This window comes from Pseudundibacterium arcticum, assembly GCF_042646465.1.
In the GTDB taxonomy this organism is placed as follows: Bacteria; Pseudomonadota; Gammaproteobacteria; order Burkholderiales; family Burkholderiaceae_D; genus Undibacterium_A; species Undibacterium_A arcticum.
This window is the reverse complement of the sequence record NZ_JBHRTP010000018.1, coordinates 7,088-121,086: the sequence shown is the minus strand read 5'-3', so window position 1 is coordinate 121,086 and position 113,999 is coordinate 7,088. Positions and strand designations below refer to the sequence as shown.

General features: G+C 58.9%; 107 protein-coding genes and 5 pseudogenes (1 of these 112 cut by a window edge). 59 read left to right on the top strand and 53 right to left on the bottom strand.

From position 1 onward, the window contains the following. Positions 1-788, top strand: partial view of a carboxypeptidase-like regulatory domain-containing protein gene (locus tag ACFOFO_RS06810; protein WP_390321580.1) — the 3' end only. 1,261 nt of this gene lie to the left of the window's left edge; only the last 788 of its 2,049 coding nucleotides appear in the window; the start codon falls outside the window, past its left edge; it ends in the stop codon at positions 786-788. 33 nt (positions 789-821) lie between these two features. Here ACFOFO_RS06810 and ACFOFO_RS06805 read toward each other — a convergent pair whose 3' ends face one another. Further along, the gene (locus tag ACFOFO_RS06805; RefSeq protein ID WP_390321582.1) at positions 822-1,592 is read right to left on the bottom strand and encodes an L-asparaginase; all 771 of its coding nucleotides are present in this window, start codon (positions 1,590-1,592) and stop codon (positions 822-824) included. A gap of 266 nt (positions 1,593-1,858) precedes the next feature. Between ACFOFO_RS06805 and ACFOFO_RS06800 the strand changes: the two genes are divergently transcribed. The 16 genes from ACFOFO_RS06800 to ACFOFO_RS06725 all read left to right on the top strand — a co-directional run bounded on the left by ACFOFO_RS06800 (position 1,859) and on the right by ACFOFO_RS06725 (position 17,288). Further along, positions 1,859-2,344 (top strand): asparaginase domain-containing protein, encoded by a 486-nt coding sequence (locus tag ACFOFO_RS06800; protein WP_390331216.1) that lies wholly within the window; start codon positions 1,859-1,861, stop codon positions 2,342-2,344. 279 nt (positions 2,345-2,623) lie between these two features. Then, positions 2,624-2,938, top strand: coding sequence for a metal-sensitive transcriptional regulator (locus ACFOFO_RS06795; RefSeq protein WP_390321584.1), 315 nt, complete (start codon positions 2,624-2,626; stop codon positions 2,936-2,938). Between the two features lie 290 nt (positions 2,939-3,228). Beyond that, entirely contained in the window at positions 3,229-4,266 is a 1,038-nt protein-coding gene (locus ACFOFO_RS06790) for a CAP domain-containing protein (protein ID WP_390331214.1), read from the top strand. 196 nt (positions 4,267-4,462) lie between these two features. Then, positions 4,463-5,362 carry a lipid A hydroxylase LpxO gene (lpxO, locus tag ACFOFO_RS06785; protein ID WP_390321588.1) on the top strand — a complete coding sequence of 300 codons (900 nt, stop codon included), beginning with the start codon at positions 4,463-4,465 and terminating at the stop codon, positions 5,360-5,362. A gap of 198 nt (positions 5,363-5,560) precedes the next feature. Further along, positions 5,561-5,842, top strand: coding sequence for a hypothetical protein (locus tag ACFOFO_RS06780; RefSeq protein ID WP_390331212.1), 282 nt, complete (start codon positions 5,561-5,563; stop codon positions 5,840-5,842). A gap of 30 nt (positions 5,843-5,872) precedes the next feature. Beyond that, complete coding sequence (locus ACFOFO_RS06775) at positions 5,873-6,145, top strand: hypothetical protein (protein WP_390321592.1); 273 nt, start codon at positions 5,873-5,875, stop codon at positions 6,143-6,145. A 549-nt stretch (positions 6,146-6,694) separates the two neighbouring features. Further along, positions 6,695-7,369: a DUF1028 domain-containing protein gene (locus ACFOFO_RS06770; protein WP_390321594.1), complete on the top strand. Its 675-nt coding sequence runs from the start codon at positions 6,695-6,697 to the stop codon at positions 7,367-7,369. 15 nt (positions 7,370-7,384) lie between these two features. After that, entirely contained in the window at positions 7,385-8,632 is a 1,248-nt protein-coding gene (gene argE, locus ACFOFO_RS06765; RefSeq protein ID WP_390331211.1) for an acetylornithine deacetylase, read from the top strand. A 71-nt stretch (positions 8,633-8,703) separates the two neighbouring features. Further along, positions 8,704-9,297, top strand: coding sequence for a flavin reductase family protein (locus ACFOFO_RS06760; protein WP_390331210.1), 594 nt, complete (start codon positions 8,704-8,706; stop codon positions 9,295-9,297). Between the two features lie 59 nt (positions 9,298-9,356). Continuing rightward, positions 9,357-10,841 carry a 4-hydroxyphenylacetate 3-hydroxylase family protein gene (locus tag ACFOFO_RS06755; protein WP_390331209.1) on the top strand — a complete coding sequence of 495 codons (1,485 nt, stop codon included), beginning with the start codon at positions 9,357-9,359 and terminating at the stop codon, positions 10,839-10,841. A gap of 12 nt (positions 10,842-10,853) precedes the next feature. Continuing rightward, complete coding sequence (locus tag ACFOFO_RS06750) at positions 10,854-11,273, top strand: RidA family protein (protein WP_390321606.1); 420 nt, start codon at positions 10,854-10,856, stop codon at positions 11,271-11,273. 283 nt (positions 11,274-11,556) lie between these two features. Next, positions 11,557-12,669 carry an ABC transporter ATP-binding protein gene (locus tag ACFOFO_RS06745; RefSeq protein WP_390331208.1) on the top strand — a complete coding sequence of 371 codons (1,113 nt, stop codon included), beginning with the start codon at positions 11,557-11,559 and terminating at the stop codon, positions 12,667-12,669. A gap of 55 nt (positions 12,670-12,724) precedes the next feature. Next, positions 12,725-13,756 carry an ABC transporter substrate-binding protein gene (locus ACFOFO_RS06740; RefSeq protein ID WP_390331206.1) on the top strand — a complete coding sequence of 344 codons (1,032 nt, stop codon included), beginning with the start codon at positions 12,725-12,727 and terminating at the stop codon, positions 13,754-13,756. A gap of 98 nt (positions 13,757-13,854) precedes the next feature. Next, positions 13,855-15,138 (top strand): ABC transporter permease, encoded by a 1,284-nt coding sequence (locus ACFOFO_RS06735; RefSeq protein ID WP_390321608.1) that lies wholly within the window; start codon positions 13,855-13,857, stop codon positions 15,136-15,138. A gap of 209 nt (positions 15,139-15,347) precedes the next feature. Continuing rightward, complete coding sequence (locus ACFOFO_RS06730) at positions 15,348-16,184, top strand: ABC transporter permease (protein ID WP_390321610.1); 837 nt, start codon at positions 15,348-15,350, stop codon at positions 16,182-16,184. A 144-nt stretch (positions 16,185-16,328) separates the two neighbouring features. After that, positions 16,329-17,288 carry a LysR family transcriptional regulator gene (locus ACFOFO_RS06725; protein WP_390331204.1) on the top strand — a complete coding sequence of 320 codons (960 nt, stop codon included), beginning with the start codon at positions 16,329-16,331 and terminating at the stop codon, positions 17,286-17,288. 75 nt (positions 17,289-17,363) lie between these two features. Here the strand turns inward: ACFOFO_RS06725 and ACFOFO_RS06720 are convergent, their stop codons facing one another. The 6 genes from ACFOFO_RS06720 to rpmH all read right to left on the bottom strand — a co-directional run bounded on the left by ACFOFO_RS06720 (position 17,364) and on the right by rpmH (position 23,145). Continuing rightward, positions 17,364-18,548: a M48 family metalloprotease gene (locus tag ACFOFO_RS06720; protein ID WP_390321614.1), complete on the bottom strand. Its 1,185-nt coding sequence runs from the start codon at positions 18,546-18,548 to the stop codon at positions 17,364-17,366. 244 nt (positions 18,549-18,792) lie between these two features. Next, a complete protein-coding gene (gene mnmE, locus ACFOFO_RS06715; RefSeq protein WP_390321616.1) occupies positions 18,793-20,178 on the bottom strand; it encodes a tRNA uridine-5-carboxymethylaminomethyl(34) synthesis GTPase MnmE in 1,386 nt (461 codons plus the stop codon). A 384-nt stretch (positions 20,179-20,562) separates the two neighbouring features. Then, entirely contained in the window at positions 20,563-22,227 is a 1,665-nt protein-coding gene (gene yidC, locus ACFOFO_RS06710) for a membrane protein insertase YidC (RefSeq protein WP_390331202.1), read from the bottom strand. Positions 22,228-22,271: 44 nt separating this feature from the next. Next, a complete protein-coding gene (gene yidD, locus ACFOFO_RS06705) occupies positions 22,272-22,532 on the bottom strand; it encodes a membrane protein insertion efficiency factor YidD (RefSeq protein ID WP_390327810.1) in 261 nt (86 codons plus the stop codon). Positions 22,533-22,558: 26 nt separating this feature from the next. Next, positions 22,559-22,954, bottom strand: a complete 396-nt coding sequence (gene rnpA / locus ACFOFO_RS06700; protein WP_390321619.1) for a ribonuclease P protein component — start codon at positions 22,952-22,954, stop codon at positions 22,559-22,561. Positions 22,955-23,010: 56 nt separating this feature from the next. Continuing rightward, positions 23,011-23,145 carry a 50S ribosomal protein L34 gene (gene rpmH / locus ACFOFO_RS06695; protein ID WP_010401996.1) on the bottom strand — a complete coding sequence of 45 codons (135 nt, stop codon included), beginning with the start codon at positions 23,143-23,145 and terminating at the stop codon, positions 23,011-23,013. A gap of 422 nt (positions 23,146-23,567) precedes the next feature. Here rpmH and dnaA point away from each other — a divergent pair, with 422 nt between their 5' ends. The 3 genes from dnaA to gyrB all read left to right on the top strand — a co-directional run bounded on the left by dnaA (position 23,568) and on the right by gyrB (position 29,462). Then, positions 23,568-24,983 (top strand): chromosomal replication initiator protein DnaA, encoded by a 1,416-nt coding sequence (gene dnaA, locus ACFOFO_RS06690; protein WP_390331200.1) that lies wholly within the window; start codon positions 23,568-23,570, stop codon positions 24,981-24,983. 621 nt (positions 24,984-25,604) lie between these two features. After that, positions 25,605-26,711 carry a DNA polymerase III subunit beta gene (dnaN, locus tag ACFOFO_RS06685; RefSeq protein WP_390321623.1) on the top strand — a complete coding sequence of 369 codons (1,107 nt, stop codon included), beginning with the start codon at positions 25,605-25,607 and terminating at the stop codon, positions 26,709-26,711. Positions 26,712-26,966: 255 nt separating this feature from the next. Then, entirely contained in the window at positions 26,967-29,462 is a 2,496-nt protein-coding gene (gene gyrB / locus ACFOFO_RS06680) for a DNA topoisomerase (ATP-hydrolyzing) subunit B (RefSeq protein WP_390331199.1), read from the top strand. 212 nt (positions 29,463-29,674) lie between these two features. Here the strand turns inward: gyrB and ACFOFO_RS06675 are convergent, their stop codons facing one another. The 6 genes and pseudogenes from ACFOFO_RS06675 to ACFOFO_RS06650 form a co-directional block, all read right to left on the bottom strand. Then, complete coding sequence (locus tag ACFOFO_RS06675) at positions 29,675-30,661, bottom strand: MBL fold metallo-hydrolase (RefSeq protein WP_390321631.1); 987 nt, start codon at positions 30,659-30,661, stop codon at positions 29,675-29,677. A 57-nt stretch (positions 30,662-30,718) separates the two neighbouring features. Continuing rightward, positions 30,719-31,810, bottom strand: coding sequence for a porin (locus ACFOFO_RS06670; RefSeq protein ID WP_390331197.1), 1,092 nt, complete (start codon positions 31,808-31,810; stop codon positions 30,719-30,721). Positions 31,811-32,044: 234 nt separating this feature from the next. Then, on the bottom strand, positions 32,045-32,998 hold the full coding sequence (locus ACFOFO_RS06665; protein WP_390321633.1) for a LysR family transcriptional regulator: 954 nt from the start codon (positions 32,996-32,998) through the stop codon (positions 32,045-32,047). 555 nt (positions 32,999-33,553) lie between these two features. Beyond that, on the bottom strand, positions 33,554-34,528 hold the full coding sequence (locus ACFOFO_RS06660; protein WP_390321637.1) for a CapA family protein: 975 nt from the start codon (positions 34,526-34,528) through the stop codon (positions 33,554-33,556). Between the two features lie 22 nt (positions 34,529-34,550). Further along, positions 34,551-35,419, bottom strand: a pseudogene (locus ACFOFO_RS06655) (cysteine hydrolase family protein). Positions 35,420-35,655: 236 nt separating this feature from the next. After that, a complete protein-coding gene (locus tag ACFOFO_RS06650) occupies positions 35,656-36,078 on the bottom strand; it encodes a cupin domain-containing protein (RefSeq protein WP_390321640.1) in 423 nt (140 codons plus the stop codon). A gap of 158 nt (positions 36,079-36,236) precedes the next feature. Between ACFOFO_RS06650 and ACFOFO_RS06645 the strand changes: the two genes are divergently transcribed. After that, the gene (locus tag ACFOFO_RS06645) at positions 36,237-36,506 is read left to right on the top strand and encodes a hypothetical protein (RefSeq protein WP_390331196.1); all 270 of its coding nucleotides are present in this window, start codon (positions 36,237-36,239) and stop codon (positions 36,504-36,506) included. Between the two features lie 183 nt (positions 36,507-36,689). Here the strand turns inward: ACFOFO_RS06645 and ACFOFO_RS06640 are convergent, their stop codons facing one another. The 3 genes from ACFOFO_RS06640 to ACFOFO_RS06630 all read right to left on the bottom strand — a co-directional run bounded on the left by ACFOFO_RS06640 (position 36,690) and on the right by ACFOFO_RS06630 (position 37,970). Further along, the gene (locus ACFOFO_RS06640; protein WP_390331195.1) at positions 36,690-37,151 is read right to left on the bottom strand and encodes an RDD family protein; all 462 of its coding nucleotides are present in this window, start codon (positions 37,149-37,151) and stop codon (positions 36,690-36,692) included. Positions 37,152-37,331: 180 nt separating this feature from the next. Then, complete coding sequence (locus tag ACFOFO_RS06635) at positions 37,332-37,715, bottom strand: DUF427 domain-containing protein (RefSeq protein WP_390331194.1); 384 nt, start codon at positions 37,713-37,715, stop codon at positions 37,332-37,334. A gap of 3 nt (positions 37,716-37,718) precedes the next feature. After that, a complete protein-coding gene (locus ACFOFO_RS06630) occupies positions 37,719-37,970 on the bottom strand; it encodes an alpha/beta fold hydrolase (RefSeq protein ID WP_390331193.1) in 252 nt (83 codons plus the stop codon). Positions 37,971-38,189: 219 nt separating this feature from the next. Here ACFOFO_RS06630 and ACFOFO_RS06625 point away from each other — a divergent pair, with 219 nt between their 5' ends. From ACFOFO_RS06625 to ACFOFO_RS06605, 5 genes are all read left to right on the top strand, one after another. Beyond that, positions 38,190-38,516: a hypothetical protein gene (locus ACFOFO_RS06625; protein WP_390321646.1), complete on the top strand. Its 327-nt coding sequence runs from the start codon at positions 38,190-38,192 to the stop codon at positions 38,514-38,516. A 262-nt stretch (positions 38,517-38,778) separates the two neighbouring features. Then, positions 38,779-40,170 carry a hypothetical protein gene (locus ACFOFO_RS06620; RefSeq protein WP_390331192.1) on the top strand — a complete coding sequence of 464 codons (1,392 nt, stop codon included), beginning with the start codon at positions 38,779-38,781 and terminating at the stop codon, positions 40,168-40,170. 18 nt (positions 40,171-40,188) lie between these two features. After that, a complete protein-coding gene (locus ACFOFO_RS06615) occupies positions 40,189-41,097 on the top strand; it encodes a metal ABC transporter substrate-binding protein (protein ID WP_390331252.1) in 909 nt (302 codons plus the stop codon). Further along, a complete protein-coding gene (locus ACFOFO_RS06610) occupies positions 41,094-41,876 on the top strand; it encodes a metal ABC transporter permease (RefSeq protein WP_390331190.1) in 783 nt (260 codons plus the stop codon). Before ACFOFO_RS06615 ends, ACFOFO_RS06610 begins: the two co-directional genes overlap by 4 nt. An 852-nt stretch (positions 41,877-42,728) precedes the next feature. After that, positions 42,729-42,983, top strand: a complete 255-nt coding sequence (locus ACFOFO_RS06605) for a hypothetical protein (protein ID WP_390321657.1) — start codon at positions 42,729-42,731, stop codon at positions 42,981-42,983. Here the strand turns inward: ACFOFO_RS06605 and ACFOFO_RS06600 are convergent. Both ACFOFO_RS06600 and ACFOFO_RS06595 read right to left on the bottom strand, forming a co-directional pair. Then, positions 42,972-45,734, bottom strand: a complete 2,763-nt coding sequence (locus ACFOFO_RS06600; RefSeq protein WP_390321660.1) for a bifunctional diguanylate cyclase/phosphodiesterase — start codon at positions 45,732-45,734, stop codon at positions 42,972-42,974. The genes ACFOFO_RS06605 and ACFOFO_RS06600 overlap by 12 nt on opposite strands. Before the next feature lie 452 nt (positions 45,735-46,186). Beyond that, on the bottom strand, positions 46,187-46,582 hold the full coding sequence (locus tag ACFOFO_RS06595; RefSeq protein WP_390331188.1) for a CzcE family metal-binding protein: 396 nt from the start codon (positions 46,580-46,582) through the stop codon (positions 46,187-46,189). A 252-nt stretch (positions 46,583-46,834) separates the two neighbouring features. Here ACFOFO_RS06595 and ACFOFO_RS06590 point away from each other — a divergent pair, with 252 nt between their 5' ends. Both ACFOFO_RS06590 and ACFOFO_RS06585 read left to right on the top strand, forming a co-directional pair. Beyond that, a complete protein-coding gene (locus ACFOFO_RS06590; protein ID WP_390321665.1) occupies positions 46,835-47,866 on the top strand; it encodes a class I SAM-dependent methyltransferase in 1,032 nt (343 codons plus the stop codon). Between the two features lie 144 nt (positions 47,867-48,010). Further along, on the top strand, positions 48,011-48,958 hold the full coding sequence (locus tag ACFOFO_RS06585) for an alpha/beta fold hydrolase (protein ID WP_390327816.1): 948 nt from the start codon (positions 48,011-48,013) through the stop codon (positions 48,956-48,958). A gap of 34 nt (positions 48,959-48,992) precedes the next feature. Here the strand turns inward: ACFOFO_RS06585 and ACFOFO_RS06580 are convergent, their stop codons facing one another. The 6 genes from ACFOFO_RS06580 to ACFOFO_RS06555 all read right to left on the bottom strand — a co-directional run bounded on the left by ACFOFO_RS06580 (position 48,993) and on the right by ACFOFO_RS06555 (position 55,868). After that, positions 48,993-51,497, bottom strand: coding sequence for an FAD-binding oxidoreductase (locus ACFOFO_RS06580; protein ID WP_390331186.1), 2,505 nt, complete (start codon positions 51,495-51,497; stop codon positions 48,993-48,995). 100 nt (positions 51,498-51,597) lie between these two features. Continuing rightward, positions 51,598-51,966: a hypothetical protein gene (locus ACFOFO_RS06575; protein WP_390321678.1), complete on the bottom strand. Its 369-nt coding sequence runs from the start codon at positions 51,964-51,966 to the stop codon at positions 51,598-51,600. A gap of 224 nt (positions 51,967-52,190) precedes the next feature. Further along, entirely contained in the window at positions 52,191-53,921 is a 1,731-nt protein-coding gene (ycaO, locus tag ACFOFO_RS06570) for a 30S ribosomal protein S12 methylthiotransferase accessory factor YcaO (RefSeq protein ID WP_390331184.1), read from the bottom strand. A gap of 51 nt (positions 53,922-53,972) precedes the next feature. Then, the gene (locus tag ACFOFO_RS06565; protein WP_390321682.1) at positions 53,973-54,212 is read right to left on the bottom strand and encodes a hypothetical protein; all 240 of its coding nucleotides are present in this window, start codon (positions 54,210-54,212) and stop codon (positions 53,973-53,975) included. A gap of 331 nt (positions 54,213-54,543) precedes the next feature. After that, positions 54,544-55,002: an Hsp20 family protein gene (locus ACFOFO_RS06560; RefSeq protein WP_390331182.1), complete on the bottom strand. Its 459-nt coding sequence runs from the start codon at positions 55,000-55,002 to the stop codon at positions 54,544-54,546. Between the two features lie 314 nt (positions 55,003-55,316). Further along, positions 55,317-55,868: an NADPH-dependent FMN reductase gene (locus tag ACFOFO_RS06555; protein WP_390321684.1), complete on the bottom strand. Its 552-nt coding sequence runs from the start codon at positions 55,866-55,868 to the stop codon at positions 55,317-55,319. A gap of 71 nt (positions 55,869-55,939) precedes the next feature. Between ACFOFO_RS06555 and ACFOFO_RS06550 the strand changes: the two genes are divergently transcribed. Next, positions 55,940-56,140 carry a hypothetical protein gene (locus tag ACFOFO_RS06550; RefSeq protein WP_390321686.1) on the top strand — a complete coding sequence of 67 codons (201 nt, stop codon included), beginning with the start codon at positions 55,940-55,942 and terminating at the stop codon, positions 56,138-56,140. 59 nt (positions 56,141-56,199) lie between these two features. Here ACFOFO_RS06550 and ACFOFO_RS06545 read toward each other — a convergent pair whose 3' ends face one another. The 9 genes from ACFOFO_RS06545 to ACFOFO_RS06505 all read right to left on the bottom strand — a co-directional run bounded on the left by ACFOFO_RS06545 (position 56,200) and on the right by ACFOFO_RS06505 (position 65,851). Next, positions 56,200-56,871 (bottom strand): GntR family transcriptional regulator, encoded by a 672-nt coding sequence (locus tag ACFOFO_RS06545; RefSeq protein ID WP_390321689.1) that lies wholly within the window; start codon positions 56,869-56,871, stop codon positions 56,200-56,202. A gap of 31 nt (positions 56,872-56,902) precedes the next feature. Then, a complete protein-coding gene (locus ACFOFO_RS06540) occupies positions 56,903-57,913 on the bottom strand; it encodes a branched-chain amino acid ABC transporter permease (RefSeq protein ID WP_390321691.1) in 1,011 nt (336 codons plus the stop codon). A gap of 33 nt (positions 57,914-57,946) precedes the next feature. Next, positions 57,947-58,852, bottom strand: coding sequence for a branched-chain amino acid ABC transporter permease (locus tag ACFOFO_RS06535; protein ID WP_390331181.1), 906 nt, complete (start codon positions 58,850-58,852; stop codon positions 57,947-57,949). A 323-nt stretch (positions 58,853-59,175) separates the two neighbouring features. After that, a complete protein-coding gene (locus tag ACFOFO_RS06530) occupies positions 59,176-60,342 on the bottom strand; it encodes an ABC transporter substrate-binding protein (RefSeq protein WP_390331250.1) in 1,167 nt (388 codons plus the stop codon). 115 nt (positions 60,343-60,457) lie between these two features. Beyond that, positions 60,458-61,171, bottom strand: a complete 714-nt coding sequence (locus tag ACFOFO_RS06525) for an ABC transporter ATP-binding protein (protein ID WP_390331179.1) — start codon at positions 61,169-61,171, stop codon at positions 60,458-60,460. Beyond that, the gene (locus tag ACFOFO_RS06520) at positions 61,161-61,934 is read right to left on the bottom strand and encodes an ABC transporter ATP-binding protein (RefSeq protein ID WP_390321696.1); all 774 of its coding nucleotides are present in this window, start codon (positions 61,932-61,934) and stop codon (positions 61,161-61,163) included. The genes ACFOFO_RS06525 and ACFOFO_RS06520 overlap by 11 nt, the downstream gene beginning before the upstream one ends. A 290-nt stretch (positions 61,935-62,224) precedes the next feature. Further along, positions 62,225-63,358, bottom strand: a complete 1,134-nt coding sequence (locus tag ACFOFO_RS06515; protein WP_390321698.1) for a branched-chain amino acid ABC transporter substrate-binding protein — start codon at positions 63,356-63,358, stop codon at positions 62,225-62,227. A 120-nt stretch (positions 63,359-63,478) separates the two neighbouring features. Then, positions 63,479-64,930 (bottom strand): aldehyde dehydrogenase family protein, encoded by a 1,452-nt coding sequence (locus tag ACFOFO_RS06510; protein WP_390321700.1) that lies wholly within the window; start codon positions 64,928-64,930, stop codon positions 63,479-63,481. A gap of 9 nt (positions 64,931-64,939) precedes the next feature. Beyond that, positions 64,940-65,851, bottom strand: coding sequence for a dihydrodipicolinate synthase family protein (locus tag ACFOFO_RS06505; protein ID WP_390331177.1), 912 nt, complete (start codon positions 65,849-65,851; stop codon positions 64,940-64,942). A gap of 304 nt (positions 65,852-66,155) precedes the next feature. Here ACFOFO_RS06505 and ACFOFO_RS06500 point away from each other — a divergent pair, with 304 nt between their 5' ends. Next, a complete protein-coding gene (locus ACFOFO_RS06500; protein ID WP_390321702.1) occupies positions 66,156-66,977 on the top strand; it encodes an AraC family transcriptional regulator in 822 nt (273 codons plus the stop codon). A 31-nt stretch (positions 66,978-67,008) separates the two neighbouring features. Here ACFOFO_RS06500 and ACFOFO_RS06495 read toward each other — a convergent pair whose 3' ends face one another. The 4 genes from ACFOFO_RS06495 to ACFOFO_RS06480 are packed head-to-tail and all read right to left on the bottom strand — an operon-like array spanning position 67,009 to position 70,661. Further along, positions 67,009-68,316, bottom strand: a complete 1,308-nt coding sequence (locus tag ACFOFO_RS06495) for an FAD-dependent oxidoreductase (protein ID WP_390321704.1) — start codon at positions 68,314-68,316, stop codon at positions 67,009-67,011. Continuing rightward, positions 68,313-68,579 (bottom strand): 2Fe-2S iron-sulfur cluster-binding protein, encoded by a 267-nt coding sequence (locus tag ACFOFO_RS06490; protein ID WP_390321706.1) that lies wholly within the window; start codon positions 68,577-68,579, stop codon positions 68,313-68,315. The genes ACFOFO_RS06495 and ACFOFO_RS06490 overlap by 4 nt, the downstream gene beginning before the upstream one ends. Next, positions 68,572-69,729 carry an NAD(P)/FAD-dependent oxidoreductase gene (locus ACFOFO_RS06485; RefSeq protein ID WP_390321708.1) on the bottom strand — a complete coding sequence of 386 codons (1,158 nt, stop codon included), beginning with the start codon at positions 69,727-69,729 and terminating at the stop codon, positions 68,572-68,574. The genes ACFOFO_RS06490 and ACFOFO_RS06485 overlap by 8 nt, the downstream gene beginning before the upstream one ends. Next, the gene (locus tag ACFOFO_RS06480; protein WP_390321710.1) at positions 69,726-70,661 is read right to left on the bottom strand and encodes a 4-hydroxyproline epimerase; all 936 of its coding nucleotides are present in this window, start codon (positions 70,659-70,661) and stop codon (positions 69,726-69,728) included. The genes ACFOFO_RS06485 and ACFOFO_RS06480 overlap by 4 nt, the downstream gene beginning before the upstream one ends. A 290-nt stretch (positions 70,662-70,951) precedes the next feature. Between ACFOFO_RS06480 and ACFOFO_RS06475 the strand changes: the two genes are divergently transcribed. The 7 genes from ACFOFO_RS06475 to ACFOFO_RS06445 all read left to right on the top strand — a co-directional run bounded on the left by ACFOFO_RS06475 (position 70,952) and on the right by ACFOFO_RS06445 (position 76,681). Next, a complete protein-coding gene (locus tag ACFOFO_RS06475) occupies positions 70,952-71,722 on the top strand; it encodes a c-type cytochrome (protein WP_390331175.1) in 771 nt (256 codons plus the stop codon). Positions 71,723-71,739: 17 nt separating this feature from the next. Beyond that, on the top strand, positions 71,740-72,996 hold the full coding sequence (locus tag ACFOFO_RS06470; protein WP_390321715.1) for a c-type cytochrome: 1,257 nt from the start codon (positions 71,740-71,742) through the stop codon (positions 72,994-72,996). A 277-nt stretch (positions 72,997-73,273) separates the two neighbouring features. Further along, entirely contained in the window at positions 73,274-74,089 is an 816-nt protein-coding gene (locus ACFOFO_RS06465; RefSeq protein WP_390321717.1) for an alpha/beta fold hydrolase, read from the top strand. After that, a complete protein-coding gene (locus tag ACFOFO_RS06460) occupies positions 74,089-74,853 on the top strand; it encodes an AzlC family ABC transporter permease (RefSeq protein ID WP_390321720.1) in 765 nt (254 codons plus the stop codon). The genes ACFOFO_RS06465 and ACFOFO_RS06460 overlap by 1 nt, the downstream gene beginning before the upstream one ends. Next, positions 74,850-75,173: an AzlD domain-containing protein gene (locus ACFOFO_RS06455; RefSeq protein ID WP_390331173.1), complete on the top strand. Its 324-nt coding sequence runs from the start codon at positions 74,850-74,852 to the stop codon at positions 75,171-75,173. Before ACFOFO_RS06460 ends, ACFOFO_RS06455 begins: the two co-directional genes overlap by 4 nt. A gap of 324 nt (positions 75,174-75,497) precedes the next feature. Continuing rightward, a complete protein-coding gene (folE, locus tag ACFOFO_RS06450; protein WP_390321724.1) occupies positions 75,498-76,064 on the top strand; it encodes a GTP cyclohydrolase I FolE in 567 nt (188 codons plus the stop codon). Between the two features lie 44 nt (positions 76,065-76,108). Beyond that, a complete protein-coding gene (locus tag ACFOFO_RS06445; protein ID WP_390321726.1) occupies positions 76,109-76,681 on the top strand; it encodes a DNA-3-methyladenine glycosylase I in 573 nt (190 codons plus the stop codon). Positions 76,682-76,755: 74 nt separating this feature from the next. On the opposite strand, the gene ACFOFO_RS06440 is transcribed toward ACFOFO_RS06445, so the two are convergent. After that, a complete protein-coding gene (locus ACFOFO_RS06440) occupies positions 76,756-78,156 on the bottom strand; it encodes a sensor histidine kinase (RefSeq protein ID WP_390331171.1) in 1,401 nt (466 codons plus the stop codon). Continuing rightward, complete coding sequence (locus ACFOFO_RS06435; RefSeq protein ID WP_390331170.1) at positions 78,140-78,814, bottom strand: response regulator; 675 nt, start codon at positions 78,812-78,814, stop codon at positions 78,140-78,142. The genes ACFOFO_RS06440 and ACFOFO_RS06435 overlap by 17 nt, the downstream gene beginning before the upstream one ends. Positions 78,815-78,998: 184 nt before the next feature. Here ACFOFO_RS06435 and ACFOFO_RS06430 point away from each other — a divergent pair, with 184 nt between their 5' ends. The 4 genes from ACFOFO_RS06430 to ACFOFO_RS06415 all read left to right on the top strand — a co-directional run bounded on the left by ACFOFO_RS06430 (position 78,999) and on the right by ACFOFO_RS06415 (position 83,177). Then, a complete protein-coding gene (locus ACFOFO_RS06430; RefSeq protein WP_390331169.1) occupies positions 78,999-80,324 on the top strand; it encodes a porin in 1,326 nt (441 codons plus the stop codon). A gap of 190 nt (positions 80,325-80,514) precedes the next feature. Next, positions 80,515-81,510 carry an ABC transporter substrate-binding protein gene (locus ACFOFO_RS06425; RefSeq protein ID WP_390321736.1) on the top strand — a complete coding sequence of 332 codons (996 nt, stop codon included), beginning with the start codon at positions 80,515-80,517 and terminating at the stop codon, positions 81,508-81,510. After that, entirely contained in the window at positions 81,510-82,286 is a 777-nt protein-coding gene (locus ACFOFO_RS06420) for an ABC transporter ATP-binding protein (protein ID WP_390321739.1), read from the top strand. The genes ACFOFO_RS06425 and ACFOFO_RS06420 overlap by 1 nt, the downstream gene beginning before the upstream one ends. Before the next feature lie 18 nt (positions 82,287-82,304). Next, entirely contained in the window at positions 82,305-83,177 is an 873-nt protein-coding gene (locus tag ACFOFO_RS06415) for an ABC transporter permease (RefSeq protein WP_390321741.1), read from the top strand. A gap of 113 nt (positions 83,178-83,290) precedes the next feature. Here the strand turns inward: ACFOFO_RS06415 and ACFOFO_RS06410 are convergent. Together ACFOFO_RS06410 and ACFOFO_RS06405 are read right to left on the bottom strand one after the other, a co-directional pair. Further along, positions 83,291-83,386: pseudogene (locus tag ACFOFO_RS06410) on the bottom strand (MarR family transcriptional regulator); the annotation flags it as partial. Between the two features lies 1 nt (position 83,387). Beyond that, positions 83,388-83,600, bottom strand: a pseudogene (locus ACFOFO_RS06405) (transposase); the annotation flags it as partial. Positions 83,601-84,000: 400 nt separating this feature from the next. On the opposite strand from ACFOFO_RS06405, the gene ACFOFO_RS06400 reads away from it, so the two are divergent. After that, positions 84,001-84,795: an EAL domain-containing protein gene (locus ACFOFO_RS06400; RefSeq protein ID WP_390321744.1), complete on the top strand. Its 795-nt coding sequence runs from the start codon at positions 84,001-84,003 to the stop codon at positions 84,793-84,795. Between the two features lie 77 nt (positions 84,796-84,872). Here ACFOFO_RS06400 and ACFOFO_RS06395 read toward each other — a convergent pair. Then, a pseudogene (locus tag ACFOFO_RS06395) lies at positions 84,873-84,980 on the bottom strand (IS5/IS1182 family transposase); the annotation flags it as partial. Between the two features lie 44 nt (positions 84,981-85,024). Here ACFOFO_RS06395 and ACFOFO_RS06390 point away from each other — a divergent pair. The 9 genes and pseudogenes from ACFOFO_RS06390 (at position 85,025) to ACFOFO_RS06350 (ending at position 94,411) form a co-directional block, all read left to right on the top strand. After that, the gene (locus tag ACFOFO_RS06390; protein ID WP_390321746.1) at positions 85,025-86,374 is read left to right on the top strand and encodes a 2-hydroxycarboxylate transporter family protein; all 1,350 of its coding nucleotides are present in this window, start codon (positions 85,025-85,027) and stop codon (positions 86,372-86,374) included. A gap of 145 nt (positions 86,375-86,519) precedes the next feature. Continuing rightward, complete coding sequence (locus ACFOFO_RS06385) at positions 86,520-87,557, top strand: isocitrate/isopropylmalate dehydrogenase family protein (protein ID WP_390321748.1); 1,038 nt, start codon at positions 86,520-86,522, stop codon at positions 87,555-87,557. A gap of 90 nt (positions 87,558-87,647) precedes the next feature. Next, positions 87,648-88,148 (top strand): alpha/beta hydrolase family protein, encoded by a 501-nt coding sequence (locus ACFOFO_RS06380; protein ID WP_390331167.1) that lies wholly within the window; start codon positions 87,648-87,650, stop codon positions 88,146-88,148. A gap of 39 nt (positions 88,149-88,187) precedes the next feature. Next, positions 88,188-88,427: a hypothetical protein gene (locus tag ACFOFO_RS06375; protein ID WP_390321752.1), complete on the top strand. Its 240-nt coding sequence runs from the start codon at positions 88,188-88,190 to the stop codon at positions 88,425-88,427. Positions 88,428-88,989: 562 nt separating this feature from the next. After that, entirely contained in the window at positions 88,990-90,105 is a 1,116-nt protein-coding gene (locus ACFOFO_RS06370) for an ABC transporter substrate-binding protein (protein WP_390331166.1), read from the top strand. Positions 90,106-91,058: 953 nt separating this feature from the next. After that, on the top strand, positions 91,059-91,433 hold the full coding sequence (locus tag ACFOFO_RS06365) for a DUF3563 family protein (protein WP_390321754.1): 375 nt from the start codon (positions 91,059-91,061) through the stop codon (positions 91,431-91,433). Between the two features lie 34 nt (positions 91,434-91,467). Next, positions 91,468-91,788: pseudogene (locus tag ACFOFO_RS06360) on the top strand (GreA/GreB family elongation factor); the annotation flags it as partial. A gap of 115 nt (positions 91,789-91,903) precedes the next feature. Next, entirely contained in the window at positions 91,904-93,298 is a 1,395-nt protein-coding gene (locus tag ACFOFO_RS06355; RefSeq protein ID WP_390331164.1) for a DUF3422 family protein, read from the top strand. 174 nt (positions 93,299-93,472) lie between these two features. After that, entirely contained in the window at positions 93,473-94,411 is a 939-nt protein-coding gene (locus ACFOFO_RS06350; protein WP_390331162.1) for an IS6 family transposase, read from the top strand. Positions 94,412-94,597: 186 nt separating this feature from the next. On the opposite strand, the gene ACFOFO_RS06345 is transcribed toward ACFOFO_RS06350, so the two are convergent. Next, complete coding sequence (locus tag ACFOFO_RS06345) at positions 94,598-95,659, bottom strand: OmpA family protein (protein ID WP_390331160.1); 1,062 nt, start codon at positions 95,657-95,659, stop codon at positions 94,598-94,600. Between the two features lie 475 nt (positions 95,660-96,134). On the opposite strand from ACFOFO_RS06345, the gene ACFOFO_RS06340 reads away from it, so the two are divergent. Continuing rightward, positions 96,135-97,148 (top strand): AI-2E family transporter, encoded by a 1,014-nt coding sequence (locus ACFOFO_RS06340; protein WP_390321761.1) that lies wholly within the window; start codon positions 96,135-96,137, stop codon positions 97,146-97,148. A 176-nt stretch (positions 97,149-97,324) separates the two neighbouring features. Here the strand turns inward: ACFOFO_RS06340 and ygiD are convergent, their stop codons facing one another. Beyond that, positions 97,325-98,197 carry a 4,5-DOPA-extradiol-dioxygenase gene (gene ygiD, locus ACFOFO_RS06335; protein WP_390321764.1) on the bottom strand — a complete coding sequence of 291 codons (873 nt, stop codon included), beginning with the start codon at positions 98,195-98,197 and terminating at the stop codon, positions 97,325-97,327. 69 nt (positions 98,198-98,266) lie between these two features. Next, complete coding sequence (locus ACFOFO_RS06330; protein WP_390321766.1) at positions 98,267-98,692, bottom strand: DoxX family protein; 426 nt, start codon at positions 98,690-98,692, stop codon at positions 98,267-98,269. Positions 98,693-98,865: 173 nt separating this feature from the next. On the opposite strand from ACFOFO_RS06330, the gene ACFOFO_RS06325 reads away from it, so the two are divergent. Continuing rightward, positions 98,866-99,780 carry a LysR family transcriptional regulator gene (locus tag ACFOFO_RS06325; protein WP_390321768.1) on the top strand — a complete coding sequence of 305 codons (915 nt, stop codon included), beginning with the start codon at positions 98,866-98,868 and terminating at the stop codon, positions 99,778-99,780. A gap of 1,107 nt (positions 99,781-100,887) precedes the next feature. Here the strand turns inward: ACFOFO_RS06325 and ACFOFO_RS06320 are convergent. Further along, positions 100,888-101,229 carry a hypothetical protein gene (locus ACFOFO_RS06320; protein ID WP_390321770.1) on the bottom strand — a complete coding sequence of 114 codons (342 nt, stop codon included), beginning with the start codon at positions 101,227-101,229 and terminating at the stop codon, positions 100,888-100,890. Between the two features lie 185 nt (positions 101,230-101,414). Beyond that, the gene (locus ACFOFO_RS06315) at positions 101,415-101,924 is read right to left on the bottom strand and encodes a Spy/CpxP family protein refolding chaperone (RefSeq protein ID WP_390321772.1); all 510 of its coding nucleotides are present in this window, start codon (positions 101,922-101,924) and stop codon (positions 101,415-101,417) included. A 456-nt stretch (positions 101,925-102,380) separates the two neighbouring features. On the opposite strand from ACFOFO_RS06315, the gene ACFOFO_RS06310 reads away from it, so the two are divergent. Both ACFOFO_RS06310 and ACFOFO_RS06305 read left to right on the top strand, forming a co-directional pair. Then, positions 102,381-103,148, top strand: coding sequence for a response regulator (locus tag ACFOFO_RS06310; protein WP_390321774.1), 768 nt, complete (start codon positions 102,381-102,383; stop codon positions 103,146-103,148). After that, entirely contained in the window at positions 103,145-104,530 is a 1,386-nt protein-coding gene (locus ACFOFO_RS06305) for an ATP-binding protein (RefSeq protein ID WP_390321777.1), read from the top strand. The genes ACFOFO_RS06310 and ACFOFO_RS06305 overlap by 4 nt, the downstream gene beginning before the upstream one ends. A 53-nt stretch (positions 104,531-104,583) precedes the next feature. Here ACFOFO_RS06305 and ACFOFO_RS06300 read toward each other — a convergent pair whose 3' ends face one another. Then, entirely contained in the window at positions 104,584-105,792 is a 1,209-nt protein-coding gene (locus tag ACFOFO_RS06300) for a patatin-like phospholipase family protein (RefSeq protein WP_390321779.1), read from the bottom strand. A gap of 366 nt (positions 105,793-106,158) precedes the next feature. On the opposite strand from ACFOFO_RS06300, the gene ACFOFO_RS06295 reads away from it, so the two are divergent. After that, a complete protein-coding gene (locus ACFOFO_RS06295; protein ID WP_390321781.1) occupies positions 106,159-107,670 on the top strand; it encodes a B12-binding domain-containing radical SAM protein in 1,512 nt (503 codons plus the stop codon). Between the two features lie 52 nt (positions 107,671-107,722). On the opposite strand, the gene gcvA is transcribed toward ACFOFO_RS06295, so the two are convergent. Continuing rightward, on the bottom strand, positions 107,723-108,652 hold the full coding sequence (gene gcvA / locus ACFOFO_RS06290; protein WP_390321784.1) for a transcriptional regulator GcvA: 930 nt from the start codon (positions 108,650-108,652) through the stop codon (positions 107,723-107,725). Between the two features lie 111 nt (positions 108,653-108,763). Between gcvA and ACFOFO_RS06285 the strand changes: the two genes are divergently transcribed. Then, the gene (locus tag ACFOFO_RS06285) at positions 108,764-109,144 is read left to right on the top strand and encodes a DUF2917 domain-containing protein (protein ID WP_390321786.1); all 381 of its coding nucleotides are present in this window, start codon (positions 108,764-108,766) and stop codon (positions 109,142-109,144) included. 99 nt (positions 109,145-109,243) lie between these two features. On the opposite strand, the gene ACFOFO_RS06280 is transcribed toward ACFOFO_RS06285, so the two are convergent. Then, entirely contained in the window at positions 109,244-110,308 is a 1,065-nt protein-coding gene (locus tag ACFOFO_RS06280) for a M29 family metallopeptidase (protein ID WP_390327817.1), read from the bottom strand. Between the two features lie 264 nt (positions 110,309-110,572). Between ACFOFO_RS06280 and ACFOFO_RS06275 the strand changes: the two genes are divergently transcribed. Beyond that, positions 110,573-111,004 (top strand): DUF1810 domain-containing protein, encoded by a 432-nt coding sequence (locus ACFOFO_RS06275; protein WP_390321788.1) that lies wholly within the window; start codon positions 110,573-110,575, stop codon positions 111,002-111,004. A 54-nt stretch (positions 111,005-111,058) separates the two neighbouring features. Here ACFOFO_RS06275 and ACFOFO_RS06270 read toward each other — a convergent pair whose 3' ends face one another. From ACFOFO_RS06270 to ACFOFO_RS06260, 3 genes are all read right to left on the bottom strand, one after another. Beyond that, entirely contained in the window at positions 111,059-111,289 is a 231-nt protein-coding gene (locus ACFOFO_RS06270; RefSeq protein ID WP_390321790.1) for a DUF3717 domain-containing protein, read from the bottom strand. Between the two features lie 45 nt (positions 111,290-111,334). Next, positions 111,335-111,463, bottom strand: coding sequence for a hypothetical protein (locus tag ACFOFO_RS06265; protein WP_390321792.1), 129 nt, complete (start codon positions 111,461-111,463; stop codon positions 111,335-111,337). A 62-nt stretch (positions 111,464-111,525) separates the two neighbouring features. Then, positions 111,526-112,743: an MFS transporter gene (locus ACFOFO_RS06260; RefSeq protein ID WP_390327819.1), complete on the bottom strand. Its 1,218-nt coding sequence runs from the start codon at positions 112,741-112,743 to the stop codon at positions 111,526-111,528. 382 nt (positions 112,744-113,125) lie between these two features. Here ACFOFO_RS06260 and ACFOFO_RS06255 point away from each other — a divergent pair. Then, on the top strand, positions 113,126-113,999 hold an 874-nt coding region (locus ACFOFO_RS06255; RefSeq protein ID WP_390331159.1), incomplete at its 3' end, for a bifunctional transcriptional activator/DNA repair enzyme AdaA.

The window sequence follows — 113,999 nt, the reverse complement described above, 5'->3', positions numbered from 1 at the left end:
GTCTGCGCCTGTTCTTCAATCCGCTCGGCCCGAACGCCAGCGATGTCAACGTGGTGCGGGTCAGCGGTCCGGGCTTGCCGGCCGCCGGCGTGGTACTGGGCAAGTCGGACGCCTGCGGCACCGCCAGCTATCTGCAGATCCAGAACAAGACCGGCAGCCTCACCAGCGTGGTGCCCGCCTATATGCGCACCGCCAGTTCCTTTTTCCTGGGCGCGGCCAACGCCGATGGCTCGGCCTTCAACTGGAGTGCGTTCGCGACCAGCCCCAATTGGGCCGACGTGCCGGTATCCGATTTCTCGGCCCTGCTGCCGTTCGCGCGGTACAAGTTTGAAGTGTACCGCTCGGCTACCGACACGGCGCCCAAGGCGGTGTTCTATACGCGCATTACCGCAGCGCCGGTGGCGCCGGCTTACGGTGCAGCGCTGCAATGGAACGACTTGAGCGCGGCGGCCAAGACCTACCTCGACCCGACCAACGCGACCCAGGCGGCGGCCTTGACCACTGCCACCGTTGGCTGGACCCGCAACCCGCTGGCGGCGCCGGTCAACAGCGTGACCATGTTCGGGCGCTCCGCGACGACGCGCATCAATGCGCAGATCTGGGGCATCAAGCAGGACGCTGCCTCGGCCGCCATCAATGTGGCAGCGCTGGGCAGCTCGTCCGGCATCTCGTGTACTGCCGCCACCATTCCGGCGCTGAACGTGGCCGGCAATTATCGGGAGATCGTGCTGCGCAGCCGCAACCACAGCGATGTGAATCAATACACGACCTGGACCTATCAGAACTAGGCGGCGCGGTCCGACCTCGTCGACGCGCCGGCCCTACGGCAGCGCGTCGGACGAGATGCCGGGCAGTCTGATCTTGGGCGTCGGCACCGCCAGCCGCGGTTCGGGCAAGCCGCGCCACAGTCCGGCCCAGCCGGGCGGCCACGTCAGCGCCGGGCCCGCGTAGTCGGGCACGTTGCGCCGCACCGCGATGACGGGCACTGGCGGCAGCGCTGGTTGCGCGGCGCCGACGTGCGCCATATTCAGGCTGTACATATAGTTCGGCAGCAATGCCGCGCACACCGCATCGAACCACGCGGTGTGGTCCTCGTCGCGGCCGAGCGCCTGGGCCAGACCCGGCGGGTCGAACCGGGCCAGCGCCTCGATCAATTCCTCGGTCGTGGCGCCGGGCTGGTCGCCCCAGCCCATCACCGGATTGAAGTTGTACTCGGCGCCGGAGCCATACCAGCCCTCGCGCCACGGTCGCTGCATCCAGTTGCGCGGGCCGGTAAACAGGTGCCAGCGCCAGTGCAGGCCGGACGGCTTCGGCCAAGTGTACAGATACAGGCGCTGATAACCGGCCCGGTGCAGCGCACGCACCATCGCCATCAAGCGCGCATGCGGCATCCGGTCCGGCGCTGCGTGGCGAAACAAAATAAGCTCACCGTCGGCATGCTGCAGCTGGTCGCTCGACAGGTTCAGATCCAGCACCCGCTGCTCGTTGCCGAAACGCACGGCGACCCAGCCGCTCAGCAGATTGACCGAAGTCAGTACGCCGTAGCCGCGATAGCGATGGAAAATGATGGTGCCGGGAGCGATCGGTTTCATGGTGGTGCCAAAGGCGCAATGCACTTGCAAAAGGATTTAGTGTAGCGGAAATCGACGCGTACGCAGAAGCCATCCCCGCAAACATACTGCGTGCGGCAGGCGCGGAGTCGATTGCACCGGGTTGACGCGTCGGCAGCGGTGTTCTCGGCAACCGTCGCCCACGCTTGCCTGGCGCCGGCAACTATCCTACCATCTGAGGCCGGCCGAATTTAAGCAACTGCGTAAACCCCTGCCCGGCCCAACGCCATCCAACCAGACAGAACATCATGAGCCTACGCATCCTCGCCACCGGCGGTACCTTCGACAAACACTATGACGAGATCGCCGGCAAGCTCGGCTTCGGCGACAGTCATCTGCCGGCCGTGATTGCGCGCAGCCGCATGACCGTCAAGGCGGCGCTGGAACAGCTGCCGTTGCTCGATTCGCTCGAGATGCAGGACGCCGACAGGCAGCGCGTGCTGGCGTCCTGCCGCGCCAGCGCCGAGAGCGCGATCGTCATCATCCACGGCACCGATACCATGCGCGAAACCGGCGAAGTATTAGGTAACGCCAAACTGGGCAAGACCATCATCCTGACCGGCGCCATGATCCCGTACGAGATCGCCAATTCCGACGCGCTGTTCAATCTGGGCTTCGCCTGCGGTGTCGCGCAAACCCTGCCGTCCGGCGTGTATGTCGCGATGAACGGCCAGGTGTTCGGCTGGGACAACGTGCAAAAGAACCGCGTGGCAGGTGTTTTCCAGCCGGGCTAGGGTCGGTCGGCCTGACGCAATCGCCGCGAACAATGCGCTGGACGAGGACCGATGTTGCCGGATTTGCAGTGTCAAGAGCGCGCGTTTGACCAAAAAGCCGGTGACACTGTACCGCTCAGGGATTCAACGACCGATTCCGCCTCCGTCCGACAGTCTCCTGGTTTGCAACAGCGTCCGCAAAGTCCCTTATAATCTGCCGATATTAGTGCTACGATACTCTGTATAGTATCGCTGTAGGTATTCATTCACCGATTCAACCCATTCCCTAGGAGCACTATTTTGGCTGATACCTCACTCCCGAAAGTCGTCGTCGGCACCGCGCTGACGCCGGAACAGAAGAAAGACCTGCTGCACCGTCTGGCGCGCGTCGAAGGTCAGTTGCGCGGCGTGCAGAAGCTGATTTCGCTGGCGGCGGTACCGTCCGACTGCGACGGCGTGGCGCAGCAATTAGCCGCCGCCCGCAAGGCGCTCGATCGATCGTTCGTCAACCTGCTGACCAGCTCGATGACCACCCATACCGCCGGTGCCACCAGCACCGCCGATGCCGCCGAACGCGCCAAGCACCTGGCGTCGATGCTCGACAAATTCGCCTGAGCGAAGCCGAATTGCCGCGCCATCGGGCGCAGGTTTGATCTCGTATTTTTGTATTTGCGGGGGAGTATGTGTAAAAATCTATGATATTGCTTTTGAACTCATTGGGTCTTGAAAAATACTGAGTCCTGTATTTACTTTTGGTAATACTTGCGCAAAGTCATGATGCGGGTATTCTGCATCGTGGCAAAATAGGGGTGCAGTCACGATCAGGGCGCCGCGTAGTATCGGTTTTCCTGCCAGTGCCGGACACTCTGGTGCGTCCGCCGGCACACATTATGTGGGGGGTTCTCATGCTCCGGCCGCAGCGTAATTTCCAAATCCTTGCCATCGCGGCCAGCGCCGCCTTGTTGCTGACCGCTTGCGGCGGCGGCGACAATGCAGCGAACCCGTCCACCTCGCCCAGCACGCAACAGCAGCCACCGGAAGTCGGCGCGCCGGGGATGACTGGCGATATCGCGACCGACGGTTTCAACTGGTTCAATTTCCGGCGTCAGCAACTGGCGCTGCCGGCGCTGCCACGCAATGGACTGATCGACGCCGCCGCGCGCGGCCACTCCAATTACCAGGTGCTCAACAACACCATCACCCACGACCAGACGACAGGCAACCCCGGCTTTACCGGCAAAGATATTCGGGAGCGGCTGGCCGCCGCCGGCTATATGCTGAGCCCCACCAGTTTTGCCTTTGGCGAAGTGATTTCCAAAACCAGCGGCCTGACCGGCTTCGACAATGCCGACGAACTGATACGCGCGATCTACCACCGCTTCGTGATCTTCGAACCGATGTTCAAGGAGGGCGGCGCCGGTGCCGCCACCGCCAGCAACGGCGCCACCTATTTCACCACCGACTTCGTCGCCAACAACGGTTTTGGGCCCGGCATCGGCGCCGGTCAGATCGTCGGTTACCCGTTCGACCAGCAACAGCGGATCGCAACGTCGTTCGACCACGGCACCGAAACGCCGGACCCGGTCCCGCCGTCGCTATATCCGCAATACCAGGGCATGAGCGTCGGCTATCCGGTCAGCGTGCACGCCAACCTGACACAGCGGATCGACGTCGCCAGCCAGAATTTCACCATCATGCCGATCGGCAGCACAACCCCGCTGCCGGCGCTGCTGCTGAGCTACGCGACCGATCCCGGCAGCGCCAGCGAGCCGCATCCGACGCCGATCTCGGCCGCCGCCATCATCCCGCTGACGCCGCTGGCCGCCAACACGCGCTACCAGGTCCGGTTCAGCGGCACCATCTGTAGCGCCGATATCGACACCAATCTCTGTTCGTCGGCACCGGTTGCGCTGACCCGCAGCTGGACGTTTACCACGCGCTAGGCTCGCGTTGCCTGGGCGCGCCCTGCCGCCTGCCACCCCTGTACCTGTGCTCAACCTGCGTCAATGGTGGGCGCAGATATGCGTCGGATCTGATGTGCTGCAAAATGATGCAGCATCACACGCGTATAATGAAAGGTTGTGGAAAATGGGCTGGGCAGCAACGACCAGCCGCCAGTTCAGACATGAGGGTATTGCAATGAAATGGGTCGTGGTCGCACTGTATTTACTATCGATAGCCTATCTGCATTTTCGCGGCACGGTGCGGTTGCCGGTGCTGCGGCAGCTGCTCGACCATTCGTCGATCATGGCGCCGCTGAATATGCTGATGTATGCGCTGTCGGGTGTGCCGGCGACGCCCTACTTAAAAACCGGTCAGTTCCGCGACCTGCAATTACTCCAGGACAATTGGGAAACCATTCGCGCCGAGGCGCTCCACCTGAGCAGCCTGCAAAAGATCCGCGCCGCGCAAAAGAACGACGACGCCGGCTTCAACTCCTTCTTCAAGAATGGCTGGAAACGCTTCTACCTGAAATGGTATGACGCCAGCCACCCGTCGGCCGAAGAGTTATGCCCGAAGACGGTCGCGCTGCTGCGCCAGTTGCCCAGCGTCAAGGCCGCGATGTTCGCCGAGCTCGGTCCCGACGGCAAACTCAACCCGCACCGCGACCCGTTCGCCGGTTCGCTGCGCTACCACCTCGGTCTGGTCACGCCGAACGACGACAAATGTTTCATCGAGGTCGACGGCCAGCGCTACAGCTGGCGCGACGGCCAGGCCGTGGTGTTCGACGAGACCTTCATCCACTGGGCCCACAACGGCAGCGACAGCAACCGCATCATCCTGTTCTGCGACATCGAACGCCCGATGCGCTGGCGCTGGGCGCAAGCCCTCAACCGCTGGCTCGGCAGGACCATGATGACCGCCGCCAGCTCGCCCAACGATCACGGCGACCAGACCGGTGCCATCAACAAGCTATTCCACTTCGCCTGGCTGACCGGCCAGTACCGCCGCAAGCTGAAGAACTGGAGCCGGCCGCTGTACTACGTGGTCAAGTTTGGCTTGATTGCAGGTGTGGTGGCATTGATCGTTCTGCTCTAGTGCAGCGTCACGAACGACGGGCGCGACGCAGCTGTTTCGGTAGCGGCGATGGTGATCGTGAGTAACTAATGCAAGCGTCATGCGCGTCGATGCTGACGCCGTGCCACCAGCCGCCGGATATTTCGGGCAATCAAGCGAGGAACTAGGCGCGAGCGCGAGGGATCGAACAGTGACATCACTATTTCCATGGAGGTCGACATGACGAAAATATCCGCGCTTCTGGTGTCTTGCCTGTTGACGGTAAGCGGGCTCGCCGCCGCGCAGGGCACATCCGGCGGTGTGACCGAAAGCACAGATCCCGCCAAAGCGGCTGCCGTCGAACAAAAGGCGCAACAGATGCAACAGCGATCGAGCGCGGAGCCGACGATCGCGGCGCCGCAGCCGGAGAAGCCTATGCGCAAGCATCGTATGCATAAGCAAAGACACATGAAGCACGGCGCCAAAGTAGATGCAGAGGCGAAAGACGCACCAACACAGTAACGGACGCCGCGGCGCCGCCTTGGAGTCCAGGTGAAAAAAAGACAGCAAGAGACCGACTTTTCCCTGTTGGAACTAGATCCGGCGTCCGTGGTGGATGACACGCTGCTCAGCGATCCCAATTGGGCTTATGACATCGTTATGAGCGGCGAATTGCGTGAAACCTGCCCGGAGTGCGCGGGGCATCGATTGCAATTGGTAGCGCAGCAGAAGGGAGTGACGCGGACCTGTCTGTTCTGCGACCAATGCAACCGGTGGTTTGACGCGTGCCATGCAGACGGCCGGTCGGCCCTGGCACAGATCTGATCCGATTTCGCGATACAGAATCTTGCGAACCGGCTTGTCATCGCGCCGTTCCCAGACGTTCCCATTGCTAATTCCGCCCACCTGGATACGAACCTGGACAAGCGCCGCGCGTGTCACCGCTGAATTTCATCCGCAACATTTAGGAAGATGGCAGGTTTCTCCTTATAACCCGCGCGTCCTGCCCGCCGGTGGTACCGCTTGGTGTCGCGGTCTCGGACCTTCGCTGCAGCGTGCAGCCAGCCGGCCGATAAGGCTCAACAGCTGCTAATTCCTGCCACAACGCCCGCACACGCGGACCGCCATCCATCTGACGCTCCTCGACCGGACGCTCTGCCAATATGCCGCCAAATGGGGGCTATTGCGCTCCATCTACGCCCCATTTTCGGTCATTTGCCTTGCCAGCCGCAGCTCCGCGCTGCATTGGTTTTCTTGATCCAATACCTCACAAATGACTAATTTACAAAATTCGTAGCTGCCGGCACGATGGGATCTCGCTCGCCATCAGGCTTGGCGACAGGCATTTCATCAATCTAATTACAGGACATCGCGATGACTTTTTCGATTGCGGCACGTTGTCAGCGCACCGGGGCATTCGGCGCGGCGATCAGCAGTTCCAGCCCGGCGGTCGGCAGCCGCTGCGTTTGGATCGCGCCCGGGCATGGTGTGGTCCTCAGTCAAAACATCACCGATCCGGCCATTGGCCAGGCCGGCATCGCATTGCTGGAGCAGGGTGCGGCGGCAGCGGCCGTGTTGGGCCAGCTCGCGCTCCGTGACTCTTTCGAATGGCGCCAGGTTGCGGTGCTGGATCGCAGCGGGACCACGGCGTGGAGCAGCGGCCGGCAGACGCTCGGTTGTCATCATGTGGTGGTCGGGCAAGATTGCGTCGCCGCCGGTAACCTGCTGGCCGAGACCGGCGTGATCGACGCCATGGTGGCGGCATTTGCGCAGTCCACCGACCTCGATCTGCCGCAGCGGCTGCTGGACGCGCTTGCTGCGGGGCTCGAACGCGGCGGCGAGGCTGGCCCGGTGCGCTCGGCGGCGCTCAAGGTCTGTACCGAGGAAAGCTGGCCGACCGTCGATCTGCGCGTCGATTGGGACGATGCGCCGATCGCCGCGTTGATCCGTGCCTGGGACGTCTATCGGCCGCAGATGGCGAACTACATCCTGCGCGCCCGCGATCCTTCCGGCGCGCCATCCTTCGGCGTACCCGGCGATCCGGCCTGAGAGGACGCTATGCAGATGAACCCTCCAAACCACGTAACAGCGCTCGCCATTCTGGAGCGCCTGATCGCATTCGACACCACCAGCCGCAACTCGAATCTGGCATTGATCGAATTCATTCGCGATTATCTGTTGCAGCATGGCGTGAGCAGCAGGCTGATCTTTGACGAGAGTAAAAGCAAGGCCAACCTGTATGCCACGATCGGCCCGCAGGATAAGGCGGGGATTTGTTTGTCCGGGCATACCGATGTGGTTCCGGTGGATGGTCAGCACTGGGCCTCGGCGCCGTATACGCTGACCGTGCGCGATGGCTTGGCCTACGGGCGCGGCACGGCTGACATGAAAGGTTTTATCGCCTGCGTCCTGGCAATGGTGCCGGACTTTGCCGCCCGATCCTTGCAGGTTCCGCTGCATCTGGCCTTCAGTTACGATGAAGAGGTGGGCTGCGTCGGCGTGCGTGGTCTGCTGGCGGCGCTCGAACATGAACCGTGGCGGCCGCTGGCCTGCATCATTGGCGAACCGACGTCGATGCAGGTGGCCGTGGCACACAAGGGCAAGCAAGCCTATCGCTGTACCGTGCACGGCAAGGCAGGACATTCAGCACTGACCCACCTCGGCGTCAACGCGGTCGAGTATGCCGCCAATCTGGTCGCCTTTTTGCAAAGAAAGGCCGATGAGATGAAGATCTATGGCGCACACAACGACGCATTCGTCCCGCCGCATACCACCGTGCACACCGGCAAATTCGGTGGCGGGATTGCGTTGAATGTGATCCCGGAGCATTGTGAATTCGATTTCGAAATTCGCAATCTTCCCGAGGAAGACCCCGACGTCATCATCGCCAGCATTCAATCCTATGCGCAGCATCGGCTTGAGCCCGCGATGCGGACCAGGCATCCCGCCGCCGGCATCAGCTTTGCCAAGCTGTCCTCGTATCCGGGCTTGACCGGCCAGCGTGCCGCGCCGCTGCAAAAACTTTGCTGTCAACTGGCGCAAACAGCGGACACCACCACGCTGTCCTTCGGTACCGAGGGCGGGCTGTTCGAAGCCATCGATATTCCCACCGTCGTATGCGGTCCCGGTTCGATACAGCAAGCCCATCAGGCCGACGAATATGTCGCGCTCGAACAACTCAACCTTTGCCTCGCTTTCCTGCGCGGACTGGCTGAACAAATGGATCAATCCGATTGTGATTTGGGTCCGGCTCCAGCGGCGCCGGTGACGAATTTTGCCTCGGATAATCCTAAGCAGAAGTTCAGTATCTAATATTTTACAAATGACTGGCGGCGTCCAATAATCAATCCATCGGAACTTCGAATCCGACTGCTAGGAGAACGATGATGGCACCCACCACAGTATTGGAATACAAGCACGAGAATGCGTCTGCACAAGACGTCGCGCAACAGATCGAACAACAGATCGCACAACAGGTAGCACAACAGATCGATCCGCAACTTCGAACGCGCTTTGTCGAAGCCATGGGACTCAATGCAACATCGGTCAATGTGATTACCACGGCCGGAAAATCCGGGCGCTTCGGGCTGACCGTCAGCGCTTTCAACTCAGTCTCCGCAGATCCGCCGACCCTGCTGGTGTGCATCAATCGCCGCAGTCCCGCCTGCGGCGCAATTCTGCGAAATGAAAAATTCGCAGTGAACATTCTGAATCGTGCACAACGCCACATTTCCGACACCTTCGCCGGCCGTCCGACTTGCGGTGAAGCCTTTGATTTTTCCTGCTGCGAATGGGCCGATGGCATCACCGGCATACCGGTCATCAAGGATGCCGTGGCCTCGTTTGAATGCCAGGTGGAAGCGGTACACGATATCGGCTCGCATACGGTTTTCATAGGCCGTGCCGTAGCGGTGGAGAAATCCGATCAGCAACCGCTTATGTATTCGCGTCGCGGCTATAGCCATTTATCACCGTAGAAATACCTCAGCACATTCGAAATGCATCAAGCAATTTCACCACATTCAAGGAGTAGCAAATGATCAGGACCGGCGAAGAATACAAGGCATCCATACGCGACAACCGCGAAGTCTGGATCGATGGCGAGCGCGTTAAAGATATCACCATCCATCCATCCTTCAAGCCGATCATCGACGTGCGTGCACGCATCTACGATCTGGCGCATGAAGCGGCAACGCGCGATGTGATGAGCTATGTCGATGTCGCCACCGGCGAACGTAACGCGATCGGCCTCAAGCTGCCGCGCACGCAACAGGACTGGCACGATAAGCGGCGCGCGGTCGATACCGTGATGGATGATATCGGCGGCATCGTGACACGAGTCGGCGATGAAACGATCGGTGAAATGTGGTCGCTGTATGACGGTAAGGATGTGCTCAATGAAGTCGATCCGCGCTTCGCCGAAAACATCGAGCGGCATATTCACAAGGCGCTGTACGCCGACCCGTTCCATGTCTCGGCCAACACCGATCCCAAAGGCGACCGCTCCAAGCCGCCGCAGGAGCAGGACCCGGACTCGCTGTTGCATGTGGTGAAGGAAACCGATGCCGGCATCATCGTGCGCGGCGCGAAATACGAAACCGCGGCAGCCTATTCCAACCAGGCGTTCGTCAAACCGACCATCGCCAACTGGGGCGAGGCCAAGCTGTCCGACTATGCGGTCGGTTTTGTCTGCGACATGGGCGCGCCGGGAATCAAGCATATCTGCCGTTCTGGCTTCGTCGGCCGGGCGCCGATTGAAGACTACCCGCTGTCGAACCGGTTTGATGAAATCGACACGCTGGTGATTTTCGACAATGTACTGATTCCCTGGGAAGATGTGTTGTTCTATCAGCATACCCGGGCCGCGACATTCATTCGCTCGACCTTGCATCGCTACAGTGCATTCGCCTGGGTCCAACGGGCATTGCGGATGGCTGATCTGATGATAGGCGCAGCGCTATTCAATGTGCGCCAGACCGGTCTCGAAAAACAGCAGGCAGTGCAGGAAAAATTGGCCGCGCTGGCGGTCTATCGGGAAACCATCAATGCGCATTTGACCGCCTCGATCGCCACCGGGGAAAGCAGCCCGTCCGGATTGTTGATGCCCAACCAGTCGCTGTTGTACACCGGACGCGTGCAAGCCTGCACCCAGTTGCCGGCCATGATGCACCTGGCCCGCGAGCTGTGCGGCGGACAGATTTGCGTCACCCCTTCGGCCGCCTCTTTCGATAACCCTGAAATCGGCAAATGGATGGACAAGTACTATTCCATCAATGAAAACTGGATTTCCGATGACCGGCGCAAGCTGCTGGCGTTCGGCCGCGATTTGCTGAACTCCGATTACGCGGGGCATCGTTTGACATTCCAGCTGTTCGCGCAATCGCCGCCGTTTGCACATTTGAACGCGGTGTATCGCAATTTCGATTTCAAGCCGGCGCTTGGCTACGTCAAAAAAGCCGCCGGCTTATCGGATCGCGTTACGGGTCTGCAAGCTGAACCACGTCTCAGAAAAATAGCCTAGGAGTTCACGCGCATGACCCATACCAGAATACGTAAATTCAATACCAAAGACACTTATCCGGAACAAAAACTGGACAACGATCTGTGTCAGGCCGTGGTCGCCAATAACACTGTCTACGTGCGAGGACAAATCGGCCAGGATCTCGATACGCGGGAGTCGGTCGGGGTCGGCGACGTCGCGCTGCAAGCGGAACAGGCGATGGCCAATATCAAGATGCTGCTGGAAGAGTGCGGCAGCCGGCTCGATCACATTTGCAAGATCACGATTTACCTGACCGATGTCCGCTACCGGGAGGCGGTCTACAACGTAACAGGGCGCTGGTTAAAAGGGGTGTTTCCGGTATCGACCGGCCTGGTCGTGACTGCGCTGGCGCGTCCCGAGTGGCTGGTTGAAATCGATGTCACTGCCGTGATTCCGCAAGCGGATAAATAGGGAAGAGTAATGCGTTTTTATGACGTGTCGTTGACGCTCTAGCAGAAGAAAACGCTGCCCCGAATTGGATCAGGATGGCGCTGATTTGGGGCAAAAATAAAGGCTTGAAATGAACTGGTCCTATTTCAACGGATTCATGTCGTTGTGCCTTTCTACGCCTTGAAATTGTCGTATTTTCGCGATTTTTGCTGGCATGGGAATTGCTGATGGACTGATGCGAAAAAGGCGGACTCAGGATGCAGTCTGGTAGCAAGAGGCACACCCACAAGCGGGAGGTAGAAAATTGAATCAGACAAGCGCAGCAGCAAGGGCAAGCAATGACAACCTGGTCGAATTTCGCGGCGTCAAGAAAACCTATGACGGCGAGAATCTGGTGGTCAAGCATCTCGACCTGAATATTCGGAGCGGTGAATTTCTGACCTTGCTGGGGCCGTCCGGCTCCGGCAAGACCACCTGCCTGATGATGCTGGCCGGGTTCGAATTTCCGACCGGTGGCGAGATCCGCCTCGACGGCCAATTGCTGAACAAGGTGCCGCCGCACAAGCGCAACATCGGCATGGTGTTCCAGAACTATGCGCTGTTTCCGCACATGACCGTGGGCCAAAACGTTGCGTATCCATTGCAGGTGCGTGGCATGGCCAGCAGCGCGCGCGCGGCGAAGGTCAAGAAGGCGCTCGACATGGTGCAGATGGGGAAATTTTCGGAACGCTATCCGGCCCAGCTGTCCGGCGGCCAGCAGCAGCGCATCGCACTGGCGCGCGCCCTGGTATTCGATCCGAAACTGGTGCTGATGGACGAGCCGCTCGGCGCGTTGGATAAACAGCTGCGCGAGCACATGCAGCTCGAGCTGAAAGCGCTGCACAAGCGGCTCGGCGTCACCTTCGTGTATGTCACGCACGACCAGAGCGAGGCGCTGACCATGTCGGACCGCGTGGCGGTATTCGATCAAGGCGTGGTCCAGCAACTGGCGGTGGTCGACCGCCTGTACGAATACCCCGACAACCAGTTCGTGGCCGGCTTCATCGGCGACAACAATCGCTTCGCTGGCACGGTGGAGGCGCTGGCCGGAGAGCACTGTTCGCTGCGCCTGCCGGATGGCGCGGTATTGCGCGGCGCGAATGCCAGCGGCGCCTACGCCGGCCAAGCTGGTATCGCCTGTATCCGTCCTGAACGGATTCGAATCGTGCCGCTGGATGCCTCTCCGAAAAACACTTTGCGCGCCACCGTAGCGGGTTTGATCTATTTTGGCGATCACGTGCGCGTGCGTTGTTCGACGGCGCAACAAGATGATTGTTTCGTCAAACTGACGCTGAACGATCCGGCGCTGACCGGTTTGCAGGAAGGCACCCAGGTCGCGCTGGAGATCGACCCCGAGCGCTTGCGTATTTTTACCTGATTGCTTTCATTATTTCCCCACCCACCACCCCTGCCACCAATAAAGAGGAATTGAAATGAAATTGTTATTGAAACCCATCTTGGCCAGCGCTGCATTGTCAATCGGTCTGGCGCATGCGGCAGAAGTCACGGTCGTCAATTTTGGCGGGGCCAACAGCAACGCGCAAAAAACAGCGTATGTCGAGCCGTTCCAGACCACCAGTGGCAACAAAGTGATCGTAGTGGAATACAACGGCGAGCTGGCGAAAGTCAAAGCCATGGTCGAAGCCGGTAAAGTCAGCTGGGATGTGGTCGATGTCGAGTCCGGCGTGATCGGCCGTGCCTGTGAAGAGGGCCTGCTGGAAAAAATCGACTACAGCAAGATCGGCAGGAAGAGCGATTTCATGCCGGAAGCGATCCACGAATGCGGCATCGGCGCATACGCGTGGTCGACGGTACTGGCCTACAACGCCGACAAGATGAAGGTGGCACCGAAGAATTGGGCCGACTTCTGGAACGTCGCTAAATTCCCAGGCAAACGCGGCATGCGCAAAGGCGCCCGCTACAACCTGGAATTTGCGCTGATGGCCGATGGCGTGCCGACCAAGGAAGTCTATAAAGTGCTGGCCACCAAGGCCGGCGTCGAGCGCGCGTTCAAGAAACTCGATGACCTGAAGGCCAACATCCAGTGGTGGGAGGCCGGCGCGCAGCCGCCGCAGTTCCTGGTGGCAGGCGACGTCGTGATGTCGACCGCGTACAACGGCCGCATCGATTCGGCCCAGCGTGAAGGCAAGCATCTGAAGGTCACCTGGGCCGGCAGCATCTACGACCTCGATTACTGGGTGATTCCGAAGGGCACGCCGAACAAGGCGCTGGCGGAAAAATTCATCGCGTTTGCCAGCACTCCGGAAGCACAAAAAGTCTATGCCAGCAATATCGCCTACGGTCCGGTCAACAATAACGCATTGAAGCTGCTCGACGCCAAGACGCTGGCCGACCTGCCGACCTCGACCAATAATGCCAAGGACGCGGTACAGCAGAATCTGCAGTTCTGGACCGATCATGGCGAAGATCTGGAGCAGCGTTTCACAGCCTGGGCTGCACGGTAAATCTGTCATCGCCTGTCGGGAACTTTTGTTCCCGACAGGTTTAGATGCAGCATCGGTGCATTATTTTGGTATTTTTTTGTTTTGACATATAGATCAATATGATTTCTCTGGCATCCGGTGCTCCGGCCGATATTGCGCTCGCCAAGCCCGCTGTGTCGCAGCTCAAGCGCGACCTGCACAAGGCGCTACTGCGCAAGCGGATCGCTGCGCTCACGCTGATTGCACCGCTGGCGATCTTCTTGCTGGTGACCTTCGTGGTGCCGATCGCGGTGCTGCTGACGCGCGCGATCGCCAATCCCGAAATCGCCTCGACCCTGCCGCACACGGTCGCCGCGCTGTCCGGCTGGGACCGGAAATCGGCGCCGCCGGATGTCGCCTACGCCGCACTGGCCGACGATCTGGCCAAGGCCGCCGCCGACAACACCACCGGCGCGCTGGCACGGCGCATCAATGCGGAACTGCCCGGCGCCCGTTCGGTCATCCTGAAGACCGCGCGCGCCTTGCCATTGAAGGATGCCGACGGCAAGCCGCTGCCGGCGAGCGCCATCCAGCCAGCGCTGGTCAACCTCGACGAGCAATGGGGCCAGCTGGCCACCTGGCAGGTGATCGCCAAGAACGGCGCGCGTTACTCGCCGTATTATGTGCTGGCCGCGCTCGACCTGAAGCAGGATGCCTTCGGCCAGGTGCACAATGCCGACGAGAGCGAGTCGGCGTTTCGCAAGATTTTCGGGCGCACCTTCCTGATCAGCCTGGTCGTGACGCTGTGCACCCTGGTGATCGGCTATCCGCTCGCGTACTGGCTGTCGACCATGTCGGAGCGGCGCGCCAACCTGTTCATGATCCTGGTGCTGATCCCGTTCTGGACCTCGATCCTGGTGCGCGTTGCGGCCTGGATCGTGCTGCTGCAATCGGAAGGCCTGGTCAACAAGGCGCTGATGGCGCTCGGCCTGACCCAGGCGCCGCTGGAACTGCTGTTCAACCGGATCGGCGTGTACATCTCGATGACCCACATCCTGCTGCCGTTCATGATCCTGCCGCTGTACAGCGTGATGAAATCGATTCCGCCGACCTACATGCAGGCCGCGATCTCGCTCGGCAGCCATCCGTTCGCCGCATTCTGGCGCGTGTACGTGCCGCAGACTTACCCGGGCGTCGGCGCCGGCGGCCTCCTGGTGTTCATCCTCGCGCTCGGCTACTACATCACGCCGGCGCTGCTGGGCGGCCCGAACGAGCAGATGGTCAGCTACTACGTCGCCTATTTCACCAACCTCACCATCAACTGGGGCATGGCCTGCGCGCTCGGCGCCCTGCTGTTTGCGGCGACGCTGGTGCTGTATGCGGTGTATCGGCGCTTCGCCAAAATCGACGTGAGCATGGGTTAGCTGATGGATATCGCTATTAATTGGTTTGTCGTCCCAGTGCACGCTGGGACCCAGTGGCGTATTTGGCATCTGGCAGCATCTTGCCCATTGTTTCGCGTTAAAACGGCGGGCTTTTTTCGTACCTCAAGCACTCACGGTGCGTGACGAACGACACTGGATTCCAGCGTCCGCTGGAATGACCCGGATTTTGAATTTGTAGAGGCGCCCTGATGATCAAATCCTTGCCCTTATTTCCGCCGTATGTGTCGTTACCAGAGCGCATCTGGTTCTTCCTGCTGCGCGGCTTCAACCTGCTGGTGCTGGTGTTTCTGGTATTGCCGATCCTGGTGATCATTCCGTTGTCGTTTTCCGACAGCAGCTTCCTGTCGTATCCGATGCCCGGCGTGTCGCTGCGCTGGTACGACAACCTGATCCATTCGGAAGAGTGGATCCGCGCCGCCAAGAACAGCTTCATCGTCGCACCGCTGGCGACCGTCATCGCGACCGTGCTCGGCACCTTGGCGGCGGTCGGCCTGAACAAGGCCGATTTCACCGGCAAGGGGCTGCTGATGGCGATCCTGATCTCGCCGATGGTGGTGCCGGTGGTGGTGGTCGGCGTCGGCGTCTACCTGTTCTTCGCGCAGATCGGCCTGGCCGACAGCTATACCGGCCTGATCCTGGCGCACGCCGCATTGGGCGCGCCGTTCGTCGTCACCACGGTGTCGGCCACGCTGCAGGGCTTCAACCACAACCTGGTGCGCGCCAGCATGAGTCTCGGCGCCGGTCCACTGCGCACGTTCTGGCGCATCACGCTGCCGGTGATCGCGCCGGGCCTGATTTCCGGCGCGCTGTTTGCGTTCGCCACCTCGTTCGACGAAGTGGTGATCACGCTGTTCGTCGCCGGCCCGCAGCAAACCACGTTGCCGCGCCAGATGTTTACCGGCATCAAGGAAAACATCAGCCCGACCATCGCCGCGCTCGCTACTATACTGATCGTATTCTCTACCTGCCTGTTACTGGTTCTTGAATGGTTGCGCGGGCGTAACAAGGCCGCGGCCAAGATATAAGCGCGCGCGAATCTCTGAAACGCGTCTCTGAAACGCGGACCTTGCCGCATTTGACGCAGCACCTTGCAGATGCGCCTAGCGGATTTGCAAAAGAGTGGTTCTCATGTTAAAGAATAGCTTTTAGCCCGGCTAGAATTTATCTCCATGATCGACCACAATGCCGTCCCGTTTTCCCTGCGTCAGATTCGATACTTCCTGGCTACTGCGGAGACGCTCTCGATCACCGAGGCGGCACATCGGCTGCACATTTCCCAGCCATCGGTATCGACCACCATCTCGGCGCTGGAAGAGATGTTCGGCACCCAACTGTTCATCCGCCATCATGCACAGGGCATGTCGCTGACGCCCGCCGGGCGTCTGCTGGCCAGCGAGGCGCGGGCCTTGCTGAAGCAGTCGGAAGAATTAAATGCGACCCTGAAAGAGTTTTCGAACACCAGCAGCACCGGCACGCTCGAGGTCGGCTTTCTGGTCACCTTGGCACCGATGTTGATGCCGACGCTGACCAAGGGATTTACGGATCGTTTCCCGAATGTGCGGGTGACGCCGACCGAAGGCAATCACGCTTTCCTGCTCGACTCGTTGCGCACCGGTTTGCTCGATTGCGTGGTGACCTATGACTTCAGCCTACTACCTGAACTGAACTTCCATTCGATCATCGAACTGCCGCCTTTCGTGTTACTGCCGCCTGAGCACCGGCTCGCGAAAAACGCATCGGTGACACTGGTGGAACTGGCAGACGAGCCGATGGTGCAGCTCGATCTGCCGTTGAGCCGCGAGTACTTCAATTCACTGTTTGTACGAGCCGGCCTGCAACCAAGCGTCGCCTACCGCTCTGCATTCGCCGACGTGGTGCACGCCATGGTCGCCGCGGGTTTTGGGTATACGCTTTGGAATTTTCCATTGCACAACATGATGACGGCCAGCGGCAACCGTTTTATCAGCCGGCCACTCGAACCGGGCCTGCTGCCGGCGCGACTGGGGCTGGTATCACTTGAATCGGATCGTCCGCGCAAGGTCGTGCGCACCTTCCATGATCATTGCATCGCGACCTTAACGGACGGCATTCCGGATCTGGTGGCAGCCATAGGACTTCTAACGAATTAACCGGCTGGCACGACGTTGTCGCGCCAGTCCCGGTCGAATATAAAGTTAGGCAGGTTAAGTCGTGCCCACCCTCTTTTATTTACGGCACGAGGGTGGAAGCTGCGTCGGCTTCAGGCCTGCACCGTTTGTGCAGCCCCAGGTGATGCGACCTTCGGCGTCGGCTGCGGGCATGAAGATGAGTTCGCCTTGTTTGGTGCTGACGGTGAGCACCATCTGCTTAGGGGCGAGCTGCAGCCGGGTACCATCGGCCAGTTGCGACGGAACACCAGCAATGTATAGCGATTCGGGAATCTTCTTGTTGGACTGGTAGTAGTTGCCCAGCGCCTCGCGCGCGCCCTGCGATCCGATCATGGCGGCGCTGACCTTGGCCCTGACCGTGTAGTCCTGATACGCCGGCAGGGCCACGGCAGCCAGCATGCCGACGATGTAGACGAGCATCAGCAAGCCGAAGCCTGCACCCAAGCGCCCGGCATACGGAACGAACAAAGCCAGGAGGTAGGCGAAGCCACTGCGCGGGGGCATTGACGCTCCGGTGTCCATCACGCGGGCTGCGCGCTTAGTCAGCCAAGGGTAGCCGGCGGTCAGTTCGTGAAATGACATCCAGAAGCCCGACGAATGGTTCGCTTGGCGGAGATAGGCATTGACGTCGAGCTTTTCCCAGCGTTCGGCACCAGCTGACAATGCGGCCAACGCCCGCGCTGCACCCTCGGGCGATTCGCTGCATGCCAGCCCGTGTCGATCGCAGGTGCTCTCGCGAGCGCGGGAATAGGCCGCGCCGAGCAGAGGCAACCACAGCGCCGGCCAGCGCAACAGGTGACCGCTCAGGTGCTTCATTCGCAAGTGTCCGAGCTCGTGGCCGATGTAGAAACGAACGCCCTCGGCATGCTTATCCATCGCATCAACTACGTCCGACATCAGCACGACGAACTGTGTGCCGAGGTACTTGGTGGCGAACGCATTGAGGCCGCCATTGCCATTCAGGATGTAGGCCTGCGGGCGCGTCTTCATCTGTAGTCGATCGCAACAAGCGGTAAATTGCGCGTGCAGGTCGGGGAACTGGTCTTCTGACAGTTCGACTCCATTGCCCTTGATGTGCGCGATCAGCGCGGATTGTACGAACAGGTACAGCACAAAACCAAGCGCCAGCCCGATTAATGCGACACCGAAGGTGCCGACGATTAAGCCTAGCCAGATCAGCAGGCCGATAACCAGCGTGATGGCGGCGAGCGTGCGCTCGCGTGGATAAACGAGTTCGTTCACGTTTTATTCCTTTTAAATTGCGCTGCTGAGTTATTTAGACGATTGCTGGATGGAAGCTGCCGGCTAACCTGAAGTTGTCACAAATCGCAACATGGCAATTTAACATGGGAAGTTGCCACTCAACAAGTAAATGCAATGTCACGGAGAGCGGCTTGAATCTTGGCGACCCAGATTAAAACTCGCTGCCTTCTCGCAGGTAAAACGCTGGAAAAGTTGGCGAACTTGGACACGCCTGAAATACCAATTATTTCCCAATACAAAACCGGCTAAATATCACCCCTAGCAAATCATCCGACGAAAACGCGCCGGTGATGCTCGACAGCTGGTCCTGCGCCAGCCGCAACTCTTCCGCGAACAGATCGAGCGACTGATCGCTGTGTGACGCGTGCTCGGCTGCATTGCTCAGGTGCTCGCGCGCGGCTTTTAAGGCGATCAGGTGGCGTTCGCGCGCCAGGTACAGCGATTCGCCGGTCTGCTGCCAGCCGGCGATGCGCAGCAGTTCGGCGCGCAGCAGGTCGATGCCCTGCCCCTCATGCGCCGACAGGTAGACGTGGGTCGCGTCGGGCGTCTGCTCGACCGACGGCTGGTGGCCGGACAGGTCGATCTTGTTCCACACCCGCAGCACCGGCACATTGGCCGGAAAGCGCGCCACGATCGCTTCGTCGGCGCGGGTCGGTCCCTGGTCGGCGTCCAGCAGATGCAGGATCACGTCGGCCTTGCCGACCTCGGCCCAGGTGCGTTCGATGCCGATCCGTTCGACCTCGTCGCCGTCCTCGGCCACGGTGCGGATGCCGGCGGTGTCGATGATGTTGAGCGGGATGCCTTCGATCTGGATGGTTTCGGTGACCTTGTCGCGGGTGGTGCCGGCAATCGCGGTGACGATCGCGACGTCGGCGCCGGCCAGTGCATTCAGCAGCGACGACTTGCCGACGTTGGGCTGGCCGGCCAGCACGATGTTCAGGCCTTCGCGCAGCAGCGCGCCTTGCGCGGCCTGGCGCAATACCTGATCGAGCGTGGCGCGAATGCCGGCCAGTTGGCCGCGCGCATCGGACTGCTCTAGAAAATCGATTTCTTCTTCTGGAAAATCGAGCGTCGCCTCGACCAGCATGCGCAGGTGCGTGACGCGTTCGACCAGCGCGTGGATCGTCTTTGAAAACGCGCCGGCCAACGATTGCGAGGCCGACCTGGCGGCCGCTTCGGTCGACGCCTCGATCAGGTCGGCCACCGCTTCGGCCTGCGCCAGATCGAGCTTGTCGTTCAGAAAGGCGCGCCGCGTGAATTCGCCCGGCTCGGCTAGTCGCAGGCCGATTTCCTTGCCGGCATCGAGGCAGCGCGCCAGCAACATCTGCAGCACCACCGGTCCGCCATGACCTTGCAGTTCGAGCACGTCTTCGCCGGTGTAGGAGTGCGGTCCCTTGAAATGGATCGCGATGCCCTGGTCGATCACGCTGCCGTCGGCGTTGGTAAATGGCAGATACGTTGCGTGACGCGGTTTCAAGGTCTTGGCGCCGGGACCGAACAGCGCGTCGATCAGCGCCGACAGGTTTTTACCGGAGGCGCGTACCACGCCGATGCCGCCGCGGCCGGGGGCGGTGGCGATGGCGGCGATGGGGGAGTTATCGAGATTCATGTCGCGATTTTATCGTCATTGAAGAGCACACCAAGCGGAATCGCCATGAAAAAAGCCCATGCAAGCACGGGCCTTTCCTCAGCGGGGCAATCAAGTGAAGATCGTTGCAGGATCTGGCTTTTAGCCCCTTCCCCCTTTGAGGGGGAAGGTTGGGATGGGGGGGCAGTGGTCGAGCGACAACGTGCAATATTCATCGACCGCACTACCCCCACCCCCAGGAGTATCCGCTTGCAAGCGGATACCGCTCCACAGGCAGGAGGCATGCCTCCTGAATTCCCTGCTGCGCCCCTAACCCCTGCAAGGGGGAGGGAACTTATCCTCGCGGTCGCACAGTTCGCGCGGATCTTTACGCGATCGCCCTGCTTCGGTCACACAGAAGCGGCGTCAGGCTCTGCCGTGCGTCATTTTCTTGGTAATCACCCACTGCTGCCCGATCGACAGCACGTTGTTGACGACCCAGTACAGCACCAGGCCGGCCGGGAAGAAGAAGAACATGACCGAGAAAGCGAGCGGCATGAACAGCATCATCTTGGCCTGCATCGGGTCGGCCGGTGCCGGATTGAGCTTGGTCTGGATGAACATCGACACCGCGTAGATTACCGGCAGGATGTACCACGGATCGGGCGCGGCCAGGTTGTGGATCCAGCCCAGCCACGGCGCGCCGCGCATCTCGACGCTGGCCGACAGGACCCAGTACAGCGCCATAAAGACCGGCATCTGGATCAGGATCGGCAGGCAGCCGCCGAGCGGATTGATCTTTTCGGTCTTGTACAGCGCCATCATGGCCTGGTTCATCTTTTGCGGGTCGGACTTGTGACGCTCGCGGATTTCGGTCATTTTCGGCGTGACCAGTTTCATCTTGGCCATGCTGCGGAAGCTGGCGGCCGACAGCGGGAAGAACAGCAGCTTGATCAGGACCGTGAACGCGATGATGGTCCAGCCCCAGTTGCCGAGCACCTTGTGCAGTTGTTCCAGCACCCAGAAAATCGGCTGTGCAATGATGGTGGCCCAGCCATAGTCTTTCACCAGCACCAGGCCCGGCGCGGTTTTTTCCAGCGCGGCCGATTCCTGCGGGCCGGAATACAGCGCGGCATCCTTCGATACCGTCGCACCCGGTGCGATGGTGCCGAGTGGCTCGACCGTGCCGATGGCGTACAGATTGTTGGCGACTTTCTTGGTGAAGATCTCGCGCGCGGTCTTGTCGCGCGGGATGAAGGCCGAGACGAAATAGTGCTGCACCAGCGCGATCCAGCCGTTGTCGGCCTTGGTCGCGTGTTCTTCGGTGCCTTTTTCAATCTTCTCGAAGTTCAGTTTCTGGAACTTGTCGGCCTCGGTGTACAGGGCCGGGCCGCTGAAGGTGCTATAGAAACGCGACTCGCCTTCCGGCTTGTTGCCGTCACGCACCAGTTGCAGGTAGAGCGACGGTGCCACCGGTGCCGTGCCGGTATTGGTGACTTCGTGCTTGACGTCGATCACATAGTCGCCGCGCTTGAAGGTGAAGGTCTTGGTCAGCTTCAGGCCGCCCTGCTCGGCTTCCAGCACCAGCTTGACTTCGTTGTTGCCGTCGAGCGTGCGCGGACCGGGTTTGGCGGTGAACAAGGTCTTATGGTTCGGGAACGTCACGCCATTGGCGCCGCCGATCAGGCCGGTTTCGGCCAGATAAGTGTGGTTCGGGCTATTGTCGAACAGCACCAGATTGCTTTTCTGGTCGACCGTGCCCTTGTGTTTCAGCAATTCCAGGTGCGTCAGTTCGCCGCCGGCGGTGTTGATTTCAACCTTTACCAGATCGGTACTGATCGCAATGGTCTCGCCCTTGATCGGCGTGGTGTCAGTGCTCACTGCGCCAGTGGCTGCCGCCGATGCTGGCGCTCCGCTGACGGCGCTGGCTTGCGGCACATCGGAAGTGGAAGCGCTGGCCGGGCCCTTCGCTTGCTGATTGGCAGTCGGGAAAAACATCGACGGCTTGCCGCTGGACCGCATCCAGTTATCCCACAGCAGCAATATCGATAGCGAAAACACAACCCACAGGACGGTACGTTTGATATCCATAAGCGTAGTTTTTTATTTAGTTCAGGTGAGCAGTTCAGGTGAATTCAGGAATGACGGCAGCCGCAATCGTTGGCGGCAGCCGTCGGTGCCGGTTTTTTCGGCACCGGATCAAGTCCGCCCGGGTGCCACGGATGGCATTTGCAGAGTCGTTTGGCCGACAGAAAACCACCCTTTGCGGCGCCGTGCTCGCGGATGGCTTCAAAGGCGTAGTCCGAGCAGCTCGGGTAAAACCGGCAGTTCTGTCCCAGCATCGGACTAATGCCGACCTTATATGCGCGCAACAACAGCAATAACAAGGACTGCAACACGGATGGCCGGGATTGCGGAGAAATCATGACGCCGGCCCTCGCTCCGCCACGCGCTGCGACGCAAACAGCCGCAGCAACTCGGTGCGCAGCAAGACCTTGAGCGCGGCGCTGGTGGCCGGTCCCGCCTTGCTATTGACCGGCGCCGACAGCCGTACGACGCAGTCGACCGGGGGTAACTCGGACAGGCGGAATATTTCCCGGGTAACACGTTTGATCGTGTTGCGGGTCACGGCGCGCGGCGCAAGGCGCTTGGCCACTACTACCCCAAGCCGCGCTTGTGGCAACTGGTTGGGGCGGGTATACAACACGAAATGCGCGCTTTTTTGTGCGGGGCGCAAACGAAAAGCGGATGAAAACTCATCCGCTTTTACGATACGCCGGGCACGTGCGAAGTCCTGGCTGCGATCGCCTGATGTCATATTGCCAGTCAGGCTTTCAGTACGGCTTGTCACGCAGCCAGCTGCGGACGGCTGGCTTAGACAGCCAGACGCTTGCGGCCTTTGGCGCGGCGTGCGTTCAGGACGTCGCGACCGCCGCGGGTTGCCATGCGTGCGCGGAAGCCGTGGGTACGCTTGCGGCGAACTACGGAAGGTTGGTAAGTACGTTTCATGTTGGACTCGCTAATCAGCAAAAATAAATCGGGTACATCGGGCATTTACCCGGCATCGACCTGGGCAGATACGTACGTTGAGTAAGTAGCAACTTAACGCAAATCAAATAAATCGGGCGCGGAACCCTGAATTAAACAGCAGTTTCCAACCTTCTGTCAAGGTTTATGCGCTCAGTTTCCTATCTGTTGCTGTTGTTGCCGCGCCGGCAAGATGGGGATAAGCGGCGTCGGGCCACCGCCTATGCGGCGCCCCGCGACTGCAGCCAGGCGGCGGAAAATAAGCCGCCAGCCTGTGGATAACTCTGCCCGGCAGGGGTAGAATAGCGGATACTTTGCGGCGCGCCCTCGGATGTCGGCCCGGCAGGTTTCAATCCCGAGGCATTCTCGATACGCCCCTCCACCGCTTTTCAAACAGACGATTAATGGAAAATTTTTGGCAGTCCTGTTCCACGCAACTGGAACTGGAATTGACGCCGCAACAGTTCAGCGCATGGATCAAGCCGCTGACGCCGCTCGATTACGAGGACGGTCGGCTGCGCATTGCCGCGCCGAATCGTTTCAAGCTCGACTGGGTCAAGACCCAATTTGCCAGCCGCATCACGCTGCTGGCGGCAGAGTTCTGGGAAGCACCGATCGAGGTGCAGTTCGTGCTGGATCCACGGCTGGCGGCGCCGAAGAAGTCGGTCGCGCCGGCGCCGGCGCAGGACTCCGGCAGCGCCAACGGCTATACCGCAGCGATGCCCAATGCCAGCGACACGGTCGATCGGCTGCGCGAATCCAGTGCTAACAACCACGCCGAGGCCGCGCCGCGCCGCGAGCAGAGCCGCGTCAATCCGGAGCTGACTTTCGACAGCTTCGTCACCGGCAAGGCCAACCAGCTGGCGCGCGCGGCGGCGATCCAGGTCGCGAACAATCCCGGCATTTCGTATAACCCGCTGTTCTTTTATGGCGGCGTCGGGCTCGGCAAGACCCATCTGATCCATGCGATCGGCAACCAGCTGCTGGTCGACCAGCCGAACGCGCGGATTCGTTACATCCATGCCGAACAGTATGTGCGCGACGTGGTGACCGCATACCAGCGCAAGGGTTTCGACGATTTCAAGCGGTATTACCATTCGCTCGACATGCTGCTGATCGATGATATCCAGTTCTTCGGCGGCAAGAGCCGTACCCAGGAAGAATTCTTCTATGCGTTCGAGGCGCTGATTGCGGCCAAGAAGCAGATCATCATTACCAGCGACACCTACCCGAAAGAAATTACCGGGATGGACGACCGCCTGATTTCGCGCTTCGACTCCGGCCTGACGGTCGCGATCGAACCGCCCGAGCTGGAGATGCGGGTCGCGATCCTGCTGAAAAAAGCGACACTGGAGGGCGTCAACATGTCCGACGACGTCGCGTTTTTCGTCGCCAAGCATCTGCGCTCGAACGTGCGCGAGCTGGAAGGCGCACTGCGCAAGATCCTGGCTTACTCGCGCTTCCACGGCAAGGACATCACGATCGATGTGGTGAAGGAGGCGTTGAAGGATTTGCTGTCGGTACAGAACCGCCAGATCTCGGTGGAAAACATCCAGAAGACGGTGGCCGATTTCTTCAACATCAAGATCGCCGACATGTATTCGAAGCGGCGCCCGGCCAACATCGCGCGACCGCGCCAGATCGCAATGTATCTGGCCAAGGAACTGACGCAGAAGAGCTTGCCGGAGATCGGCGAACTGTTCGGCGGACGCGACCATACCACCGTGCTGCACGCGGTGCGCAAGATCGCACTCGATCGCACCAAGAGCCCGGAGTGCAATCATGAATTGCACGTGTTGGAACAAACCCTGAAAGGTTAAGCGTGGTTGATGCGGTTAACTCGGTTGTGGTGGTTGATGTGATTGAAGTGGTTGATCTGGTTGAGGGACCGGGCGATCGAATGAAGGCCGTCGCTGGCTAAGGCTTTTAGCCCCTTCCCCCTTGCAGGGGGAAGGTTGGGATGGGGGTAGGATGGTCGATCGGCAACGTGCAGCCTTCATCGACCGCACTACCCCCACCCTAGCCCTCCCCCTGCAAGGGGGAGGGAATTTAACCGGCAGCATCGATAATGTGCACGCGAATCTCGACGCGATCGCCCTGAGTCGATGGCGTTGGACGCGAAAACCGGCGCCAGATATGAAAATGCGCAGTAACGCAGTTTGCCCTTGGGCATGATTTAAAATACGTCAGTAGAGCGGCAAGCCAAGACAGTAAGCTGGCTGTAAGAGCGTGGGTCGGCGACCGGTGGGCTGCAAATTGGTCAAATACTCCATAGTAGATGGTTCATAGCTGCACAGAATTATTGGGAGATATGAATATACTCCCGCCAATTTGCAATTGGCATCCGACCCGTAGTAATTGAGCAAGTTGGTTTTGTAGTTTTAGTTTTCGCGTTATCTCATCAAATAGCGCGTTCGTAAACACTCTTATCAAGGAACACTATGCAATTGGTCAAAACTCCCAGAGACAGCCTTCTGCGGCCACTGCAGATCGTGAGCGGTATTGTCGAGCGTCGGCACACCTTGCCGATTCTGGCCAATATCCTCATCCGCAAGGACGGCGAAAAACTGTCATTCCTGTCGACCGACATCGAAGTGCAGATCACCACCCACGCGCCGATCGGTGCCGGCGGCGAAGTGATCGCCACCACCGTCGCCGCGCGCAAGCTGCTCGACATCCTGCGCGCCTTGCCGGAATCGGGCGACGTCACGATGAAGCTCGACAACAAGAAGATGACGGTGCAATCGGGCAAGTCGCGCTTCTCGCTGCAGACGCTGGCGGCCGAAGAATTCCCGACCGTGGCCCAGGCCGAGCACTACAACACGCGCCTGTCGCTGCCGCAAAAGACCCTGAAGCACCTGTTCAACATGGTGCATTTCTCGATGGCGCAGCAGGATATCCGTTATTACCTGAACGGCCTGCTGCTGGTGGTCGAAGGCAAGAACGTGATGGCGGTCGCGACCGACGGTCACCGTCTGGCGTTCTGCCAGGTCGAGACCGAGCAGGAATTCGAGCGCCAGGAAGTCATCATTCCGCGCAAGACCATCGTGGAACTGCAGCGCCTGCTGGAAGACAATGACGATCCGGTCCAGCTCGAAATCGCCAACAACCAGATCAAGCTGACCTTCGCCGATATCGAACTGATCTCGAAACTGGTCGAAGGCAAGTTCCCCGACTACACCCGCGTGGTGCCGAAGGGTTACAAGAACAATTTCAGCATCAGCCGCGACACCTTGCTGCGCTCGCTGCAACGCGCCGCGATCATGACGTCCGACAAGTTCAAGGGCGTGCGCTGCATCATGAGCCCGGGCAGCATGAAGATCAGCTCGACCAACGCCGATCAGGAAGAAGCCGTCGAAGAACTCGAAATCGACTACGGCGGCGACAGTGTCGACATCGGTTTCAACGTCACCTATCTGCTCGACGTATTGAACAACCTCAAGTGCGATCAGGTCAACATCGCGCTCGGCGACTCCAATTCATCAGCGCTGATTTCGATCCCCGACAATACCGACTTCAAGTATGTCGTGATGCCGATGCGGATCTAACTGTCCCACCAACGCGCCGAAGTATTCCCGCCCCTTCAACGCGCCGAAGCATTCCCTCCCCTTCAAGGGGAGGGTTAGGGAGGGGATGGGTTTCTTGTTTCTTACGCACCACTAAAGTCGCTCCAATTGCGCAGGAAACCCAGCCCCATCCCAACCTTCCCCTTGAAGAGGAAGGAGCCAAAAAAAGCAAGACCGATGACCGCAGGTTATCCCAGCTTTATTTGAACAAGCAGTAAACATTTCAGAAGGTAGTCCATGTCCGAGCAAATCCAAGAGAAACCAGCCCAGGTGCAAGAATCCTACGGCGCCTCATCGATCCAGATCCTCGAAGGTCTGGAAGCGGTGCGCAAGCGCCCCGGCATGTATATCGGCGACACCTCGGACGGCACCGGCCTGCACCATCTGGTGTTTGAAGTGCTGGACAACTCGATCGACGAATCGCTGGCCGGCCACTGCACCGAAATCCACGTCACCATCCATTCCGACAATTCGATCTCGGTCACCGACAACGGGCGCGGCGTGCCGACCGGCGTCAAGTTCGACGACAAGCACGAACCGAAACGCAGCGCGGCCGAAATCGTGATGACCGAGTTGCATGCCGGCGGCAAGTTCGACCAGAACTCGTACAAGGTATCGGGCGGCCTGCACGGCGTCGGCGTGTCCTGCGTCAACGGCCTGTCGAAACTGCTGAAGCTGACCATCCGGCGCGACGGCAAGGTGCACTACATGGAATTCGTGCGCGGCGTGCCGCAAAACCGCGAAATCGAAACCATCAACGGCATGATCTGCTCGCCGATCAAGGTCATCGGCGAGACCGACAAGCGCGGCACCGACGTCCATTTCTGGGCCGACGAAGAGATTTTTTCGCATGTCGAATTCCATTATGAAATCCTGGCCAAACGCATCCGCGAGCTGTCCTTCCTGAACAATGGCGTACGCATCAAGCTGACCGATCAACGTTCCGGCAAGGAAGAAATATTCGCATTCGAAGGCGGCACCCGCGGCTTCGTCGAATACATCAACAAGGCCAAGACGGTGCTGCATCCAACCATCTTCCAGGCCACCGGCGAGCGGATGTCGGACCAGAACACCAACATCACGGTCGACGTCTCGATGCAATGGAACGACGCCTACAACGAGCAGGTGCTGTGCTTCACCAACAACATCCCGCAACGCGACGGCGGCACCCACCTGACCGGCCTGCGCGCGGCGATGACGCGCGTCATCAACAAGTACATCGACGAGCATGAATTCGCCAAGAAAGCCAAGGTCGAAATCAGCGGCGACGACATGCGCGAAGGCCTGACCTGCGTGCTGTCGGTCAAGGTGCCGGAACCGAAGTTCAGCTCGCAGACCAAGGACAAGCTGGTATCAAGCGAAGTGCGTGGCCCGGTCGAAGAGATCGTCGCCAAGACACTGGCCGATTATCTGCAAGAAAAACCGAACGACGCCAAGATCATCTGCGGCAAGATTGTCGAAGCCGCGCGCGCCCGCGAAGCAGCACGAAAAGCGCGCGACCTGACGCGACGCAAGGGCGTGATGGACGGCCTCGGCCTGTCCGCCAAACTGGCCGACTGCCAGGAAAAAGACCCGGCCCTGTGCGAGCTGTACATCGTAGAGGGTGATTCCGCAGGCGGCTCGGCCAAGCAGGGCCGCGACCGCAAGTTCCAGGCCATTCTGCCGCTGCGCGGCAAGGTGCTGAACGTCGAAAAAGCCCGCTTTGAAAAGATGCTGTCGTCCGAGCAGATCACCACCCTGATCGCCACGCTCGGCACCAGCATCGGCCCGGATGAATTCAACGTCGACAAGCTGCGCTACCACCGCATCATCATCATGACCGATGCCGACGTCGACGGCGCCCACATCCGCACCCTGCTGCTGACGCTGTTCTACCGCCAGATGCCGCAACTGGTGGAGCGCGGCCACATCTACATCGCCCAGCCGCCGCTATACAAAGTCAAGGCCGGCCGCGACGAGCGTTACCTGAAAGACGACCAGGAAGAAGCGCAATACATGATGCAAGTCGCGCTGAACGGCGCGGCGCTGATCCCGAGCGAAGGTGCGCTGCCGATCAGCGGCGACGCGCTGGCCGAGCTGGTGCGCCAGTACAACCTGGCCAACTCGATCATGATGCGCCTGACGCGCGTGATCGATCGTGCCGCGCTGACCGCCATCATGACCGGCGTCACGCTCGACCTGGACAGCATCGAGGCGGCCGAACAATCGGCGCTGGCCCTGACCAGCGCGATCAACGACCCGGCCGTGCATGCCGTCGTCAAGACCGACGAACTGACAGAAAAGCACATGCTCCGCATCGAGCGCCTATACCACGGCAACATCAAGGTCAGCGCGATCGACGCCGATTTCGTGCAAGGCGCCGACTATCAGGTACTCACCGATGCCGCCACCACCTTCAAGGGACTGATCGGCGATGGCGCCTTCATCCGTCGTGGTGAAGGTGAAAGAACCAAGGAGTCCAAGGTGGCCGATTTCCATCACGCCATGCAATGGCTGCGCGACGAAGCCGAGCGCGGCGTCAGCAAGCAGCGCTACAAGGGTCTGGGCGAGATGAACCCGTCCCAGCTGTGGGAAACCACGATGGACCCGACCGTGCGCCGCCTGCTGAAAGTGCAGATCGAAGACGCGATTGCGGCGGACCAGATCTTTACCACGCTGATGGGCGACGATGTGGAGCCGCGGCGTGCGTTTATTGAGGGCAATGCTTTGCGGGCGGGGAATATTGACGTCTAAAATTGTCGGTTGTCACAGAAAGTGAAATCTGTGTCAAGTTAGTGAAATAGTAGTGTCACAGATGATGAAATAATCGTAAAAAAATGAAAAGCCAACCGAGCAGGTTGGCTTTTTCATTTTGCTCCATTACAACTCTTGCACGCCTGTATAGCCGCACATCTGGCGCTTGCACCTCACCAGATGCACATATTGCTTTGCATCAGAAAGACCTATCAGTTTTCGTAGCGTTCTTTTTTATCGAGATCCGGCAGGTTAAACGTCACTGCAGGTTGAAAGACCCTCACAGAGCTACCGACTTCAATGATCATGCGGTCATACCCCATTTCGAGTGGTCCCGTATAACCAGCCTTGCGGGTCATCTCCATCACCACATCATCCCCGTGCAAGCCGTGAAGCTCCTTTTTCACGATATGTGAGAATACAGCCATTTTTGGCGCAGTTTCTTTAAAAACGCGGGCGGCCTGTTCCGGTGTGGTTAACTTCGCCAGAATCGGGCCCATCTCCGGCGCCTTGGTAAGATGTTCACTCATCGCGATCACGTTATGCACAATCAGATCGGCGTTACGCCCATACTTCACCACGTTCGGCGAATAGGTCGTGTCCCCGGACAAAACGACGTTTTTTCCTTTATAAGAAATCCGGTACCCGAAAGATGGGTCGCCATCGCCGTGCAATACCGGAAAAGCGGTTACCTTTACGCCATCCTTGTTGTAGATATCCCCCTCTGAAATTTCCTTAACGACAGGTACCAGGTTCTCCAATTTATTGAACTGATTCACACGGTGTTCCATGTCGAAAGCAAACATCGATTGCATGCCGGCGATCATTTTCGCGGTTCCTGGAGGCCCCCACACTTGCAGTGGTTGGGTACGGCCGAGCAGAAACCAAGGGGTCATCCACAGACTGGGTAAGCCTTCGATGTGATCGTTATGAAGATGGGTAAAAAAAACATTGGTGACCGAGGTCACCTTAACCCGTGATTCGTAAATTCGCTGCATCACTCCGCGACCGGCATCGAACAATAACTTTTGCCCACCCGCCTCGACCAGCGTTGCGTAGCCGAAACGGTTAGGCGACATTTCCGGTCCTCCAGTCCCCAAAAGAATGACCCGCATATCGACGCCTTGCTTGTCGCTTTGTGCGAACCCCGGATTTGCAAATGCAATTAAAGATGCCGCAATAAATAAACGAAATTTCATAGCAATATTCCTTTTTGTAAGAATTCACGATCTGCTCGAATGCGAGCCAATCCATGTTCAAAAGCGATGTCGAATCCCCAATAAAATACTATTTGCCTGATCTTGGCTTGAAATCTTGTCGTACATGTACACCGTATAAAGATCGGTTCTCTTGGACAGGACATAGTCATACCCAACTGAAGCGGTATTTCTCTTCAGATCAGCACCGACAACCGAGCCTGCGCGCCGCGTCTGGGCCCACGACGCCAAAATATTCCCTGCTCCTACCGGAATACTGCTACCCAGTTGCACGGTTTTATCATTGGCATCGACATTATTTGTTGTCTGTTGATAGGTGCCGAACAACTTGACACTGCTAAAGTCATAACTTCCACCGATAAACCAGGCCCGTTGACTGGTGGGCGTCCCGACCGTATTCAGAGCGGATGTTACGCCTCCTGCATCGAGCGGATTATTCACTTGTACGCGCTGGACATATGCGGTGAGGCCCAGTGGCCCCTTAAAATAAAAGGCGCGTGCACCCACATTATTCTTGCCAGAATTTCCAGCCACTTCACCGAACTGATAGTGAAAGTCTGCTTTGAAGCCATCGAAATCCGGTGTGATGTAGGCGATCTGATTACTCCAACCACTATCGCCAGCAATCGAGTTACGCCATACGTTTAAATCGCCGAAGGTGGGTACATACGAATGAAGCAATAACGGAGCAACCACCGTCGAATTTCCGAACGGGTTGAACTGGACGGCGGAAAGGAAGTTCGGACTGGTATATCGTCCCAGCTTGATGGCGCCGAATCCGCCTTTGATACCGACATTCGCGTCACGCGAAAATAACGTATCGTTGGCAAACCGCCCTTGCAACCCGTTGTCACTTTGAAACGGAGAGCTGAGCGCGAATTCAGCTTGCAGTCCACCACCTAAATCCTCAGTTCCGGTGAATCCGAAGTACGCTGTAGACAGACCGCCAGTGCCCACATTCGCGACACGATGAGAATTTCCACTCAATTGGTTATCGCCGGCAAAAGTGTCGATGACACCACTGAATTGCACACTCGACTGCGCGCTTGCGGTGGCAGCACTCCCGAGCGCAACGATTGCGAGCAGGGCTCTCGCTCTGCGGTAGGCTTTGTTAGCCTTTTCACTTTCCATTTTTTGATCTCCTTGATTTTATGTTTTATGTTTTATGCAACTTACTACGCATCGCACTACGGATTACGTACGCAGCATCGCTTCGAACGCGGAACGTGTCAGTGGCTTGTGGCAGCTGCCTTGTGATGCTCTCATTTTTCATCCGGAGAGGTATCTTTACAAGTAGCGCCGGCTCAGGCCGTCCGTGATCAACCCCATTCTAGAGGCGCGAAGCGTCAACGAGAAGCGCTAAGTTTAGGTCGCTCTGTTGCGTTTTTTAGAACGCACAGCTAGCCTCTCGGGCGGTGGAACGATAGACACGAACGCGGCGTCGAGCCGCTCAACCACCGCCGACGCTGCGAAGGGGAGGCTGCGCTGTGCCTGCACGATCAGGACGACGGTGGACTGCCCGATGCCAGGGTCAGCCAACGGAATCCACACTAGTTGCCCAGCGCGCAGATCGGCAACAACATCTGCCTCGGTCAGGAAGCCGACCCCCAACCCATCGCGCAGGATGGTCTTCATCATGCCAATGGAATTAGTTTCGATCGTAGGACGAAGCTCGATCGCAGAGTGAGTCTGTATGCGCTCGATGCGAGAGCGCAACTCCATTTCTCGACGCGGCAACACCAGCGGGTACTCCATGCAATCGGCGAGACGGACCTTCGCAAGCGAAGTTAGAGGATGGCCTGGTGCGACGACGGCGCCCATGCGCAGCGTGAGCGACCGCAGGGTGGTGACCGGGAGCCGGCCCTGTGGCGCATAGCAGATTCCGAAATCGGCATCACCGTTGATGACGTCGCGCAGGATCTCCTCCGTAGTGCCCACGAATGCCGATATCGAGATCCCTGGATGCTGTTCACGAGTTTCGCGAATAAACCTCGGAAAGACCGACTCACCCAAGAACTGCAGTCCGCAGACGGTCACATGCCCGTGACGCAGGCCACGCAAGGCCTCCACCTCCGACACCGTACTGTCGAAGACTTTCGCCAAGTGGCGAACAGAACGCAGCATGAGTTCACCGGCGGCAGTCAGTCGCACACCGCGCGGCAGACGTTCGAACAGAGGCGTGCCAACGCGCTCTTCGAGCAGGAGAATCTGTCGGTCCACCGCTGACGCGGTAACGTGCAGATATTCGGCGGCGCGGCGGATCGAGCCGCGGCGGGCTACCTCCTCAAAATAGCTGACGACTTTGGCAAATACGGGCATGTCTGTGCTCGGCGCGGTCGCAGAAGTTGGCGGTGATGCCGGGATCGAAGTGTACCAGATCTCGTGTCCGACGCTGTATTTGCAGCTGGACGCGGATGGACCACATCCTCCTTTTGTTTTGTCAGGCGACACGACAAACTGACCACCAGACGACACGAGGAATTGCCCCCCCTTCGTGGAGGGAGGTCGAGATGGAAGAAGTGGTCGAGCAAGCTCCCCGGTCCGAATGGATTAACTATATTTGGCCGATAGCGGCCCTACATCGAAACGTAGCCTCCAACAAGATAGCCAAGAGCCGAGTAGCGGCGGATGCGAAAAAGGGATTTCGGAGGATCAGCCTCGCGCAGGCGGCTTTTGATCGGCTCGCAACGAATGACGATGATCCAAATTATCCCACCGCAGCAACAGCGTATTGTCCGGCTGCAGTTCGGCCCAGGTGCCGAGTTTCTTTCCCTGCCGGTTCAGCGTTTCCAATAGCCAACGTACGCCCTCGTCCCGGGCACGATTGACGCGCAAGTGGCGCGTTTGGGTCGGCGTCATCGCAAGGCGCAACAACTAACCGGTTGCTGCATCCAGCGTCGGGAAGTACATCAGCGCCAGATCCGAACGATAGGCTTCATAACCGCCGATGCCTTCGTAGTCGTTCAGGAAATCGCCGCAGCCATACAGAATGGGTCTGCCATGATAGACCTCGATGCCTTTCACGTGATGCGCGGAGTGGCCATGCACGACGTCGACGCCCGCGTTATCGATCAGGCGCTGCGCGAAGACCCGTTCGTCGGTGGAGATCTCATAGCCCCAGTTGCCGCCCCAGTGAATCGACGTCACCACGATGTCCCCGGCCTGCTTGTGCGCGCCCACCTGTTTGGCGATGGCCGCGACGCTGCGCGCCGATAAATCCCTCAGCAGGTTCACGCCAGAGCGGTCCTTGGTCGCGGCCCATTCCGGCGGCACGCCGCTGCTCTCCATGCCGTAGCCGAATACCAGCACCCGGCTTGTGCCGGACAGCGCGATGGGCGCGGGCGCAGCGGCTTCAACCTGGTCGCATCCGGCCCCCGCCGTGCGCAGTCCGGCCTGCCGCAGCGTTGCCAGCGTCTCGGCCAGCCCGCTGCGTCCCCAGTCGATCACGTGGTTGTTGGCGAGCACGCAGCAATCGAGCCCGGCGGCGGTGAGGCACGGCACATTGGCGGGGTGCATCCGATAGTGGATGGCTTTCCCCGGCCAGGCTTGCTCGCTCGCCGTCACCGCCGTCTCCAGGTTGACGATGCGCGCAGCCGGCCGCTCGCGCGCGATCGCGGCCAGGGCATCGCCCCAGACATAGGTAAAATTCGCCGGCCTTGCGATGGCTCCGGTCGCGCCTTCGGCCAACTCGACATAGCCCATCGCCGAGCGCACATAGGACTCATACAGATGCGGCTTGCTTGGGTGCGGCAGAATCTGGTCGACTCCCCGGCCGGTCATGACATCGCCACCCAGGAACAATGTGACAGGGTGCGCTCCGCCTTGCGGCGCTTCGATTGGCTGTGGCATCGTTTTCGCCATGTTCAACGAACTAGCGGCGCGCGTTGGCAAGCAACTCTGGCAAAACATCCGCAGCTTTGGCGAGGTGCAAGCCACGGGCCGTCATGTCTCGCAGGAAGCCTTGATATTGGGCGTCAAAGCCAGTCACCACGCTCATGCAGTCGGTAATGAGGACAAGCTTCGAAAGGTTCCCTGGGCCGAAGTTATCGGCAATGTGCTCGGTTGTTGCCTTCACACAATGACGTGCTGCTTCGCCGGCGATGTAGACTCGGTCGGCTTGAGCGAGGATGTCGATGAAGCCGCGGTTCAGCTGCGTGCCGGGGTCGCTCGCATCAGGCACCTCTGCCATCACTGCCGAGTAGTGCTCGGTCCAGGGTTTGAGCCCTTGATCACTTTATGGGCGATATCCAGTGTCGTCTCTTCCCATCGGTTGTAGGCGGCGCGCACAGCTGCATGCACGTTGTGACCCCAGGAACCGATTTCGCAGTGCACAGGCCAGACCATCAGCTGGTAGCGGCCGGCCGCTTCGAGCGCGTCAAGGTAGGCCAGCACGCGGGGTAACGCGGCTGGGTTGCGCGATGAATACTTGCCTGCGCGCACCTCAGCCGCAGTGATCGGGGTGAAAGGATGCACGGCCTTACCCTCGCCGCTGATCCAAAACGTCGGATGAGCGATGTGAAGACGGTGGTGGGAGTCCAGCGTGATGCTGATGGCGGACAAACCGTTCAGGCCTCGGTTGATCAGGTCTGCCAGACGGAGCATGTCGCCATGCGCGCCCGCGACGGGCAGTGCCGGAGCATAAGGCCCGAGGTCAACTGGATTGGCCGGAAGATACTCGGCAGGCAAGTCGCAGAAATCGTTTTGTGGATCGACGATGAGCAGGTGTAGATGGCGTTTCATTGCAGATATCCTTTCTCGCATGCGGGTGCTGGAGCCCAGCGCAACGCGGTCGGGGGTTTCACCCTGGTGAGCGATGTCGATCGGTTCCGGCTGTCGGCGCTCGGGAACATGATCTCAAACGCCCTCTGTCAGTGAGTCAGTCACTACCGGGGCGCGGCAAGTTGGCGCCGCGTAACCACCGTCGCAGCTGCCCGGCCCGATCATTCGCCTTCGGATGGCGACGAGGCAGCGTCCGCCTATTTCCAGGGCGTCACCGCAGGCACCTCGCACACGGCGTCGACCGGTATCGTCTTGAAGTCCACAGGGCTCACGATTTCCAGGTATTCCATGTCTTCGGAATAGTCGAACAGATAGTGTTTGATCCCCGGCCTCTGGTGAACGCAGTCGCCGGCGGCGACCAGGGTTTCCTTGTCCTCGTACATGAAGCGCGCCCACCCTTTCAGCATGAACACGATATGGAAGTTCGCCTCGTGACGGTGCCAACCGGTGCCTTGCTTCGGCGCAATATTTGCCTTGACGAGTTGCGCGAGAACCCGGCCGCCGGTGGCCGCAGCGATGCCGAGATCTTTGTAGAGGAAGAAATCACGCAGGCCGTTGCCCAGGTATTGCGTATCTTGCGGCCGGACGTGCGAAAACTTGGAGAGGGGAGAGTCCGACATGGCGAAGCTCCTTATTGGAGTGCATCGATCTCTATTTAAGCACGAAACCATTCGTCAGGCGTGCTCGCGTCGCCGTTCCGATGTGGTTGCCGAAGCCGCTGAGAGGCCCGGCTATGGTTCTGTTGCAACGTTCTCGACTGGCCGTTCAAAAGACGCGAATGCAAATGCACCTCACGCTCCAACCGGTTGATCAAAGTTGCCCTTCATACTTGAATCTGCGCGTGTTTTTTAACGGGTCCTCGCACGCCCATACCGACCAGAGTGGATGCACGTCAAAAGGAAGCAGTGGTAATCTTTCTACCTTTTCCATCAATTGGAATAACGCCATGTCCGACCGCACGCTGAGCTTAGACGAAACTCTGTATCAATACCTGCTGGATGTGTCCCTGCGTGAACATCCGGTCCTGGTGGAACTGCGCGCACCGTAGCCTTGTCAATCAAATCCTAGACCCTGCCGCACATGGACGATAGCTCCCTTGCCGGCACTGCACTCATTGCTGGCGACTAGCAGCATAGCTCTGAGCTGCGCTTTATGAGAGCAGGCGGTTCGAATTGGTCTGAAACTTGATGTCGGATCGAGTTTGAGTCAGCACCGATACGTCGCTTACCAGTTAGCCGAACCGCACCGGCTCCGTACCTTTGTACTTTGGCCGCACCACGACCGTGCCGGCCAGCTTGTCGTGCCATCCCTGCTTTTTCTTATCGATTCCGACCCAGATTAGGCCAAGGCAGAACGGGATTGTCGATACGAAGTAGCCCAGGTATCGGATCACATGCTGCGCGAAGCTTGGTGACCCACCCGTTTTGGCATCGACGATCCTGGCGCCAATGACCATCTTGCCCGGTGTCGCATGTTTTGCAGTCCAAAAAGCAATCACAGCGACGGCCGGCAAAATGTACGAAACCAGAATATTTGCGGGACCACTCAGGGTTACCCCTGATGCCATTTCCTCTCGTCCATAGATGGCGAACATCAATGGAACCAGCACAAACAGCATCAGTATCGTGTCGATGATGCTGGCCCACACCCGCAACCAGAATCCTACGTATTCGAGATCGGTCGAGTCATTCATTTGTTACCCTCTGGTTGGTGTGTTTTCGGTATTGGCAATCGCACGCTTTGCACAAATTTTCGTGCAATTGATCGCTATCGATGATGACGGGCTCGAGATCAACGTTCTACGGCCATTTTTAGTTTACTCAGTGCGTGGTCCCACTGTCGCCACCTTCCGCAGGAATCGCCTGGCCGATGCTCAGGCAGCGGGCTGTTGCTCTATCGCGTCGACACGATCGGGATAGAAGGCGAGATGGTCCTTGATCTCGGCGACGGCGGCAAAGGGCGCCTCGTAGGTCCACACGGCATTCTCCGACCGTTCCCCACCGATGGGAATGCTGTAGTAAGCGCATTCGCCCTTATAGGGGCAGTAGGTGGCGTGGTCCGTCCGTTCCAGCAGCGACATGTCGACGTCTTTGCGCGGGATATACTGGACCGCCGGGTATGATGCCTCTCGTAAGGTCAGTGCCGCTCGGGTGTCGGCGATGACGCGGCCCGCGATGGACACGACGACCCGCGTCGGGTTCGGCTCGATCGTGATTGGATGATCGGGGCCGGGGATTTTTATCTCTTTGGCGTTCATGGCTCACTCCTTCAAGAACAGAACTACATGGTCAACAAACAATCCCGGATATTGATATTGGGACCCGTGGTCGGCGTCGGGATAGACGCTCGACTGAGCGTTCGGCAGACTCTGCCGTAGTATGAATGAGTTGATCTTCGGGATGATTATGTCATTGCTGCCGTTGATGGCAAGAACCGGTTGCTTGATGCCTTCCAGGGTCGCATAGCGCACCAATGCAACTTGGCCGGTTATGGCGCGGTACGCAGCGCGCACTCTGCTTCATTGTGCAAGCCCAGGGGCAATTGCATGAAGAACCGCATGAACATTGGTGCTGCCGGGTTGCGTTCCCTCCCCCTGCAAGCATGTCCTGAGCTTGTCGAAGGAGGGGAAGGGGCGAGAAGCCTCAGCCTGCAACCATCTTCATGCAATCGCCCTGTGTGCAATCCCTAAAAACAAGCTTTTCATGCAAAAAAAGATTAACATTCGGATACCGTGAAAAGACGCCAAACGATTCTCCCTGCATTGCTCGCGCTTTTGCTGCTTCTATCGCAGCAAATGGGCTTTGCGCATGCCGTCTCGCACATTTCGGATCAACCCCGCTACAGCACTTCCCACGGCAAGCAGTTGCCGATCGAGCAGGTTTGTGAGCAGTGCCTGGCTTTTGCGCAAATCGGTTCGGCGCTGCCTACCCATGTTTTTTCACTGGCGGCTGATACCGCCCCCGATGCGGTTACTCTAGCGACATCAACCCCGGTTCTCTATCCGCGACCGATCCGCGCATTCCAATCGCGCGCCCCTCCCCAGCAGTCGGTTTCCTGACAATAAACGTCTGACTCAGGACACTAGTCGCGTGCTACGCGATTGATCGAACATCAAAGCGTCTTTTCCCACCATGCGTTGTTGCACCTCCTCGCGATAGCTCGACTATCGCGGCGGTCAGCACCCAGCCTGGCTAAGGATTCGTTCGCTTCACACGTTCTGCCAACGACGATTCACACCGCTATTCCGATATTCAGTACGAGCTGAGCTGATGGGTCCCTGCCCAGACTCGGCCTTGTTCAAAGTTCAAAAAAGGTATGTCATGTTAAAAAAAACCGTATTGACGACGGCGCTGGCCGTCGTTTTCGGGGTGCCGGTGGCTGCTCGCGCCGCAGACGATGGGGAACTGGCGCAAATACGCGACCAGATCCGGCAAATGAAAGAAAGTTATGAAACCCGCCTGCATGTGCTGGAGCAACGCCTGCAAGAATCCGAGGCCAAGGCCCAAGCCAACACCCAGACGGCGCAACAGCCTCCAGTCGCGGCGGCCCCGGTCGCTGCTCCCGCCGCGGCCGCTTCCGCCAACGCATTCAATCCCGCGGTCGCGCTGATTCTGGGCGGCACTTACGCCAACTTGTCACAGGACCCGAACCAGTACCGGCTACAGGGATTCCTGCCGAGCGGAGATGAAGGCCCAGGAAAACGCGGTTTCAATCTGGGCGAGTCGGAACTGACCTTGAGCGCCAATATCGATCCCCGCTTTGCCGGCCAACTGACATTTTCTCTCGCCTCCGATAACAGCGCCAGCGTCGAGGAAGCTTTCTTTCAGACGCTCGGCCTGTCCAATGGCATCAACGCCAAGGCGGGACGTTTTTTATCGTCGATCGGCTACCTCAATAGCCAACACGCGCATGCGTGGGATTTCGTCAATGCGCCGCTGGCGTATCAGGCTTTCCTTGGTGGCCAATACAAGCCGGATGGCGTTCAGGTCAAATGGCTGGCGCCCACCGAGCGGTTCTTTGAAGTCGGTCTGGAAGTGGGCAGCGGCGCCGCCTTTCCGGGCAATGATCGGAATAAAAATGGCTTCGGCTCAAGCGCCGTGTTTGCGCATGTCGGCGACGATATCGGCGACAGCGCCAGCTGGCGCGCCGGCCTGTCTTATCTGAGAACCGGTGCGGCGAACCGAAGCTATGACGACACCGACCATACCGGCGTCGACGTGACGAATGCATTTAGCGGCAATAGCGCTATCTGGATCGCCGATGGCATTGTCAAATGGGCACCGAACGGTAATCCGGTCGACACCAATTTCAAGCTGCAGGGCGAATATTTCCGGCGCAAGGAGAACGGTACGCTGACTTACGATACCTTGGCGCAATCGCTAGGCAGCGCGACGGCGGCCTACGCCAGCGCGCAGTCAGGCTGGTATCTGCAGGGGCTGTACCAGTTCATGCCGATGTGGCGCACCGGCGTGCGCTATGACAAACTCTATTCCGGCACACCGGAGATTGGCAGCCTCAACCCCACCGACTTCGCGCGTCTGGCTTCCTACAATCCATCGCGCACCACCTTGATGGTCGATTACTCGCCGTCCGAATTCAGCCGGTTCCGCTTGCAGCTCGCGCGCGATCAAGCGCGTCCCGGAATCACCGATAACCAAATTTTCCTGCAATACATCATGAGTCTGGGCGCCCATGGCGCACACACATTCTAGGAGCCTAAAGTGAGAAAAATGCCGAAAAAAATAGTTTCCATCTTGCTGGGCTCAGCCCTGGCGCTGCTGGCGTTGCCATCGTTTGCCGCGCTCAATGTGCTTGCTTGCGAACCGGAATGGGCCGCATTAAGCACCGAAATCGGCGGCGACAAAGTGAAGGTGTCGAGCGCCACCACTGCGTTGCAGGATCCGCACCGGATCGAAGCCCGGCCCAGCCTGATCGCCAGGACACGCAATGCCGATCTGCTGGTATGCACCGGCATGGAATTGGAAGTGGGCTGGCTGCCGATTCTTTTGCAGCAATCTGGCAATCCAAAAATCGCACCGGGGCAACCGGGCAATTTTGAAGCCGGTCTGTTCGTGCAACGGCTGGAAGTTCCGACCCGCCTCGACCGCAGCGAAGGCGATGTCCATGCGGCCGGCAATCCACATATTCAGCAAGACCCGCACAATATCGCGCGCGTCGCCGAGGCACTGACAAAGCGCTTCAGCGAGATCGATCCGTCCAATGCCGCTTACTACCAGGCGCGGCATAAGGAATTTTCTGCGCGCTGGAATGCGGCAATGCAAAAGTGGGAGCAGCAAGCCGCGCCGCTGAAGGGCGTGGCAATTGTCGAGCATCACCAGAACATGGAGTATCTGATGCACTGGCTCGGCCTGCGGCAAGTCGGAACGCTGGAACCCAAGCCGGGCGTCGAACCCAGTGCCGCGCACTTATCGGAAATGCTCAATCAATTGCAGCGCCAGCCGGCGAAGATGGTGATCCGCGCCGCCTACCAGGATGCCCGTGCGTCGCAGTGGCTGGCGGAGCATGCGCATATTCCCGCTGTAGCATTGCCGTTTACCGTCGGCGGCGACGATAAGGCAAAGGATCTGTTTGGCTTGTTTGACGATACCGTTCAGCGCCTGTTAGAGGCGGTCAAGTGAATCCCGGCACGTATCTTGGCACGGTCGATCTGACGATTGTCGCTCCCGCGTTTTTAGCGGGAATACTGGTGTTGATTACGCACGTACCGCTTGGCGCCCAGGTGTTAAAACGCGGCATCGTGTTCATCGATTTGGCGATCGCCCAAATCGCGGCGCTTGGCGTCATCGTGGCGGGAATGACGAATCTGGATCCGCAGGGCTGGCTGCTGCAAGTCGCCGCCGGCACTGCCGCCCTGCTCGGCGCTTTCTTGCTGACCTGGACCGAGAAGCGCTGGCCGGAAGTGCAGGAAGCGCAGATCGGCGTGCTGTTCATCCTGGCGGCGACTGGCGGCCTGTTGCTGGTCGCGCACAATCCGCATGGTGGGGAACATCTTCAGGATCTGCTGGCCGGCCAGATTCTGTGGGTGCGTTACGAGCAGTTGCTCATACCTGCGATAGGCACTGCCGCCATCGTCGCAATGTTACTCTTTTTCAAGGAGCGCTTGCGGCGATTGGGGTTTTATCTGGTGTTCGCGCTGGCGGTCACCGCGTCGGTTCAACTGGTAGGCGTTTATCTGGTGTTCGCGAGTTTGATCGTTCCGAGCCTCGGCGTGCGCAATTATGGGGGCCAAAAACGTCTGCCGCTCGCTTATTTGATTGGCATCGGCGGCTATGGGGCCGGATTGCTGCTATCGACGATTTTTGATTTGCCTTCGGGTGCGCTAATCGTTTGGTGTCTAGCGCTATTGGCCATACTGGTCTATGCGTCGGGTCCCAGGAAGGAACTGGCGCCGAACTGAATGCGCTGATGGACGACTAAACGTGGACCTGCAGAAGATGACCCTGCCGTCGATTGCGTCGTTTTGATCCATTTCTGGATTGAAGACGATGAAATGTCAGAAGATAGATCAGCGCGAGGGTAGCACCCCTGCTTGTATAGACGCGCATGTCTGAAATTTTCAATAGTGGTGACAGGGGAGCTCAGGGCAATAGCATGAAGATCGTTGCCGGCTAAGGCTTCTCGCCCCTTCCCCCTTGCGGGGGAAAGACTCCCCAAGAGCCGTTCGCGCTGAGTAGCCCCTGCGGGGCGTATCGAAGCGTTTTCCAGTCCGAGCCTGGCTTCGATACGCCGCTTTGCGGCTACTCAGCCCGAACGGATAACTGGAAAGAAGTTTGATCGGGGCCTGCCCGCTTGGAGGGACGAACTCAACCCGGCGGCACCAATGTTCATACGGCTCTTCATGCAATCGCCCTGCAGGGGAGCTGTATTTTTTCACTTTCCGTGGCATTAAACTTTTTTGGAGTGTCGTAATATTGGGACTTACGCAAAACGGGAAAAAGTAGGGTGCGCCATGCGCACCAATGTAGCGTGGCACGGGTAATGGTGCGCATGGCGCACCCACCATTCTCTATATTGCGTAGGTCTTGTATATGAAAAACGCCTTATACATCAAGGAGATAGTTTTCCCGAATAACGGCGCCCGACAAGAGTTGTGTAGTGCAAGCAAATTGGTGACGCTGCGCGCAGAAGCCTGACGCCGCAAATCCAGAATTGATGACGGCCACGGTGGCGTTCAAACTTGTAACCCTGAGCATTCGGATAAACGCTATTCGTCAGGCCGCAGTAGTAAAACGTTTCCTTGGTCAAAGCTATGGACTATCTGCATCAACTTCAGTGGCCCGCAATGATTGTTACGGTAGTCGCCGCATGGCTCATTGCTTCTCAGGCCAAACGCAAGCGCAAGATCGGCTTTTGGTGCTTCCTGCTCAGCAATGGTATCTGGGTAGTCTGGGGTTGGCATGACCGTGCTTATGCACTCGTGGTCCTGCAGATCGCCTTGGCTATACTGAACATTCGTGGTGCCTACAAGAATGAACCAGAGTCGAGCGTCAAGTCAGAGGCTTAACGCGCCGTTTGCGATGTTGCCGTTTTGCCCGGGCGTCGACCGCAGCGCCACGCAAGCTTCGGGAAACAGGTAGCGCTTGCGCATCAGCTGCGATATTTCGCCAGCCGGCAGCGGCCGTGAAACAAAATAACCCTGTACCTCGTTGCAGGACAGCGCCTGCAGCACCCGCAGCTGCTCCAGCGTCTCGACGCCTTCCGCAACGACGCTCATGTTGAGCACGTGCGCCATCGATATGATCGCCATGAAAAACACCTCGCCTTCCTTGCCGCTATCGAGTGTCGAGGTGAACGCCTTGTCGACCTTCAAAATATCGAGATCGCGCCGCTGCAGCTGCGACAGCGACGAGTAGCCGGTGCCGAAATCATCGATCAGCAGTTTGACGCCGAGCGACTTGATCGCCGCCAGTTGTTCTGATATGGCCTGGTCATCACCCATCATGCACGATTCGGTCAGCTCGATTTCCACCAGCGAGGGATCGATCCCGTGCAGCTTCATGTGCCATACAAACAGTTCTGCAATATTGCCGTGGTTGAACTGACGCGGCGAGACGTTGATCGATACCGGCACCAGCGGCAGGTTTTCCGCCTTCCAGCGCGCCAGCTGCGAGCAGGCCTTTTCGATCACCAGTTCACCCAGTTTGACGATCAATCCGGTCTCTTCCGCCAGCGGGATGAACTCATCCGGCGGCACCATGCCGCGTTGCGGATGCATCCAGCGCACCAGCGCTTCCATGCTGCGCAGCTCGCCGCTGGCGGCATCGACGCGCGGCTGGTAGTGCAGCTCGAATTCATCGCCGTCGATGGCTGCGCGCAAGGCTTGTTCACTGTTCAGCCTGCCGATCAGATTCTGCGACAGCTGCGGCTGAAAGAACTGGTAGCTGGCCTTGCCATTTTCCTTGGCCGCATACATGGCGATATCGGCGTGCTTGAGCAGCGTTTCGACGTCGTCGCCGTCTTTCGGAAAGATGCTGATGCCGATCGACGCATGCACGACATGGCTGCTCTGGCCGGCGAGCAGGAATGGCTCCCTGAGCGCGGCGATGATGCGCTTGCTGACCCGTTCCACCGCGGCCGCATTTTCCGGGTGTTCCAGAATGATGGTGAATTCATCGCCGCCTAGACGCACGACATGATCGGCCGGACGTATCACCGAGCGCAGGCGCGCAGCGGCGGCCTGCAGCAATTCGTCGCCAGCGGCGTGTCCCATGGTGTCGTTGATGTTCTTGAAATCATCGAGATCGACGAACAGCAGCGCCAGGATCGTGTGGCTGGATCGCGCGCGCTCGATTGCGAACGGCAGAAACCCCATCAGCCAGTGACGATTGGGAAGCGCGGTCAATGCATCCGAATTCGCCATGCTTGACAGCGCTTGCTCATGCGCCTTGCTTTCGCTGATGTCACGCAGGGTCAGTACCAATCCGGCATTCGAACGCATCATCCTGCGATGCAGCCATGTCATTTTCAATGGACTTTCCGGCGGTATCGGAAACTCATCTTCGTAAAAGCCGGCTTCCATCGCGCTGATGTAGGTCTGCATCAACTGCTCGAAATAAGCGCGGCTGTCATACACGGTCGAGAGCCGGCGTCCCAGCAGCTCGCTTTTGTTCAGCCCGTACAGGCTGGCGCCGCGTTCGTTGCAGTCCGCGATGACGAAGTCGACGACCATGCCGTTCCGGTCGCGTAGCGCGCGCCACATGAAGAAGCCTTCGCTGCCCCCTTCGGTAGCAATGCCATACACCTCGCGCGCCTGCGCCGCCTGATGTTTGCGCCAAGCTAGCCGGGAGGAAAGGAACATACCGATCATGACGAAAATCAGCACCACCATGGTTCTGGCCAGCGCCAGCGTCTGATACTCGCGCGACATCTTTTGCAGCGGCAACAGCATTTCCTCTTCAGACAGGCCGGCGACTGCAAGCAGCGGATAGTTTTTCACCGCTTGCCATGCAACGACGCGCGACTGACGGTCGGTAAATTTTTCTTTTCCCATGGTGATGACGCCGCTCGCGGATTCGAAGGCCGGAGGCGAACTGAAGACGGTGGCAAGTGAACGGATGCTCTCGCCCGATTTCCTTGCCAGCACCACGCCATCGCTGCTCCTCATGGACAGGAAGCCGCGTTCGCCGAGCCCGGCGTCGACGTTGAAAGTGGCAAAATAGGCGGGTTCGACCGATACCATCACTACGCCGTCGAACGAGCCGTCATCGGCGTTCAGCCGGCGCGAAAAGCGGATGACCGTCTTTCCGGAGCCGAGGCCGATGGACGGCTTGCTGATCAGGAGCTCGTTCGAGCTACTGTTTTGATGGGTCAGGAAATAGTCTCGGCCCGCGAGGCTGTTTTTGCTTTTTCTGGCGAGCGTGCTGGTCACTATTTCGCCGTGGCGGTCAATGATCGTCACGTATAGCAGCGCACTGACTGGATAAAGGCCTTCGCGCAATTGCTCGTCCAGCCTGAGCGCGCCGCCGCTGCGCTTCCAGTAATACTTGAGGTTGCGGGTGATCTGGTCGATCTGCTCAAGCGGAAGGGATAGCTGTTCGGCGTAGGCGCGGGAAAGCGAAGTCGCTTCCGTGACGCCGTTTTGGCGCAATGTCTGCCCCGCTTCGCCGAGTTGGTAAAAGGTCACGCTCCATATGATGGCCGCGAGCAGCAGGCCAGCAATGGGCCAGGCCAAGATGATGTGAAGACTGCCGCGCAGGAATCCGAGTTCGGCTGCCTCGCGGCCAAGGCGCCCGCGCATATGAGCGATGACCGTCACGCGGCTTTCCATTCATATAAAGTGATCAACATGCGCAAAGCGCGGATGTTTTCTTCAATGAAACATTCCAGCGCGAGGTGCTTCAAAAGAGGTGCTGGGTGGAAAGATTATCACGCCGAGCACGTTTCTTTCCGGGTAATTTGCGTAGACGCCAGAATCCGAACAACAGGGGATGTTGTGTGGTCAACCGAAATCTGACCCGGATGCCATTGTTGGGCGAGCTGAATGCGCAACTGCGGTTGAGGAGGCGATGCGACTGCCGCCGGCGGCTGGTACGCTGACAGGCGCCGAGGTAGGGAAAAACAGGACCATGGCAAAAATACCATGTAGCGCTGACAACCCACCACCAGCCGGCAGGAAACAAACCGTTCCTGCTCGGGAAACGCATTAGTTAACGTGAGGTCAAGACGGAGCGGACAGTAGTAAATTGTCGCGCTGTTGCTTTGGGTCAGTTACTTACGACTTCCGTCATGCCCACCACCACCATGGGCTCCATGGCCGTGGTGATCACCATCGCCCATATAAAGAGGATTGGGCGCGACATAGGCAATCACTGCGTGGTCAAGCACGCCTGATGGTGCGATCCGGTTTAAGTCGAATGAGGAAACGTCTTCTGGGCCATCAAAATACCAGGCGAATGATTTGTCGCCCACAACGAACTTAACAGTTTCACCACCAGTTACGTTCACGTATTTAGCGTTTGGAGCAATAACGATCGTTCGCGTGGCTGCCGATACTGGTGCCGGATCGCCCAACAGATCGAGCCTAGGCCGTGTATCAATCGGAGACACGCATGCAGCGGACAGCATCACTGTAAAGATGCTCGGCAAAAGCAATTTTTGGTTCATGGCGCATCTCATGACGGCGAGAGGACAACAGGTATGTGTCAAACCACATTTCTTTAGAGTACATCGTGCTTTGGTTTGTTCATCAATGCGCTGGCGGATTAAGTGAGCACCTTGTGCGCTTTCGCCAGTTCGCGCCATAGTCGCTCACGCCACCAGTTTTACTGTTTCGAATTGAATACATGCAACAAAGGAGTCCGGCCTTGATGCAATCTATAGTATCTTTAGCAACTAATAAAATAATGGAGCGTCGACATGGATGACAACTTGAGCCGTCGCAACGTTTTGAAGCTGGCCGCATTGTTTGTCGCTACGCTATCGCTGGAAGGAGCTTTTCCGGGAAGACTCTTCGCGCAGTCAGCGAGTGGCGATGCAACGGTTTCAAAAAAGCTCGCCCCTCTGTCGAATGATGCCCAGAACAGCTATGCACTGCAGAATTCATCTAACTTCAAGGCAATCTATCAGGACCCGCAGCTCAAAACAGCATTCTTCCTGTTCCTGAAAAATGTCTACAACCTTTATCCCGAGGAGCGCTTCCATCGATTAATCGCGGAGGTGACAAGTACTGGCGGTTCGGACAAGGAAATCTACAAGGTGGCGCAGGGCCGGATTGGCGACATCAAACCATTCTTGAGCGATGTTCGCTATGCGCTGCCCGCGCTAATGCAGCAAAAAGTGGAAATGGCGCGCGAAACGCTCAAGCTGTTGGGCGCCTCGCGCAAGATCAACGGCTATATGGAGATCGGTACCACCGGTCGCTATGTCAGCGAGTTCAAATCCGATGTCGTGCTGAGCGGCGATCTGGTACTGGTGCATACCGATGAACCCGGTTTTTCGCCGACCGACATTGTCGAAAGAGGTCGAATAAGCAAGCTGGGACGTTTTGTCTCGCTCAAGGATTATTCGCCAGTTACTTCATTGGAGGTGGCCGATAGCAGCCTCGACCTGATCAGTAATTTCATCGGCTTTCATCATAGCCCGCCACCCAAGCGCGACGCCTTCGTCAAGTCGCTGCATCGTGTGCTGCGGCCAGGCGGCAGAATGATCGTTCGAGATCACGATGTGAATTCGACCCGGATGAACCGGATGGTCGCCCTCGCCCACGATGTGTTCAACATGGGGCTTGGTACCGATTGGTCCGCCAATCAAAGCGAGATTCGCAACTTTACGTCGATGAATCAGCTGGTTGCCTATCTTGAACAATCGGGGTTCAAAAGCACAAAAAAAATGCTGTTCCAGCCGGGAGACCCGACGCAGAATGCATTGATGGAATTTGTGCGAGTCTAGCTCCATACATTTTTTTACAAGCAAGGGACAATCATTCCAACCATGCTGTCACCACTCTCGCCGCATAAGCGCCCTTCACGCCACATCGTCACGCGTATTTTTTTTGGGGCTCTCAGCATTATTGGGCTTCTGCTACTTGGTTTGGTGCTGGTGCTGGCAGGATTCCGTTGGCAGGCGGAGCGGCGCGAGGTCCAGATAGCGACTGTTGCGGCGCCGACCACGGGACGTTTCGTCCACGCAGCCGATGTGCAAATGTTCATTCAAGAAATGGGGCCGGCCACCGGCCCTGCCGTCTTGTTTGTTCATGGCACCGGCGCCTGGAGTGAGACTTGGCGCGAATCGATGGCGGCGCTGGCTCAGGCGGGCTCCCATACGATTGCGATCGACCTGCCGCCATTCGGCTATTCCGGCAAACCATTCAACAAGCGCTATGGTCGACAAGACCAGGCGGCTCGCATTATCGGTGTGCTCGATGCGCTGAAGATTCCCCGCGCGACGCTGGTGGGCCATTCGTTTGGGGGCGGTCCGACGGTGGAAGCCACTTTCTTGGCACCCGAGCGGGTGCGTGCGTTGGTGCTGGTCGATGTGGCGCTTGATCTGGCGGCAGCCGATTCTGTCAAGGAGCCATCTTTCGGCCTGTCGCAACAAATGCTCATGGTGCGTCCATTGCGTGATGCAGTCGTGGCCACCTTCCTGACCAATCCGCTTTTTACCAAACACTTGCTCGGCCTCTTTATCGCCGACCCGATCCATGCGACACCAAACCGAGTGAAGGTATATCAGCAACCGCTCGTTGTGACCGGAAGTACACAGGCGATCGGCGAATGGCTGCCGGTGCTGTTTGCTGGTGATCGCAGTGCCACAAGCGGCAATCCGGCTTCCTACAAGTCGCTCAAAATGCCGGTCGTAATTGTATGGGGAGAACGCGACACGATCACACCGCTGTCACAAGGGCAGCATCTTGCATCCATTACGCCGGGTGCGGAACTGTTAGTGATGCCGCAGGTAGGGCATATTCCACAAATCGAAGATGGCCCGCAGTTCACTGCGCTGTTGCAGAAAATTTTCGCGAAGCTCAAAGACCTGCCCTGATTTTTCCGGATTGCAGTAGCGTATCGCGAATGTCTCAATAATCGTAGATGTGCTCGATCAGAAATTTCTTTGCCGTCAATTGCGACAGAACCTGATCCAGCGATTTGACGGGCACGTTGATCGCAATCCGTTTTGCCAGTGGGCCGGTGAGGATCGGTTTTTCAAACAACACCTTGCCAGCCAGCAAATCGTATCGCCATTCAGCGGGTACCACGCTTGTAATCAGGATATCGCCGTTGCCTGCAATTTCCCTGAAGCGCACGCCTTTACCGACCAGACGCATCACGCTGTCGCGGAATTCCTCATAACGTGGCAGTGACAGCAGTATCGACCCATCCTCGAATTGCTTAACGATTTTGATTTTCGGCTGATCCTTGAGCGCATCCGGGGTGACGCCGGCGGCAAGTATCAGCATCTCGCTATCCGCATCCCCATAAGCGGCTTTGCTTGCCAGCTTGATGATCATCGCGTATTGCGCTTTGGCCGCATATTCGATACTAAGGATGAGTTTGCGCTCCCATTTTCTGATCATGTCCGGTCCGCTCAGTGCGGTGCCGGCCCAGAGTTTTTGCAAGCGACTGGCAAACGCAAATTCGTACCACGGATCAACCCGGATGAAATCAACATACTCTTGTGCTACTTTCGCGGCGAACACATCTTCCTCAGTCATGTCATTGCCACGCAGCGCTTCGGTGACGCGGCCGATGGTATTTTCATAGATACCCTTGATCGCATTTTCGACCGTATAGCTGGATCCGATGACAAACACCATTACGTGATAGCCCCAGTTGAACGGGTACCTGTCCTTGGTCGCCGTATAGGCATCCCTGTAATAGCCCCAGAACTGTGCGATCGAGCCGAAGTAGGGAAACGCGGATGGCGCTTTTGTCTTGAGGAACCGTGCGTACTCGTCCGGACTGTAGACCAGAAACCATTCAGGCAGAGTAAGGTATGTTTGCGCTTCGTCGCGCTTGTAACCTTTGATGGCTAGCAGTTCGGCGTGGATCCTGGCCTGTACTTCCGGGGCTGCTCCGCTGGCTAGCAACTTGCTATCGAAGATTTTTGCCGGGTTCAAATCGATCGTCGTAGCAGGTGACTTGACCGATGGCGCCGTCGGCTGCTCGAGCGCCGGCTTGTAGTATGCATCCCAAAGTTTGTTGCGAAATTTATTCGCCGGATCGAGTGATTTTTTCAGCGCGAAGAATGCATCGGCATTCGGGTACGCGGCACGGAACTGCTGATTTGTTGCATGAATCTGATACGGTAGATAATACGCACCGTTGAATGATGTCGCCGCGTCGATCAGCTCTCGCGTCCACGCGCGCACCGCTTTGCGGTCGGCGTCGGAGGTGCCTTGTTTATAGTAGAGAACGTAAGCAAACACCTCGCTTCTGGCCCAGGCCAGCAGCGTGCCAGGATCCTGCTTGGCATGTCGTATTGATACGTTGATGGTATTGACCTTGTGGCGCTTCAGGATGTCGGCCATCTTCGGTACAAACTCCTCGAGTTTATCGACCGGCACGAAGTATTCCTGCAGCACATAGGTCGAGTCCTTGCGGGAAGATGGCTCAAGCTCCTTCACGTCGTAACTTGCCTCGTAGTTGCGCCATTCAATTTGCTCACCCGAGAACATGTACGGATCGATGATGTATTGCCTGAATGCTTTCCCAAACGGCGCTTCCGACATGATCCAGAAAGCCGAGCGATCCACCCAATAGCTCTGGTCCTGAGGAATCAATCGATCCTTGACGGTTACCGGCTTGTCGGTCTTGACGTACGATGTGACGCGCACGGTGTCGAGGTCGTTGGGATAGATGTCAGCATTGTGGAAGATCACGCCGGCATCATCCCGGATATTCTTGATAAAGAATTCCTTGTAGGCGGCCAGTGGCATCACCACCGATTTGCGCTCCACTTTTACATTGTCGGCAAGCGCCAGCGTTGCTTCCACGATCACGCCCATCGCGCCATAACCACCGATCGCACCATAAAAAATTGCCTGATTCTCGGTCGGGCTAGCGTTCACCAGTTTGCCGCTAGGCAGCACTACTCGGATCGACTTGACGGAAAAAACCAGCGGGCCCTGGCCGATATAGCGTCCATGCACATTCACGCTGAGCGATCCGCCGACAGTGAAGTTGGAATAGGTTTGCATGATTTGCAGCGACAGATCGTGCGGATCGATGAACGTCTGGATTTTTCGCCAGGTGATCCCGGCTTGGACCGTTAATTCCTTTTTCTCTTTTGAAAAACTGACTACCTTGTCGAATTGCCGCATGTCGATTTGCAGTCCACGTTCGGTTGCCGTTTGTCCGCCCATACTGTAGCGGCCACCGCCGACCGAAATCGGCCCCGGATATGCTTTTACTGCGTCAACGATTTCGTTGATTGTCCTGGGCGCCAACACTCGCTGAACTTCAATCGGATTGATTTGTGTGACGTCATTAATTGTCGTTCCGGCTATTGCGCAGAGCTGGCCGGCCAGGAGTGTGAGCAGGACTGCGCTCCGCAGCAATGGCCTAAGGCGAAGACTGAACATTTTTGTCCTTACTATTTAAAAGATGTGCAGAGAAAATGCGCAATGAAGACCGCCCTCTAATGCGAAGGCACAGTGATCGATTACCGATTCAGATGAAATATTAAGATAGTGGGGAGTGTGCCAGCCAAGTGCCTACCCGGTAGCACGTCATCGTCGCCACAAACATTAGCGACGACAGAAACACGGCCTTGGAGCCGCCGACTCCGCCGCGCGACTTGAACAGGTAATAAGGCAAGGCAAATATGGCAAGACCGGAAACGGAAATGTTAAGAAGTACGGATGTCTTGAAATGCCGCTCTTTCGCATCAAGCCAAAACCATACAAAGATCAATGCCAGCGACATAGGCGCATGCATCATCAAGAGTGTGGCCGCATACTGCGATTCGCGTGCCGGGCCGTATTCAAGCCAGCCGGCGAGTAGCGATAGGGTCAGGAGTAAAACCAGGGGTACAGTTTTTTTCTTCGCCATTTGCATCCTAATGTGCAGGTTATGGAGTCAGCAGATCCGTTGCAGATAGCCGAAACTCCAAATGGCAAGAGATTACCAGAAGTTATCAATAAATCTAGTGCTGTGTCAGCTGTGGAGTGCGCTCGCACGGCTGATAGGCACCAATGTTGACGCCGAGCGTCATCGGCTGCGGCACGTAGGACGTTTTCGCCAGTTCGTACCGCAGTCGCTCACGCCAACCGTTTTTACTGAGCCGGCCCAGAGACCGCAAACAACTTGTCATAAGCCGCCAGCAGCGTCTGGTGCATCTGGCTGCCTTCCATATCCTCGCCTAGCGTGCCCAAGCCGAAGAAGCGCTCGCTGCGATCGAGCAAGGCTTGCGCCTGGCGCACGGTCTCTGCGCCATACAGCAAGCTCAGCGAACGCTGGTAATTGTCGACGCCGTCCAGATTCATCAGGCTTTCGATACAGCGGTACACCAGCCTCCGGGCCGGGTTCATTTGCTTGTATTGATGAATCCAGTCGCAGCCTTCGCGTGTCGCTTCCTGGTCGCCGATGGCCAGCGCCAGCAGGGTCTTCAGTTCGCCGATGCGCAACTCCTTCCATACCGTGCCGACCGGTATCGCCAGCCCCAGGATTTCCCACAGCGGTCGCTCGTCGTTCAGATTCGAGGTCTGCAAATATTCCAGCAATTCGCTCGCTTCGGCATCACTCAATGCCGACAATCGCACCAGGGCCGGGCGGATGTCGTTGCCGACGCTATTGTTTTCCCATTCCAGATCTTCCACCGGATAGATCTCGGACATGCCGGGCACCAGGATGCGGCAACTGTATGCGCCCTGTTCGGTGAAGTCCGCCACGTACATATCCTTGCCCTCGGCGTGGACGCAGTCGCACAGCCATGCGTAGTCTTCTTCGGTGGTGGTGCTGAAGTTCCAGTCGGCGAACGGGTGATCGGGCGTATCATCGAGGAAATTCCAGCTGATCACGCCGCTCGAATCGACGAAGTGAATTTCCAGGTTGGCCACGGCGGTGATCTCGTCCATGTCGAAACCGGGCTCGGGGAAACTCTCCAGCGACTCTAGCGCCCGGCCTTGCAGCAACTCCGTGAGCGCCCGTTCCAGCGCAATCTCGAAACGCGGGTGCGCACCAAAGCTGGCAAAGCAGCCCTGGTCCTTCGGATGCAGCAGGGTCACGTTCATCACCGGATAGCGCCCGCCCAGCGACGCGTCGCGCACCAGAATGCCGAACCCGGCGTCGCGCAGGCCCTTGATGCCAGCAGCGATGCCGGGATAACGGGCAATCACCTCGTCCGGCACCTCAGGCAGGCACAAGCCCTCGCTGATGATGCGGTATTTGATGTGGCGTTCGAAGATCTCCGACAACGCCTGGCTGCGCGCCTCCATCAGGGTGTTACCGGCGGCCATGCCATTGCTGACATACAGATTGCCGATGATATTGACGGGAATCCAGGTCTGCTCACCGTCGCGCAAGCGCGTGTAGGGCAGTGCGCAAATGCCGCGATCGACGTTGCCGGAATTCAGGTCCACCAGCACCTCGCTGTCAATCTCGCTCTCCGGGTTATAGAACGCGTGCAGTTCGGGATTGAGCAACTCGACCGGCCAGCTGCCATCGTCGGTCGGGGCAAACCAGCGCTCTTGCGGATAGTGCACGAACGGGCGCTTGGCGCGCGTCGTACCCAGATGGAAATGGGTCCAGAAATAGTGGGTCCCCAGCCGTTCGAAAAATTCGCCCAGCGCACTGGCGCGCGCAGCCAGCTCCGACGCGCCCTTGCCATTGGAAAACAGCATCGGGCATTCCTTGTCGCGCATGTGTACCGACCAGATCGCCTCGACCGGGTTAAGCCAGGAAGATTCATCCAGATGAAACCCGCGGGCCGCCAGCTTTTGCTGCATGGTGCGAATGGTCGATTCGAGAGAGGCGTCTTTGCCGGGGATAAAGCTTTCGGTTTGCATGGGCTGGTGTACTTAGTAAGTTTGAAGGGTGATAGAGCTTGATGCGTTCCATCAGCAGATAAGCCGAGACTTGCTGGGTTGCAAAAATTCGGCGTTTCTCGCGCATAGAAACCATGACAAAATTTGCAGGAAAAGAAAGGAAAATACTCGCTCTTCCTGGAGATCCAGCGATGGCATTTTCCAGTTAATTGATTCTGTCAGCTGCTGTGAAGGGAACCGTTGTTTGGCTTCGTGCCAATTGTTGCGCGCCGCATGAACAATCCAGGTGTCACCGGGCTGTTCATCGCCCATGAGGGCGTCGTTCCAAGCTGCATAAAGGCGCGCAACTATTTCCGCAGGGTATGTATTCTGATTTCCAAACAATCCAAGCACGCGATCATACAGGAGCTGCGGTTAGACAGTTTTCATGAATAACGACACCCGACAGATAAAAGAAAAAGGGGCTGCAGCTGCAGCCCCTTTGATTTCAGTCTAGCGCAAAATCCGTTGCGCTATCCACGGGTGATGTAATGAAGCAATCGGGGCGCCCGAATCCATCGTAGGACGAAGCCCAGACAGGTCAGAAAATCAATAACTCGTGCGCTTGGTCGGCAAGTACATCCTTGCCGACCAAGCACCTGATTTACGCCGCCTGGCGCTCCACGACATGAACCTGGTCGCTGGCGCCGTCGATCTCTATCCTGCGCGGTTTCAACGCTTCCGGAATTTCGCGAACCAGCTCGATATTGAGCAATCCGTTCTCGACCGTGGCCTTGACGACCCTGACATGGTTTGCGAGTTGGAAACGATGTTCAAAGTCGCGCGCAGCGATGCCGCGATGCAGGAAAGTCCGCGCCGTGTCGTCCTTTTTCTTGCGCCCGACAATGTTGAGTGAGTCGCGCTCCGCCACTATTTCCAGTTCCGAGCGGTCGAAACCGGCCACGGCCATCACGATCCGGTACTTGTCGTCGGAGACCAGTTCGATGTTGTATGGCGGGTAGCTTTGTTGCGATTCTGCACGCTGTGCATTGTCGAAAAGTTGTGCCAACTGATCAAATCCGATGGCAGAACGATAGAGCGGTGCTAAGTCATAGGTACGCATGTTGATATCCTCGTAGAAAGTAAGCGATATGAAAGGGCGGACCTCGCATGAGCATCCGCCTGGTTCCGATATACGATCAACATGGCGGGATTTCAAGATCTTGAAAAACGCCTCAGCCGCCCCAACGGCGCGTTAAATTGTCGCGGGGGCGGCGCTTCCCGGTATGCATGGACCCGCAATTAGGAGGTATGTTGTTGCGTCCCCAATTGCGGACGCGCACGGCAACTCGTCAATGGCCACCAAGCGCCATGTGGCCGCGCCGCATCCCGACACCACACGCGGCGCCTGTGTTGTTTCGCTAGGCCAGAACGGCATCAAGCTACGTGTTTTTTCACCCAGGCAACGTACTGGTCCATCCAGTTCTGCAGGAATTTTTTGCTGCCTTCACCGATGTTGCCTTCCGCGTCAAACAAGCCTTCCTTGGCATGGATGAATGCTTCGGGTTGGCCCAGCGTCGGTACGTCCAGGTAGGCCAGGACAGTGCGCAGTTGCTGTTGTGCAATCGCGGTTCCGACGGCGCCGACCGATGCGCCCAGCACACCGGCCGGCTTGCCTGCCCAGGCGCTCTGGCCATACGGGCGCGACGCGTGGTCGATCGCATTCTTGAGTACGCCGGGGAGCGCGCGGTTGTATTCGGGCGTGACGAACAGCAGGCCCTGAGCGGCCGAGATTTCGGCCTTCAGGCGCTTGACCGACTCGGCCTGGTTGGCGTCGTCGTCCTGGTTATACAGTGGCAGGTCGCCGATTTGCACCTGCTTGAACGAGAATTCCGGCGGCGCCAGTTTGACAATGGCGTTAGCCAGCTTGCGGTTGAAGGAATCTTTGCGAAGGCTGCCGACGACGACGGCGATTTGGAATTGACTCATGCGATTCTCCTATCAATGTTAGGGGTGAATGAAGAGCGGTTTGTGAACACTAGCATAACAATTTCGACCGCGTGCGCCCCCGATTCGCGCCGGCCGGCCTCCTGAAGGCGGCCGGAAACAACCCGAGCTCGGCCGCAGTGCTGCGGGCATTGGAAAACATGGGCCGCAAGGATCTGGGCGGCGTGGTCGTCAATTACAGCAAGAACAAAAAGCGCATCGAAGAGAGTGCCGACATCACGATCATCGGTCGCGGTGGTGCGCTGATCAAGTAGGCCCGGAAAATGGACAGCACGGCGAGCGCATAAATCCCGACCTGAGTGGTTCAGCCGACTCAGCCGTCGATCACCTTGCGTGCAAACGATTCCAGATAATCCATCAGCAAATTTGCGCCGGCAACTGCGGCATCGCCATTGCCGTCCGCAATCGCCGACGCCAGCACCAGATGGCATTTCGCGCCTTCCACGACATCGCCCTCGTGCTGAAACGCATACCAGAAACGCCGGCAGCGGATGATCAGCGGCACCACGGCGGCCACGGCGGACGGATTGCGGCAAGCTTCGTGAATCGCATGGTCCAGCGCCTGATCGGCCAGCATATAGGCTTGCAGATCATCCTTTCTGGCGGCCATTGTCATTTTTTTGGCACTGGCCAGGATGTCCTTGCGCTGCTGCGGCGAGGCGCGCCGGGCCGCACTCGATGCGATCAGTTGCTCCAGCACGCGGCGGGTCTCGATCAGCGTCAGATGTTCGGCCGCCTCGATATCGCTGACGATCAGGCCGCGCCGCGGCAGCTGCACGATCAGCCCGTTCGACGACATCCGCATCAAGGCTTCGCGCAGCGGAGTGCGGCCAAGGCCGGTGACTTCGACCAGCTCCGCTTCGACGATAGGCGTTCCCGGTTTCAGCTGCAAGGTCACGATCATGCTTTCCAGCGTGTCGTAGGCGACATCGGCCGCACGCAGTTTCGGCAACGGCGTCTTGGCTTGTGCATCTGCTGGGGTCATCAGGCTTCGGTGCTCCGGGTGCGTAATTTGGTCATTCGTTGGTCATTGGTTGTTCAATGGATTGCGTATGTCGGATGGATGCGACTGCTGCGGCTTTCGGCGCCGGCCGGTCGCGCTTCATCCAGGCCAGTAATTCCCCTGCCACACCGCGCCGGAAGAACGATACGCACAGCACGAAAATCAGGCCGATCACGATCGTCACCAGATCGCCCAGCGTCGCCAGATAGTTCTGCAGGCTGACCACCATGGTGGCGCCGACGATCGGTCCCCACACGGTGCCCATGCCACCCAGCAGCGTCATCAGGATCACTTCGGTCGATGTTTCCAATGATACATCGTTGAGCGACACCAGCTGGAACACCAGCGCCTTGGTGGCGCCGGCCAGCCCGGCAATCGCCGCGGACAGGACAAACGCCAGCAGCTTGAAGCGGTCGACATGGTAACCCAGCGAGGTGGCGCGCGCCGAATTGTCGCGCAGCGCCTTCAGTATTTGACCGAAAGGCGAGTGGATGATCCGATACACCAGCAAGAATCCGAACACGAATACGCCGAGCGTGAAGTAATACATATGGGTGTCCGAGTTCAGATCGATCACGCCGAACAGCCGGCCGCGCGGGATCCCCTGCATCCCGTCTTCGCCGCCGGTCCACTTGAACTGCACTGCCAGGAAATACACCACCTGTGACAAGGCCAGCGTGATCATCGCAAAGTAGATCCCGAGCCGGCGGATGGCCAGCATTCCCATCAGATAGCCGAGGCCGGCCGCCGTCAACACGCCGGCCAGTAATGCGATCTCGACCGGCATGCCGCTGGCTGCAAAGCGCAGCATCAGCGCGCCGGTGACATAGCCGGCCGCGCCGAGAAACGCCGCGTGCCCGAACGACACCAGGCCGGTGTAGCCGATCAGCAGGTTGAAAGCCAGTGCAAACAGCGCATAGCACATCGCCTTCATCACAAAAACCGGGTACAGCACGCCGGGAAATACCGGCACCAGCAAGGCCAGCGGCAGCAGTACTGCCAGCAATTTCAGAGAAACGCTCATCTGCTTCATTGTCTGCCTTATTGCATGCATCACTCAAGCCTCCTTGCCGAACAAACCTGCCGGGCGCATCAGCAGTACCAGCGCCATGATCACAAACACCACTACCGTCGATGCTTCCGGATAAAAGGTTTTCGTCAATCCTTCGATCAGCCCCAGGCCGATGCCGGTCAACGCGGCGCCGGCGATCGAGCCGAGCCCGCCGATCACCACCACGGCAAACACGATATTGAGCAGGTTCGCGCCCATCAGCGGCGTAATCTGCATCACCGGCGCCGCCAGCACACCGGCCAGGCCGGCCAGTCCGACCCCGAACCCATAGGCCAGCGTCACCAGCAGCGGTACGTTGACGCCGAACGCCTGCAGCAGCTTGGGATTTTCGGTGCCGGCGCGCAGATAAGCGCCCAGCCTGGTGCGTTCGAACAGGTACCAGGTGCAGACGCAGATCGCGAGCGAAGCGACCACCACAAACAGGCGGTAGATCGGCAGAAACATGAAGCCGAGGTCGACGCCGCCGGACAGCAGCTCGGGCGGCTCGAAGCTCATGCCGGAGATGCCGTAGAAATAGCGAAAGGCGCCCTGCATGATCAGCGCGATGCCGAATGTCAGCAACAGGCCGTACAGATGATCAAGCTGGTACAGCCGCTTCAGCAAGGTCTTTTCGATCACGATACCGAAGGCCGCGACGGCCACGGGCACCACCACCAGCGCCAGCCAGAAGTTGAGCTGCATGCCCTGGTTGCCGAGCCATTCGGGCAGCTGGGTAAACCCGATCCAGGTCAGGAATGCGGCCATCATGAATTGCGCGCCGTGCGTGAAATTGATGATGTTGAGCAATCCAAAAATGATCGCCAGCCCCATGCTCAGCATCGCATAGAAGCAACCGTTGATCAGTCCGACCGACAACTGCGCCATGATGGCCGGCAAAGTAATGTCCTGCATAGTTCCCCCAAGATCGATACGCCCCCGGCGATGGCCGGGCGCGGACCATGATTGCTTACTAGGACTTACGCAAGAACTACGAAAAATCGCAAACCAAGTTGTCGTTCCTGCGAAAGCAGGAACCCAGCGTCTTTGGTTGATCAACGACAGACACTGGATTCCCCCTTGCAGGGCGCATCTGCGCTTGCACGCGCAGATCGTTTCGCAGGCGGACAGCGGGCTGTCCGAAATCCCTGCTACACCTTGCGCGGGAATGACACGGCAGGTTTCAGTGATGTTCTGCGTAAGTCCTACTTACTTCATGGCCACCTATTATTTGACTGTTATTTCCTGACCAGCGCGCAAGCCGGATTCGGCGCCGGGTAGACGTCCTTCCCCTGCATCACCGCTTTCACGTGGTAGTAGTCCCACGGCTGTTTCGACTCGGCCGGCTTCTTTACCTGCAACAGCAGCATGTCATGCACCAGCGCGCCGTCGTCGCGCAACTTGCCGTTGCGTATCACCGCATCGTTGATCGTCATGCTCTTGAGCTGGGCGATGACTGCCGGCGCGTTGTCGGTGCCGGCGGCCTGGATCGCCTTCAGGTAATTGAGGACCGCGGAATACACCCCGGCCTGGGCCGAGGTCGGCATCTTCTTGGCCTTCTCAAAGAATTTCCTCGACCATGCGCGCGCCTGATCGTCCTGATCCCAGTAGAAGCTCTCAGTCAGATACATGCCCTGCGCCTTCGCCAGGCCCATGCTGTGGACGTCCGACAAATAGGTCAGCAGCGGTGCGATGGTTTGCTTGTTCGAGATCCCGTATTCCCGCGCTTGCTTGACCGCATTGATGGTGTCGCTGCCGGCATTCGCGAGCGCGATCACATCGGCCTTCGAGCTCTGCGCCTTCAGCAGAAACGCGGAAAAGTCGTTGCCGGGGAAAGGGTGGCGCGAATTGCCCAGCACCTGTCCGCCATTGGCGAGCACGACTTCGCTGGCATCCTTTTCCAGCGATTGGCCGAAGGTGTAATCGGCGGTGATGAAATACCAGCTCTTCTTGCCTTCCTTGACCAACGCCCTGGCGGTACCGGCGGCCAGCGCATAGGTGTTGAAGGTCCACTGCACATTGGTCGGCGAGCATTTCTCGCCGAGTACCGCGGTCGCACCGGCCGACGACAGCAGCGTCATCTTGTTTTTCTGCCTGGCGATTTCCATCACCGCCAGCGCGGTCGACGAGGTCGGCATATCGACGATGACATCGACCTTGTCCTGGTCGTACCAGCTGCGCGCCAGATTGGCTGCGATATCGGGTTTGTTCTGGTGGTCGGCAGACACCACCTCGACCGGTTTGCCCAGCACCTTGCCGCCCATTTCCTCAACTGCCAGCCTGGCCGCGATGACCGAGCCGTTGCCGGCGAGGTCGGAATATACGCCGGACAGATCGGTCAGCACGCCGATCTTGACGACGTCGTCGCTGATCCTGCTTTGCGCCGCTGCCGTCCCGATGCCCATCCCCACGATTGCCAGCGCCGCCACCAATTGCTTGATTACAAACTTGTTACGCATCATGGTCTCCATTAGTTAGCTAATTAGTTACCTACAAGGTACAAAGGGATTGCAACGACATTCACACGCCGAGTAACAAATTGAGCTCGTCGCGACGCGATGCCACTTCCGAGTGCGCGACCACCGCCACCACCTTGCCGTGCTCGATCGCGTAATGGCGATCCGCCAGGTTTTGTGCGAATTTGAAATTTTGCTCAACCAGAACCAGCGTAAATCCGCGTTCCTTGAGCTGTCGTATCACGCGCCCCAGCTGCTGCACGATGACCGGTGCCAGGCCCTCGGTAATCTCGTCCAGCAGCAGCAAGCGGGCGCCGGTGCGCAGGATGCGCGCCAGCGCCAGCATTTGCTGTTCGCCGCCGGACAACCGGGTGCCGGGGCTCGATGCCCTTTCCTTCAGGTTTGGAAACATCCGGTAAATTTCGGCGAGGCTCATGCCATTCGGTCCGACCTGCGGCAACAGCAGCAGGTTCTCTTCGGTGGTCAGGCTGGCGTAGATGCCGCGCTCTTCCGGGCAATAGCCGACCCCGAGCCGCGCGATCCGGTGCGGCGCCAGCGAGCTCGTTTCCTGCCCCATGATCTTGATCGAGCCGCTACGCCGGCCCACCAGACCCAGGATCGACTTCAGCGTCGACGAACGGCCTGCGCCGTTGCGCCCGATCAGCGTGATGCATTCACCCTCGCGGACGCTGAGGTCGATGCCGTGCAGCACATGCGATTCGTCGTACCAGGCGTGCAGGCCGGCAATGTCGAGTACGGTGCGGGCCTCAGTCATCATTACCTCCATCGTCGTCTCCGTCGTCGCCCATATAGGCTTCGCGCACCGCAGGATTGAGCGAGATTTCGGCGTAGGGTCCTTCGGCCAGAATCTGGCCGCGCTGCAGTACCGTGATGGTGTCCGAGATGTCGGCGATCACTTTCATATTGTGTTCAACCATCAGCGTGGTGCGGTTCGCCGACACGCGCTTGATCAGGTGCTTGACCCGGTCGACATCCTCGTGGCCCATGCCCTGGGTCGGCTCGTCCAGCAGCAACAATTCGGGATCGAGCGCCAGCGTGGTGGCGATCTCGAGCGTGCGCTTGCGTCCGTACGGCAAATCACCTGCCAGCGTATCCGCGTACTTTTCAAGATCGACGACAGACAACAGCTCCATCGCCCGTTCATTCAGGCTGCACAGGCGGCGTTCGGACTTCCAGAAGTGAAATTCGGTGCCGGCCTTGCGTTGCAACGCGATGCGCACATTTTCCAATGCGGTCATCTGCGCGAATACTGCAGAAATCTGAAACGAGCGGACGATGCCGCGCCGTGCGATAGCGGCCGACTGTTCACCCGTGATGTCGTGGCCGTTATAGACGATGCTGCCGCTGCTCGGCTTGTGGAACTTGGTGAGCAGATTGAACACCGTGGTCTTGCCGGCCCCGTTGGGGCCGATCAGCGCGTGAATCGAACCGCGCCTGATCTTCAAATTCACATCGCTGACGGCCCGGAAACCCTTGAATTCCTTGCCCAGCTTGAATGTTTCCAAAATGATGTCATGCATCCGGTTTCTCCCGATGACAGGCACAATGCGGCGAGCGCTGCACAGGTGCGCTACTGATCCGTATTTCGCTAAAAAAGAAGGAGTAACGCGATGCGCATCGGATTACTCCTTGAAGTCAGGTCGCGAATCTATCTGATCACACTCAGGACTTACGCAATATAGAGAATGTAGGGTGCGTCATGCGCACCATTACCCGTGTCGACGCTACATTGGTCCGCATGGCGCACCCTACTTTTTCCCGTTTTGCGTAAGTCCTAACTATCTGATGCTGGTGATGGCTGCGGTGGCGATCAATAACTGGCCAGCGGCGATGGCTGGCTGTTCTTGAAGGTATACACGGTGACCGGCGATTGCTTCATATTGCCGTCGGCGTCATAGGCATAGGTGCCGGCAATACCCTTGTGCGTCAGTTTGTAGATTTCGGCGCCGACCTTAGGCACATCGATCGAGTTGGCCTTTTGCATCGCTTCGGCAATCACCATGACCTGATCGTAGTAAGAAGCGGCGTAAGCATCAGGATCCTGGTTGTAGCGCGCCTTGTACTTGGTCTTGAAGGCCGGGCCGTTTGCCACCTTGTCGAGGATCGCGCCACCCTGTGCGCACAGCACGTTGTCGCCCACCGCATCGCCACCCAGCTTGCCCATCTCGGGGCTGCACAAGGTATCGCCACCGAGCAGCTTGGCCGTCATGCCGAGTTGCTTCATCTGGCGCGCCATCGGTGCGCCTTGTGGCGCATAACCGCCGAAAAAGATCGCGTCGACGTTCTTTGCCTTCAGGTTGGTCAGGATGGTAGAGAAATCGGTCGCCTTGTCGGTCGTGAACTCGTGCCCGGCCACCTGCAGGCCTGAGCTCTTCGCCACCTTGACGAACTCCGCCGCGACGCCCTGGCCGAATGCGGTGCGGTCATCGATCACGCCGACCGTCTTGGCTTTCAGGACCTTGGCTGCGTATCCGGCCATGCTGGAGCCGACTTGCGAATCGCTGGCGATGATGCGATACAAGTTCTTGTAACCGCCCTGCGTCACCTTGGGATTGGTGCCGACGGTCGATACCATCACGCCGGCCTCGTTATAGACCCGCGATGCCGGAATCGCCACGCCCGAGCAATACGGGCCCATTACGTATTTGACGCCGCCGTCGACCAGTTTTTGTGCCACGTTGACGCCGGCTTTGGGATCGCATTGATCGTCTTCCGACTGCAATTCGAATTTGATTTTCTTGCCGGCGACCGTGATCGGTTTGGCGTTCAGCTCTTCCACTGCCAGCCGGACGCCATTTTCATTGTCCTTTCCCGCAAACGCATTGGCGCCGGACAGCGGGCCGCTGTGGCCGATTTTGACGATCTGTTCCTGCGCCGAAGCACTGGCGGAAAATGCCAGCAACATGGCGCCAAACAACGGAATGATTCTAGTATTGAACGGCATCTGTATTTCCTCCTAAGGATTGAACTACAAGCGATACAACTCCTACCAATTCGGAAGCGATGTGTGCCGCTCCGTTTGCTGCAAACCTTGCCGCGCCGCCTGACGGCTATATTTTTATATTCAGGCAGCGATGTAGTGCGTCTTGACCCGCGTGTAAAACTCCATCGCCAGCGCACCCTGTTCGCGCGGACCATAGCTCGAACCCTTGGTGCCGCCGAAAGGCACGTGATAGTCGACCCCGGCGGTCGGCGCGTTCACCATCACCATGCCGGCCTGGATCTCGCGCCGGAATTGCGTCGCGTATTTCAATGAATTGGTGCAGATGCCCGCCGACAGGCCGAGCGGCGTGTCGTTGGCGACTGCCAGCGCCTGCTCGAAGTTCTTGACGCGCAGGATGCTGGCGACCGGGCCGAACACTTCTTCCTGATTCAAGCGAGCCTGCGGGTCATGATTTTCGATCAGGGTCGGGCTGAAGTAATGTCCCGGCCGCGGCTGCGACAGGTGCGCGCCGCCGCACAGAATGCGGCCGCCTTCATCCTTGCCGATGCGCAGGTAATCGATATTCTTTGCCAGCTGCCGCGCATCGACCACCGGACCGATCTGGGTCGTTGCGTCGAGCGCATGACCGACCCGCAAGGCGCGGGTACGCTCGACCAGCGCATCGACGAACTGGCGGTAGATGCCGTCGGTCACGATCAGGCGGCTCGACGCGGTGCAACGCTGTCCGGTCGAATAGAACGAGCCGTTGACCGCACATTCGATCGCCAGCGCCAGATCGGCATCGTCCAGCACCACCAGCGGATTTTTTCCGCCCATCTCGAGCTGGAATTTCTTCAGCGAGACTGCGCAATGCTGCGCGATTTTGCTGCCGACGCCGACCGAGCCGGTAAAGCTGATTGCGGCTACTTTCGGATGCTCGACCAGCGCGCTACCGGCCGCGCCGGCGCCCAGCACCAGATTGAATGCGCCGGCCGGCAGGCCGGAGCGACTGATGATGTCGGCCAGCGCCCAGGCGCAGCCTGGCGTCAGTTCGGACGGTTTCAGCACCACGGTGTTGCCGCAGGCCAGTGCCGGTGCCGTCTTCCAGGCCGGGATCGCGATCGGGAAATTCCAGGGCGTGATCAGGCCGACCACGCCGACCGCTTCCCGGGACGTGATGACCTCGATGCCCAAGCGCACCGATGGCAGCGCCTGACCACCGATTCTCAGCGCTTCGCCGGCATGGAACTTGAATATATGACCGGCCCGTATCACCTCGCCGATCGCCTCCGGCAGGACCTTGCCTTCCTCGCGCGCCAGCAGCGTGCCGAGCTCTTGCCGTCGCGCCAGGATCTCGCTGCCGATGAAGTCGAGCGCGTCGAAGCGCTGCTGCGGCGTCGAACGACTCCATTGCGGCAGGGCGGCATGCGCCGCTTCGACCGCCTGCGCCACGTGCAGTGGCTCGGCTTCCGCGTAGTCGCCGACCACATCGTCGAGATCGGACGGATTGATGTTCTGGCGCGAGGACGCGGTGGCGATCCATTCGCCGCCGATGTACAGGCGGTGCTGCCGGGATGATTGGGGAGATGACACGCTCGCTCCTTACTGCAAACGGCTCAGATCGGGGCGGGTTTCCAGTGCCCGCTTGACGATCGCGGTGACCCGCTCGCGCTCGGCACCCACCAGCGGCTGCCGGGGACGACGCACGAATTCATTGCCGACGCCGGCCAGTGTTTCGACCAGTTTCAGGTTTTGCACCAGCTTGTTCGACACGTCCAGATGCATCAGCGGCATGAACCACTGGTACAGCTTCAGCGCTTCATCCCAGCGCTTGGCCTTCATCAGCTGGTACAGCGTGACGGTCTCTTTCGGGAACGCCACCACCAGGCCGGCCAGCAAGCCGTCGGCGCCGACCGCCAGGCCCTCGAACGACAGGTCATCGACGCCCATGAACAGCTGGTAGCGGTGGCCGACCGCATTGCGCAGATCGGTGATGCGGCGCACGTTGTCGGTCGATTCCTTGATCGCGACGATCCATTCGCAGTCCGACAGATCCTTGAAGTCTTCGGGTGTCAGATCGACCTTGTACGAGACCGGATTGTTGTAGACCATGATCGGCAGCTGCGCCGCCTTGGCGATGGTGCGCAGATTATCTTTTGCTTCGCGCGAGTCGGCCGCGTACAGCACCGACGGCATCACCATGAAACCTTGCACGCCCATCGCGGCGGCTTCCTGCACGAAGCGGCAGGCGTTAGTGGTGCGGGTCTCGGATACGTTGACCAGGACCGGCACGCGCTGGTCGGCGACCTTCAGCGCAGTCTTGGTGACGGCCAGTTTTTCGTCGAACGACAGGGTGCTGGCTTCGCCCAGCGAACCGCACGTCAGCAGGCCGTGCACGCCGCTATCGATCTGGAATGCGAAGTGTTTTTCCATCTCCGCATGATCCAGATCTTCGTTTTCCTTGAACTTGGTGGTAACTGCTGGGAACACACCTTCCCACTTGGCTGTAAACATTGCATTGCTCCTTTTTTTGCAGGGATAAACAAGTGACTGAAACTCATACTAATATTCTGCAAATATATTTACAACATATTTAAATGAGAATTTTGAGATAATTTGAAAGTGCCGGGAAGCTATGCAGAAATCGGCATTGTTCATGCGCCGGATGTGCCAGCCTGCCGTCACGGAGCGGTCGCAGAACGCGGGCCGGCCCGCGCAATCAGGAGGAACTGCCGAACAGACAGGGCTGCCATTTGACCGGACACCATTGAATCGCCGTTTTCCAATTAAGATGAGAGAGCACCGGCATGCCGCCGGCATGATCAGAGCCACAGCGACACCACCGACTACCATGATCGAACCAACCCGAACCGCGCCAGCGCCCGCTACCGACCACGACAGCAGTCGCCGCTTGCTGGCGGCCGCGATCGACAATGTCTTCTTCGCCGAGCCCCTCTTCGACGCGCTGCCCGACGTCGTGTTTTTTGTGAAGGACCATGCAGGCCGTTACGTCGTGGTCAATCGGACGCTGGTCAATCGCTGCGCGCTGCGGGACAAATCGGCACTGATCGGACGCGATGCAACCCAGGTATTTCCTCATGCGTTCGGCAACAGCTACCTGGAACAGGATCAGGCGGTGCTGGCGACCGGGGTCGAGATTCGCGACCAGCTGGAATTGCACCTGTACCCGGATCGCGATCCGGGCTGGTGCCTGACTTGCAAGATCCCGTTATTCGATGCCGAGCGGCGGGTGGTGGGGCTGGCCGGCATTTCGCGCGATCTGGCGATGCCGGACCAAAAGCATCCGGTCTACCGGCGCATTGCCGACGCCGCCAGCTATCTGCAGGCCAATTACGACCAACCGGTGCAGTTGGCGGATCTGGCCCAGATTGCGCGCCTGTCGGTGTCGCAAATCGAGCGTTACTTTCACAAGATTTTTTATCTGACGCCGCGCCAGATGATCATCAAGACCCGGCTCGATGCGGCGTCAAGCATGCTGGCCGGCGAGCGCAGCATCACCGACATCGCCGCAGCCTGCGGCTATCACGATCACAGTGCGTTCACGCGCCAGTTCAAGGCCACGGTGGGCGTCACGCCGAGCGACTACCGCGCGATGCTCAAGCAGCGCAAGTCTTCGTAGTTATTTCAGTCAGTTACTTCAGTCAGTTACTTCAGTCGGCATCGGTCGGCTGGTTGGCGCATTCCATGATGCTTGAGATCCGCGCCGGCGACAGCGGTAGCCGCACCGAATCCTGGGTCCAGCCATACAGAACGGCGGTCGCGCCACCGCAGATGCGGCCCTGGCAGGGGCCCATGCCGCAACGGGTATGCAGCTTGGCGCTGCGCCAGCTGCTGTGCCTGGCCAGTGCGCCATGACGGACATCCTCACAACGACAGACGATGGTTTGCGCGTCACACAGGTGACGCAATTCGGGGCGCAGCACGAAGGTCTTTGCCAGCCGCGCTGCAAAGGCCTGCCCGCGCGCGCGTTCTGCCAGATATCGCGCCGCTGGTGACAGATCGCCAACCGCAGCAAGGCCGGCGATGCTGCCCTCGGCCAGCGCTAAATCGACGCCGCCGATGCCGGTGCCTTCACCGGCGCAAAAAATATCCGGTTGCGAGCTTTGCTGCCAGCGGTCGACTATTACTGCCTCTGCCTCTGCCCCTGCCCCTGCCCCTGCCACCTTGTGCTCGGTCGTGCAACCGAGAGCGCTGGCCAGTTCCAGATTCGGCAGCAAGCCGTAGCCACAGGCAAGGACATCGCAGTCGAGCAGCCGGCGCTTGCCGCCGAGCGCAATCTCCGCCTGTTCCAAACGGGTGTCGCCTTGCGCCGCGGTCACATAGGCGTTCGTGAAATAGGGGATGCCTTTCAGTTGGGAGCGCAATTGCAGTGCCTGCTTCAGCTTGCCCGGCGTCGCCAGCAACGCCAGCGCGAAACGCGCCAGCCGGTGCAGCGGCGCCTGCTCGACGATGGCAACCACTTCGGCGCCGCGCTCCCGCAGCGTCGCGGCCACCGCCAGCAACAGCGGGCCGGAGCCGGCCACCAGCACCCGTTTTCCCGTCACCGGCAAGCCGCCCTTGACCAACGCCTGCAGCCCGCCGGCACCGGTAACGCCGGGCAAGGTCCAGCCTGGAAACGGCAATAGCCGCTCGCGGGCGCCGGTCGCCAGCACCAGTCGTTCATAGCGCAGGTTGGCGCTGCTGTCGGACGTTTCGACTCGCAATGTGTTCGGGCCAGACGGATACAGCACCCGGGTCTGGAGCAGAAACTGCACGTTCGGCGCCCGGCGCAACGCCGACCACAGGCTGGCAGCGCGCGCGTCCCCGCTGTGTTGCGGTCCGCCGCGCCAGATCTGGCCGCCGGCCAGCGGGTTGTCGTCGACGATCCCGATCTGCAAGCCGCTGGCGGCAGCACTGTGCGCCGCCGCCAGCCCGGCCGGACCGGCGCCGATCACCAGCACATCGAATTGCTTCCTCATGCGTCATCCTCGGTTGCTGCCGCAGTTTCCACCCGCATCTGCGCCGCGCACGGGGTCTGGCAAGCCAGGCGGTGGGCGCGGTCATCGATCGTGACGCGGCATTCCTGGCACACGCCCATGCCGCACAGCGGAGCGCGCAGCATGCCGCCGACCGAGCGCCGCGTGATGCCGCCTCCGGCCATCGCAATCGCCGCCGCGACGCTGGTGCCGGCAGCGACCGTGACCGGCTGGCGGTCGATGAATAATTCGACAGTGTCAGACATGGGTGGACGCCAGTTCCGCAAAACGCGCCGGCAGATAAGGCGTGATCGAAATCGGGGCCACCTGATTTAAAATCTGCGCCGTCAACAGTTTCGCGGTCGCCAGCGAGGTCGTGATCCCCAGGCCCTCATGGCCGGTCGCCAGCCAGACCCGGGGCCGGGTGGGATGCGGCCCGATCAGCGGCAAACCATCCGGACTGGCGGCGCGCAAGCCGGTCCAGCAGCGGATCGCGTTCAGGCCGGACAGCGCCGGCACAAAGCGCGCCGCGTGCGCCAGCATGCGCGTCATGATGTCCAGATCAACCGCCTTGTCGGTGTTGTCGAACTGGCGCGACGAGCCGATCAGCAGCTGCCCGGTGGGGCGCGGCTGCAGGTTGAACGCGACCGAATCGCCGCTCGCCGCATGCGCGCTCTTGATGTAACCGAGTTCGACCAGCTGATGCCGGATGAAATCCGGATAGCGATCGGTGATCACGATATGGCCTTTTTTCGGGCGAATCAGGCCACCGGTATGTAATTCCGGCAACAACTGCACACAGGCCGCGCCGTTTGCGACCAGCACGATAGCGGCATCGATCCGGCTGCCATCTGAGAGCGTGACACCGGTGCCGGTAATCGTGCAGACCTCGCCGTCGATTAGTTGCGCGCCGCGCCGGCGCGCGCGTTCCAGTAATATTTTTGCGCTTTTCGGTGGGTACACCACCGCGTCGCCGGTGACCCGCAAACCGCCAGCCAGGCCGGGCCGCAGCTGTGGCTCCAGCAGATACAGCATTGCGGCGTCCAGCAGATCACAGGCAATGCCATGGGCCGCCAGCGTGACTTGCTTGGCGCGCGCCGCCGTCATCTCTTCGTCGTCGGCCGCGACCCAGATCGTGCCGCAGCGGCTGTATTCGTGGCGCTCGCGTTCGTTATCAACATCGCCATTAGCATCGACCAACTGGTTCCAGAGTGCGATCGAATAGCTGGTCAGTGCCAGCTCTGCCGGGTTGTCGTCCATTGCCACCAGATGACCCATGCCAGCGGCGGTGGCGCCGCTGCCGACCGCATCGCGCTCGACGATCGTGACCGTCAAGCCGCAGGCCGTCAGCTCATCGGCACAGGCGGCGCCGATGATGCCGGCACCGATCACCAGCACATCGGGCCTGGCTGTCACCGGATACCCCAGACGAAGGGATCGTCGTCGTTCAGGATCAATGTCGCCTCGGCATTGACGTGGGCGCGGCCGCGGATGCTCGGCAGCAGCCGCTCGCCATCCCGCCGGTAACACGCCTCGAACACGCTGCCGATGATGCTTTCCTGACGCCAGATTTCGCCCTCGGCCAGTTTGTTGTCGGCCGCCAGGCAGGCGATCTTGGCGCTGGTGCCGGTGCCGCAGGGCGAGCGGTCGTACGCCTTGCCGGGACAGAGCACGAAATTGCGGCTGTCGACCTGCGCGTTGGGCGAGGCGGAAAACAGTTCGATATGATCGATCGGGGCGCCGTCAGCCCCTGTCACCGCGGCGATTTCCAGCGCCGCGCGCACCTGCCAGCAGAAATTGGTCAAGGCTTCGATATTCGTGGATTGCAAATCCAGACCGTGTTCCGCCACCAGAAAAAACCAGTTGCCGCCCCAGGCTACATCACCGACCACGCGGCCGTGACCTGGCACCTCGACCGCCACCTGATGCCGAAAGCGATAGGCCGGCACGTTGTGCACGGTCACGCTGCCATCGGCATGCAGTTCGGCCTCGACGGCGCCGACCGGCGTTTCGATCCGGTGGCGTCCGACCGCGATGCGGCCGAGGTGGGCCAGCGAGACCATCAGGCCGATCGTGCCGTGGCCGCACATGCCGAGATAGCCGACATTGTTAAAGAAAATGACGCCGGCCGAACAGGACGGATCATGCGGCTGGCACAGCAGCGCGCCGACGATCACGTCCGAGCCACGCGGCTCGCACACCACCGCGGAACGGACATGATCATGCTCGCGCCGGAAGCGTTCGACGCGCTCGTGCAATGGGCCGGAGCCGAGATCGGGGCCGCCGGCGATGACCAGTCGGGTCGGCTCGCCGCCGGTGTGGGAATCGATGATGGAGATTGTTTTCATGCGCCCAGATTAGACATATTCGGCGATGCGGTCTTGCTCGAAAGGACCGCGCCGGATGACTAAATCGGCATACTCGCACGACACCTTGTTGCGGCCGTTTCGGCGGCGCCCGCCATGTATGGCGCCATTGCGCGCCGCATCGGCCGCCGACGTCTATGGCAAAATCCGGCTAATATTCAGTCACCGGATCAGGCCGGTGCGTAATCTTTTTTGAACGCATACTCACAGGTAGGTGGCCGTAATCTGCTGGTAAATAAAAAGAAGTTTCCATATACTCGCCGAAAGATAAAATGGACCAAGCACGCACCAGCTGCCGCCGGGCGGCTGTAGTATTCGCCGCAGCGGCCGGCGTCGCACTCAGCGCCGGTTTCAGCTTCGCGCAACCGGCACCGGCACCGGCCGCGTCGACGCCGGCGCCCGCTTCCATTTCTGCCAGCATCCCCGACACCATCGCGCAACGCTTGCTCGCGTGCACCGCCTGCCACGGCAAAGAGGGCCGCGCCGCCAGCGACGGCTACTATCCGCGCATCGCCGGCAAGCCCGATGGCTATCTGTACAACCAGCTGCTCAACTTCCGTGAGGGCCGGCGCCAGTACCGGCCGATGATCTATTTGGTCGATCATCTGCCGGATGCCTACCTGCGCGAGATCGCCGTGTACTTCTCGAGCCAGCATCCGCCCTATCCGCCGCCGCAGCGGGTCAACGTCTCGGACAGCGTGATGGAACGCGGCAAGCAGCTGGTGATCAACGGCGACGCATCGAAAAACGTGCCGGCCTGTGCGGCCTGCCACGGCAGCGCGTTGACCGGTGTGCTGCCGTCGACGCCGGCGCTGATCGGCCTGCCGCGCGATTACATCAATGCCCAGTTCGGCGCCTGGCGCAACGGCACCCGTCGCGCGCACGCACCCGACTGCATGGCCCAGATCGCCGAGCGGCTGTCGCGCGACGACATCAGCGCCGCCTCGGCCTGGCTGGCGTCGCAGCCGCTGGCCCCCGACTTGCTGCCGGCCGCCGCCAGCGGCGCGAAACTGCCGCTGGCTTGCGGCAGCGTGCCGCAATAGAACCCGAGGGGAGTGACATGAAACGCGCGCTGCAGATTTTCCTGATCGTGATGGTGGTCGCTTTCGCCGCTACGGTCGGCTTCGGCCTGCGCGAGGACAGCAACGACGCGACCGTCAGCCAGCCGGCCAGCTATCCGGCGGAACAAGTGACCCGTGGCGCCTATTTGGCGCGCGCCGGCGACTGCATGGCCTGCCACACCGCGCGCGGCCAGGCGGCCTATGCCGGCGGCCTCGCATTGCCGACCCCGTTCGGCAAAGTGATCACGCCGAATATCACGCCGGATGCCGAGACCGGCATCGGCAGCTGGAGTGCCGACGATTTCTGGCGCGCGCTGCACAACGGCAAGTCGAAGGATGGCAGCCTGCTGTACCCGGCCTTCCCGTATACCAATTACACCAAGGTCACGCGCGCCGACGCCGACGCGATGTATGCCTATTTCAAAACGGTGCCGCCGGTGCGCCGCCAGAACCAGGCGCACCAGCTGCGCTTCCCCTACAACCATCGGATCCTGCTGGTCGGCTGGCGCATGCTGTATTTCCGCCCCGGCGTGTATCAGCCGCGCGCCGCCCAGAGCGCCGAGTGGAATCGCGGTGCTTACCTGGTGCAGGGGCTGGGCCATTGCAGCGCCTGTCACAGCGACCGTAATGCGCTCGGTGCGGTATCGAGTAAGGCCGACCTCGGCGGCGGCTTGATCCCGACCATGAACTGGTTTGCGCCATCGCTGACTTCGGATAGCGAAACCGGGCTCGGCACCTGGGCGCCGCAGGAGATTGCCAGCTTGCTCAAAACCGGCGTATCGAATCGCGGCACGGTGTTCGGCCCGATGGCCGAAGTGGTGGCGCAGAGCCTGCAACATCTGTCCGACAGCGACATCGACGCCATGTCCGGCTACCTGAAGGCCTCGTCGGCCAAGGTGCTGACGCCCGACGTCGAGGCCGCGCTGAAGCTCGGCGCCAAGCTGTACCAGACCCATTGCGCTGCTTGCCACCAGACGGGCGGCGAAGGCGCACCGCCAATCTATCCGCCGCTGGCCGGCAACCGCGCGATTACCATGCCGTCGGCCGTCAACCCGATCCGCATGGTGCTGAACGGCGGCTTCCCACCCGGCACCAGCGCCAACCCGCGCCCCTACGGCATGCCGCCGTTCGGGCCGGCGCTGAACGATACCGAGGTGGCGGCGCTGGTCACCTACATCCGCAACAGCTGGGGCAACCAGGCCGGTGCGGTCAGCGCGCACGAGGTCAACCAGTTCCGCGGCGCGCCGCTGGATTGAAGGCGTGCCTGTTGTGGTGAATTGAAACCTTGCAACACCGAAGCGCGGGCCGGCGTCGATTCGTTTTTCTCCGTGCCACCGTGCCTCCGTATTGAGACATTCCTCGATTTGATACTTGAATCCACGAAACTGTCGCCATCTTCAGACAATGTCGGTCAATTTTTGGTCAGATTTTTGCTGAGCAAACGTTTTCCCGCGTTTCGCATATCATTGCGGGTTGGCCCGTTGCGATGGGCCGCCGGCAAACACTTCCAACATACCGAACAAGGATGCAGCAATGGCTGTCCAGGTCGCCGTAGTGCCGTTCAATCAACGCACGATACGGCTCGAATACCAGTGGCTCAACGCCGAAATGACCGATGCGCCGCTGATCGTGTTCCTGCACGAAGGGCTGGGTTCGCTGTCGATGTGGAAGAATTATCCGCAGCAGCTGTGCGATACGGCGCAGTGCCGTGGCCTGGTCTATTCGCGTTATGGTTACGGCAACTCGACGCCGCGCCCGCATGACGAAAAATGGCCGGTCGACTATATGCAACAGCAGGCGCTGGACGTACTGCCGGCCTTGCTGCAAGCGGTCGGGGTCGACGCCGCGGCAGACAAGCCGTGGCTGTTCGGCCACAGCGACGGCGCGTCGATCGCGCTGATCTATGCCGCCAGTTATCCGGCTGCGCTGGCCGGCGCGATCGTGCTGGCGCCGCATGTTTTCGTCGAAGACATCAGCATTCACGGCATTGAGCAGGCGCGCGCCGCCTATCTGCAGACCGACCTGCAGCAGCGCCTGGCGCGTTACCATGCGGACCCCGATTCGGCATTCTGGGGCTGGAACGACATCTGGCTGGCGCCGGATTTTCGCGGCTGGAATATCGAGACGCTGCTGCCGGAAATTCGCTGCCCGGTACTGGCGCTGCAGGGTTATGACGACGAATACGGGACTATGGCGCAACTGGACGGCATCGCCAGGCGGGTGCCGCAGGCCGAACTGCTCAAGCTGGCGGCTTGCGGCCACAGTCCGCAGCGCGATCAGGGCGCGGCAGTGACCGCCGCTGCAACCGCATTCATGGCGCGTCACTCCGCCACCGCAGGAGCGCGCTGATGCTGAATCAGGCCGAGTCGCCGCAGGCTGAGTCGACGCACACTGCACCGGGCCGCGGCGCCAGCTTCGCCGCCGGCGCCCGCGCCACGATCCCGATGATGGTCGGCGCCGCGCCGTTCGGCCTGATCTTCGGCGCATTGGTGGGTGCCAATGGTGTCGCGCTGTGGCAAGGGCAGCTGATGTCGCTCGGCGTGTTTGCCGGTTCCAGCCAGTTCATCGCGCTCGGCCTGGTGGCTGGCCATGCCGGCATGCTGGTGATCTGGTTTGCGACTTTCATCGTCAACCTGCGCCATCTGCTGTACGCGGCCACGTTGCTGCCGCACGTGTCGCACCTGACCGCGCGCTGGCGCTGGTTGCTCGGATTTTTGCTGACCGATGAAACCTTCGCCGTGGTCGCGTCGTACTACCGCATCCATCCGAACAGCGCGCACGGTCACTGGTATTTTCTCGGCTCCGGGGTCGCGATGTATGCCAACTGGCAGCTGTGGACCGTGATCGGGCTGCTGTTCGGCGCGGTATTTCCGCAGCTGCAATCGCTCGGGCTCGATTTTGCGATGGTGGCGACCTTCATCGCGATCGTGGTGCCGCAGCTGGCCAGTCTGCCGCAACTGTCGGCGGCTTTGGCGGCAGGCCTGTGCGCCTACCTGTGGCAGGGGTTGCCGTACAAGCTGGGCCTGCTGTCGGCGGCGCTGGTCGGGATTGCGGTCGGGCTGACGCTGTCGTACTGGGTTGCGCATCACCGCACCGCAAAGGCGCAACCATGAATTTCACGCTGATGATCGCCGGCATGGCGCTGATCACGGTCTTCATCAAGGCCGTGATCTTCATTCTTGGCGAGCGCGTCGTGCTGCCGCCCTTGCTGCGCCAGGCGCTCAGCTTCGTGCCGGTCACGGTGCTGACTGCGATCATCGTGCCGATGGTGCTGGCGCCGCACGGTCGCGGGCTGGAATTCAGCTGGCGCAATCCGCAACTGGTCGGGGCCGTCGCTGCAGTGCTGGCCTGCGTCGCGACGCGCCAGCAGCTGCTCACGATTGCGGTCGGGCTGCTGGTATTTTTCGGCTGGCAGTTTGGCGTGCTGGCCTGATCCTAGAATCGGCAGTTGACCGCTTGCTCGCTTCGATAAGTTAATGAATTAATTGAGATTTTTCATGGTTAAGTATTTCCCCCTTTCGGTGAGAGCGCTACAGGCACGATTGCACGCTTTTCCGGTGGCCGGCATTCCGGCTCTCTGGCGTTGTTGCTCCTCCTTGCAGAATGCAGTCTGCAGCGTCGTCGCGCCTAGCCAGAAAGCCGGAAAAGCGCACACTCGCACCTGTCCAACCGCCGTTTCTAGGATGATTTGCACGGAACACTGGCAAGTCATACACTCGCGATAACAAATACTTCTTTTTACAGGATCAGAAACACCATGACAGATCATAAATTCGGCGAGCAGGACTGGAAGCGCCTGCTGGCCAGTCTGGGCGAGGACCCGGAGCGACAAGGTTTGCGCGAGACCCCGAGCCGCGTCGCCAAGGCCTGGAAGCAATGGACCGCCGGCTACGACCAGGACCCGGCCGCGCTGCTGAAGGCGTTCGAGGACGGCGCCGAACAATACAACGAGCTGATCGTGGTGCGCGGCATCCCGGTCTACAGTCATTGCGAGCATCATCTGGCGCCGTTCTTCGGCAAGGCCACGATCGGTTATGTGCCGAACGGCAAGATCGTCGGCCTGTCCAAGCTGACCCGGCTGGTCGACTGTTTCGCCAAGCGGCTGCAGGTGCAGGAGCGCCTGACGGCCCAGATCGCCGACGCGCTGATGGAACATCTGGACCCGAAGGCGGCCGGCGTCGTGATCCGCTGCCGCCATCTGTGCATGGAAAGCCGCGGCATCCGCACCCCGGGCGAAGAGACCATCACCTCGGCCATGCTCGGTGAACTGCAGCCGAACCTGGCGCTGCGCACCGAATTCCTGGCGCTGGCGCGCGAGAACTGAGCGTCGCCCAGCAAGCCAACAGCAAGCCACATCACGAACCTTTGATGACCATCCACCGCTGCGCCTGGGCCAACCCCGCCAACCCGCGTTACCTGGCCTACCACGACCACGAGTGGGGCCAGCCTTGCCATGACGAAACCACGCTGTTCGAGATGCTGAATCTGGAGGGCGCGCAGGCTGGCCTGTCCTGGGAAACCATCCTCAACAAGCGTGACAACTACCGCGCTGCGTTCGACGGCTGGGATGCCGAACGCATCGCGCAGTACGACGCGGCCAAGGTCGCCGCGCTGCTGCTGGACGCCGGCATCGTGCGCAACCGACTGAAGGTCGCCGCTGCCATCACCAATGCGCAAGCTTATCTGCGCCTGCGCGACGAGGTCGGCGGCCTCGACTCCTACCTGTGGGCCTATGTCGACGGCCAGCCGATCGTCAACGGCTGGGCGCGCCGCGAACAGGTGCCGGCCAAGACGCCGCTGTCCGACATCATCTCGAAAGATCTCGCCAAACGCGGCTTCAAGTTCGTCGGTTCGACCATCATCTATGCGTATATGCAGGCGATCGGCATGGTCAATGATCACAGTGCCGATTGTTTCTTGCACCCGCCGATGACGGAATGAGTATGTGTCTGTGTGGTTGACGGAAGCAGACCGGGTCACCAATCCGACAACAAGACTGGCGTCGAATCCGAAACTTATCGGTCAGCGCTTTCTAGCGGAAAGAATATATCCACTTGCAGGCCCACGCCACTGCTCGGGGTCGTTGCGGTGACTGTCGCATGCAGCAAGTCGCAGATTTCCTTGACGATGGATAGTCCCAATCCAGAGCTGTTCGGCTTGGATTCGTCCAGGCGATAAAAGCGTTCAAATACTTTTTGTTGCTCGCCCAACGGAATGCCCGGCCCGGTGTCCTGCACGCGAAGCAGAGCGTGACCATCTTCGCGACGCAGTGAAATCGTTACCGTGCCTGCCGTCTTCATGTGCTGGATCGAGTTGTCGACCAGGTTGGAAATCAATTCGCGCAATAAGTAGCGCGGAACACCGATCAGGATCGTGCCATCAATAAAGTCGATCCCGAGCTCGATATCCTTCTGTTGGGCGACTGGTGCCAATTCCTCCATGACCGTGGTGATAGTCTCGGCGACATTGATGTCGCCTGCGAGGTGACGGTCGTGCCTGTTTTGCTCTACTGCCGCCAGCACCAACAGCTGGTTAATGACCTTCGTCCCTTGCAGTATCGTCTTCTGAATTGCGTTGAGAACTTCCTTCTGGGTTGGATCGATCGCGTCGTTGCGATGGCCAAAATTAATCTGGGACGTAATGATGGCAAACGAGGTTCTCAGTTGATGCGCAGTGTTGGCGACGAACTGTTCGTAGGATGACAGCGTCTTGTCCAGTCGCGCGACATAGTCGTTCATCGCAAAAATCACTGGCGTCAGCTCCGCCGGCGCATTCCTTTCATCCAGCTTCTCCAATGACCCTGGCTGCCGCTGCAGCAATTTTGCACCGAACTGTATCAACGGACTCAGGGTCCACCGGACCGCAATCAGCAGCGCGATCATGACGACCAGCAGCAGGATCAAATGCTCTCTCATCGTGAGAAAAAAAAGATCTTTTCTGAAAGCGTCGTGGCTGTATAGGGTTTGCGCTACCTGGGTGATGGCGTAATCGTTTGAAAACGAATTTGGAAGTTCATGCGCATACGCGATTACCCGCACCGGTTCGCCACGGATCGAGGTCAGGAAATATTTTTCCTGCTCGATCTCCAGTGCGCCGGGGTAGACACTCAGTTCTTCGTTTCCCGATATGAGCGTCCCGCTTTTGCTGCGAACCGCGTAAAAAATGCGATCTTTATATTCGCTCGCAAAAAGTTCGAATGCCGCGGGAGGAACACTGATTTCATAGCCGCCATCGATCGACACCAGCTGCTCCGAAATGATTTTCGCGGAACCCTTGAGCAACTGCTCCTGGACCAGGGATGCAATTTTATCGGTGCTGTTGTAGGTAAAGACAAGATCGATCCCGGAGATGAGCAAGGTCGGTAAAAATATCCACCCTGCCAGGCGACTCTTGAGGCTATTAGGAGGTCGCAACATAAGTCAGCATATATCCCAGGCCGCGCAGAGTAATGATTTGCGCGTCCGAATTCTCGATCTTCTTGCGCAATCGAAGTATGTAAATTTCCAGCGCTTTTGGCGAAACAGAATCATTCAAGGTACACAGGCTGTCCGCCAAATGCCTTTTGGATACCGTCTTTCCCATCTGCCGTATTAACGCCTCAAGCACTGCATGTTCTCTTGGCGTCAAATTGAGATCAACGCCGCGACTGCTGAATATTTTTGAATTGCTGTTGTAGCTCAACGCTCCGCAGCTGGTAATCGGATTGGTTTTTCCACTGGAGCGCCGCAACAGAGAGCGCAGCCGGGCTTCCAGTTCATGAATATCAAACGGTTTTGCCAAATAGTCGTCGGCCCCCAGGTTGAGGTGTTCCACGATGTCTTGCAAGGAATCCTGGGCACTGATGATCAGGACCGGTACCTCATTATTCTTGTTTCTCAAATTTTTTAAGATGGTCTGGCCCTTGAGTCCAGGAAGCGTCAGATCGAGCAATATAGCGTCGTAGCTCTGCGTCAATAAGAGCAAAGTCGCCTCTTCGCCCGTAAACGCCTGTTCCACCGCATATCCCGACAAGTTCAACAGCCGACTGAGCCAGGACGACAACTCGCGGTTGTCCTCCACTAATAGTAATTTCATGGTTTTGATTACCTGATGCCCGTATGCGTCCTGTTTTCGCAACACCCGTTTTATTTTTATCTCAACCGGCTGATTGTAGGCAAATAGAAGGTTAAGCAGCCCTACATTGTGTCCCGTAGGCCGATTCAATCACATAACGGTATTCAATTTCGGCATACGACCTAATAACGAGGAGATAAGTAAAATGATAAAGAAGCTAATGGCTGTGGCCATTCTAGGCGCGATGGCGGGCGCAACTCAAGCACAATCCACATCGGTTGAGCAATTGCAACAGGCACTCGCCCAAGCACAAAAAGCCGCCGCAGATGCACAGAAGGCTGCGGCGCAGGCGCAGGATGCGTTGACACAAATTCAACAAACCAGCGTCGCAGCAAAAGAAGCTGCCCCGCAAAATGCGAAAAGCGCATCGACGATCTCGCAACCCCCGGGAGAAGGTTTAATTTACAAGAACAGCTCCGACTCGGTCAGGTTGTATGGTTTGATTGATCTCACCGGCGTTCACAAAAACAACGCAGACAAGGCAGGTAACACGGTAAACGACATGCCTGTCGCCTGGTTTAGCGGCAATCGCTGGGGCATCGAAGGTGAACATGCGTTGAAAGACACTGACGGGCTCAAAGCTATTTTCAAGCTCGAAAGCGAATATGAACTACCCACCGGCAACATGGATTCGCCGGGCGTCCTATTCAACCGGGATGCGTGGTTAGGGGTGGAGAGCAAGTCTCTCGGGAAATTGACATTCGGGCGCCAGAACACGCTGGCCCGTGAGTTTTCGAAGATTTATGGTGATCCGTATGGTACGGCCGGCGTCACGCTGGAAGAAGGCGGCTACAGCAACAATAACAACTTCAAGCAGCTGATTTTCTATTCGGGCAGTGCAACAGGTACGCGCTACGACAAAGGCGTCGTGTGGAAAAAGGAATTTGGTAATATCGTTGCCGGTGTAGGCTATCAGTTCGGCGGGGTTCCCGGTGATTTCTCGCAAGGTTCAACCAAGTCCCTGGGCCTGGCATACAACGGCGGTGCAGCTAATATTTCCGGGTTTTACAATACGGCGAACGTTGCCGGTTTGACCAACAGAAGTTATTCGATTGGCGGCAATTACCAAATCGGTCTGGTTCGCCTGAACGCCGGTTACATCCATTACACCGCGGACCAGCCAACCGTGATCGGACAGCGTAAAGATAACGCGTATACCGTTTCCGCAAAATTTACGCCGGGCAACAAATTCGATTATGAACTCGGCTATCAGACCATGAATGCAGATCATGCTGCGGTCAATGGCGGTGGTTTCGTGCTGAACGCCTATGCCAACGCGTCCAACGCAACCATGTCTGCCACCGGCAAGCGTAAAACCCTATATGGATCGATGTTCTATCACTTCGACAAGCGTACCGAACTGTATCTGGCACTTGATCGTTTGACTACAGACGGGACTTATCTCGCATCTCAGGCTAACGGCTTCCGCTCGCAGAATGAATATGCGATGGGTATGCGCTTCAAGTTCTAAGGTTGGTGAAAAAGGTGATACGGGGTCGTGCGCCAGGTCCCGTATCGCGTGTCAGACAAATAGCCAAAACTCGTGTCTATGAGCGCATCATCCTGGTCTTGGCTATTGATACGCGGTGGTAATGCTGGTACCGGGCAGTCTTGCAAAGATTTGCCGAGCAATTAAAAAAATTAAATCCACGGAGATGACAATGAAATTCATGATCAAACCGCTCAGCGCAATGCTGCTGTTGGCGTCCAGCCTGAACTGTTATTCGGCTGAAAAAATCACCATTATGGTCGGCGGCATCGAAAAGCAAATCTATCTGCCGGCAAAACTGGCGGAACAACTGGGCTACCTGAAGGAAACCGGTCTCGAGATCGAGTTGCTGAGCGAGCCGGCCGGGGTCAATGCAGAAACCGAAATGCTGTCTGGCGCGGCGCAGGGCGTGGTGGGTTTCTATGACCACACGATAGACCTGCAGGCGCGGGGAAAACTTGTCGAATCCGTGGTGCAGTTCAGTCAGGCACCGGGTGAAGTGATCCTGGTCTCGAAAGCCGCCGCGAGCGCCATCAAATCCCCGGCCGACTTCAAAGGTAAAACCCTCGGCGTTACCGGCCTCGGTTCATCGACCAATTTTCTGACGCAATATCTGGCCGCCAAGGCCGGTGTCAAGAACAGCGAATTCACGACTTTGCCAGTCGGCGCCGGTTCCACCTTTATCGCGGCCATGGCACAAGGCAAGATCGATGCCGGCATGACGACCGAGCCGACCATCTCAAAACTGACTTCGTCCGGTGCCGCCAGCGTCCTGGTCGACTTGCGCACGATGAAGGAAACCGAGGCGGCGCTGGGCGGCGCCTATCCGGCTGCCTGCCTTTACATGCCGACCGCCTGGGTCAGCAGCCACAAGGAACAGGTGCAAAAGATTGTGACCGCCTTCGTCAAGACGCTCAAGTACATCAAGACGCATAGCGCCAAAGAGATCACGGAAAAGATGCCGCCTGACTATTACACGGCCAACAAGCAGATGTACATCGATGCGTTGGAGGGCAGCAAGCAGATGTTTACCGGCGATGGCGTGATGCCGGAAAGTGGTCCGGCGACCGTGCTCAAGGTACTCAACGGGTTTGACAAGGCAGTCCAGGGCAAGTCAATCAATTTGGCAAATACATTCACCACTGATTTTGTGAAGGCCGCAAGATAATGAAGAAGGTAGCAATTGAACTGACCAACGTAAGCCGGAAATTTATCAGCCCGGAAGGCAAGGTCACGCTGGCGCTCAAGGATTTCAGCCTGACCGTCAATGAAGGTGATTTCTGCGCCATCGTCGGTCCGACCGGATGCGGGAAGTCGACCACGCTTGGCATGATTACCGGTTTGAATCCGCCCTCGTCCGGTTCCGTCAAAGTGTTTGGCAAACCGGTGGTGGGGATCGATCCCAATATCGGTTTCGTGTTTCAGGCCGATGCCGTGTTCCCATGGAAAAACGTGATCGACAATGTGTCGATCGGCCCCATTTTCCGCGGCAAGGACCCGAAGACCGCCAGAGAGATGGCCGGCGAATGGGTGCGCAGGGTCGGCCTGTCCGGATTCGAATACCACTTCCCGCATCAACTGTCGGGCGGCATGCGCAAGCGTGTCGCACTGGCGCAGACCTTCATCAACGAGCCCAAGATTTTGTTGATGGACGAGCCCTTTTCCGCCCTGGATGTGCAGACGCGTGCGCTGATGCAGGATGAGCTGTTGGGGCTGTGGTCGGAGAAAAAGGCATCCGTGGTGTTCGTCACGCACGACATCGAAGAAGCCATCGCACTGGGCGATCGCGTGGTGGTGCTGAGCAAGGGACCCGGCATGGTCAAGAGCAGCTATGAAATCCCGCTCACGCGCCCACGCGATGTGTCGGAAGCGCGATATTCGAGCGAATTCATTCATCTATCAAAACAGATTTGGTCCGACTTAAAAGATGAAGTCCAAATTTAAAGCAGGGTCAAACACACTATGAATACAGCACCTTTATCCCGCATTGCGAACCAACCGGAAATTGTCGGCGAGGAGGAACGCAAGGCCATTGCCAAGGCCGTCAATCACCACCGCCTGGTCATTTTTCTGCGCCTCGCTTTCGCAATAGCGACGCTGGCCGGCTGGGAACTGGCGGTCAATTACGGGCTGATTGATCCGTTCTTCTTTTCCAAACCATCGGCCGTCTACGAACAATTGGCAACCTGGCTCACCGAAGGCACCGCACAAGGGCCCTTGTGGCGTGAACTGCTGGTGACCATGGAAGAGACGGTATTGGGCTTCCTGATCGGCAGCGTCCTCGGTATTTTCTTTGGCATCGCACTGGGCAGAAACAAGCTGATGGCCGATGTGTTCAGTATCTATATCAAAGTGGCCAATGCAATTCCGCGCGTGGTATTGGGTTCCATCTTCATCATCATTTTCGGTCTGGGCATGGGTTCCAAAGTCGCGCTGGCGGTCGTGATGGTATTTTTTGTGGTGTTCGGCAATGCCTTCCAGGGCGTCAGGGAAGCCGACAAGAACCTGATCGCGAATGCCTATATCCTGGGCGCGAACAAACGGCAGGTCACATTTTCGGTTGTGTTTCCGTCCGCGCTCACCTGGATCTTGGCCAGTCTGCATGTGAGTTTCGGTTTTGCACTGGTCGGTGCAGTCGTCGGCGAATTTCTGGGCGCGCGCCACGGCATCGGCTTGTTGATCGCCACTGCGCAAGGGACCTTCAACGCGGCTGGTGTTTTTGCGGCAATGATCGTGCTGGCAGTGGTGGCATTGGCCGCAGAATATCTGTTGACCGCCATAGAAAACAGATTATTGAAATGGCGCCCGACCCAGTTTGTTGAGCAGGGAATGTAACGGGACGTTTTCCGTGTGCACGCTTCCGGGAACAACGGAAAAAGGATCATGCGTTGGCGTCCGTCGACGCGCCCCGGCGCCGATGAAATCAAGCCGTCCTTGATCATCAGCGCGATGGTCTGGGTGGCAGCCGGCTGGGTGATGCCTGCCAACTCGGAAATCTGGCCGATGGTCAACGGTTCTGCCTCGATCAGCGCCCGCTGTCTCACCCCAGCGTTTGAAGCGGGTATATGTCGTGTGCCCGTTACCCAATTCAGCAGGCAAATCACGTCACGGAGAACCGGTGCGCACGATCCATAACACCGCCTCTAAAAACAAGCGATTATCTTGCGCCGTTGCACCAGGATCTCCAGATTTGCCTGGCAATAGGGGTTCCAGTTTTGCCCATTGGTCGTCTCGCAACAGCCTTCTGCTTTCCCGCATCTTCGGTATCCAATTATTCAAATACCGAATGTAAACACATTTTATTGATTGTTAACAGGCCCTAAGCTAATTCCAAGTTTAACTTTTTCAACGGGAAGCGGAAGTTGTTCATTGGCTTCTGCGATGTATCTTCCAACCGTCACTGTGCGTTTTGGGTAACGTCTATTTATCAATGAACCATACCAAGCAGCCAACCAAAGACCACATTAGGCAATGGCTAATGGATCGCCAGCGCAATCCTAGGCGGCTGCCAACTATGGAGCAGATCAAATCGGAACTGGGATGGCACTCCAGCCACTCGCCCAAGGGACAGACAGACACAGGGGAAAACCAAACTATTTTGGCGATCAAAGCACGTAGTGGGGCATTGCCATGATACGTCTGAAGGAAATTACGCAATATGGAATCTCACCAGAAGCACCAATGGACTAAAGACGATGTTACAACGGCTGTGCGCCGCAATGAATTTGTCCCTTTCTTCCAGCCAAAAATAGACCTTGCTACCGGCATTTCGTCGTGCGTGGAAATGCTTGCGCGCTGGGACCACCCTGAATTGGGGATTCTGCCGCCGAGCCAGTTTATCAAGCTGATAGAAAGCGCGGGATTGATTGACCAATTCACAGACAACCTGTTTCGGCAATCGTTAGCCAGCGCCGCTAACAGCGGTATGACCGGAAAGGACATTGGTATTGCAATCAACTTCTCTTCGCTGACGTTACAAGATCCGCAGGCACCGCGCCGCATATGTTCACTCTTAAATGAATATGGATTTCCTTTTGATCAGATCACAATTGAAGTCACGGAAAGCGCCACTCCCGAAAATTTATCTTCGGTGATCAAGTCCCTTACTACGCTTCGTTCGCAAGGATTCAAGATTTCCATCGATGATTTTGGAACCGGATATTCATCATTGAAACTGTTGAGCAAGATGCCGTTTACCGAATTAAAGATTGATCGGATGTTTGTAGCGGGTATTTCTGAGAACAAGAAGCTCACCGGCATTCTCGAGTCCATCGTGCATCTGGCCGAAAAACTGAACCTGAACACCGTCGCCGAAGGCATTGAAACAAAAGCGCAACTGGATTTCATTCGGAAGTTAGGTTGTAACGTTGGTCAAGGATTTTATCTGGGTTCTCCTGCGAGGGACTTCGAAGTAGTGAATGTAACGGAAGATGCTCGATTTGCCATGGCATAGTCAAATCTCTTTGTATGCCCCTACACCACCATTCTGGTTTACATGAACTTCATTATTTCGAACATTTTAAGAATGTCCTAGCAAAATGAATTTTTCAGAATTCGCCAACAGATAATGGCGCACCCGAGTCGGAGAAATGCTTCATGAATCGGAGGCAATCGCTCATAGCGGATTCGCAACCGGCGACGGGTCGAGCACTAACACTAAAATTAGAATCAAAGGAGAAAAAATGAAAGCCATACCTGCTGAACAGCTGATGCCGGCCAAGGAAGAAATATCCAACAAATTCTGGCCGCATGGCTGGTGGAAATTGATGGAAATGCGGGTTGGCGTAGTACCGTTACCGGTGTACTTGCTGTTGCTGGCATTGATGGCCGGATTTGTCGCCACAGGCAAAGTGCCGTCCGATATCTCGGTATCGATCGCGCTTCTGGCAGTGGGCGGTTTTTCTTGCGCAGAACTGGGTAAGCGGCTTCCCGTGATTCGGAATATCGGCGCCGCGGCAATTTTTGCGACCTTCATTCCATCCTACCTGGCATACAAGCATCTTTTACCTGACATTGTTTTAAAGAACGTCGTCGATTTCACCAAGTCGACAAATTTTCTGTATTTATTCATTGCTTCGATCATTGTCGGTAGCATCTTGAGCATGGATAGAGCCGTGCTTATCAAAGGCTTCGTCAAGATTTTTGTGCCGCTTGCCGCCGGTTCCGTCGTGGCAGGGATCGTCGGCACAGCCGTCGGTACTGCGCTGGGCTTGGGCGCTTACCATAGCTTCTTTTACATAGTCGTTCCGATCATGGCCGGCGGTGTCGGCGAGGGTGCCATTCCGCTATCAATTGGCTATTCTGGAATCTTGCATCAGGCGCAGGGTGACGTCTTCGCGCAGGTTCTGCCGCCTGTAATGCTGGGCAGCCTGACCGCAATCATGCTCGCCGGCATGCTGAACTTTGTGGGCAAGAAATACCCGCATCTCACTGGCGATGGCCGTTTGCAGCCAGGCGAGCATGACGAATTGCATCCAGCGCAGGAAGAAATTTCCGGTCATATGGATGTCGCCCATCTTGCGGCCGCAGGCATTACGGCGATCTCGCTCTACATGTTTGGATTGATGTGTTACAAGCTGTTCGATTTCCCGGCGCCGGTCGCCATGCTGTTTATTGCCGTGATTTTCAAGCTGTCGCGTGCAGTGTCGCCGCAATTGGAGCAAGGCTCTTTCGTTGTCTACAAGTTCTTTTCCACTGCGGTGACCTATCCGTTGCTATTTGCCATCGGCGTATCGATGACGCCTTGGGACAAGCTGGTGTCCGCATTCAATGTGCTCAATCTGATTACCATCGTATCGACGGTTGCCACCTTGATGGCGACAGGTTTCGTGGTCGGGCGATGGCTGAACATGTATCCGATTGAAACAGCGATTGTAAATGCCTGCCACAGCGGCCAGGGCGGCACCGGCGACGTGGCGATTTTGACGGCCGCGAACCGCATGCAAATGATGCCGTTTGCACAGATTGCGACACGCATTGGCGGCGCGATTGTCGTAACACTCACTCTGCTTGTCATGTCCCAGTTGAAATAAGTGTCTGATGCAAATTTTCGAGGCAGTCACATTTCAATGTTGACGTCGTTCCGCTCTACCATCAGGAACGCCCAGAAAATTTCCCGGAAGTCATATTGGCGGTCTTCGCCAATTTATTCGATTAACGAGTTCTAAAAGAAACTCCATGAAAAACACAATATTCACCCAAATTCCCGCAACGCTGATCCCCGGAGATGGTATCGGTCCAGAAGTGGTCGAGGCCACGGTCCAGATATTAGACGCTTTGGGATCTCCATTCTCCTGGGAAGTTCAACAGGCAGGAATGGCAGGCGTCAACAGTTGTGGCGACCCGTTGCCAGCGGCAACACTCGCGAGCATTCGCAAGAACAAACTGGCTCTCAAAGGACCATTAACCACGCCGATTGGCGAAGGCTTCCGATCCTCGAACGTGCGACTGCGTGAAGAGTTTCAACTCTATGCCAACGTAAGACCCGCACTGACTATTGTTCCTGGCCGTTACGAGAATATTGACTTGGTGCTTGTGCGGGAAAACATAGGCGGATTTTATGTGGCGCACGAATACTATATTCCGGTCGGCGACGATCCGCGAGCAGTCGCTGTCTCTACCGGGGTTAATACACGAGATGCCTGTAAGCGGATTGCGCGATTCGCCTTTGAATATGCCGTAAAGAATGGCCGCAAGAAAATCACCGTTGTTCACAAGGCTAACATTCTGAAGGCGCTGACCGGCATCTTTCTGGAAGCGGCTAGAGAAGTAGCGCGGGAATACGAGAATCAAGTGCAGATGAATGACATGATCGTCGATGCCTGTGCCATGCAGTTGGTGCTTAACCCCTGGCAGTTCGACATGCTTTTATGCACAAATTTGTTCGGAGACATTCTTTCGGATCAGTTGGCAGGCTTAGTTGGCGGGCTTGGCATGGCACCCGGTGCGAATGTCGGTGACGACACTGCGATATTCGAAGCTGTGCACGGATCTGCGCCGGACATTGCCGGCAAGGGCATCGCCAATCCCATTTCTTTGATGCTCGCTTCAGGTCTGATGCTTGAGCATGTTGGCCGACATGACCTCGCCCAACGACTGCGCACTGCGATTACCGAGACACTTAATAAGGACCACATTCGTACCGGCGATCTTAAGGGCACGGCATCTACTCGCCAGTTTGCAGATTCCATTGTGCGTCGGCTTGAGACGATCTAGTTTTCGATCCGTCGAACTGTGCAGCGGCGGAATGTGTCACCTTCGAGTTGATACGATCAAGGAACCTATTTTTAACACGCGTGGAGAATTATGATGCCAACGGAACGTTTCGAGTTCTTAGGGGCTGAAGAGCAAAAACTTGCCGCTCGCCTCGATATTCCAGCTGGAGAAACGCGCGCGTACGCTTTGTTCGCCCATTGCTTCACAGGCGGGAAAGACATTCTCGCAGCTAGTCGGATTGGACAGGCACTCGCTGCGTGCGGCATCGCGGTGTTGCGCTTCGACTTTACCGGTTTAGGTGGAAGTGAGGGAGAGTTTGCTAATACTAATTTTTCCTCAAACCTGACTGATCTGATCGCAGCGGCAAATTATTTACGACAGGCATATCGAGCCCCGTCCCTGCTGATCGGGCATAGCCTGGGCGGTTCGGCCGTTCTTGCAGCAGCCTCAAAAATACCCGAGGTACGCGGTGTTGTTACCATCGGTGCACCAAGTGATCCAGCACATGTCAAGGAACAGTTCCGTGCGCATCTAGATGAGATCCAGTCCAATGGCGAGGCCGAAGTTAAGCTCGGTGGACGGCCATTCTGAATCAAGCGACAGTTTCTCATCGACGCAGAGAAACAGCGATTGTTACATAAGATTTCGGAGTTTGATGGGGCGTTGATGGTAATGCACTCGCCGCAAGATCAGACAGTCGCGGTGCAGAATGCGACTCATATTTTCAGCGTTGCGAAGCACCCGAAAAGCTTCGTATCCTTAGATGATGCAGATCATCTTCTTACTCGCAAAAGCGATGCCTTGTATGCAGCAAACGTCATTGCGGCATGGAGTGAGCGTTATATCATTGATGACACGAAAAGAGTCTAGCGAGGTTAACCCCTTGATTTTCTTGGTGACCCGGGACGGAATCTAATTACTGACATAAGGTTCCATCGGCTGCGCGCATCGGTTTTACTGACTACGTAACCGCACGCGTCCCGCGGATCAGCAAACTACGCAACTATCTCAAGTCAATTAGGGGGGCGCAGAGGAGTCACACCTTCGCACCCTCTTAGAACCTGTTTGCTATCCGCAGCCTCAGTTGTACTGACTTAGCCATCAGCAAAGTCGGTTTTGGGTAGCTTGGGCAGCGGAGAAACCGAAATTTATCGATGTAATTTTGCTCTTTTTGTAAACAATTAAGCGAGGCAGCACTTTTGTCGTCATTTAACTGAACGAGGCAGCGCATGCGGACCTGACTTCTGATATGACATAAAGCTGAAGAATCAAGTTTCAAACCGGCACCAAATAAAATCGGCCACTAAGCCGCACTTGGTTTTTGAGGCTGCCCAAATTAGGTGGAATTTAATTGGACACCACTGATATGAAAACTATTGCAAGCCCTTTTCCGAACAAGTATGTTGCTCTAAAAAACTATCAGGAGACGACCGTGCTGCGCTTTTTACCCTTGCTATTGAGCCTCATTCTGAGCAGTCTGAGCGCATTTGCCGCTACAGACAATAAGATCATCATCGGTCAGTCGGTAGAATTATCCGGGCAGGCAACGGGCAGGGAAAACATGCTCGGTGCCCAACTGTATTTCAACCGGATCAATGCCCAGGGCGGCATTTATGGCCGGCAAATCGAACTGATCAGTTACGACGACCAACGCGATCCGCGTAAAACCAAAGAAAACACTTTGAAGCTGATCAACGAGAGCCATGCGCTGGCGCTATTCGGCTATCGCAGCACGCCCACGGTCGAGGCGATATTGCCGCTGCTGGAAAAAAACAAGATCCCCTTGATCGCCCCTTTTTCTGGCGCGCAATCTCTGTACAAACCACTACATCCCTATGTTTTCAACCTGCGTGCCAGCTATCAGGAAGAAGCGGCAAAAATGGTGGAGTCGCTGGCCACACTACAGATCAACAAAGTCGCCATCCTGCATCAGGACGACACATTCGGCAAGGATGGCTTGGCCGGATTTGAAAAAAACCTTGCAGCGCGGCAGCTCAAACCTGCCGTCATCGCCGAATACAGCCGCAAGGATTTGAACGTCGCTGCGGCGGTCGCCAGTATCGCCGCCGCCAATCCGCAAGCGGTGCTGATGGCTTGCACGCCGAACGCCTGCGCCGATTTCATCAAAAAAATGCGGGCATCCGGTCATTCACCACAATTCATGATGCTCTCGAATGTCAATTCGGAAGAGTTCTTTGCCTCCCTTGGCAAGGATGGACGCGGCATCGGTGTCATGCAAGTCACGCCATCGCCGAACAACGTCGGTGTGACTGTCGTGCACGAGTTCCAGCGTGCGCTGAAGACAGCAAATCATCCGCCACCCGCCACCGATGCAGTGGAGGAAGGGTTTATCGCCGCCAAACTGTTGGCCGAAGGTCTGCGCCGTGCTGGTGCCAATCCCAGCGCGGAAAAACTGGTGGCTGCGCTGGAAGCCATGCACGATGTCGATCTAGGGGGCGTGCTCGTCAACTATAGCGCCAGCAACCATGACGGTTCACATTTTGTGGAGTTGAGCATTGTCGGCCAAAATGGCAGACTGATTAGGTAGTACATCGCAGCAAATTGCTGATGTCTTTGCTAGTCTCACCATTGACCTCACTCTCGTTGGACTTGACTTTGTGTACGTGGGCATTCGAGAGTAAGACGAGTCGCAGAGATCAAGACGACATCGTGCTCTACAGAGTAGGCAAGTTCAGGCGTGCGGCGGCGCGGGAGAAGCCGTTCAATCGGACATTCCGTGAATCGCGCATCCCTCGGCATGTCGTCATCATCGAGCGGCTCCGGCGTACACAGGCACGAAATTACCCGCGGAACGCGGACCCTGATTTCGCCCAGGCCAGTAGCGAAGTCGCGCGGCCGCCAATCCTTGATTCGGTGGTAAGTGCTGCAGTGCCGACAGCGTCGTCGCCTTGACCTGCCCCCTTGAATTAGTACGGCAAGAATGTAGAGTCTGCCCTTAGTGACCGCAGACTCTATGTCGATGCCGGACTAATTAGGGGAGCAGGTCAGCCTGGCGTCATAGGCGTGGATCTGGTCCTGGGCAATTGCGCGCTGAAGGACGGCGAGTAGCTGGCGTGCCTCAGCGATTGACAAGCCAAAGTCTAGCGCGAGCGATGGGGTTCCCGTAGAAGCTCACCTTACGTAATCGCTGGGGTGGTGCCGATCGATTACGGCGCCGACAGCGACTTCGCTGCTGCTACCAACCAGGGAAGGCTGCCTGCAGCGCAATTGTTAGGTGCGGTGTCGAGACCTGGATTGCCTCTGCTGAACCAGTAAATAACGATAGATCGCAGCGTTGAACCGGAGTATTGCAAAACCGAGCGCGATCGTCGTAAACGTTGAGCAATTTAACGGCACTGGGCTAAAAACTGGGACCGGAAACGCCTAGGACATTCATAAATGGAATAACTTATATGTTGAACTGAAATTGGATATATAGCTTGTCCTCCCCTATTCTGATATTGCAGTGCAGCAAAGCAGAATTCAGATAAGGAGTTCACCATGTTTAGATTCCCTTTCACCGCCCATTCCCAAAACAGTGTTCAAGTCGCTAATGCAACAGGTGGGAGCAAAGACGGCACCGTGGGTCTGTTTGCCACTTTGTGGATGTTTTTCAAGCCCCTTGTAGTAGTGAAAACGCAGCGTCCTGAGTTACGCGATATCACCGCAGACGAATTGACAGAACAGCCTGCTAGCAGCGGCCCTTTTGTTAGTTTTTTCAAGCAGTTGGTGAAAAGTAGCGAGCGCAGAGAAGCGGAACGTCAGGAAGCCTACTTTGCTGAGTCGGTCGACATTTACGATCTAGAATACCGCATGCGCGCTCTTGATCGGAAAAACCAAACCAAGCCTACATGGTTGGTGATCCCGCCCAGCTGAAGAGAAAATAGAAGATGCCGCTGATCGGCTTGCTCGGCTGCGTGAGATTGATCGCCGCATCCGGTTTTTAACCAAGCGCCTGGATATTGCCGAGGTAGTCGATCCAAGCGTACATCACGGTCACGACCAGGTTTTTTTCGGCGCTACCGTAACTTACGAAACCCAGGCGGGCGAAGAGCATGTGGTGACCATTGTCGGCATCGATGAAATTGATCCGTTGAACGGCAAGATTAGCTGGATTTCCCCTGTCGCACGAGCGCTCACCAAGGCGCGTGAAGGCGATTCGGTGATACTGCAAACCCCGGGGAGGATGGAAGAGTTGTCCATCCTTGAGGTGCAACATCCCGAGCCATAGTGCATCACCTGTGACCAATAACTAGAATGATCGATGCGTCGGCGGCGCAGTCGTTACTGACTGTGACTGAGAAGATTTTCCCGTTGAAACAAAAGCAGATCACTACACATTTTTTATGGCTATTGTTTATTCCAGTTTGAACCATCCTTTGCGCGTGCCTTTGGCTGCAGAGGTGCACTCGCGTCCCTTCTTGCGCCTAGTCGCCCAGGAGAGCCTCACGCACCTGGCGGTCTATGATCGGGAAGGCAGCAATGCCAGTAGCTCCAATTCAGCTACGCAACACGCAATCCTGACGGCCTTGTGTACCCACTTTGGCGTGGCAGCTCCGGGCAGTGATGCCAAATGCTTCTTCCACGACTTTGGCCGGTTTCGCCTGAAGTGGGAATGTCATACCGAGTTTGCGACCTATACCTTTGCGGAGAGCCAGGAGGGCAGTCTGTCTGTTGTCGACGCGTTTGATCGGGTGCCGATACTGCACGTGCCGCAGGAGTGGCTGGTCAGCCTGCAAGGGAAGATCATGGTGGCGGCGCATGTGGTGCTGGACCAGGGGAGTGCGGCCAGTGAACCGTCGGCCGAGATGCGGCGCGTGTTTGACGGCAATGTGCTGGCCGGCAGCAAGGTCTTGCAAGGAGGAGAGATCTGGACGGATTTCGTCATCCAGTCCGATGGTTTTACCCGCTTTGTGGTGCGCGATAACGGCTTGCGCGATCAACAAGCTGGGCGTTTGGTGCAGCGTGTGCTGGAAATTGAAACCTACCGGATGATGGCGCTCTTGGGCTTGCCCCATGCGCAACACGCAACGCCGATGCTGAGTGCGATTGAAGGTGAGCTGGCAACCTTGACGGCGGCGATGACCGATACTGACGAGGCGATCGCTGAAGCGTTGTCGCGTGCCGTCGATGATGAAAAGGAATTACTGCGCAGCATTACCGGTTTGGCGGCACGCCTTGAAAAATTGTCGCTGGACAATAGCTACCGTTTTTCGGCCTCCAAGGCCTATTTCCGGCTGGTGCGGGCGCGCATCCAGGAATTACGTGAAATCCGAATTGAAGGCGTACCGACGGTGGATGAATTCATGGATCGACGATTGGCGCCGGCGATGAGTACCTGCGAGTCGATTGCGCGCCGACAGGAAGCGTTGGCCGGGCGCATCGCACACACCAATGATTTGTTGCGCACGCGCGTCGGTATCGTGCAAGAGCAGCAAAACCGCAAGATTCTGGAGTCCATGAACCGGCGTGCAGCGCAACAATTACGCTTGCAGCAGGCGGTCGAGGGCTTGTCGGTGGTGGCGATTTCTTACTACCTGGCGGGCTTGTTCAACTACGCCGGCAAGGCCTTAAAAGCGGCGGGGTGGCTGATCAATCCGGACATGGCGACCGGCATGCTGATCCCGGTGATTGCCTCTGGCGTATGGCTGGGTTTGCGTCAGGTATACAAAGGGGTGAACAAGCACACCGACGCGGTCGCGCCTAGTGTGAGCGCGCTTTATAAGGCGGCTGAGTCTTAGCCGCGCTCACGCAGCAAGCGGGTGACGCCCGGGATGCAGCGTACATGAAGGAGTGACGCTTGCAGAGTCACCACATTGATTGAGATCCGAAGGGCGTGTAGGTTGTGTCGCGTTAATTTTTGTGAGTACGATTCAGCTATGCTTGGCTCCTCCCAAGTAACGGCTTGACATGAGATGCTCGATATCAAAAGAATGCGATTCCCTATAGATGTGATTTTGGTCTGCATTCGTTGGTACGCAGCGTATCCATTGAGTTACCGGCATCTCGAAGAAATCATGGAGGAACGCGGCGTGTGTGTCGATCACTCATCGATCAATCGCCGGGCGATCCGGTTTCTCCCATTGCTTGAAGCCGTCTTTCGCAAGCACAAGCGTCCGGTCGGTAAAAGCTGGCGTATGGATGAAACATATATAAAGGTGAAAGGCGTCTGGAAATATCTCTATCGTGCGGTTGATAAAGAAGGCCAGACGGTTGATTTTTTATTGACCGCAAAGCGGGATACTGCCGCTGCCAGGCGGTTCTTCGAAAAAGCGAATCCGCTGACATCATTGCCCGACGACATCGAACGCACCAGCAAGCTGGCCGCCGCACTGGATGGTCCGACCTTGCTGGTTGGCCATTCGTACGGCGGTGTCGTGATCACCGGCGCCGGCCACGTCCCGAATGTGGTCGGTCTGGTGTATGTCGCCGCGTTCGCGCCCGACGAAGGTGAAACCCCCGGCGGCATCTTCGCGCTGCGGGAACCGCCACCGGGCGCTGCCATTATCCGCCCGGACGAAAGCGGATTCCTGTGGCTGGACCCTGACCAGTTCCACGCCAATTTCTGTCAGGATCTCGACGCGACAGAAGCCCTGGTAATGGCGCTCACACAGAAGCCGATCGCCGCGCGCTGCTTCGATGACAAGTCCGGCCCGCCGGCCTGGAAAGTCAAACCGAGCTGGTATCAGGTCTCGGCGAACGATCGCATGATCCCGCCGGAAACCGAGCGCTGGTTCGTGGAGCGGATGAAACCGAAAAAAACCATCACGCTGCAAGCGGGACATGCATCCTTGGCCTCGCACGCGACCGACATTGTGGCACTGATCGAGGAAGCCGCCGCCTCCTTTACCTGACTGACCGTTTCGGCGCTGTGCACTCGACACGTACAGTTGAGTGGACAGGGCATCGCGTGCGATCCGGATGCTTGCCAAATGTGGCGGAGTGGCACTAGCAGGCGCGGCAATTCACGGCGTCCCGCGTCGTTGGCCGACCACGCCGGCTGTTGATCTGCCGCACCGGGGATTCAGAGGCAGCAGCAGTTACTGCACCTGCCGCTCGATCGTGATCTGCTCGACCTCGACCCGACGGTTCGGCTCCAGGCACTTGATCAGCGCAGCCTTGTTCTTGTCGTTGCACTCGAGCACCGGGTTGGCCTTGCCCTTGCCGACGGCACTCAGGCGGCCGCCGTCGACGCCCTTGGCGACCAGGTAGGTCTTGACCGCTTCGGCGCGGCGCTGCGATAGTTTCTGGTTGTATTGCTCGGAACCGAGGCGGTCGGTGTAGCCGCTGATGACGATATTGTTGACCTGTGCATTGGTCGTCAGCGTGGTCGCGATCTCGTCGAGTTTCGGTTGCGGCAGGCGCAGTTGCGCGCTGTCAAAGCCGAACAGCTGGGTCGACGACAGCGTGATCTTCTCGAAGCGCGGCGGCGGCGGTGGCGGCGTCACGCGTTCCGGCGAAGGTTCGCCGACTGCGAACGGTTTCGCTTCCTCTGGCGGCGGGGCCGCCCTTGCCGCCGGTGCCGGCGCCTTGCCGAAGGTGTACATCAGACCGATATTGAGCTGGGTATTGTTGTTCTGGTTGATGCCGAAATCGTTGCCGCGCAGATAACCGTGCGAGCGCCGTATATCGGCCTGCAGCCCCCATTGATCGTTGAACGCGTACTGGAAACCGACGCCGGCGTTCAGATACGGCGACGTCCTGGAAGTCTCGCCGCGGAAGGCGGCATTGGCCTTGTCATATTGCAGGCCTGCGCCGACCAGCACGAACGGCCGGAACGCACCGCGTGACAGCATGTACAACGCGTCGGCCCCTAGCGTGTTTTGCTGATAGCGGGCGCCGTTATCGGTGGCGCGCGCATAGCTGGTGCCGAATTGCAGGTCCCAGGTCGGCGCCACCGCGCGACCGACGCGCAGGCCGAGGCCGGAACCGTTCTTGTCGCTGCCCATGAAGCGGGTGTCCGGGTCGATCAGGCTGATGCCCGGTGCGACATACCAGGACGGGTTGTACTCCGACGCAGACCCTTGCGCCGCGGCGTTGAGCGCACCCGTGCTGCACAGCACCAAGGCCGCCATGGCAAATCTGTTCAGGTTCTTCATCATGTTCCTTTGCGCGATGTATACAACGAAGATGGACGATCCTGCCGAGATGGGACGCTGTTCCGACCTGATTTGCCGGATCGATTGCCGAAAATATACTGGGCTGTGTATATATATTCGCGCAACATCATCAAGCGGTTACTGCATGGTTTTTGCCTATACTCCCACTGGTAACCGATTCCGCGCAATGCTTCATCTGATTAATGTAGACCAAAAATTGCCTGCAAGTGTAATGAATTGTTTCATATTCTTTAAGCTGCGCTGCGCCCCAACGGCGCAGCCAGCGGCCGCGCGTCCGGCACGACATGCTTCGACCAAACTCGCTGCGGCGTGCCCGGTATTGAAAACGCGCTGGCTGGCACCAGCTTGGCGCAATGCCCGCCAGCGCCAAAAATGCGCAACCGCTGGCCCGAGATGGTATTGTGCAACCATCGCCAACCTCCCGAATCCGGCCGCCGTGCCGACATGCTCACGCGCCATGCCAGAAAACATTAGATCAGCCGCCGTAGATATCGCGTCCTACATCCTGACCGGCCTTGCGCTGATGATGGTGCTGCACCTGAACCTGCTGGCCGCGCTGTTCTCCGGCTTGCTGGTGTATTCACTGGTGCACCTGATGACGCCGGCGCTGGGCAAGAACATCAGCAGTGACCGCGCCAGGATGATCGTGGTGGCGGCACTGTCGCTCGTGATCGTCGCATTCTGGTCAATTGCGATCTGGGCCGGGGTTTCATTTTTTCGCAACGATATCGGCCACATGCAGGCCCTGCTGCAAAAAATGGCCGACATTCTCGAATCGTCGCGTGGGCAGATGCCGGCCTGGGTGCAACAGCATCTGCCCGACAATGCGCTGGAGCTAAAGGAAATGATCATTGCCTGGCTGCGCGAACATGCGCTGGAAGCGCAGCACCTTGGCCAAGCCACCGGGCGCACGCTGGCCCATCTGGTGATCGGGATGATCATCGGCGCGATGGTCGCGCTGTATGACAGCACCAGGCCGCGCGTCTATCGGCCGCTGGGTACCGCACTGCACCAGCGCGCGGTCAATCTGCACGACTCGTTTCGCCAGGTCGTGTTTGCACAGGTGCGCATCTCGGCCATCAACACGGTGTTTACCGCGACCTACCTGTTCGTGATCCTGCCAGCGTTCGGCGTGCGGTTGCCGCTGTTGAAGACGATGACCGCGATCACCTTCTTCGCCGGCCTGCTGCCGGTGATCGGTAACCTGATCTCGAATTCGGTGCTGGTGGTGGTCGGGCTGTCGCATTCGCTGCCGATCGCGCTGGCCTCGCTGGCATTCCTGGTGCTGATCCATAAACTCGAATATTTCCTGAACGCCAGGATCATCGGCTCGCACATCAACGCGCGGGCCTGGGAATTGCTGGTCGCGATGCTGGTGATGGAATCGATGTTCGGCCTGCCGGGCGTGATCGCAGCGCCGGTGTTTTATGCCTACATCAAGCGGGAACTGGGCGATCGCGGGCTGGTGTGACGCGGCGGGCAGATCTCATGCCGACCACGCAGCACTCATTGCCCCCGCACCGTCGTCCCAGCGAACGCTGGGACCCAGCGGCGTTCGGGGCTGACCCGGATGGCTGCCATCGCGTTACATCAATTCATGCGAGTTTGACGAAAGACACTGGGTCCCAGCGTTCGCTGGGACGACAGTCATATTTGACCATTTAGGTCCAAATGTCGCCACGGAGTTACGTCAGCAGCCTGTTCCCGCTTGTCGTGCACCTCACCCACCACAAAACTGAGCATGCTGATCGCGCCGCCGCCCTGCATGCCATCGACTGCGATCGATACCGCCTCGTCCGGCAAACAGCTGCCGGCCACATACAACAGCGGCAGGTAGTGCTCGTCGGACGGCACCGCCAGCCGCGCATCGTCGCCCCATTGCGCAAACTCGGTCAGCCGCGCCAGTTCGCCGCGCGTCAGGTGGCCGCGCACCTTGTCGTTGAAACGCACCGCCCAGTCGTACGGCGGCCGGCCGTCGCTGTCATCCCACACCATGCGGCGCAAATTGTGCACCACGTTGCCGCTGCCGACGATCAGCACGCCCTCGTCGCGCAGTGTTGCCAGCTTGCGGCCGCACTCGAAATGGAAGCTGGCCGGACGGCTGGCATCGATGCTCAGTTGCACCACCGGCACGTCGGCCTGCGGATAAGCCTTGACCAGTACCGACCACGCACCATGATCCAGACCCCAGTTGTGATCGAGTTGCACCTCAATTTCCGGCGCCAGCAACTGCTGCACCCGCGCCGCCAGCGCCGAATCGCCCGGCGCCGGGTAGCGCACGTCGAACAAGGCCTGCGGAAAACCGCCGAAATCGTGGATTGTCTTCGGCTGCGCCATCGCCGTGACAGCGGTACCGCGCGTGGTCCAGTGCGCCGAGATCACCAGGATCGCCTTCGGCCGTGGCACGGTAGCGCCGAGTTTGGCCCAGGTATCGGTGTAGATATTGTCGTTCAGCGCATTCATCGGGCTGCCGTGGCCCAAGAAGATGGCCGGCATCCGGCCTGCGGTATGCTGTTCCATGATGTGTCCTTGATGTGTCCTTGATGTGTCCTTTTAGTCAGGCGCCCGCACACGGCGGTCGCCGCGTGATCAGGCTGGCGTGCGTTGCGGAGTCGCCGCTGGTGCCGGGCTGCCGGACAGCGCAAAGGCGCCGTCGCCGAGTAGCGCCACGGCGAGCGCCAGCACCACCAATAATGCCGGATATTCCCAGCCGCCGTTGGCCGAGGTGAAGGTCCAGCCGTTGTGGGCGTGTACCGACAGCGCGCCCAGCAATACCGGCAGCGCGGCCACTGCCGCATAGCGCGACTTGAAGCCGGCGATCAGCGCCGCGCCGCCCAGCAGTTCGACCGCGACCACCGGATACACGGTCCAGGCCGGAAAGCCCTGGCTGGCGAAGAACCCGGCGGCGCCGGGCAGTGTGAATACGAGCAGCTTTAGCAGCGCGTGGGCGATCAGGATCGTGCCCAGGCTGAGGCGCAGCAAGGTGGCGGCAGTGGCGTTTTGTGTTTGGTTCATGGCATTCCTTTCGATGATTGCGTTGACTGCTTGCGGTGACGACGTGCAGCGGCGCTGATGGCGGTTCGCTGGAAATCGATGGAGCCACTATAACCATTTCCATTTGAAAGAAAAATGCGCTTCTGTGAAAATGATTATTCCAAATTTCGGACTAATAACTCAAAGGAGCCGCAATGGACCTGTTTCACGCGATGAAGGTCTTCGTCAAGGTGGCTGACGCCGGCAGCCTGTCCGGCGCGGCGCGCGCGCTGGCGCTGTCCAATCCGTCGGTGACGCGCCTGTTGGCCGAGCTGGAAAGCCACGTCGGCGCGCGGTTGTTCAATCGCAGCACGCGCCGCCTCAGCCTGACCGAAGCCGGCGCCGCCTATCTGGAGCGTTGCCGCCAGGTGCTGCTCGATATCGACGATGCGGCCCTGGCCGCCGGACGCGGCGCCGCCGAGCCGAGCGGCACGCTGCGCATCAATGCGCCGGTGTCGTTTGCGGTCAATCATCTGGGACCGGTGCTGGCGCAGTACGCGGCGCGCTACCCGCAAGTCCATCTGGACGTGACGCTGTCGGACCGGGTGGTCGATCTGGTCGATGAAGGTTACGACCTGGCGATCCGGATCGGCCGCATCCGCGATTCCAGCCTGGTGGCGCGCCAGATCGCACCGCTGCGCATGCTGTTGTGCGCCGCGCCGTCATACCTGGCCAGTCACGGCACGCCGGCCACGCCGCGCGATCTGGCGCAGCATGTCTGCCTGCATTACAGCTACTGGTCGACCCGCGACGAATGGCAGTTCGCGCGCGACGGCAAGACGCACGCGGTGCGCATCAGGGGCAGCCTGCAGGCGAACAATGGCGACCTGCTGCGGGCGGCGGCGCTGGCCGGCATGGGCATCATCCTGCAGCCATCCTTCATCATCGGTGACGATGTGCGGCGCGGCACGCTGATACCGTTATTGCCGGACTACCAAGCGGCAGCCGGTGCGATCCATGCGGTGTATCCGAGCCGGCGCTATCTGTCGGCCAAGGTCAGGACGTTCGTTGATTTTCTGGTCGAGCGGTTTGGTGCGGTACCGGAGTGGGATGCGGGGTTGGTGGGTTAGCCGGGGCGCGGACTGTCGTTGTGCGATTCGGTGCGGTATGAGCCAGCCGTGTTACTTGAAAGACCGGGTCATCATTGCGAGGGGATCGAAGATAGTGTCAGGCGCTTGGCCCGACGCCTGAATTAAGCCGAGCCGCGAAGCGGCTTCGGCTTGAATGAATTGTTAGGCCCTAGAGCCCGCCATTTTGGACCGTTGACCCAACGACGCTTGGATCCCGCATGCAGGCTTGCTGCGACCTGCGGCGGTCTGCCGTTTGCTGTAGCAGCAAGCACATGCGCCCTTTGAAAATGCGTTTGGCCTTGCACTCACCTTTGGCCCGGATCAGACGCTGGGCGCGATCAGCGCAACCCATGACCCCAGGGTGCAGCGAGTCATCGGTCTCATACCGACCCATACAAGCATCGTAGGCCCAGTGCACTGCCAGGCCTTCGATCTCACATGGCGTTGCAGCCTGAGCGGCGTTGGTGATGACAAGGACTGCAAGAGCCAGAGCAAGTTTCATAGGGCCTAACGTGATTTAGTTATCAAAACCGGAATATAACCGGCACCCAAGTTTCCGGCAATGAAATCCAAACGAGCTGCGGTCCCGCGCGGTTGCCGTCATGGGAATTTATACTGGCCAAAAACACAGTTTAACCATCAGAGCATGCCGCCAAAAACCCGGGTGCCTGAAACGGTCGCGCCGCATGCGATCTGGTCGGGGGTGGCCCGACAGCCACTCACTTTCTTTGCTTCGTCAAAGAAAGTAAGCAAAGAAAGACGACCGCGCAGACTTGCCCCTGCGGGGTTCCCGTTTGCGCGCCGCAAAAAATGGGAAATGTCCGAAACTCGCTACGCTCAGACAACGGACATTTCTGATCCATTTTCTGCAGCGCGCAAACGGCTGCGTCTCAAGCGGAAAGGCGTAGCGCGACCACCGCAGAAATAACCCGTGTCGGCAATTTGTAATGTAAGCAGGAGGGGGCTGTCACTAGCAATTGAGGGAAGACCATCAAAATACTCGGTCATTCCAGCGAACGCTGGAATCCAGTGGCGTTCGTTGTGCGTTTACGGCGGCGTCTCAAGCGGAAAGGCGAGACGCGACGCGACTGCGGCTGGCAGGAAGGCTTAGATTCCAAGGGCTCGCAGTCGCGATAGCCACCACTGTGCGCGCAAGCTGGTAAGTGCAGTTGTCAGCGTCGGATTTGCCAGTTCATGCACCGCTTCGCGCGTTAGAGCGTCCGGCACGCGGATGTCTTCGCGACATTCGATGGCGTTGGCCCACGATTCAACTTCCGGAGAGTTGAGTTCCCCGGCGAGAAATCTATTGAGCACGCCAGCAATGTGGGTCGACTTCAGTTCCGCCAGCGTTTCGTCGCACTCCCATTCGAACTCGCTCAAGTGAGCAAGTGCAATTGGTAGCGCAACGCGCAGGTCGATGAGGGATTTGAGCGCTAGTACACGATCCATCGGAGGAACCTAACGTGATTTGGTTGTCAACCTGGGCCAATAACCGGGACTTGGCTCGCCGGCAGTGGGTTGCGAATTTGCCGTCGTCCTGGCTGGAATGGGCCGGCTGCCGCTTACTCTCTTTGCGTGGGCTAAGGAAGTAAGCGGAGCAGGCCAGCCTTGCAGGCTTGCGCCAGTGTGAACGCCTATTTGGGCGCCTTATCACCATCGCCCCGATGACCATGGTGCCGCCCGTGCATCATCCGGAAATTGTCGTTGAATACCTTCTTCTGCTCCGGGCTCAGCACTGCATAAAAGGTCTTCATCGCAGCCAGGCGCTGGCTCATGCGGGCTTCGCCTTCCTTCATCATCGCCAGCATTTTTTCCATCCGCTCCGGCGCCGACATTTTTTCCATGTCGGCGCGGCTCGGGCGCTGTGGCATGGCGGCCGGCGGCGCCATGCTGGCGACGTAGGTCTTCCAGGCCGGTTCCTGGGCCGCGCTCAGTTTCAGCTTGTCGTGCATTTCGGCCTGGTGCTTGGCCATGCGTTCTTTCATTTTTTCGGCGAATTTGCCTTGGTCGGCGCCGTCGTGCATGGCCATGCGGTCGTGACTCCATGCCATGCCATCGTCGTTGTCGGCGTGCGCGACGATCGCGCCGGCGCTCAGGCCCAGTACCGTCAGACCGACCAGTAGGCGTTTGCTGAATTTGTTCATCATCGTTTCCTTTGCATTAATTAAAAGCGGTGTTGCGGCATGTATCGATAGATGTGCCGGCACGGTTCCAATGGTGTGGCGCTGTTGTAACGGACAAGTGTCGGGTGCGCCGAGATTTGTATCGCCGTGTTTCCCGCGTAGCCAGACGTAACACGAAGATACAATTCGGCAGCCAGGCGTGACATCGGCTGCGGCCGGGGCCACTATAATCCTAGAAACGGCAATTGACCGCTTGTTAGCTTCGATCAGTTTATGAATTGATTGAAATTTTTCATGGTTAAACCGTTCACCGTTCGGGTGAGAGCGCTACAGGCACGATTGCACTCTTTCCCGGCTCTCTGGCGTCGTTGCTTCTCCTTGCAGAATGCAGTCTGCAGCGTCGTCGCGCCTAGCCAGAAAGCCGGAAAAGCGCACACTCGTACCTGTCCAACTGCCGTTTCTAGGATCATCAAGCCCATGGAACCGATTTCACACATTTTGATTGTCGATGACGACCGCGAGATCCGTTCGTTGCTGGCCGATTATCTGGACGCCAACGGCTACCGCACGCAGACCGCGGCCGACGGCGCTGCAATGTGGAAGGCGCTGGACGAGGCGCGCTTCGATCTGATCGTGCTGGACCTGAACCTGCCCGGCGACGACGGCCTGACCTTGTGCCGCAACCTGCGCGCGCGCTCGCATCATGCGGCGACGAATCTGAGTGCCAATGCCAGCGCGGACCTGCCGATCATCATGCTGACCGCGCGCAACGAGCCGCTCGATCGCATCATCGGCCTGGAAATGGGCGCCGACGATTATTTGCCGAAGCCGTTTGAGCCGCGCGAGTTGCTGGCGCGAATACGCAGCGTGCTGCGGCGCAGCCATGCGCTGCCATCGAATCAGATCGACGCTGCGGCGCAGCGACTGCATTTTGCCGGCTGGACGCTGGATTTGACCGCGCGCCATCTGATCAATCCGGACGGCACGGTGATCATGCTGTCGGGCGCCGAATTCCGGCTGCTGAAAGTATTTCTCGAACATCCGAACCGGGTGCTGAACCGCGACCAGTTGCTGAACTTGACGCAGGGGCGCGAAGCCGATCCGTTCGACCGTTCGATCGATATCCAGATCAGCCGGCTGCGCCAAAAGCTGGGTGAAGATGCGCGCTCGCCGCAGATCATCAAGACCGTGCGCAACGGCGGCTATGTGCTGGCGACCCAGGTGACGATGGAAGCGGTTAAATGATGACCTTCTTGCGCTCGATGGCCGGGCGTGTCTTTCTGATCCTGCTGGTCGGCATCGTGGTGTCGGCCACGCTGACCCTGTGGCTGGCGTTCGGCGAGCGGCAGCGCACCATTAGCCAGTTCCGCGACCTGCATGCGGTCGAGCGCGCCGAAGAGCTGATCGTCGCGCTCGACGCGATGCCGGCGACCGGACGCCAGCCGTTCCTGAACATCGCCAAGCGTTTCGGGCTGCGGCTGCAGATGGTGAGCGCACCGCAACCGGAAGCCGCCGCGCCGTCGCGTTTCGCGCTGGCGCTGGGCGAACGGATGGGCAAGGATTACCGTATCGTGTCGCTGGCCGGTGCGGTCGATTGTCCGCCCCCACCCGGGCGCAAACCGCCCGATGGCGAGTTCGGCGCCGGCAATTCGATGCGCCCGGCCTGTCAGGCGATCGGCATTACGCTGCGCGACGGCAGCCTGATGCAGATGACCGTGCTGCCGCCGCGCGGTCCGCCACCGATGCCGATGCTGCGCCCGGATTTCCTGTCTTACTTCGTGCTGTTCCTGGCCAGCATCGGTTTTCTGGCCTTCATTGTGACGCGCATGACGATGCAGCCATTGAAGCAGTTGGTGCAGGCGGCCGACGATCTGGGGCGCGACATCAACCGGCCGCCGCTGCCCGAGCACGGCGCCAGCGAGATCCGGCGCGCCACGGTCGCATTCAACGCGATGCAGGCGCGGATTCGTCAGCACATCGGCCAACGCACCCAGATGCTGGCTGCGATCACGCACGATCTGCAGACGCCGCTGACGCGTTTGCGGCTGCGGCTGGAGAAAGTATCGAATGAAGAACTGCGCGACAAGCTGGTCGGCGACCTGTCGGCCATGCAGCAGATGGTGCGCGAAGGACTCGATCTGGCGCGCAGCATGGACAGCGCAGAGCCGATGCAGCCGCTCGATCTCGATTCCCTGCTCGACAGCGTGTGTAGCGATGCCTGCGACGCCGGCCAGAACGTGAAGCTGGACGGCAAGTCGGCGCTGTCGGTGCTGGCGCGTCCGACCGCATTGCGCAGATGCCTGACCAACCTGATCGACAACGCGGTCAAATACGGCTACCACGCGCATATCACCGTGCAGCGCAGCCAGGGTAGCCGCGCCGGCGCTCGCATCCGGATCCGCGATGGCGGCCCCGGCATCGCGGCCGACCAGCTGGCCAAGGTATTCGAGCCGTTCTACCGGATCGAGACGTCGCGTTCGCGCGACACCGGCGGCACCGGCCTCGGCCTGACCATTGCGCGCAATATCGTCGAGCAGCATGGCGGCAGTCTGACGTTGGCGAACCATCCAGACGGCGGGTTGGAAGTCACCTTGACTCTGCCGCAAAACCCGCGCACGGAGCGCTGAGCGCAGCGCTGCGTCCTGCCTACTGAGGTGCGGCGCGAGCAGGACGGTTGACCTCAGGTCGCGCTGTTCGCCGTGCTCTGGCGGGCGTCGGGCGCAGGTGCCGGTTTCGGTGCCGATTTCGGCGCCACGATCGGCGTCACGTTATGCACCACCACGCCGACATTCGGCGCCACCGGGTTTAGCCAGGCTGCCTGTTCGACGGCGCGAGTGGCGTCGCCATAACCCTGGTCCCAGCGCCATTCGATCGAGCCGCGCGAAAAATTGATGTCCTTCGATGCCATATTCCAGTCGCGTCCCGCATACGGCAGCCGCACGATATGCACCGTGGTGTCGCAGCCGACGGCCGACATTTCGCGCACGGCCGCCGCGTTCCGCGCTTCCGGCGGCAGCGCGTCATACAGTGCGCGCACATTGCGGCGCAGGTTGTGGATCCGCATGTAGTCGTCGATATGGCTCTTCGACCGCGACGCGTACATCACGTCCTTCTGCCGGGTTTGCACCTGGTCCAGCGTCTGCGGTTCGGGTCCGGTCGCGCTCCATAGGTCGACCATGAAGCACAGTCGGTTGGCGCGCGGTTCTTCGTCGAGCACGATTTCCAGCGGCGTGTTCGAAAACAGCCCGCCGTCCCAGTACAGCTGGCCGTCGATCCGCACCGGTGGAAATCCCGGCGGCAGCGCGCCGCTCGCCATCACGTGCTTCAGGTCGAGCGCCTGAGTTTTGGAATCGAAATACGCCAGCGCACCACTGGTGACCTGCACCGCGCTGACCGTCAGCCGCATCGCTTCCGCGCTCGACAGGTGCTTGAAATCGACCAGCCGGGTCAGCGTGTTGGCCAGTTCGGTAGTCTCGTAGAAGCTGGCCTTTTCCGCGTCGATCGGGATCGCGCTGCCGAACAGGCTGAACCGGCGCGGCGTGAAGAAGCCCTTGACGCCGCGCAGCATGGCATCCATGGTCGTCATCCAGACGTTGAACTGGCGCGTCATGTCGGGCACCTTGCGCAGGTCGATCAGGTCGTCGGTCGCGACCTCGTCCCAGAATTCCTTCAGCCGCGCAACCCGTTGCGACGGCTGATTGCCGGCAATGATTGCGGCATTGATCGCGCCGATCGAGGTCCCGACCACCCAGTCCGGCGCCAAGCCATGTTCCTGCAGCGCCTGATACACGCCGGCCTGGTACGCACCGAGCGCACCGCCGCCTTGCAGCACCAGCGCGACGTGATTATTGCCCTTGCTGATTTGTTTGACTTGTTCGGAGTGGTCCATGTGCCATGAATAGAGTGAGGAAAATGCCGGTAACGCCGATATACTCGATATGGACCCGGGCGTTGCCGCTTGGTTCCATTACGGAAGATACCGATACTCTACATGAACTGACAATATTGCGCGCTGGCCGCGGCGTCGCCGGCGGGCTGCCGGACTGGCGGCATCGAAGCGCCGTCGCAGAAAAATTCTGTCGGGACGCCGCCCCGGCCTGCGCTACTCGGGCCGAACCGCCTGCCCGCGCCTCCGGCCGAATATGTTACTGCTGTTTGCAACATCGGGTCGACTACGGCGGCCAACGGCGCGGCCCATCCGCGCAGGCGTAAAATGGCGGCTTGCTGTTTCCGCCCTGACAACCATGTTACCGCCATGACCATTCTGCTGTCCACCCTCAATGCCCGTTATGCGCACGCCTCGCTCGGCCTGCGCTACCTGCTCGCCAACATGGGCGCGCTGCAGGCGCAGACCAGGCTGCAGGAATTCGTGATCGGCGCCAAGACTGCCGACCTGGTCGAAAAATTGCTGGCATCCAAACCGCGCATCATCGGCTTCGGCGTGTATATCTGGAACATCGACGAAACCACCAGGCTGGTGTCGATGCTGAAACGCGTCGCACCGGAGGTCGTGATCGTGCTCGGTGGGCCCGAAGTGTCGTACGAGCCGGAGCAGCAGGAAATCGTGCGGCTGGCCGATTATCTGGTGACCGGCTGGGGCGACGTCACGTTTCCCAAGCTGTGCGCGCAAATCCTGCATGGTCCGCAACCGCTGATGAAGATACATGCCGGTGTGCAGCCGCCGCTGGCCGAGATCGCGCTGCCCTACACCCACTACAGCGCGCAGGACATCGCGCACCGGCTGATCTACGTCGAGGCGTCGCGCGGCTGCCCGTTCAAATGCGAATTCTGCCTGTCCTCGCTCGACAAGACGGCGTGGCCGTTTGCGCTCGATGATTTTCTGGCCGAACTGGAACAGCTGCATGCGCGCGGCGCCCGGCTGTTCAAGTTCGTCGACCGCACTTTCAATCTGAACATCAAGTCGAGCCTGCGCATCATGCAGTTCTTCCTCGAAAAGCTGGCCGCGCATCCGGACGACCCGGTGTACGCGCATTTCGAGGTGGTACCGGATCATCTGCCGGATGCGCTGAAGGAAGGGATCAAGCAATTTCCGCCCGGCAGCTTGCAATTCGAGATCGGCATTCAAAGCTTCAACCCGCAGGTGCAGGCGCTGGTCAGCCGCCGTCAGGACAATGACAAGGCGGCGGAAAATATCCGCTGGCTGATCGAGCATTCGCACGCGCATTTGCACGTCGACCTGATCGCCGGGCTGCCGGGCGAGGATCTGGCCAGTTTTGCCAGCGGTTTTGACCGGCTGGTGGCGCTCGGCCCGCATGAAATCCAGTTCGGCATCCTGAAGCGGCTGCGCGGCACGCCGATCATTCGCCACACCGAGCCGTTCAAGCTGGTGTTTGATGCCCATGCGCCCTACACGATCCTGGCGACCGACCGCATCGATTTTGCGACCATGCAGCGGCTGGTGCGCTTTGCGCGCTACTGGGATCTGGTGGCCAACTCCGGCCGCTTCGTCCACACGCTGGCACTGATCCTGGCCGATGCGCCGTTTGCGCGCTTCATGGCGTTGTCGGACTGGCTGTACGCACACACCGACGCGACACACCGGATCGCGCTGGAGCGGCTGGCGGCGCTGGTCGCGCAATGGCTGGCGACGCAGGGCATCGCCGCCGCTGCCGCCAGCGCCGCGATCGGCGGCGATGGGGCCGGCCAGTCGCTGCCGCAGCAGCACGGGCGGCGCCATACGGCCGCCAGCGCCGTCAAGGCTGACAGTGCGCTGCCGCGACGCCAGGCGCGCCACTTGGCGGCCTGATCCGGCGACCGGATCGCGGGGCGACCGAATCCCGACGGCCTGATTCCGCGTTTCAGGGCCTGGCCTTCGCACGCGCCGCAATCTGCGCGCGCTGCTGCGCGATCTCTTCCCAGATCCAGGCGCGAAAGCGCTTCACCTTGGCGGTCTGCGCCAGCGCCGGCGGACACACCATGTAATACGAAAACGGCACCGGCACGCTGACGTCGAACAGCCGCACCAGGCTGCCGCGCGCGATGTCGTCGGCCACCATCATCTCGCGTCCGAGCGCGATGCCCTGGCCTTCGCGCGTCGCCAGCAGCAGGTTGTGCGAGTCGCTGTAGGTGATCCCGCGTGGCTCCGGCGCATCGACGCCGGCCGCGCGCAGCCACGGCGTCCACGGCTCGTCGAGCGACAGCAGCAGCGGATGCTGCAGCAATTGCTGCGGCGTCTGCGGCAACGCGCCGTGGTTGAAGTCGGGCGCGCACACCGGGAAGTAGGCATCGCCGAACAACAGTTCGCACCACAGGTCGTTCCACGGCTTGGGGCCCATGCGCAGTCCGATGTCGACTGGTTCGCGCGCGAAATCGACCACATTGCCGGTGGTTTGGATCATCACCTCGAGGTCGGGGTTCTGTTCGATGAAATGGCCTAGCCGCGGCACCAGCCAGCGCGCCGCAAACGACGGAAACACGCTCAGCGTCAGCTGGTTCGCGTTGGCGCGGCGGCTGATGTCCTGCGTCGCGGCGGCGATGTCGAGCAGCGCGCTACGGACCCGCTCAGCCAGCACCCGTCCTTCCGGCGTCAGCTGCAAGCCGCGCCCGACGCGGGCAAACAGCGCCACCCCGAGCGCATCCTCCAGCGCCCGCACCTGATGGCCGATCGCGCCATGCGTCAGGCTCAGTTCGGTCGCGGCGCGGCTGAAGCTATTGTGCCGGGCCGCGCTTTCAAACGCGCGCAGGGCCGGCAGCGGGGGCAGTCTGGGAAGTGTTTGCTCAGGCGTCATTGGATAATTTTATTATCAATTTGAGGAAAAGGTATCACTGGAATTCCAGGCCCCGCTCGCCTACTATGCTTGTACAGCAGCACTCATTGTAAATCAATCAGGAGCGATAGCATGAAAACCAGCAAAAATACGATAGTCAAATTAGTCAAAGAAACGCTTGAATTGAAGGCGGGCAGCGTCGTAGCGCTGGACCTGAAAGCTGGGCAAAGCCTGAACGTGGCCAGCGGTCGCCTGTGGCTCACGCGCAGCGGCGACAGCCATGACTATTGGTTGCGGCCGGGCAACCAGCTGGTATTTGGCGCCGCCACCAGCGTGCTGGCCGAAGCCGATCGCGACAGCCGGTTCGAGTTACGCTCGACGGGCGCCGAGCTCGACCTGAGCTGGCTCCGCATTGCCGCGCAAAAATTGTTGCAATGGGCACAACTCGGCATGTCGCATGGCTTGCCGAAATCCACGTCGCAGCCCGGCGATGGGTTGTCGATCAAATGCTGAGCGGATGGTCGCACGACGACGCCACACCGATTCTGACACGGCCTTGTGTCAGGTCAGTGTGGCGTTGTCCATCGCCAGCAGTCCTTGCAATGCCCCCGCTCAGACCAGCCACGCGCCATCGCGATACACTACCTCATCGTCGAGCGTGACCGATTCCGTCACCGCAAACACGTCGACGTGATGCTTGGCGTCCTTGCGCTTGATGATGGCCTTGTTGTAGACCCCATGCTTGGCGCCGAGCGACAGATGGATGCCGCACATCCGTTCGTAGGTGCCGATATCGCTGACCGTGCGCTGCGCCGTCAACGCGCGGTTCATGCCAAAACCGAGTTCACGCAGCCACACTTCGCCCTCGTCGGCGCGGATATTGGCCAGCACCTGGTCGAAATCGGGCGTGGAATCGATCACCTCGGTCACCTTGCCCTTGCTCACCACCAGCGTGATCGGCTGCGCCGGTTGATTGACCTGGAATGCGGTGTCGCCAAACACGAAGATGCGCACCCGTCCGTTGACCGCCTCCAGATCCTGCGCTTCCGTGAACACCTCGCCGATCGGAAATTGGCCGCCGACATTGGTCATGTCGGTGTAATCGCCGATATTCAGTTTGGCAGGCTCCAGGCGCGACCCGAACACCAGTTGCGCGCCGCCGCTGTCGACCATCGCGCAACTGGCGCGATCGATGCGCTCTTTCAGCGCGCGGCCGACACCGCGCAAGTACGCCGGCTCGTACGCCAGTGAATCGATGTAGTACAGCGCTTGCAAGCCCGACCGGTCCGAGCTCTCGGACATGCGCGCCAGGTGGACGTGTTCGATCACTTTCAGCGAGCGCTTGAACAATTCGACTCGCAGCCGGTAAGCATCGAGCCGAAACCCGGTCGACTGAATCAGCACCACCAGATCAAGCGGCGCCAGCGGTTCAAATGCGGCCAGCACTTCCGCCGGCGCCACCGCGTCAAAATCGATGAAGCGGGCATCCGGGAGACAGCGGCGATACGCCTGGGTCAAGGCCAGCGCGAGATCGCAGCGCCGATCCGACACCACCACCGCCACGCGCGGGTGCGCATGGTCGATCGCGATCGACAGGATGTCGCGCAAATGCTGTTCCGCGGTATCGACCGTCGCCGCGGTGATCGTGCCGAGGGGCGTGGTGCGCGGGGTGCTGATGGCTGTGCTGCAGGGCTGAGCGAACGACTCTAGGTTCGCACTTGGGTTTGTTGTCAATTTATCGCACCGGGGAGAGTGACAGGATTCGCCGCACAAGCCAGGGTGCCGAGGCCATGCATTTCCGAATGGAACCGCATTTTAAGTCACAAAGCCGGATCGGGATCGGACAGTGGGCGCGGCGGACCGCGCGCGCAGGTCGCACGTCGCGCCGGCGCCACAGCGTCGCTCATCACCAACACGTCGCGATTCTGCGAAAATATCCGGATGAGCGATCCCATCGATTTGCAACGCTTCGTCGACGCGCAGCAGCCGGTGTATGCGCAGGTCTGCGCGGAATTACGCGCAGGCAATAAGCGCAGTCACTGGATGTGGTTTGTCTTCCCGCAAATACAGGGCCTGGGCCATAGCGCGATCGCACGCAAATTCGCGCTCTCGGGAGCGTCAGAGGCGATTGCCTATCTGCAACATTCAGTGCTGGGTCCGCGTTTGCTGGAGTGCAGCGCGCTGGTGCTGGCCGTTGATGGACCTAATATCGGGCGCAGCATCGAAGATATTTTTGGCTACCCGGACTATCTGAAGTTCCGGTCATGCATGACCCTGTTCGCGCACGCCGATCCCGGCAACCAGGTGTTCGACGCGTGTTTGCGCAAATACTTTGACGGCAAACCCGATCCCGAGACGCTGGCGCGCTTGTGATCGGCGCGGTCAGGGCGCCCTGCCGCTGCGATCACAAACCTGCTGCGTGGCGCATCAGACGCCGGCAGACGCCGGCACCTGTTGACGCCACTGCGCGATCACCTGGCGCGAAGAACTATCGAGCGACGCCAACGGCACTACGGTCGCGTGGTCGAAAATCATCATTGCATACACGCGCGCCAGCAGATTCACCTCGGGCGATAGCTGGCGTTCCTCGCCACGTGCGGGATGCTGGTTGCGCCAGTAGTTGATCGCTTGTTCCAGTTCGGCCAGGGTCAGTTCCATGGAGTAGGTCCGCTAGGTCCGGCATTTCGGCCCGCTTGCGCCGCTTCAAAAGCACATGAAAAAACGATTCGCCAGATCGACGATGAACGACGTGCGCAAATAGCTGACGAAAATCAAGCCCAGCAGCGCCGTCACGGCAGCGCCGATCAGCCAGTGTTTGACTTGGGTTTGCATGAGTATGTCGAATATCCTGTTAATTCATATGCGCAATAAGACTTCGCGCTACGGAGTATGCATCAAGCCAACACCGCTGGCGCGCGCACGATTTCCTTCTCGTTGATCGGCAAGTTGATCAGCGCCGCAAACACGCCGAGGGCGATCGTGATCCCCCATACCATATCGTAATTGCCCTGCCGCGTGTACAGATAACCGCCCAGCCAGACGCCGAGGAAGCTACCGACCTGATGCGAAAAGAACACGAAGCCGGACAGCATCGACAAGTATTTGACGCCGAAAATGCCGGCGATCACGCCATTCGTCAGCGGTACGGTCGACAGCCACAGCAGTCCCATCGCGCAGGCAAAGATATACACCGACCACGATGACAGCGGCGCCAGCAGGAACAGCGCGATGACGACTGCGCGCGTGATGTAAATGGTCGCTAGCAGATAGCGTTTCGGGAACCTGCCGCCGAGATGGCCGGCGTAATACGAACCGAAAATATTGAACAGCCCGATCAGCGCCAGCGCAATCACCGCCACGTTCGGATCGATGATGCCCTTGTCGCGCAGATAGGCCGGCATGTGCACGCCGATGAACACGAGCTGGAAGCCGCAGACGAAATAGCCGGCCAGCAGAAACAGGAACGGCCGGTACGCAAACGCCTCGCGCGTCGCTTCCAGGATGCTCTGTTGCGGGCCATGGCCCGTGATGTGCGCCGGCTCGCGCAACTTGAACGCCATCGGGATCATCACCAGCACCTGCAGCGCCGCCAGGACAAAGAATGCGTTCTGCCAGCCGCTGCTGGAGATCAGCTGTTGCTCGACCGGCATCAGCGCGAACTGCCCGAACGAGCTGGCGGCCGATGAAATGCCGAACGCCCAGGAACGCCGCTCGGCCGGCGCGATGCGGCCGATGATGCCGCTTATCGCGCCGAACGCGGTGCACGCGAGCGCCGCCCCGATCAGGATGCCGGAGCCGACGATAAACAGCGTCGGCTGCGCCACCAGCGCCATCCACAACAGGCCGAACATGTAGAACAGTGCGCCGGCGATCACCACGCGCGCGGTGCCGAAACGGTCCGCCGCCATGCCGGCAAACGGTCCGAACACGCCCCACATCAGGTTTTGCAGCGCCATTGCCAGCGAAAACGTCTCGCGCGTCCAGCCGTGCGCCTGCGAAATCGGTTGCAGCCAGAAGCCGAAGCCATGCCGCACGCCCATCGCGAGCGTCAATACGAGACCGCTCGCGAGTAGTACGGTTTTCAGTTGCGGCGCGCGCGCAGCGGTAAACAGTGAAGGGGACATGGCGAGGCAGGCGGTGAAAAAAACAGTGTAGCGTAAAGCGAAACACCGTGTGGACCGGCGCCGGGCTGAGTTCCCTCCCCCTTGCAGGGGGAGGGTTAGGGTGGGGGTAGCGCGGTCGATGAGCGATGAAGGATGCACGTTGTCGATCGATCATCCTACCCCCATCCCAACCTTCCCCCTGCAAGGGGGAAGGGGCGAGAAACCTTAGCCAGCAACCACCTTCATGCACTAGCCCTGTGGCACTGGCGTTGACTGCGACAAATTAAGAAAACAGCAACAACCAACAGAGCTGATCAAACCAATGCAACGCCAATGTATGTATGTCCGAAAACGGCTAGACGAGGCCCGGTGCGGCGCGTATAACGAAGCCATGGACCCTTTCGATCAGCATTCACCAGGCCCGGCGACCGGGGCGCAACACAGCACGTCGGCCGCCTTGCCGTCCGCCGACAGCTGCTACCGCGCGCTCGCAGCGAAAGACACGCGCTTTGACGGCGTGTTCTTTACCGGCGTCAAGACCACCGGTATTTATTGCCGCCCGGTGTGCACTGCAAAGACGCCGCGCGCCACGTCTTGCACGTTTTTCGCGACCGCAGCAAAGGCCGAGGCGGCCGGGTTCCGGCCGTGCCTGCGCTGTCGTCCCGAGCTCGCGCCGTACGCGCTGCAGCAGAACCTGGCGTATGCGGTGTGGCAACGTATCGCGGCCGGCGCGCTGAACGATGGCGACCTGGAGCGGCTGTCGCAGGAAGTCGGGTTATCGTCGCGCCAGTTGCGACGGGTGCTGGTGCAGCACTTCGGCGTGACACCGGTCGAGCTGGCGCAGACGCAGCGTCTGCTGTTTTCGAAAAAGCTGTTGCAGGAAACCGCGCTGCCGATGGCCGATGTCGCGTTTGCCGCCGGCTTTGGCAGCGTGCGCCGCTTCAATGCACTGTTCGCCGCGCGCTATCGGATGGCGCCGACGGCGGTGCGGCGCGCCGGCGCGACGTCCGGCGCAACAATCGGCGTGCTCGGGCCGGACAGCCTGACGCTCGGCCTCGCGTACCGACCGCCATTCGACTGGCCGCGCATGCTCGCGTATCTGGCGGGACGCGCGATGCCGGGGCTGGAGGCGGTGCTGCCGGACGATGAGCGCGGCGCGTATGTACGCAGCGTGCGGCTGGGCGACGCACACGGCTGGTTGCGCGTGACGCAGGACGCCGGCCGCGACCAGTTGCGGCTGCAAGTGTCGGCCTCGCTGGCCGGCG

Excerpts from the sequence above, each read along its gene's own strand:
- ACFOFO_RS06805 (WP_390321582.1), bottom strand. The coding sequence starts at position 1,592 with ATGAAACCGATCGCTCCCGGCACCATCATTTTCCATCGCTATCGCGGC.
- ACFOFO_RS06800 (WP_390331216.1), top strand. The coding sequence starts at position 1,859 with ATGAGCCTACGCATCCTCGCCACCGGCGGTACCTTCGACAAACACTAT.
- ACFOFO_RS06790 (WP_390331214.1), top strand. The coding sequence starts at position 3,229 with ATGCTCCGGCCGCAGCGTAATTTCCAAATCCTTGCCATCGCGGCCAGC.
- lpxO (WP_390321588.1), top strand. The coding sequence starts at position 4,463 with ATGAAATGGGTCGTGGTCGCACTGTATTTACTATCGATAGCCTATCTG.
- ACFOFO_RS06780 (WP_390331212.1), top strand. The coding sequence starts at position 5,561 with ATGACGAAAATATCCGCGCTTCTGGTGTCTTGCCTGTTGACGGTAAGC.
- ACFOFO_RS06770 (WP_390321594.1), top strand. The coding sequence starts at position 6,695 with ATGACTTTTTCGATTGCGGCACGTTGTCAGCGCACCGGGGCATTCGGC.
- argE (WP_390331211.1), top strand. The coding sequence starts at position 7,385 with ATGAACCCTCCAAACCACGTAACAGCGCTCGCCATTCTGGAGCGCCTG.
- ACFOFO_RS06760 (WP_390331210.1), top strand. The coding sequence starts at position 8,704 with ATGATGGCACCCACCACAGTATTGGAATACAAGCACGAGAATGCGTCT.
- ACFOFO_RS06755 (WP_390331209.1), top strand. The coding sequence starts at position 9,357 with ATGATCAGGACCGGCGAAGAATACAAGGCATCCATACGCGACAACCGC.
- ACFOFO_RS06750 (WP_390321606.1), top strand. The coding sequence starts at position 10,854 with ATGACCCATACCAGAATACGTAAATTCAATACCAAAGACACTTATCCG.
- ACFOFO_RS06740 (WP_390331206.1), top strand. The coding sequence starts at position 12,725 with ATGAAATTGTTATTGAAACCCATCTTGGCCAGCGCTGCATTGTCAATC.
- ACFOFO_RS06735 (WP_390321608.1), top strand. The coding sequence starts at position 13,855 with ATGATTTCTCTGGCATCCGGTGCTCCGGCCGATATTGCGCTCGCCAAG.
- ACFOFO_RS06730 (WP_390321610.1), top strand. The coding sequence starts at position 15,348 with ATGATCAAATCCTTGCCCTTATTTCCGCCGTATGTGTCGTTACCAGAG.
- ACFOFO_RS06725 (WP_390331204.1), top strand. The coding sequence starts at position 16,329 with ATGATCGACCACAATGCCGTCCCGTTTTCCCTGCGTCAGATTCGATAC.
- mnmE (WP_390321616.1), bottom strand. The coding sequence starts at position 20,178 with ATGAATCTCGATAACTCCCCCATCGCCGCCATCGCCACCGCCCCCGGC.
- yidC (WP_390331202.1), bottom strand. The coding sequence starts at position 22,227 with ATGGATATCAAACGTACCGTCCTGTGGGTTGTGTTTTCGCTATCGATA.
- rnpA (WP_390321619.1), bottom strand. The coding sequence starts at position 22,954 with ATGACATCAGGCGATCGCAGCCAGGACTTCGCACGTGCCCGGCGTATC.
- rpmH (WP_010401996.1), bottom strand. The coding sequence starts at position 23,145 with ATGAAACGTACTTACCAACCTTCCGTAGTTCGCCGCAAGCGTACCCAC.
- dnaA (WP_390331200.1), top strand. The coding sequence starts at position 23,568 with ATGGAAAATTTTTGGCAGTCCTGTTCCACGCAACTGGAACTGGAATTG.
- dnaN (WP_390321623.1), top strand. The coding sequence starts at position 25,605 with ATGCAATTGGTCAAAACTCCCAGAGACAGCCTTCTGCGGCCACTGCAG.
- gyrB (WP_390331199.1), top strand. The coding sequence starts at position 26,967 with ATGTCCGAGCAAATCCAAGAGAAACCAGCCCAGGTGCAAGAATCCTAC.
- ACFOFO_RS06675 (WP_390321631.1), bottom strand. The coding sequence starts at position 30,661 with ATGAAATTTCGTTTATTTATTGCGGCATCTTTAATTGCATTTGCAAAT.
- ACFOFO_RS06670 (WP_390331197.1), bottom strand. The coding sequence starts at position 31,810 with ATGGAAAGTGAAAAGGCTAACAAAGCCTACCGCAGAGCGAGAGCCCTG.
- ACFOFO_RS06665 (WP_390321633.1), bottom strand. The coding sequence starts at position 32,998 with ATGCCCGTATTTGCCAAAGTCGTCAGCTATTTTGAGGAGGTAGCCCGC.
- ACFOFO_RS06660 (WP_390321637.1), bottom strand. The coding sequence starts at position 34,528 with ATGCCACAGCCAATCGAAGCGCCGCAAGGCGGAGCGCACCCTGTCACA.
- ACFOFO_RS06650 (WP_390321640.1), bottom strand. The coding sequence starts at position 36,078 with ATGTCGGACTCTCCCCTCTCCAAGTTTTCGCACGTCCGGCCGCAAGAT.
- ACFOFO_RS06645 (WP_390331196.1), top strand. The coding sequence starts at position 36,237 with ATGCAAATGCACCTCACGCTCCAACCGGTTGATCAAAGTTGCCCTTCA.
- ACFOFO_RS06640 (WP_390331195.1), bottom strand. The coding sequence starts at position 37,151 with ATGAATGACTCGACCGATCTCGAATACGTAGGATTCTGGTTGCGGGTG.
- ACFOFO_RS06635 (WP_390331194.1), bottom strand. The coding sequence starts at position 37,715 with ATGAACGCCAAAGAGATAAAAATCCCCGGCCCCGATCATCCAATCACG.
- ACFOFO_RS06620 (WP_390331192.1), top strand. The coding sequence starts at position 38,779 with ATGTTAAAAAAAACCGTATTGACGACGGCGCTGGCCGTCGTTTTCGGG.
- ACFOFO_RS06615 (WP_390331252.1), top strand. The coding sequence starts at position 40,189 with ATGCCGAAAAAAATAGTTTCCATCTTGCTGGGCTCAGCCCTGGCGCTG.
- ACFOFO_RS06605 (WP_390321657.1), top strand. The coding sequence starts at position 42,729 with ATGGACTATCTGCATCAACTTCAGTGGCCCGCAATGATTGTTACGGTA.
- ACFOFO_RS06595 (WP_390331188.1), bottom strand. The coding sequence starts at position 46,582 with ATGAACCAAAAATTGCTTTTGCCGAGCATCTTTACAGTGATGCTGTCC.
- ACFOFO_RS06590 (WP_390321665.1), top strand. The coding sequence starts at position 46,835 with ATGGATGACAACTTGAGCCGTCGCAACGTTTTGAAGCTGGCCGCATTG.
- ACFOFO_RS06580 (WP_390331186.1), bottom strand. The coding sequence starts at position 51,497 with ATGTTCAGTCTTCGCCTTAGGCCATTGCTGCGGAGCGCAGTCCTGCTC.
- ACFOFO_RS06575 (WP_390321678.1), bottom strand. The coding sequence starts at position 51,966 with ATGGCGAAGAAAAAAACTGTACCCCTGGTTTTACTCCTGACCCTATCG.
- ycaO (WP_390331184.1), bottom strand. The coding sequence starts at position 53,921 with ATGCAAACCGAAAGCTTTATCCCCGGCAAAGACGCCTCTCTCGAATCG.
- ACFOFO_RS06565 (WP_390321682.1), bottom strand. The coding sequence starts at position 54,212 with ATGGGCGATGAACAGCCCGGTGACACCTGGATTGTTCATGCGGCGCGC.
- ACFOFO_RS06560 (WP_390331182.1), bottom strand. The coding sequence starts at position 55,002 with ATGCGTACCTATGACTTAGCACCGCTCTATCGTTCTGCCATCGGATTT.
- ACFOFO_RS06555 (WP_390321684.1), bottom strand. The coding sequence starts at position 55,868 with ATGAGTCAATTCCAAATCGCCGTCGTCGTCGGCAGCCTTCGCAAAGAT.
- ACFOFO_RS06545 (WP_390321689.1), bottom strand. The coding sequence starts at position 56,871 with ATGACCCCAGCAGATGCACAAGCCAAGACGCCGTTGCCGAAACTGCGT.
- ACFOFO_RS06540 (WP_390321691.1), bottom strand. The coding sequence starts at position 57,913 with ATGAGCGTTTCTCTGAAATTGCTGGCAGTACTGCTGCCGCTGGCCTTG.
- ACFOFO_RS06535 (WP_390331181.1), bottom strand. The coding sequence starts at position 58,852 with ATGCAGGACATTACTTTGCCGGCCATCATGGCGCAGTTGTCGGTCGGA.
- ACFOFO_RS06530 (WP_390331250.1), bottom strand. The coding sequence starts at position 60,342 with ATGGGCATCGGGACGGCAGCGGCGCAAAGCAGGATCAGCGACGACGTC.
- ACFOFO_RS06525 (WP_390331179.1), bottom strand. The coding sequence starts at position 61,171 with ATGATGACTGAGGCCCGCACCGTACTCGACATTGCCGGCCTGCACGCC.
- ACFOFO_RS06520 (WP_390321696.1), bottom strand. The coding sequence starts at position 61,934 with ATGCATGACATCATTTTGGAAACATTCAAGCTGGGCAAGGAATTCAAG.
- ACFOFO_RS06515 (WP_390321698.1), bottom strand. The coding sequence starts at position 63,358 with ATGCCGTTCAATACTAGAATCATTCCGTTGTTTGGCGCCATGTTGCTG.
- ACFOFO_RS06505 (WP_390331177.1), bottom strand. The coding sequence starts at position 65,851 with ATGTTTACAGCCAAGTGGGAAGGTGTGTTCCCAGCAGTTACCACCAAG.
- ACFOFO_RS06500 (WP_390321702.1), top strand. The coding sequence starts at position 66,156 with ATGATCAGAGCCACAGCGACACCACCGACTACCATGATCGAACCAACC.
- ACFOFO_RS06495 (WP_390321704.1), bottom strand. The coding sequence starts at position 68,316 with ATGAGGAAGCAATTCGATGTGCTGGTGATCGGCGCCGGTCCGGCCGGG.
- ACFOFO_RS06490 (WP_390321706.1), bottom strand. The coding sequence starts at position 68,579 with ATGTCTGACACTGTCGAATTATTCATCGACCGCCAGCCGGTCACGGTC.
- ACFOFO_RS06480 (WP_390321710.1), bottom strand. The coding sequence starts at position 70,661 with ATGAAAACAATCTCCATCATCGATTCCCACACCGGCGGCGAGCCGACC.
- ACFOFO_RS06475 (WP_390331175.1), top strand. The coding sequence starts at position 70,952 with ATGGACCAAGCACGCACCAGCTGCCGCCGGGCGGCTGTAGTATTCGCC.
- ACFOFO_RS06470 (WP_390321715.1), top strand. The coding sequence starts at position 71,740 with ATGAAACGCGCGCTGCAGATTTTCCTGATCGTGATGGTGGTCGCTTTC.
- ACFOFO_RS06465 (WP_390321717.1), top strand. The coding sequence starts at position 73,274 with ATGGCTGTCCAGGTCGCCGTAGTGCCGTTCAATCAACGCACGATACGG.
- ACFOFO_RS06460 (WP_390321720.1), top strand. The coding sequence starts at position 74,089 with ATGCTGAATCAGGCCGAGTCGCCGCAGGCTGAGTCGACGCACACTGCA.
- ACFOFO_RS06455 (WP_390331173.1), top strand. The coding sequence starts at position 74,850 with ATGAATTTCACGCTGATGATCGCCGGCATGGCGCTGATCACGGTCTTC.
- folE (WP_390321724.1), top strand. The coding sequence starts at position 75,498 with ATGACAGATCATAAATTCGGCGAGCAGGACTGGAAGCGCCTGCTGGCC.
- ACFOFO_RS06445 (WP_390321726.1), top strand. The coding sequence starts at position 76,109 with ATGACCATCCACCGCTGCGCCTGGGCCAACCCCGCCAACCCGCGTTAC.
- ACFOFO_RS06440 (WP_390331171.1), bottom strand. The coding sequence starts at position 78,156 with ATGTTGCGACCTCCTAATAGCCTCAAGAGTCGCCTGGCAGGGTGGATA.
- ACFOFO_RS06435 (WP_390331170.1), bottom strand. The coding sequence starts at position 78,814 with ATGAAATTACTATTAGTGGAGGACAACCGCGAGTTGTCGTCCTGGCTC.
- ACFOFO_RS06430 (WP_390331169.1), top strand. The coding sequence starts at position 78,999 with ATGATAAAGAAGCTAATGGCTGTGGCCATTCTAGGCGCGATGGCGGGC.
- ACFOFO_RS06425 (WP_390321736.1), top strand. The coding sequence starts at position 80,515 with ATGAAATTCATGATCAAACCGCTCAGCGCAATGCTGCTGTTGGCGTCC.
- ACFOFO_RS06420 (WP_390321739.1), top strand. The coding sequence starts at position 81,510 with ATGAAGAAGGTAGCAATTGAACTGACCAACGTAAGCCGGAAATTTATC.
- ACFOFO_RS06415 (WP_390321741.1), top strand. The coding sequence starts at position 82,305 with ATGAATACAGCACCTTTATCCCGCATTGCGAACCAACCGGAAATTGTC.
- ACFOFO_RS06400 (WP_390321744.1), top strand. The coding sequence starts at position 84,001 with ATGGAATCTCACCAGAAGCACCAATGGACTAAAGACGATGTTACAACG.
- ACFOFO_RS06390 (WP_390321746.1), top strand. The coding sequence starts at position 85,025 with ATGAAAGCCATACCTGCTGAACAGCTGATGCCGGCCAAGGAAGAAATA.
- ACFOFO_RS06385 (WP_390321748.1), top strand. The coding sequence starts at position 86,520 with ATGAAAAACACAATATTCACCCAAATTCCCGCAACGCTGATCCCCGGA.
- ACFOFO_RS06380 (WP_390331167.1), top strand. The coding sequence starts at position 87,648 with ATGATGCCAACGGAACGTTTCGAGTTCTTAGGGGCTGAAGAGCAAAAA.
- ACFOFO_RS06365 (WP_390321754.1), top strand. The coding sequence starts at position 91,059 with ATGTTTAGATTCCCTTTCACCGCCCATTCCCAAAACAGTGTTCAAGTC.
- ACFOFO_RS06355 (WP_390331164.1), top strand. The coding sequence starts at position 91,904 with ATGGCTATTGTTTATTCCAGTTTGAACCATCCTTTGCGCGTGCCTTTG.
- ACFOFO_RS06350 (WP_390331162.1), top strand. The coding sequence starts at position 93,473 with ATGCTCGATATCAAAAGAATGCGATTCCCTATAGATGTGATTTTGGTC.
- ACFOFO_RS06345 (WP_390331160.1), bottom strand. The coding sequence starts at position 95,659 with ATGATGAAGAACCTGAACAGATTTGCCATGGCGGCCTTGGTGCTGTGC.
- ACFOFO_RS06340 (WP_390321761.1), top strand. The coding sequence starts at position 96,135 with ATGCCAGAAAACATTAGATCAGCCGCCGTAGATATCGCGTCCTACATC.
- ygiD (WP_390321764.1), bottom strand. The coding sequence starts at position 98,197 with ATGGAACAGCATACCGCAGGCCGGATGCCGGCCATCTTCTTGGGCCAC.
- ACFOFO_RS06330 (WP_390321766.1), bottom strand. The coding sequence starts at position 98,692 with ATGAACCAAACACAAAACGCCACTGCCGCCACCTTGCTGCGCCTCAGC.
- ACFOFO_RS06325 (WP_390321768.1), top strand. The coding sequence starts at position 98,866 with ATGGACCTGTTTCACGCGATGAAGGTCTTCGTCAAGGTGGCTGACGCC.
- ACFOFO_RS06320 (WP_390321770.1), bottom strand. The coding sequence starts at position 101,229 with ATGGATCGTGTACTAGCGCTCAAATCCCTCATCGACCTGCGCGTTGCG.
- ACFOFO_RS06315 (WP_390321772.1), bottom strand. The coding sequence starts at position 101,924 with ATGAACAAATTCAGCAAACGCCTACTGGTCGGTCTGACGGTACTGGGC.
- ACFOFO_RS06310 (WP_390321774.1), top strand. The coding sequence starts at position 102,381 with ATGGAACCGATTTCACACATTTTGATTGTCGATGACGACCGCGAGATC.
- ACFOFO_RS06305 (WP_390321777.1), top strand. The coding sequence starts at position 103,145 with ATGATGACCTTCTTGCGCTCGATGGCCGGGCGTGTCTTTCTGATCCTG.
- ACFOFO_RS06300 (WP_390321779.1), bottom strand. The coding sequence starts at position 105,792 with ATGGACCACTCCGAACAAGTCAAACAAATCAGCAAGGGCAATAATCAC.
- ACFOFO_RS06295 (WP_390321781.1), top strand. The coding sequence starts at position 106,159 with ATGACCATTCTGCTGTCCACCCTCAATGCCCGTTATGCGCACGCCTCG.
- gcvA (WP_390321784.1), bottom strand. The coding sequence starts at position 108,652 with ATGACGCCTGAGCAAACACTTCCCAGACTGCCCCCGCTGCCGGCCCTG.
- ACFOFO_RS06285 (WP_390321786.1), top strand. The coding sequence starts at position 108,764 with ATGAAAACCAGCAAAAATACGATAGTCAAATTAGTCAAAGAAACGCTT.
- ACFOFO_RS06275 (WP_390321788.1), top strand. The coding sequence starts at position 110,573 with ATGAGCGATCCCATCGATTTGCAACGCTTCGTCGACGCGCAGCAGCCG.
- ACFOFO_RS06270 (WP_390321790.1), bottom strand. The coding sequence starts at position 111,289 with ATGGAACTGACCCTGGCCGAACTGGAACAAGCGATCAACTACTGGCGC.
- ACFOFO_RS06265 (WP_390321792.1), bottom strand. The coding sequence starts at position 111,463 with ATGCAAACCCAAGTCAAACACTGGCTGATCGGCGCTGCCGTGACGGCG.